Genomic DNA, 114,921 nt, shown 5'->3' with positions numbered 1-114,921 from the left:
AGAGCGTCACCCGCTGTGGTACCGTCCCTGCCGCCGAAGAGGATGCGCGATCCGTCCGCCGAAGGGCGATAGTAATAGCTGAGCTGGCGCATGTCGCCATACATCATGCGCTTCGGCATCAACCGGTCCATCGCGCCTTCTGCCAATGGCTCGGTAGCGATGATGCGGCTGCGCACCGGCACAATACGGCGGCGCAGCCAAGGATCGAAGCCGTCCGTATAGGCATCCGTGCAGATCAGCACCTTCCTGGCGAAAACGTCACCGCGCGACGTTCTCACACGGAGCCCGCCGGCCTCGGCGATCGTTCCCGTAACGGCTGTGTTCTCATGGATCATCGCCCCGGTTGCCGTTGCCACCCGTAGAATACCAGCAAGCAGCTTGGCCGGATGCAGGCCACCGGTATCCATCCGCACGAATCCGCCCGTGTAGAAATCCGTCCCGATAAAGGTCGGTACGTCCAACCGGGCGACCGGATGAGCCTCGATGCCCAAGAAGCGCCGCAGTAGATCGGCGGAGCGGCTGAGTTCGTCGCATTCATGCGCGTTGATCGCGCCGACGAAGAGGCCGGAGAGATGGAAGTCACAGTCCACCTTCTCCTCCTTCAGAAAGGCCCATAGGTCTTCCCGCGCGGCCTTTCCCTCCATCAGGATCTCGGTGGCGCGAGCCTCGCCGAATCTTGTGATCAACTCCTTGCGCCCGGGTCGAATGCTTCCGCTCGCCATGCCGCCGTTACGACTGGAAGCCGCCTGCCCCAACGACTGGCGGTCGAAAAGCTGGACACTGCGACCGGCACGAGCAAGCTCGATGGCCGCCGAAAGGCCTGCATAGCCTCCCCCGACGATCGCCACGTCGCATTTGGAGCCGACAGGGCGGACTGGAAGGGGGGAGAAGGTGCAATCGTCCCACCAATAGGGCGTGGATTTGAAGGGGCCAGCGGAATCGGCGGTCATGGGAACATACCAGCTTTTGGTCGGATAAGCGCGGGCAAGCACAACCGGTCAATCACGTGAGACCCAGAGCTTGCGCGTGGTTTCGATGGCGCGCCATACGCCGGTGAAGCCCGGATGCATGACGAAGGCGTCGCCAGCCGCGATGCGGCGCGGCTCGCAGCCATCCTCAATGAGTTCGGAGACACCTGAAAGGATGTAGCAGAACTCGAAAGTCTCGCCCTTAATCGAACGATAGGCGCCGGGCGTGACCTCCCAGACCCCTGCCTTCACCGCGCCGTCTGCGGTCTGAGCGATGTCCCAGCTCAGAAAACGTGGATCGCCCTCCACAAGGCGGTCCGGCAGAGGCTGCCCTTCGCGTGGGCGCGGAAGAACATTCTGGTCGATGAACGTCAACTTGGACATGGGGACGGAACCTTTCTGCGCGTTAAACGCCGTTCGAACCAAAGTTGCCGTTCCAGAAGCTTCAAGGCGGTCAGTCCGACGACATTGAGGGTGAGATAGAAGACGGAAGTGATGATGAAGATGTCCATAATGGCGAAGGTTTCGCTCATCAGGCGTTTGGCCCAACCGGTGATTTCGAGCACAGCGATGGTTGAGGCGAGGCTCGATTCCTTGACGATGATGGCAACCTCACTGCTGTAGGATGGCAGCGCTTGTCGCAAGGCCAACGGGAACTTGATCCGGCGCAAGACAATCCACGGCGACATGCCGCAGGCTTGCGCCGCCTCGATTAGCCCGCGCGGCAGCGACAGGAAGGCGGTGCGAAAGATTTCGGCTGTGTAGGCGCCGGTGTTCAACAAGACCGCGAGAATGGCTGCGTGCAAGCCGTCGCCGATAAGCCACCAAATCACCGGGTTGGCGCGAAGGAACCCGACCTGCCCCAATCCGTAGTAGATCACGAATATCTGCACCAGCATGGGCGTGCCGCGAAAGACAGCGCAATAGGCGTCGGCCGCCTTGCAAACCAAGCGATTGCGAGAAGTGCGGGCGAGCGCCACCAGGATGCCGAAGGGCAGTCCTAAGCCCACGCCGAACACCGAGATCAGGAGCGTGGTCTTTGCCCCGGTGAGAAGGAACGGGATCGCATAGGCGACAATGGTGAAATCCATTCTAACCTCCGCTGAAGCCGCGGTTGATATGGCGCTCAGCCGAGCCGAACAGGGTCTGGCTGACCGCTGTCATGGCGAAGAACAGAGAAGCCGCGATGCAGTAGAAGAGAAGTGGCGAGCGCGTGATGCCGGCCGCGATGGCCGCCATGCGCATCAGTTCCTGCATGCCGACGATGGAAACGAGCGAAGTATCCTTGATCGTCATCTGCCAGACATTGTTGACCCCGCCGAGAGCAAGTCTCAACGCGAGTGGCAACGTGATTCTGAAAAAGGCGACCCGTGTCGGTAGCGCCAGAGATTTCGCGGCTTCAAGAAGGCCTTTGGGAACGGCTTCCAAAGCGCCGCGCATCACCTCGACTGAATAGGCGCAGGAAATCGTCGCGATGGCGAGGATGCCGATGATGGAAGGATAGGCACTTTCAGCCATGTCCCGGTAGCCGAAGGCGACGGCGACCTTCTGCACCCAGTCGACGGAGCCGAAGAACAGGAGATAGATCACAAGAAGGCCCGGCACGCCTCGGACGACGATGCTGTAAACGTCGATCACCTGGGACAGCACCGGGACTCGCTGCCAGCGGGCGATGGCAAACGGGACGGCTGCGATCAACCCGATCACCATGCCGACCAGACCGATGCAGATCGTGACGAAGGCGCCGCGCAGCAAAGCGAGCCCCCAGCCCTGCTCCACAATCAGCGACCAGAAAGTTTCAAACATGGACGACACCGTCAGGCCGTCGCGGACTGCGACGGCCGGTTGTTGCGAGAGGATCACTTCTTGCAGGGAATGGTGTAGTCGTCCTTGAACCACTGGAGGGAAGACTCCTTGATCTTACCTCCGTTGATCATGTTGCAGAGCGCGACATCTATCTTGGCCTTGAGTTCGGCATTGCCCTTGCGCATGCCGACGCCCATGCCGTGGCCGAGGGTTTCAGGATCGTTCATCGCCATAATCTTCACGTCGATCTTCGTGAAGTTGGCACCGTCCGGCGTAGCGAGGAAATCCATCCAAGTAGGGGAGTCGCCGAAAGCAGCATCCAGGCGGCCAGCCGCAAGGTCAGAGGTCTGCTGCGTGGTGGCATCGTAAGTCTTGAGATCGGCGCTGGTCGCCCGCTTGCCGATGAATTTGGCATAGGTCGTGCCTGTCACGACGCCGACGCTCTTTCCGGCGAGCGCCGTTTCGATCTCCTCGAGGCTCTTGAGCCCAGCAAGCGATGAGTCTTTGGGGACCACGAAATAAAGCGGCGTGGTGGCGTACGGGATGGAGTAGTCGATCTTCTTCTGGCGCTCGGCAGTGATGCCAAGGCCGGAAATGATCACGTCGAAGCGGTCGCTATCGATGGAAGGAACCAGCGAACTGAAAGCCTGCACCACGAATTTGCACTTCATTTTGAGTTCGGCGCAGATACCATTGGCGACGTCGGCGTCGAAGCCAGTGACGTTCCCGTTTGCGTCGGCCATGCTGAACAGCGGCGCGTCCCCTTCCGTGCCGACGCGTAGGACGCCTTCCTCGGCGCGCGCGGCACCGGCTGCGGCGGCGAGCATGAAGCCCGATACGAAAATCGAACGAAACGTTTGAACTGAAAGCATGAGTGTTACCCCTTTTTCTTTGTTCTAGTGAAGATAACCGCGTTCACGCGGCGGCTGGCATGACACTGGAGAGAAACCGTTTCACCGCCTCCGAGGCGGGGTTGCGAAACAACTCTTCCGGCGCATCGTCCTGCTCAAGGATACCTTTGCGCAGGAATATCATTCGGTTCGACACATCGCGCGCAAACCGCATTTCATGGGTGACGAGAAGGATGGTCGCACCTCCCTCGGCAAGCGTGCGGATCACCTTCAGCACCTCGCCTACGAGTTCCGGATCGAGCGCCGATGTGGGCTCGTCAAAAAGCATGATCTTTGGTCGCATCGCCAGCACCCGCGCGATCGCCACGCGCTGCTGTTGACCGCCCGAAAGCTGACTGGGATAGCGATCGCGGAACTCGGCCATTCCCACCTTGGAAAGCGCCGAATGCGCCATATCCTCGGCCTCCCGCCTTCCTTTCCCGAGCACGTAGACGAGCGCCTCCGTCACGTTGCCAATCACAGTGCGGTGCGGCCAGAGATTGAAGTTCTGGAACACCATGCCAGTCCGCTGGCGAAAGAGTCGGATCTTCGCGCCGTTGGTGATCTCGCTCTTGCCCCGTCGATTGGAGGTGATGGAGATCGCGTCGCCCGTCACCACGATCCTCCCTGAGGTCGGCGTCTCCAGAAAATTTATGCAGCGCAACAACGTGCTCTTCCCCGAGCCGGACGCGCCGACAAGGGAAACGACCTCCCCCTGCGCCATCTGGAAAGTGACGTCGTTGAGGATCCTGACTGCGCCGAAAGCCTTGCTGAGTTCATGGACCTCTAGAACCGGGGCCATGTCATGGCGCCTTCGGTCCCATTCAGCTTGCATCTTCTCAACACCGGGCCGGGCCCAGCTGTCCGACGTTTGCGCGAGTTCGTTAATTGCTGCTTGGCGAATGTGACCATCGCTCCCGCTGCCGTCGGTGACGGCGCCGGTTCGATATTCCTTGCTGTCAGTTACACTCATCAGCTCGCTGCCTCCAGCAATTACGCGCAACCAATCTCTGGTTTTCTAGAACCAATTTGAAATTGGTATCGCAACCGGTGTCAAGACAGATCAAATTGGTTGCGGAAAAATCTGCTTACTCCTGCGTTCGGAGGTGGGTGTATGACGGTTGTTTTGAGCCAGGCGACCGGCTTCCTCCTGAGCGCGATCTGGCGGTCGAACTCGGTTTGCCCCAGCACCGGCCGGCGGCGCATGCTCGCCGACACGGAGCAAGAGAGGCGCCTGCTTCGTCATGCGGGGCCTGGCACTGTCGTCGCCGAGTGCGGCGCAACCTCAGGCCCTCCGTATCTGAAGGAAATGTGAACCTATCCTGCTCAGGTCTTCGAAGGGCGATTGATAATCGAGCCGAAGGTGGCCGCGCTGCGAAAGTCCGCTTTGTGATGCACAAGCGGATTTCAACGGACGACATTAGGGGTGCCTCGCAGACGATCTTGCGGCACCTCAAGACCGTCATATCCCGCACAATGGCGACCCTTCAGTGGAACCGAAGGCCGCACCATTCAGCCAGGCGCCACAATCAAGCAGACGGACGCCGTAACCAGGAGAGCTGCGGACATCGTCAGCGAGCTTCCCGACGTCAGGCATGTCTATTCATCGGTCAGTTCGGCATCCTCGAATGAGAGCCCCCAGACCACCACCACGACCGATGTCGCAGCCGCCACGCTTGTCGTCGTGCTGACGCCCATCGAAGAGCGTAACTACAAGCAGTCAAAAATCGAGAACACCCTCCGGCAGGCCCTGTCATCTCTTCCGGGCGTCCGGGTTGCAGTCGACAGCGGCCGCAATGGAACGAAACTCGATATTACGCTGGCCAGCGATGATCCCGACACGCTCGCGGGAGCAGGCGCCGCAATGGAAGAGCAACTGCGCACCCTTAGCGGCATCGGAGCGGTGACCTCGACAGCTTCGAGACAGGCTCCGGAGCTTCAGATCACCCCTGACTTATGTCGAACCGGCAAGTTGCAGTTCGGTGGTCAAACTCTAAGAAATCATTCGCTCAAACTCCAGAGCAAACACAGGCTCTTTCTGTTGGGGGATCGGTAGTAGCGGACCTCCGCTACCACAGATCCCCCCAGTTTTGCCTGTAGGTTCGACCAGAACGGCGCTCCGGGTCGACCTCCCCTATGATCTACTGCGTGAGAACGTATTGCGGTTCGAATGCGAAGGCCTGGGATGCGACGGGTGCCGTTACAGGCTCGCGTGCTCCTGCCCGATTACAGATCCCCCGATCCCTCCCGACTTCTGTCGCAAGCGCCGCTGGTGGCGCGGAGACAGAAAGTTCCAAAAGGCCGCGGCCGAAACGAACTTCCCCTTTTTGATTCGGCCACAACGGCACGGCCATGTTCCGCGCAGGTCATTCGGCCGTTGAATGCAAACCAAGGGCCGTGGATGGCTCGGGATTGAATCTCCGGCCCGACGCCAGTGGTCGCGCCGCAACGATACTAATCAAGACCAAAAGGAAGGCTGGAGAAGGCAGACTGGCACACCGGCATCCCCGGTTATCCCAAACAGGACCCTTTATCAAACTTTTTCACTATCCGTACCCCGCCGAAGCACCATTATCCGGCTATCAAGAATATAATTGAAGTTTAATTACTATTTTATCGAGGTTATTTTAGGTCAATCTTATAAACATAATTCTTAAGAATTGTTATCTAGTTGACATATCCATCCTGATGATCGTAGATTTCAGGCATTCGGTCTCTTTCCGCTCTGCAAACACGTCTTCGACTTGGCTAAGTAGACTTGGCGCGCCGCAACGGTTGGTGCCAATGGCTGGTATTTATAAAAATTCTATGTGACGGGCAAATGGCGACTCAAGTAGATCTGCTCGTATGGAATATTCAGAATTTTGGCCAGCTTAAGAGCGGCTTGAAAGACTCTAAGTGCAACCTAACACAGGCTATTGCGCAGGTAATTAGCGCTTCCGAGCCGGATATATTCTGCCTTGTTGAATTGAATACTACCAGCGAATCCAGGGCCTACAAAATCTGTGACGCGTTGATGGAAGCCTTGGCCGCCGAGAAATCTGCATTCGACATCTGCCTGCTCTCGCCAAATACCGGGAAGGAATTCTACGCTTTCTTCGTCAGGGACACGACATTCGTCGTGCCGCTGGAGATGTCTGGCCCCGCCGTTGGCGGCTCGGTGTCGATGGAGATCGGCGGCCCGGGCGGCGTGGCAATTACTGCAGCCGAATTCTCTCCGGCGCCGACACCAATGAACGGCATCGTCCTGAATGCCTTCCCCCTTATCTACCCGGACAAGCCAGCGGCCAGCCCAACGACCTGGCCTGGAACCCGCGGCAGCGCGCTGGGCATGTTCTACGTGCCTGGGGCCGACCCGGGCAATGAATTGCTGCCGATCATGTTGGTGCACCTGGCAGCGAAGAGATCTGCAGCCCTCAAGCAATTGGAGACCATTGAAGATTTCAGCCTGTTCTACTCCTTGAGGCCACATGGCGCCGGCGGTCTCTCCATGATGGTGCAACTGCCCGGGCAGCCAGCGCCCGTCGCGACCCAGATCTATCAGGCGGTGATTGCCGGCGATTTCAATCTCGACGCCAAGAAGAACGCTGGCGATTATGACTGGGTCACCACCGCGGGGGCATCTGGTGGCCTAGGCGCACAGTTGCTCTTTGATGAGCCCACCCATTTGATGACTTTCCCGAGGTTTGCGCGATCCACTCGCAGGGATAGACGTGATCTAGCGATAAACGCCTATGACAATGTCATCTTGCAGACCAGTCCGGCAGCGCCTGCCCCAGCTCAAGGGCAGAACCAGCAGGTCGACAACATACTGAACAGGGTTAGGAAAAGACAATTTCAGTACGGCAATGCCGTTGATTACTACGATAAACTCGACAGGCGTGGATTTGCGTCGTTCTGGGATAAGAAACGAAAGAGGGTATTTACTTCAAAAGAGTATCGGGTTTTCACGAAGAACTTCGCTGTTCAATTGGGCCGCGGCGATCAAAGCACTTTTGTGACTCCTGAAGCAGGTTTGGTCGGCGCCAGGTTGATCAGCGACCACGAGCCGATCTTCGTCGAGCTACACCTCTAGCGGAGAATCGCGGTGGGCATCACATTCGATCAGCTGGTCGGATTGCTAACCCCGGATGCGGCACAAACGATCGCCGTGGCAGGATCGGCATTGGGGACGGCCCCCGTCACCTCCCTGTTCCAATCCTGCTTGACCGGCGGAACCCTGACGCTATCCGACGCGGTCATGACGTCCGACGCGACGGCGCAGACAGTGACGGTCAGCGGCACCGTTGCGACGGGAACATTCCTCAACGCCGCCACGGCGACGGTCACGGACGGTGTCTTCGCCCTCGACGAGGATGGAAGCGTCTCAGTCACGCTCCCGATCGCGGTCACCGATGCGGCCTGGGGCTTGCCGTCGGCATTTCCCACGCTGGACGGGCTGATATTCGACAGCATCGCCTGGGCCGGGCCGATCTTCACCCTCACGGTGCCGGCCGATCCCACGCTGCCGGCGGATTTCCGGCCGACGCTCGGCTTGGGCGACGACCTGCCCGCTGTTGCCGGCGCCATCGTGCCCGGACTCATCCTCTCCAGCGGCGTCGCGATGCCGGGATCGGGAGTGCTCGGGACAATCGCCACTCTCCTCGGCCTGTCTTCCGGCAGTTTTTGTGGCCCACTCGATCTGCTGTTGCTGCCCCACGGCTCGGCCGATACGCCGGCCCCCTTCCCCCAGGGGGAGCTGACCACCACCACCGACGCCCAACCGATTACGGTTTCGGGGTATGACCTGACCTTTTCGCTGTCGTTCGCCAGTGTGTTCGTGGAAGTTGGCGACGAGAAATCGCCGCTCTCCGAAATCGGTGTGTACTGTCTCGGGGCTGTGGTGCTGGGCGCCCAGTTCACGCCTTCGGGAACCGGCATCCAGGCATTTCAGATCACCACGGCCGTCATCAGCGGCAACAGCACCAGCCTGGTATTTCGGGCTACCGGCCTGCCGACCCAGACATGCAACGCGGACGATCTCTCCGGGATACTCGCCGGCACCTCGGTCACTTCGACGCTGTCGCCCGGTTCCGGTTTCGACGTCACCGACGGCCTGACCATCGAAGACGTCGTGCTGATCCTGGATATCAGCCAGCCGATCCCCGCCTTTTCCTCGATCTCGGTGACGGTCTCGCTGGGAAGCGGGCAGAGCTGGACGGCCTTCGGCATGCTGACCTTCGAAAGCATTGAGATCGAGGTCGGCGTCACCGACATGGGCGACGGTTTCACGCCCGACGGCGAGGCAAGCTGCACCGCCTATCTCACCGATAACCCCGATATCGCCCTCTCGGCCTTCGTCACCTTTCCCGATCTCAGATTCGGCGTCGCGCTGGAGATAACCGAGACGACGCAGTCGCTGGACCTGACATCGACGGTCACCGGCCTGATCGGCGACCACTCGACCAGCACGGAGGACGGCGGGAGCGGCCTCACCAGCTTCACCGCCCTCGCGTTCGAGATGACGGGCAACGTCACGCGGAACCAGTATGCCTTTGCCGCGGATATCAAGGAGAGTTGGACGCTGGTTGGTTCGCTCGTGCTCGAGCAGATCTCGCTGAGCCTGGCGTATGATGGCTCGTCCGGCACGGTCACGGGCGGCATCGCGGCCGTCCTGTCGCTACCGAAGATGGAGGTGCTGGTCTCTGCCAACTACGATCCTTCCGGCTGGACTTTCGCCGGCTCCGGCTTGTCCAATCCCGACCAACCGCTGACCCTCAGCGACCTGCTCGACTACGTTCTTGGCCTCTTCGACCTCCCCCCGCTGACGGGCCTGCCGGAGGTGGATATCGATGAGGTCAGCGTCGAATACAGATTTCCGGCCGGGGCGCTGTCGGTCACAGCCACCGTCTCTTTCCCGTCCGCCACGGTCAACCTGGCGGCGCTGCCGCTGGTCGGAGACCTGGTCGGGCCGGACTTCCAGCTCTCGCTGCAATCCGTAACCTTCACCGCGGACACCGCCCCGCAAACCGGCACCACTCCGGCGACGAGCAACTGCTCGCTGTCGCTGGTCGTCGGGCTGGGCACCAGCGAAACCCAGATCATCACCATCCCGCTTTCCGGCACGCAGCAGCAGCCCGCCGGGACGGCCTTGCTGGTCGGCGAAGCGACCGGCGGGACGGCGCCGCCCAACGGGACCTGGATCGATGTCGAGCGGTCTTTCGGCCCCGTGCTGGTCCAGAAGGTCGGTTTCGGTCTGGGCAGCCAGGGCTTGTCGGTGCAGATGGATGCCAGCCTGACGCTGTCCGGGCTCGACATCGCAGTCCAGGGCCTCGGTGTCGCCATCCCGCTGGCGACGCCGATCGAGCCGACCTTCGTAATCGACGGGCTGGCAGTCTCCTATGCCTCGCCGGCGGTGACGATCAGCGGCAGCTTGCTCAAGACCGACACCGACGACGTCGACACCTTCGCCGGCAGCCTGATCGTCAAGGCCGAAAGCCTCTCGCTCTCGGCCTTCGGTTCCTATACGGCGTCCAGCCCGCCCTCGATGTTCGCCTATCTGGTGCTCAATGAGCCGCTCGGCGGCCCGCCGATCTTCTTCGTCACCGGGCTGGCGGCCGGGTTCGGCGTCAATACCCGGCTGGTGCCGCCACCCATCACCGGCGTTGCCACCTTCCCGCTGGTCGCGGGCGCGGCCAGCACCAGCGAGTTCGGACCGCAGCCGTCGCTCGCCACCGTCGCGCAGAAAATGTCCACGGCGATCGTCGCGTCGACCGGCGAATATTGGATCGCCGCCGGCGTCGCCTTCACCTCCTACGAGCTGGTGCAATCCTTCGCGCTGGTCACGGTCGAATTCGGAACCGAGTTCCAGGTGGCGCTCCTCGGCGAATCGACGCTGGCGGTGCCGCAGGACAGCAAACCCTATGTGTTCGCCCAGATGGTGCTGGAAGCCCTCTACACTCCGTCGCAGGGGGTGTTCTCGGTGGCCGCGCAGCTCAACTCCGCCTCCTATGTGCTCGATCCGAACTGCCATCTGACCGGAGGCTTCGCCTTCTATATCTGGTTCGATCCCAGCCCCTATGCCGGCGACTTCGTGATCACGCTGGGCGGCTACAACCCGAGCTTCAAGAAGCCCGACCACTATCCGACGGTGCCCAGGCTCGGCATCAACTGGCAGGTGACGACCGCGCTCTCGATCCAGGGTGGCGAATACATGGCGCTGACGCCGGCCATGATCATGGTCGGCGGCTATCTCAACGCGGTGTGGCACTCCGACTCGATCAAGGCGTGGTTCAGCCTTTACGCCGATTTCCTGATCCAATGGGCGCCGCTCGCCTATCGGATCGATGCCGGCGTCGACTTCGGGGTCCAGGCGACGATCAATCTCGACATTACCACCGTCACCATCAACATTTCCGTCGGGGCCGACCTCATGATTGTCGGCCCGCCCTTCTCGGGCTATGCCGACATCCATCTGAGCGTCCTGTCCTTCCGCATCACCTTCGGCGAGACGCCGCCGCCACCATCCTTGGACTGGTCGCAGTTCAAGACCCAGTTCCTGCCGTCTGCGTCCGCCCAGCAGAGCCCGATTGCGGCCGATGCCGCCGATACCGCGCCGGTGGTCACGCTCGCCATCCAGTCTGGACTGCTGATCGACCTGACCAATGCGACCGACGGCAACGGCAATGCCTTCCCCGTCGACTACGTCGTCGATCCCCACCTCCTGAGGTTTGGCCTCAAGACGATGATCCCGATCGACACGCTGACCTACAATGGAACGGCGGTGACCGGTGATTGGAACACCGACATCGCCATCGGCCCGCTCGGCCTCACCTCCTTCGACAATGCGCTCGATGTCGTAGTCGAATACGAGGAGGCCGACTATACGGCGGCTAGCCTGGACACCAGCGGCACGGGCGGGGCGGCCGCGGCGCTGTGGGGTCCAGCGAGCAACGGCCAGACTCTGAACGGAGACGCGCTGGTCGCCGACAGCCTGCAGGCGGTCGGGATCGTCCCCAGCCTGGTTCCGCCGGGCACGGTCCAGGCGATCGAGATCGCCACCCTGCTCGATACGGTCGAGGCCACTTACGGCCTTGACTGGAGCGCAGACAACGCCCCGACGAGCGACCCGTTCAAGGGCGAGGACTCTCTGACTGCGCTTGCCGACACCATCGCCGATCCCGGCGTCGTGGCAGCCAGGATGGCCATCGTTTCCGGCTTGCTGTTTGCCGACGTGGAGATCGCCAGCCCGATCGACGTCTCGCCGCTGACCGCGTCCGCCACGCTGGGCTATATCACGCCGATCGCGCTCAGCCTGCTCGGCGCGGCCGCGCCGGCGGCCCAGCCCGCCGTTTGATCCTGAGGGGAGCCGGCATGAACAACAACACCGTCCGCTTCGCTGATACCACGGCGGCCAATGACATCATCTTCGTCGAACATTACCAGCCGCAGTGGCAAAGCGGCGACTATACCGTGACGGCGACCCAAAACGTGGGATCGACGGACTGCCAAAGCTTCAGCGACAGCTTTTCCGCCACGCTGACCTTCTCAGTGCTCGGCCCGCGCTTCTCGCTGCCGCCGGACCGCATCCACACCCAATTTCCGCCGCCGGGCGACAACGGCGAATATTCCAACGTGCTGCCGCACCTGGTGCTGACCGACAGGACCCTGCCCTGGCAGCGCTCGCCGGGCGATGCGCCGAGCGGTTTCCAGACGCCATCGATCCCGACGGATACGGCGGTCTATCCCTGGCTGGCGCTGCTGGTCTTCGACCAGAGCGACCCGGCGCCGACGGTCGCCGCCGGGACGATTGCCGACCTGCTGCCGGATGGATTGCCGAGCGGCACCGTTTCATATCCGGACCTCGAGGATAGTCTGGAATACGGGGAATGCACGAGCCAGAATGGCAGTGCGGTCTATCTCCCCTGCCAGTATATCGACGTGCCGGGCCCGCTGTTTTCCGCGATCACGCCATCCTATTGCGATCTCTACTGGCTGGCGCATGCTCGCAAAGTTGAGCCCAAGCGGGCGGCCCTGAAGGCGACCAAGCGCGGCAGAGCGGCTCAGACCGAGCTGTCGGTCGTGGTGGCCAATCGACTCCCCACGCCGGGCAGCACAGCGCTGTGCTGCCTGGTCTCGTTGGAAGGGTTGGGGCCGCTTCTGCCGCCCGCTGCGCAGAACGCCGACACGACCGTCCGCCTGGCGGTGCTCTCGTCCTGGAGCTTCGGCTGCGCGGATAACAGCGAGACCTTTGGCGACTATTTCGCTGCGCTCAATCAAGACCCGGCGACGCTGCAACGACCGTGCCCTGACACCGTCCAGTCGATCGACGTCCAGCAGGCGCTGGCGATGGGCTATACCGCCTTCAACCATCTGACCCGGCAGGGCGGCAGCACCGTGAGCTGGTATCGCGGGCCGCTGCTGCCGTACTGGAACCAGCCGGTCCTGGCGCCGCCGTTCGGGGCCGCCGACGCCCTTATGCGCTACGATCCGCAGACGGGGATGTTCGACACCAGCTACGCTGCCGCCTGGCAGCTGGGGCAGCTCCTGGCGCTGGCGGACAAGAACTTCGCGACCACGCTCTACAACTGGAAGATCGGCCAGCAGCAGGGCGCCGTGGCCGACCTGGAGACGCGGATCCTGGCGGAACAGGTCGGGAGCGATCTCGCCACGCTGACCACACCGGATGCCAGCATCGCGGAGCAGGTCATCAAGACCGTGATCAAGCCGCTCCTCACCAATCTCCTGGAGAAGGCAGCTCGCCCATGACACGCCTGACCGCCGCCGCCGATTACGGTGCACGCATGAGGGAAGCGCTAGCGCAGCCGCCCGTCGTCTTCGACGACGACCCGGCAACGATCGCCATCACCGATTGGCTATCGCGGCTGATGCTGTTCGAAGGCGTGCCGCTTGGCTACCTTGTGCCGGACCCCGGCATGCTGCCGCTGGAATCCATCCGCTTCTTCGCTGTGGACGACAACTGGGTCACGGCGCTGGTCGACGGCGCCTTCAGCATCGGACAGGCCGCGGTCGGCATTTCCGCTGGCGATGCCGCCGCCCCGCAGGCCCGCTTCAAGGCACGCGCCGTCGGTCGGATGAGCCGCCAGCGGGCGCTCAAGCTCGGGATGACCGCCGGCAGCGAGCCGATCGAGGGCTTCGAGGGGGTGATGTCCGGCTTCGTGCTCCGGTCGGCGCTGGTCGATGTCTGGCCCGGCGTGGAGGTCAATGGCTTTGCCGACGCCGCGGGGAGCGAGCACGTCCCACTCGTGCGCTTCGACATCCTGGCTTCCGGACTGGCGCTCGGCCTGTTCGCCGGGCTGGTGCAACGGGTGACGTTCGCCGAACCGGCGGAAACGCTGCATTTCGGCATCGACCTGCAATCTTCCCAGAAAAGCCTGCGCTATATCGACACCGAGGGCGACAACAAGCCCGGCGATCCGGTGCTCGACAGTGATCAACAGCCGGTCACGATCACCGTGCCGTTCCGGTCCGGCAGCAGCACGGTGGTCGACATCGCGACGCTGGCCCAGACCATCCAGACCGGACTCGCGGCGAACTCGGCCATTTCCGATGGCTCTCCCTACACCGCGGCGCAGTTTGCGATGGAACTGGTCGAAGGCGTCCAAGAGGTCGTCTTCGACGCCACCGCCGCCGCATCGGCGGTGGTAAGTCCGCCAGCGAAAGAAGGCCCGGCGGCGAAAGAAGGCCGATCCCGATGACCTCCATTCCCACCCCGACGCCCCTGGTGGTGCCGATCCGGCTCGACGCAATGATGGTCGGCGCCAATGACGGCTCCTTCACCCAATTCGCGCCGGCCTACGCCAATTTCACCGAGATGGCGACCCGCAGCTCGAACACGGCCAACATCGGCAACGATCTGCTGAACCAGCCGTTTCAGGGGCAAGGCCCCCTGTCCCAGGGCATCCATCTGCACTGGAGCCTGCCGCGCGCGCTGCGGATCGCGGATTATGCCGATGGCAACGGCCCGCTGCAGCTTCCACCGGCGCCCAACCGCTGGCTGGTAACCCGCACGATCATCGCGGCGGCCACGTCCGAGGCGCCGACCGTGACGCAGACCGGGTGGGTCGTGGAGAGCGACTATGTCGATTCGACCGGCGCCTATAGCCAAACGGCGATTCCCTACGGCACCGATCCGAGCCAGCCCTATACCTATCTCGGCCGGGTCTATCCGTTGGCGGACTGGACCGGCGACTCCAGCTCCGGAACCTACCTGTCGACGCCGCTGACCGCGGTCGGCTTCGGCATTCCCGATTTCGCCGGCTGCTATCGCAATTGCGGCAATGTCTTCGGAATGCTCGATGACACGCTGAACGACGACAGCTTCGACGCTTCGACCATGGTGCTGCTCTATTCCGTGACCGGCTGGTACAGCGATACCTCGAACGATCCGCTGGCCGGCGCCGATCCGGACGCGGTCGCGGCCGCCTTCGGCTGGACCTACTCGGATACCCACTATGTTCCGTCGCGGACTCTCTGCCACGGTCTCGTCTACCAGTTGCCCTGGGACAGCGGCAGCGCGTTCCTGTCTGACCAGACCGGTCCGTTGTCGACCGGCGTGGCGTTCGGCAACACGCCTTCGGAAGCCTTTGCCGCTTATGCCAGCGCGGTCGAGAGCGACAACCTCCCGCAGGTCGAGCAGATACTCGACGCACTGCAACTGGGCGTGCTGCCGCAGCTGGGGCAGCCGAGCGGGCTCTTGCGCCTGGAAGAGGCGATCTACAACGCCGCTTACACCGCCTTCTCGAACGGCCATAGCTGGCGACTGCGCGCCACCGGCACCAAGGGCGACTTCCCGCAACCGTCCGACAGCCTCGCTGCGTCGATGAACCAGCTCATGACATCGCAGGATGAGCTCAACGCACTGCAGGCGGATATGATCACCCTGCAGGCCCGAATCTTCAACGATTGGTACCACTACATCATCGCCCGTTACGCTGCCGATCCGCCCGCGTCGCCCAGCGAAACCGACATGACGAATTATATCCAAAGCGAGATCGGCGCCCTGTCGCATTTGCAGCAGGACGCAGAGAAACTGCAGACCAGCATTGCCAACCAGATGAGCGAGATCATCGCCGGACTGCCGGGCAATCTCAGCCTGGAGGTCACGGCGGCCGAGCGGTTCTACGGCGCCCCCGATCCGGTGGTCCTGCTGACCGGCGACGGCGTGCCGACCGTGCTCCCCGAGGACGCCAAAGAGATCGGCTGCGTCTTCCTGGCCCCGTCGCCGCCGTCCCTCACCCTCGCCGCCGGGCTGGTCAGCGGGTCGGCGCTGACCACCGTCTCAGCCGACCTTTTGCCGGCGCCGACCCTACCCACCGGCCTGCCTGACCAAGCGGCAGCCTGCCTGACGGCCGCGGCGGAACTGGTCCAGTCGGACCTGCTGATCGTGCCGGCCGCCAGCAACGTCGTGACGCTGGCTGCAGCCAGCCAGGGCGGGACGGCCAATCCCGCGGTTCTGGACTTCGCCACCACCAATACTGACATCGGGCAGGCGCAGACCGACTGGCTGTCCGGCCAGGCGTTCAGCGGTATCGACTTCAGCAGCGCGCCCATCGCTCAGGCGGATATCGCCTGCCTGTCCTGGCAGCTTCCCTGGCGGCCGATCGCCCTGTCCTGGAGCGCCAACTACTATCCGCTGCTGCCGCTGGCGGGATTGAGCGATACCTACGCGGCCGATGCAGTCACCAGCCAGTTCGATTTCGATCCGTCGGTTTCGCTGAACCTTTTTCCCATCGATCCCGACTTTGATTCCTTCGTCGAGCTTTCCGGCACCGCGCTATTGAGCACGGATGCCAGCACGAGCATGCAGGCGCAGATCGCCGCCTACCTGACCCAGCATGACGATCCGGAACTCCGGCAGATCCTGACCGATCTCGGCAGCACGCCGCTGCTGTCGCAGGCGTTCAGCGGGCTCAACACCGGCCTGTTGGGGCGCGTGCAGACGCTGCAGCTCCTGATCGCCGATCCCAGCGCGGTTGATGAGTTCTCGGGCGACTTCACCGACGTGGACGTCAGGAACGCTGTCGGCGGGGAGAACCGCTTCGCGCCGAGCCTGGCCGGCGGCGCTACGGACGATCCGGTCTACAACCCCCTGCGGGGCGGCCAGCTCGTTCCGCAGAAACTGATGTTCATCGACTCGTTCGGCCGGTCCCGCGCCATCCAGATAGGCACCGCCGCAATCGCCTACACCTTGCGTGACGTTTCGGTGGAACAAGGGTTCGTGCTGCCGCTACGCTTCACGCAGGCGACGCAGCTCACGGCCGACTGGCTGGCGGCCGCCAATCCCAGCCTGCGCGACTGCGGGCTTGCGGCCACCAATCCGATCTGCGGCTGGTTGGTTCCCAACACGCTGGATTCCAGCCTCATGTACTACGACGCGAACGGCTCGGCGATCGGCAGCCACATTGTGAGCGCCGGCACCCTGATCTGGCAGTCCGCCCCCAATGCCGGGCCGCCGGGCCAGAGCTTCGAAGAATCCTTCGTCGGCCGCAATGCCGTACTGACGGCATTCGCCTCGGCCATCGAGATGGACGGGGCGACGTATGCCGGCTCGTTGCTGCTGACGATCGAGCGAACCCAGGCCTTCGTCCTGCCCGACGGCCACCAGCTCAGCCGGCAGACGGCGATGCTGATGGGAACGCCGTTGGCTCTGGTGCAAGCCAAGCTCGATCTCGCCATGGCCGGGCTGCCGGTTCCCGACCAGAGCTACGCTGCCCTGGCCCAGGATATCGACAACAATACCGACGTGCTGGACCGCACCCTGCACGGGCTGGACGACATCGAGATTCCGGTGGTGCTGGGCAACCAGCTGGACCTCGACGACGGGCTGATGGGGTTCTTCCTGGCCGGCGACGACGGCGATGCCGATTTCTCGCTCTGCTACGCCGCGCAGGCGGACGGCAGCAGCGACAACGTCGTCGTGCCGGCGGCCGACGGCTTGACGCTGACCCTGAACGCCGACCAGCCGACCCTGGTGGCGATGCTGATCGATCCGCGCAGCAGCGTCCATCTCAACACCGGCCTGCTTCCAGTCCGCGAACTGACGCTGGCCGCCGAAACCTACAACGCCGCACTCAGCCGGATGTCGTTCAGCTTCCTGACGGCGCCGGTGCTGGCGCCAGCCGGCAGCTTCGCCATCCCGACCCCGCGCGAGGGCGGCGGCACCTGGGGGTGGATCACCTACCAGAACGGGGACTGGCTGCAGCAATCCATTCAGCCGCCCCTCAACACCGCGTCCCTGCAGCGGTCGCAGAACATGCAGGAAGGGTGGCTTCAGCTCACCCAATTGCTGGAGAACGACTGATGCCCAAGGCTCGCAACTCCCTCAAGATCAAGGGTGAGATCGTCGCCAGCCTGTCCAACGCCGCGGCGGAGGGCACCTGTGCTATCCCGCTAGGGTTGCCGACGAGCCTGACGCTTCTCCTTGCCAACCAGACCGACCAGTCCTTCGTGCTGGTGCCGCGCAACGGGGCGGCGCCGACGCTCCGGCTGGACTTCACCGAGCTCTCGCCCGCCGTCGCGCCGGATCCGGCGCAGGTCAGCTGTCCGTGGTTCACCGCCACGGCCCCGCGCCCCGGGATCATCGAGCTGGCGCTGGCGGCCGAGCAGTATGATTGGCTGCGCCTTCAATACCTGACTGTCCGGCTGAACGACCTCGTGCTGACTGGCGGTGCCGGCTTGGGTCTGCTGGAGGTGACGCTCGAGCGCTTCCACCCGCACCTGACCTGGCAACGATCGCTTCCGCTGATGAAGCTGGAGACGCCGGCGGCCGGACAATTGACAAGCGGCGCCAGGGGGGCGGGTCCCGCCGCCTATCGCCACCAGACCACCGGCGGCAGCCTGCAGATCGAGGTCAGGCCGTCGGCTGCGCGGCCGGATCTTGCGGCTGCGCCGGCTGGCCAGCCCGAGATCGTTGTGGGCATCACCACCGCGAACAGCGGCAAGCTGCAGGCGCTCACGTCCTCGAAGCTTGGCGGAAAGGCACAGGTGACGGCCCACGGCTGGACCGCTGAGCGTATCGAGGGAAGCAGCACGCCGTTTTGGAGGCTGGTCCCCAAGTCCCAAGACGGTCCTTGGCTGGGCCGCCCCGGGCCACGCAGCGCCGTAATCGAGATTGGCAACCTGTTCACCGACCAGTCCCGGAGGGGGCATCTCGCACTCTATTCGGCCAATATTCCAGATCGGGCCGACGGATATCAGACGGTCTTGATCGATGCGGCGTCCGGGCAACCGACGATTTCCTCCTTCACCATCTCGCCGTCCGACGGCTTCGGCGTCATCGATACTCCGCAGACAGCCTATCTGAGCTGGGCAACCAGCAATGCCGCCTACGTTGTGCTGTCGGGCGTCGGGGTGGTTCCCACGGGGACGTCCAACTTCCAGGTGACGGTCGAGAAGAGCACGACCTTCATTCTGACGGCGTTCGACTCGACGTTGCAGCTGCCGCAGTCCTTGTCGGTTACCGCAACGATATCGCCCGATCCAGAAAGCCTGCTGGTGACCGCCGGCACGATGATCAACTGGGGCGGGCCGCTGTCGGCGCTGCCGGCGAACTGGCTGCTGTGTGACGGAAGCGCCTACGACATCGACGACTATCCGAACCTCTATGCCGCCATTGGCACCCAGTATGGCGGCGACGGCCAGACAACCTTCAACGTGCCCGACCTCACCAACGCTTTCGTGGTCGGTGCCGGATCGCAGTCGGCTGAACCGCCGCAGACCGGCGGCGGGCCGGACACCCATACGCATGACGTCGGTCTGCCGACGCAGACCGTCGCCCCCACGGTGACAACGGACCCCGGGCACGACCACGTCGTGCCGAACGCCTGGTATGCCCGCAGCCTGAGCAGCACCGACCACGAATATTGCCAAAGCGTCTGCGCCCCGTCCTTCAGCCAGGGTTCCAGCTCTAACCCCACGACCGTGCAGTCGGGTGGCGCACACACCCACCAGATCCCCGTCAGCTTCCCCGACCAGTCCAGCGGCACCAACTCGGTCGGATCGACGCCGGATGTGGGCGTCAGGCCGCCCTGGTACTCGCTCTGCTGTCTGATCAAGACATGAGCCTCCGACCCGACCGATCGCAATGAGGATGACCATGCCTGCGGATACCGCCAACGACTCGTCCCTGATCACGCAGTTCACTTGCGTGGCCAACTGCAACCCGACCGATCTGGTGACACCGGCCGAGGTTACCCTGCAATGGCAGACGGCGGCAGGCTGCACGGCGGCGCTGCTGTCCGGCGTCGGGGTGGTCCCGCTGACCTCGACCGGGACCATCGTCACCGTCACAGAGACCACCGTGTTCGAGCTCACCGTCTTCGCCTCGGCGACGAACCAGGTCGAGACGGCGACCACCACGATCACGGTGACGCCCGACTCGACCACGCGGATGGTTCCGGCGGGCACCATCGTCGCCTGGGCAGGCAATGCCGACGCGCTGCCCGCCGGCTGGCTGCCTTGCGACGGCACCGTCTATCAATCCAGCAACTACCCCGCCCTGGCGAAGGTGCTGGGCTCAAGCTACGGCGGCACCGGAACGACGACGTTCGGCGTCCCGAACCTGGTCGGCAGTTTCGTCATGGGTGCGACAGGGCAATCGACCGAGGCCGCGCAGACCTGCGGTCCGGCCGATACCCACACACACCCGATTCCGGCATTCAGCGGCGATTTCCAGACCGACACCAGCGCCCCCCATACGCATGAGTTGCCGAATACATGGTATCAGGCGGCCTACAGCTCGGGAAAATACACCTCTATCGGCGTTCAGAGCTTCAGCGTGGCCGGGTCGCCGACGCAGAACGACAATCCGGCCGGGCACTCTCACTCGGTCAACCTGTCATTTGATGCCTTCACCAGCGACGGCACGAGCGACGGCATCCAGCCGCCCTGGTTTGCGATTTGCTACATCATCAAGACCTGAGGAAGCCGACCATGGCCGCCAGCCAAAGCAGCGTCTCGTTCTCAATCGTCAATCCAAAAAACTCCAACACGGTCTATGTCGGGCAGGACAACACGGTGACCGTCCAGGCCGTCAACCAGACCGGTGCGACGATCACGCTGCCGGGCGGCACCCCCGCCGACCCGGTCACCGGCAGCGGTTTCACGCTGCTTCTCTTCTTCAACGCTCTGTTCGCCAACGAGGAGTCGGCGCCGTGCGGAGATCTGTCGGTTACGGCTACGGGATGGACCGCGAAGTTTTTCGCCGACGCCCCTTACCCGGGATGGGCGATTTCACCCAACGACAACACGGATTGGGACGCGGGCGCTTCGCTGAACGTCACCGTGGCCGGGCTCACCCCGACCACGGCCGTCAGTCTCTGCCAGGTCGCCATCGACATCTACAACCTGCCGGGAGCGGAGAATTTCTCCGTGACCTGCCCAGTCAATGTCGCGAATCCTGCAGGCGGATTGAATGTCACCGACGCCGTAGGGATTAGCCTTTCGCTGCCGGGCACGACAAACGACGCGACGATCGGCATCAGCCGCAATCCGCAATACCCCATCCAGAACAGCCTGGAGCTGATACTGTCGAACAAGACCCAACAGCCTCTGGTGCCGGACGGCGTCGACTGGGGAGTTGATCCGCCCAGCGTCAACATCACCTTCGTCTATGGATCGGCCCCGCCGGGCTATTTCGCCCTGACGACTCCGGACGACGGCAGCCAAATCTCGGTTGGGCTGGGGACGGGAAACACGCTGTGGACCGCAACGCAGCTTGCCGGGTCGGCAGGGCCGGTCTGGTCCCTGCAACCCATCGCGGGAACCAACAACCAGATCCTGGGCACCGGCGTCCAAGCGGTGGCTACGTTCGAGCTCACCAACATCGTCACCGAGTTCGCCGCGACCCCAACGCTCGCATATATCCAGTTCGTCAATATTCCCGGCTATGCCGACGGGAGTACGACGCTCGTGCTCGACAAGGTCTATGAGACCATGACGATCAGCGGCCCACTGACGCTGAGCACCGACACGGTGACCGTATCGCCCGATAGCGGACCGCAGACGGTGAGCTTGAACTGGACCGTCGAGAACGCCACGATGGTGGAGGTTTCCGGACTGGGCATGGTGCCCCCCAGCGGGGAGAACGTGCAGGTGCCGGTATGGCGGACCACCAGCTTCGTGCTGACGGCCTATGATACGTATCTGAACGCGATCGCCACCAGCCAAGCCACGGTGACGGCTCAGGCGCCGCAGTCGGCATCGGCGCTGCTGGGCCAGTTGTTGCCGTTGGGCGCCGTGGTGCCGTGGTCCGGTTCGCTCGACAGCGTGCCGGCCGGCTATGCCGTCTGCGATGGCAGCAGCCTGTCTGTCGCCGACAATCCGCAGTTATATTTCGTCATCGGGAAGACATTCGGCGGCGATGGCGTCACCACCTTTTGTCTGCCCGACCTGCAGGATCGGTTCGTCATCGGGACGGCTTCCGGTTCCGTGGCGGTCGGGGACACTGGCAGCCCGACGCACACTCATACGATGTCGCAAATGCCATCGGCCGCGGCGAACACAACGTCAGACGGCGCGCATACTCACGGGGTGCCCTCCGATTGGTACGCTGTCATGTGCACCACCGGCAGCTATCGCGCGTCGATCGATACCGGCGGCACCCTCGGCGACCCGAACATGCCCGAACCGAACAACATCTTCCAGTCGAACGGCACCCACTCCCATGGGGTGACCCTGGACTACTCGCAAGCGGCTGTCACGGCGCCCCAGAGCGGCGGGATGCGGCCGACGTGGTTCAGCCTGTGCTACATCATGCGCACCGGTGTCTGAACCGATGATCTGGTCGGCATCCCTGGAGGGGGCTTTGACTGAACTTCTGGTCGCCGTCTTCGGTTCCGGCACCCGCATCGCGCATCGGCAGCCGCTCAGCCGGCGGGCTGCCTGTGTCAGCCGCCTATTTCTGCGTAGGCCTTCCGGCAATCCGGGATCGGTGATTATCAAGCATGTTCCGGCGGAGAGATTCGTGCCCGGTGCAGTGCCCGACGCTCCCGAATTCCGCGAGGAACAGGTCGTTCACCGCTTCCTCGCCGGCATCGGCGCCGAGTCGGGGCTGAAGCCGGCGCTGCTGGGCTTCGATCCGGCCGGATTGCTGCTGCTCGAGGATCTGGGCCCGATCGGAAATCCAGTGGCGCGCAGTTTCGCCGAGCTGGTCCCGCGCCTTGCCCGTGCCATGGCGCGCCTGCACGGCCGCACCCTCGACCAGGAAACGACGTATCTGGAGCTGCGGCGGCAAGCCGGGCTCGGCCCGGTTGCGACGGACGGGCGCTATCACGGAGTGATGCGGGAAGCTGAACGGGCCGCCGACGGCCGTGCCGGGCTGGCCTCGATGGTTTCCCCCTGGGAAACGCCGGCAGTCCGGCGGACGCTGGAGCGGGAGTTCGACGCCGTGGTGGCGCTGGTCGAGAATTATCCGGGCCGTCGGGCCCTGATCCACGACGATCTCGGCAATGCGCGGCAGACCTTTGAGATCGGCACGGAGACCTATCTTCTGGATTTCGAATACAGCCATTATGCGCCGCCGTTCTACGAATTGACCAAGACGCTGTTGGGCAAGTTCGAAACCAATACCGAAACCGGCGAATATCTGTTGGCGTCTCCGAACATGCCCCTGGCCTTTGCGGAACAGCACCGCGTCCTGATGGATCGCGATTATGGGCTGCGATTGGCCGACGAAGAATGGGAAGAGACGCTGGCCGCCTGTCTGATCTATGCCGCGCTGACGCTGCTCGGCAATCTGGCGGCGACGGGGCATCGGCGAACGCTGCGCGGTTCCGTCCAGGACGACATCAACCGGATTCTGGACCGGCTGACCCTGGTCCTGCGGCCATTCCGGCCTTTCGCCGTCATCCGCTCGATCGTCACTCGCTACCGTGCGGCGCCAGCCGCGCAAAACGTCCACAAGCTCCATTCTTTAGCCAAATCAGCTCGACATGGGTGAGGACGCTCATGCCCACTCAGCGCGATCAAGAAGCCGGGTTTCATTTCGTACTTTGCAGAGCGCTCGGGTTGCCGAAATCCCGTGGCCGCGGCTTCCCGAAAATGCGATATCAAGGGGGTGAGGCGCGCGCTGTTCGAGAAGGTGTTCAGGACGAGGCGCCGGGCCGTGCCTGCTTGTGATCTGAGGAGTGCGGAAGGGCTATGGAAATTGTAACGCTGGGTCATTTCACGGGGTGCGTCGGCAGCGCGTTCGATATCGACCTGGGCGAGAGTTCGGTGTCTTTGACACTGTCGGAGGCACGTCCCCTGCCGGAAAACGGTTTTCCCGGAATGCGGCGATCGCCCTTTTCGCTGATGTTCCGAAGCGGCTCGCAGATCGTGCTGCCGCAAAAGCTCTACAAGTTGAAGAATGCGACGCTGGGCAAATTGGAGATATTTCTTGTCCCAGTCGCCAGGGACAAAGAGGGGATCGTTTATCAGGCGATCTTCAACTGAGGAGCAGGTCTTGCCGATCGCGGCAGAAAAATCAGCGCGTCGACCACTGCATCTGGATATGGGTATCGCTGGCTTCGGCTTCGCGAAAATGAAGACTGCGATAAAGCGCCTGCGCACGAATGTTGCGCCGCTCCACATGCAGCATTATGCCGGACGCCGAACAGGCTTTCGCCTGGCGCTGAATGGCTTTCAGCGTGGCCACTCCCTTGCCGCGATTGCGCCGTTGCGGCAACAAGCCAATATCGATGACATGCCAGCGCTCCATGCTGGAATCGACGTAGAGCCGTCCTATCGGCTCGCTTCCGTCCAGCAGTATCAGGAAATCGGCGCTTGAGAATGTCGCCACATAGTGGCGGTGCTGCAGGTCGAATTGCTGATCGATAAACGCCCACTTCAGCTCCTGCGGCCAAGGCACCGGCTCCATTTCCTCCATGCGGAAGGACCAGTAGAGACGACGCAGGAAGGGAATGTCCTCGAGCGTGGCGCCCCGGGATGAGCCGCGCGGTAGAGCGAGGCGGGAGTTCTCCCCAGATGGAAATTCCGGCAGTTGTCCTGCCTCGATAAGCGCCATCACCCGAAGGACGGAAAGACACCCTGAAGCGCAACGCAGTAGTTCAGAGCAAGGTAGGGCTGTCGGTTCTCATGCGGCTGGCTGCCCCCGGTAAAGCCGATCATGTTGGCCGGGAATTGTGCGTTCGGCTGCGCGCCTGCAACGAACGCACTGGTGTCCGTTGGCGACGTCAATGAATTGCCGGCAGAGGGCGAGGCGGCTTTCTTGGCCACATCCGGCTGGTTGTATATTGTGAACTGGTGCATGTGCGCCGGCATTTCGGCCAGCGTCAGCGTCTCACTGTTTTCGCCGAACGTCTCGCCGATGGTGCGGGGCGTGAGACCCGGACCCTGGCCCTGGCTGCAGCCGGCGCGACCGGCAAAATTGGGCAACTGAAAATTGGTCGTGCCATTGCCGCCATAGTTGACGCCCAGCAGCGCGAACAGCGCCGAATACTGCTGGATCGGAACAAGCGATCCGCTGCAGAACGCCCATCCCCGGGGCGCAAAGTTGAAACCGAAAACCTGTATCTCACCGAGGAATGGCGTGGTCATTGGGATGTTCCTGCGATCTTGATGGCGAACCGGTTCCGTTAAACAACTCCGAGCGCGTGGCTTCAGCCTTGCGATGGGAAGATTCCGGCCCAGGCAATGCAGAACTGCACCGTCAAGGTCGGCATCGTGTTGTCGTGAGGCGAATTCCCGCCGATGGGCTGCGTCGATTGTGGAGCGGTGGTGAAAGCTGTCGCGCCGGTAATATCGGTCACGTACATCGTGTCGCTTGCAATCGCACCGAGTTCGACCGTCGCATTGACCGACTTGGCACCGGCGCTTGATGGAGTCGCGGTCATCGAGTGATTGTGCTGCGGCATCTGCGCGGGCAGCAGAGTGACCGACTCGCTTCCTGCCATCTGGCCTATGACGTAGCGCGAAAGGCCGGATCCCGCCCCCTGATGGACCGGCACGCGCCCCGAAAGCTGTGGCGTGGCGAAAGTCACTTGGCCGTCGCCGCCGTAAGTGGTGCCGATCAGCGTAAACAACGCCTCATACTGGGAGATGGCATATAGCGATCCGTCGCAAGGCAGCCAACCGACCGGCAGGCGCGGAAAACCGAACATGCGGATTTCTCCGACATAAGGCTCACTCATCGATGGATCTCCGTGCAGGTTTGGTGCTGGCTGGCGTTTGTCACGAGCGTGACGGGTATATCCCGCTCATCGCGATATTGTAGTTGATGGTCTGGTAGGGCTGTATGTTCGGGTGCGGCTGGTTGGCACCGACATAGGTCACGGTCGCAGCCGCCAAGGTGACCACGCGGCCATTCGGTGCGGCATAGATGGCATTTGCGGTTGCGCCATAAAGCGCATTGTTTGGACTGCGCCCTGCGCCCGCTCCAGTGGTTGCGTTGCCCACATGGTTGTGCGACGGCAGTTGCTGGGGCAGCAGCGTGATATTTTCAGCCCCGCCTGTCTCCCCCAACTCATAGGGTGACGGCTGCCAGGCCGGATCGACCGATGCGCCAAAGCCAACCGGCGTGCGGCTCTGCAGGTTGGGCAAGGCGAAATTCGTGGTGCCATTGCCGCCATAGGTCGTGCCAAGAAGCGAAAACAGCGCCTGGTTCTGGGCGATCGCCAGGAGCGATCCGCTGCAAAAGGCGAAGCCCTTTGGCGGGAACGCGAAACCCGTCATCATGATCTGCCCGAGGAAAACTTCGGCCATTAGCTCCCCCTAATATATTCAACAGTTATCCTTAAATTCAACATTGCTCATAATTCATGGATTCTGCAAGAGTGTTTTTCTACCCAAGATGGACATGATGAAGACTTCGTGATTTACTTGATCCACGAATCCTGCAGGGAACGCAGGAAGGCATTGCGTAGGCAGCTAAACATTTGATCGGGCGGAATTCTTCGCTTCGGTACTAAAACGTACCAAATCGATAGCGTGGGGGCATGCATTGCAGTGGAATTCGAAGTATCGCGTCGTGCGTTCCGCTACGCTGGCGAGCAGGTTCGTGCTTTGGCTTGGCATGCTGGCGTTGGTCGGCCTTGCCGCTTTGGCGCCATCCGAGACCCAGGCCGCGACATCGGTGGGCTGCCCCACCCCGATCTCGATAACCGTGGCATCTGGCGGCTCTTATCAGATCGACGCGTCGTCTTGCGATCCTTTCGGAACGAACCCGCAAAGCGACGTGGTGCAACCGGCACACGGCCATGTCACAATCGACAATGCGGCTGCCGGGCTGCTGACCTACGTCAACAACGGCGACGGCGCCACAACGGACAGCTTCACTTTTGAAGATGCCTCCGCGGGTGTCGTCACCGTCAATGTGACCATCACTCCGGCCACCTCGCCCATCAGCGTCAGCCCCGCAACCCTGCCGACGCCGGCGATCGGCGTTTTCTACGACCAGACATTGTCCTCTACCGGTGGCGTGGCGCCCTATACCTATTCTCCAGGCGGCGGCAGCTTGCCCCCGGGCCTTAGCCTTGCGTCAGACGGCAGGATCTCCGGCACACCGACAGGTTCGGGACCCTACAATTACACCGTGCATGTGACGGATTCCACGTCCGGAACGCAACTGACGGCTGACAAAAGCTACAGCTTCACTGTCCCCGGGCCGACATTGGTTGTTTCGCCGACCAACCCGCCCGACGGCGCCGTGGGCTTTGCGTACAATCAGCAATTCAGCACGAACGGCGGCACCGCGCCTTATACCTATAGTCTCGAGAGTGGGAACCTGCCGGGCGGACTGACACTGTCCTCCAGCGGGCTGCTTTCCGGCACGCCGACGACCCAGGGCAGCTTCACTTTCACCATAAGGTCTCAGGACAGCACGACGATCTCGACCGGCGGCGTCTGGTTCATCGCGCAGAGCGTCACCGTCGTCATCGATGCCGCGCCGACCGTCGTCGTCGCCCCCACCACCCTGCCCGGCGGCGCGGCTGTCGGATCGGCCTACGCCACGACCATCACCGCCAGCGGCGGCACGTCCCCTACACATTCACCGTCAGCGCGGGCTCGCTTCCCGCCGGGCTGACGCTGTCTTCGACTGGCACGCTTTCCGGCACGCCGACGGCAGGCGGAACGTTCAACTTCACGGTCATGGCCACGGATGCCAGCGGCGCGCCCGGGCCATTCAACGGCACCCAAGCCTACTCACTGACGGTCGCCGCGCCGACCATCACGCTGCCGGCCACGACGCTGGCGGACGCCACGATGGGCCAGGCTTATTCGGCGACACTCAATCCGGCCACCGGAGGCACCGCGCCTTACACATATGCCGTTACAGGCGGGGCACTTCCGCCGGGTGTGACGCTGTCGTCGGCGGGCACATTGTCAGGCGCACCCAGCGCCGCCGGCAATTTCAATTTCACGGTGACGGCAACTGACAGCAGCGGCGGCACCGGACCGTACACGGCCAATCAGTCCTATTCGCTCGCAGTCACGAACATCCCGCCGATTGCCAACGCAGTGTCGGCCACGGTTGCCTATAGCAGCGGCACCAATTCGATCACGCTCAACGTCACAGGGGGAACGCCGAACTCTGTCGCCGTCGCGACCCAGGCGACCAATGGCACCGCCACGGCCGGTGGCCTATCGATAACCTATCAGCCCAACGCCGGCTTCCACGGCACGGACTCTTTCACTTACACAGCGACCAATTCGGCAGGCACTTCCGCTCCAGCGACAGTCACCGTCACGGTCAGCGATCCGACGATTACCGTCGCTGCATCCGCGTCCTTGACAGCGCAGGTTGGCGTCGCCTACACGCAAACCTTCACAGCATCGGGCGGCGCGGCGCCATATACGCTGGGGGTAACCGGCTTGCCGGCGGGACTTTCCGTCACCGGCACAACGTCCAATAGCGTAACCGTTTCGGGAACGCCAACCACGGCGGGCAGCTTTACCCTTACAGTCTCTGGCGCCGACAGCAGCAACGGCCCGGTCGCGATATCGCAGAACTTCACGCTTTCCGTCGGCGCACCGGGACTTGCCATGACGCCGCCGGCGGGGACGTTCGTCGTGCCCTACGGCGCGACGTTCAGCCAGCAGTTCTCCGCATCCGGCGGCACAGTGCCTTATGCCTATATCGTTTCGGCAGGCACGCTTCCCCCCGGCCTGTCGTTTGACGCAAACGGACTGCTTTCGGGAACCGCCACCACGCCCGGATCCTATAGTTTCACCGTGAAGGCAACGGATAGCAGCACCGGTACCGGCGCGCCGTTCTCGCTCTCCGTCAGCTACACGGCGCAGGTCGCGACGGCCACCATTGTCGTCGACCCGGCAACGCTGCCGAACGCGACGGCAGCTACAGCCTATTCGAACACAATCACCGCATCCGGAGGCATTGCGCCTTATACCTACGCGACGACGGCTGGCGCGCTGCCAGCCGGGATGTCGTTGACCACCGCCGGAGAACTCACAGGTACACCCACGCAGTCCGGCAATTTTTCGTTCACGGTCGCAGCTACCGACGCTCACGGCCAGACCGGATCGCGCATATACAACCTGACGGTTGGCCTGCCGAGCCTGACCGTGGCGCCCAGCAGCCTTCCGGGAGGCACTGCCGGAACCGCATACAACCAACCCCTGACGGCAAGCGGCGGCAACGCGCCGTATAGTTTTGCGGTTACGGCAGGTGCGTTGCCGGCCGGGCTGACGCTCTCTTCGGGGGGAACGTTGTCGGGCACGCCGACCGCAAGCGGCACCTTCAACTTCACCGTCACCGCGACGGACAGCACCGGCGGCACGCCGGCGACCGGGTCCGTCGCATACACGCTGACGATCGCGGCGCCGACCATCACGCTGGCCCCGGCCACCCTGCCAGCCGCCCAATACGGCGTCGCCTACAGTCAGGCGCTCACCGCCAGTGGCGGCACCAGCCCTTACAGCTTTGCGCTGACAGGCGGCGCGCTGCCGCCTGGAATAGCGCTGTCGTCCACAGGCACGATCTCGGGCGCCCCCACCGTTGTCGGCTCGTTCCCCATCACCGTCACGGCGACCGACAATTTCGGTTTCACCGGCACGACGAGCTACACGCTGGTGATTGGAAGCAACCCGCCGGTCGCCAACCCGGATACGGTCGAGACGCTTGACGGACAGGCGGTGACGATCGACGTCACGGACAACGACACCGGCGATATCACCTCCATAGCGGTCTCAACCGCACCGGCACACGGCAACGCGACGGTCAGCGGCACCGCCATCTCCTACACGCCGGCGGCTTCCTTCGTCGGATCGGATACTCTGCAATACACGGCGACCGGACCGGGCGGAACCTCGACGCCGGCCACGGTCACGGTCAACGTCAGGCCACATCCGGTTCCGGTTGCGCAGCATGTCACGACGGTATCTGGCAAGCCCGTGGTGGTCGACCTGACCAAGGACGCCAGCGGCGGTCCGTTCACGAGCGCCAGCCTGGTTTCAGTGCCGCCGCCTTCGTCCGGCACGACGTCGCTCAACGGGTACCAGATGACCTTCACCCCGACGGCAACGTTCCACGGCACCGCCACGGTGACCTTCACCTTGAGCAACGCCTATGCGACATCGGCGGTGACAGCGATCACGATCGAGGTCGTGGAGCGTCCTGACCCGACGCTCGACAGCGAGGTGATGGGCATCCTCAACGCCCAGACCGCGGCGACGCGCCGCTTCGCCACCTCGCAGATCGGCAATTTCCAGCAGCGTCTGGAAGGCCTGCACGATAGCGACGATGGCCAGGGACCCACCGACAGCCTGGCCTTCGTCCAGGGCATCGTGCTTTCCTTCGACAGCACTTGCGGCGAGAGCGATCTGGTTCCGCAAGGCGAATCCTGCGGGCGCAATCAGGCGACTGACCAGAACTGGCCCTTCAAATCCTACCTGGACGACAACACGACCGCAGGCACGCCCGGCAGCTTCGGCTCCGGCAGCTTCGGCCACAGCAAGGTGACGATCTGGACGGGCGGTTCGATCAACATCGGCGACCGCGACGGCGCCGATGGCTTCAAATTCCAGACCACCGGTCTCAGTGCCGGCGTCGACTATCGCTTCACCCGTGATCTCGCCCTGGGCGTCGGCGTCGGCTATGGCCGCGACGACAGCGACATCGGCGACAATGGCAGCCGCAGCACCGGCAAGAGCTATACCGCCGGCGTCTATGCCAGCTATCATCCGGGCCAGACCTTCTTCATCGACGGGCTGGCTGGCTACCAGTGGCTGTCGTTCGATTCGCAGCGCTACCTGACATCAGGCGGCGGCTTCGTCACTGGCGAGCGGGACGGCGGCCAATGGTTCGCCTCGGTATCGGCGGGCGGCAAGTATCGAGTTGAAAACTGGCTGATTTCGCCTTACGCGCGTCTCGACGTGGCGCGCGCGACGCTCGATGCCTTTACCGAAGACGGCGATCCAGCCTCGGCCTTGCATTATGGCGAGCAGGATATCAGCACCACGACCGGCAACCTCGGACTCACCCTCAACTACAAATACCCGGTCAGTTTCGGGGTGGTTTCGCCGCAGCTCAGGCTGGAGTATCAGCACGACTTCCAGGGCGACAGCGAGATCACCATGAACTACGCCGATATGTTCGGCGGGCCCTTCTATCGCACCTCCATTGACGGGATGGGACGGGACCGCTTCATGCTCGGCCTCGGCGTCAATGTGCAAACGACGCAGGATTTTGCCCTGCGCCTGGAATACCGCGGCCTGTTCGGCAGCGATGGCGATAGCGACAACGGTTTCCTGGTCAACCTGGGCAAGAAGTTCTGATCTTCGGCTTGCCCCGCAACAGGTCGCGCCCTGTTTTCGTCCGGTTGGCACAGCGTCGCGATGGGAGCCGAAGCCAATATTTGCTGCCGATCGCAGGCAGTGGTCGCGATGGTCCCGCGAGCCGGCCGCCGCCTTTAAACTTGTTACAAATAGAACGAAATTGAAAATTATATGATGATCAGCTCATATAAACTGGCAAGCAAGATTCAGATGAAGGTTTCGGTGAAGTAAAATTTTCGAATCTACAGTCTCCAGTGCTAGACAGACCTCCAGATCGCGGGCAATATGTTTTAAGCGGCAACTAGAGACAATTGAGGAGGCCCCCATGTTGCGTGGAGGATCGGTGGCGTGCGCTCGGTTTTTCGCGGGTGTCTTCGTCGGCAGCCTGGGGCCAATCGCGGTGCTGCCCGCGGCGGCCGAGATCATCAATCCACCAATGCTGCAGGACGAGCGCGCGCCAATCGCCAAGCCGATGCTGAAAGAGCTGGCGCCGGCCGCGCCGTTGCCCGGCAACACAGCGCCGGTGCGCGGCGACCGCCTGCTCAATCTCAAGATCGACTATATCGATAACCAGATCTACAATCCGTCCACCGGCGGATACGACAAGGTCCATCTGCGCGGCTACACCGGCAAGGGCGTCGACCCCAATGCGCCTTATGTCTCGCCCACGATCGAGGCAATTCCCGGCGATACCGTGCGCATCACCCTCGACAACCAGTTGCCGGCGGGACCGCAGCCCGGCGACCCAGGATGCATGCCTGGCGCTCAAATGCCCGACATCCCGCATTGCTTCAACGGCACCAACCTCCATACGCATGGGCTATGGGTAAGTCCGTCGGGCAACAGCGACAACGTGCTCTTGTCGATCAATCCGCAGACGAAGTTCACTTACGAATACAACATCCCGTCGGATCATCCCTCCGGCACCTTCTGGTACCACACGCATCGCCATGGCTCGACCGCGCTGCAGGTGTCGAGCGGCATGGCGGGCGCGCTGATCATTCGCGGCAACCGTCCCCCAACGCCCTCCGCGCATGGCGACATCGATACGTTGATCCCGACCTTGGCGATCCCCGAGCGCGTGCTGGTGATGCAGCAGATCCAGTATGCCTGCCGCGCGCCGGCAGCCAAGCCGGGTGAGCTCGGCCCGATCAAGCAGGACATCAACGGACGCTATATCTGCGATCCGGGCGATGTCGGCGGCATTGAGGGTTACGACCAGTTCGGCCCCGGCACATGGCCGGCATCGGGACGATATACATCGCTCAATGGCAAGGTGTTCAATCCAAACGATCCGATGAAGGCGACGCAGGGCCAGATCGAGCGCTGGCGCATGATCCATGCCGGCGTGCGCGACACGATCAGCCTGCAGTTCTTCAAGGTGCTCGACGGCAAGCTGAAGCCAGGCGCGAAGACGCTGCTCAGGGCCGACGCCACCGCGGCCTTCATCAAGGATACATGCGATACCACGCCCGTGCCCTACATGCTGGTCGCGGCCGACGGCCTGACGATGGCCTCGGGGCAGATGACCAAGCTTGCAACCTTCCAGCCCGGCTATCGCTTCGATGCGCTGGTCGCGTTCCCGCAAGCCGGACGCTACTGCGTGATTGATTCCTCGGCGCCGAAGTCGGGCGTGGTCAATGGACTGGACGTTGGCCCACAGTTGCTTGGCCTGGTCGACGTCACGCCCGGAACACCGGTCGACAACGTCGAAAGCTACATTAACCACAAGCTGGTCGCGCTGGCAGAGACCAACATGCCGGCGGATGTCAAAGCGACGGTGGTGGCCGACCTCAAGGCGGGGACGAAATTGACGAGCTTCACGCCGCATCCCGACGTTACCGACGACGAGGTAAAGGGCAACGGCACGCAGGAGCTGACCTTCTTCATCGACACGACGGGGCCGGACGTAAAGTTCGAAGTCGGCAACACGCTCGATACCGCCAGCGTAAAGCCTTACGACCCTACCCGCATCGATCGCGCGTTGCCGCTTGGCAAGGCGCAGGAATGGACGCTGCAGTCGCATTTCGTGAGCCATCCGTTCCACATCCACGTCAATCCGTTCCAGATCGTCTCGATCGTCGATCCCAACGGCAAGGACGTCAGCGCCCCGGGCGCGATCGACGATGCCGGCGGCGCGCCATACGATCCGCAATATCCCGGGCTGAAGGGCGTCTGGAAGGATACGCTGTGGATCAAGAGCCTGATTCCGCAATCGCTGCCGGCAGGCTTCTCCGGCATCTACACGATCACGCTGCGCACCCGCTACGAGCGCTACATCGGCGAATATGTGCTCCACTGCCACATCCTCGACCACGAGGATCAGGGCATGATGCAGAACGTTGCCGTGGTGCTGCCTGACCAGGTGAGTGCTCCCTCGCAAGGCAGCGCAATGCTGATGCAGATGGATGCGCAGATGGAGATGGGTGGTCACGATGGCCACAAATGAAGCGAGGCAACCAGAGTCCGCCAGGCCATTCACCTGGAGTGACGTGGAAGCGATCCTCGCCGCCGCCGGCGGCGCCGAGGGACCCGGCAGACTGACCGGGCTAACTCTGCCGGAGTTTCTTTCGCTCCAGTTGCACGGCATGCCGCTGGTCGCACCACTCACCACCACCTGCTGCGGCAAGAGCGATGCCAAGGGGCGCGGCGCGCGTTCGGCGCTGATCCGCGGCTTGCGCGGCCTGCCGCCGTTCGACGGCAGGCAGTTCCCCCGCCTGCCCTGGGGCGGTTCGCCGGTCGCCGACGAGGATATCGACCGGATCGAAACCTGGATCGAAGAAGGCTGTCCCGGGGAACTGCTCGACTCGGTTGCACTCGCCGGTGAGGTGAGCGTGGCAAGCGAGGCTCGCGTCGAGGTGAAGGGGCTTGCCGGCCCTGTTTTCGGCCCGGCGTCCGATCCGGCGGCGTGGCGCTACGCCAAGGGTGAATTGCGGCAGCGAATGGATGTCGATGTGCTGAGCGAGCCGCAAAAGGAGCGGCTGCGCTTCGCATTTCGCGAGCTCTACAGGCTCAACAAATGGGTTGGCGACAAGCGCTCCTATAACAATCTGGCCTTGATCCACCAGAACCACTGCCAGCATGGCTGGGAACGGTTCCTGCCGTGGCATCGCGTTTATCTTTATGAGTTCGAACAGGCCTTGCAGGATTTCTGCCCGGATGTGACCATGCCGTGGTGGGACTTTCCCGCGCCCCGCTACAAGCCGGAAGATCCGGCCAACGGCGCGATACTTCCAGATGCGTTCAAGGGCTTCCTCACCGAGGCGTCGGCGCGTTTCCTGCGTGACCAGGGCTTCCCGGCCAAGATCGACACGCTGGTCGGCAAGCTGTGGGCCAATCCGACGCAGATCTACGACGCGGTCAGTAATGCCTGCGGCAAGGAATATGTGGAAGGCGAGAACCGCAAACGACTGATCGACGCGCTGCTCGAGGCCAATTCGCTGTGGTATCCGCTGCGCTATTCCGGCCAGTTCGGTAAAGGCACGATCAACACCGTCATCCACTACCATTACCCAGCGCAGGAGGACATCGACGAGATACTGTCGTTGCGAACCTTCCGCGATTTCGGCGGCGGCAGCCTCTATGTCGACAGCTTCGGCTTCCTCGACCAGAACCCGCACAACACCATGCATATCTGGACCGGGGGCATGAACCCGGCGTTCAACACCGACGCTCCCGCCGACCGCAACAGCGCGGTGCGCGTTGCCGGGCGCAAGTTCCACCAGCGCGACGATCTTTACTCCGAGCCGCAGTTCGGCGACATGTTCTCGAATCTGACCGCCTCTTACGATCCGATCTTCTGGCCGGTGCACGCAAATATCGACCGGCTCTGGTGGCGCTGGCAGCAGGATCATCCGGACGGTCTGCCGGCCGATCTCGATTCCGCGCTGACGCCGTGGAGCTACGCCGTGCGCGATACGCTCGACATGAACCGCTTCGGCTACGAATATGTTCGCGGCGGATGCCTGATGCCGGTCGGATTGACCAATCCGGTTGGACGTTTCGTCTCGGCGCCGATTGCCGTGCCTGACAAAACAAAGAGCTTCCGCTCGGCCGAGGTGCGGCTGCACCGCGTGCCGCAGCTGCCGCGCTCATGCTTCATCCGCGTGTTCCTCAACACGCCCCATGCCGATGCCGGCACGCCGCTCAACTTGCCGGGCTATGCCGGCTACGCCGCGGTCTTCGGGCACGGCGAATGTTATGGCGGGCCTGGCCATTGCGATATCCCGCCGGCGGAGAACCGCAAGTTCGACCTGCGCGAGCGCAGCATGAACACACCGCGCAACCACCGCATCGATGTCACGCGCGCAGCCCGCCGACTGATCGCCGCCGGCGCCACCAGCCTCACGGTGAGTCTCGTCGTGATCGGCGCCTCCTATGAGGAAGACCGCGAGCTGCTGCGCCTCGATGGCGTCTCGCTCAATTTTCTCGACTAAACGAAAGACGCGGCCGGCGTCGACGCGGGGGGAAACAAATGGCCGACCCAACTGTCTATCGCATCCATCCGGCCGTCGGCATCGCCAGGCTTGGCGACAGCCCCGAAGGCTTCTGCATCTCGCCGGAAAAGCCGGCGCAGTTGCCGATCGAATGCGACGCCAACGGCAACGCCGCCAAGGGCGACGCGCCGATAAAAAACTTCAAGGACGACAAGGGCCGTATCAAGCGCCAGGCTGCGCGCTTCCAGATCTTCGCCTATGACGAGGCCAATCCGCAGGGGTTTCCGCTGAAGATCGGCGACCATGTCGAGGGTGGCGGCAATCGTGGCAAGCTGGTCGACATACAGTGGCGCGTCCAACTCGCGAACAAGAAGGCGGCATGGTTCACTTTCGATGGGTTGCGCGGCGAGGCCGGCTATCCCGCCGGCACGCCGCTGCGCAACGCCGGCATCACCGATCCGGTCGAACGGCAGAAGCTGATCATCGACGCCGGACCGCAGGCGGTGGATTGCACGGCGCGGCGCAAGGCGAGCTTCGGCCGGGACAGCAACCCAGCCTATGCCGTCACCTTCCCGCCGACCGGAATGGCGCCGCACGACATCGACACGCTCGGCGACATGATGACGGACGACAGCGGAAGGCTGCTGGTGCTTGGCGGGCACGGCAACAGCGGCTCGTTCCTTGGCGGCTTCGGCCATCCGCGCATCGAGACCTACGCCAACAGCGACGGCTGGTTCGACGACATCTCGGACGGGCCGGTGATGGCGCGGCTGGTGATGATGGAGGAGCGCGTCCAGGCGCTGCGCTACATCGACGTCGAATATCCGGCCTGGGTGCTGGTCGGCTATCCGCGTTATGCGCCGGAAGTGCTCGACATGATCACGCTGGAAGACGTGGTCGAAGACATGTCGATCCGCGAATTCGCCTATCGCACCGACATGTACGGCACAGCCGGGACGTTCAATGCGCCGCAGAAGATCGATCCCACCGACACGGCGGCCCTGCTTCACTGGAAGGCCGGGCCTGTGGAATGGAACGCTGCCTATCGTCCCTGGTTCTGGCGTGACATCTGGCCGATCATTTTCCGCGCCGACGAATTCTCCTATTTCGCCAACATCCTTCAGCAATCGAACTTTCCGCACAACCAGACGAGCCGGGGCACGTTTGACCCCTACCGCCTGTGCATCCCGCCACACATCGCGCCGCGCGCGCTGGCGCAGAAGGAAGGTCGCGTCAAGGAGGATCATGTCGCCGGGCGCCTGTTAGAGGCAGCGGTGGAGCCGAGCCTGATGCTGCTCGATGCCACGCAGGCGCCCGGCGCGGCGAGCGACGCCTTGGTCGCCGATGTAGCCGCGACGCTCAAGGCGGCGGCAGCGGCGTTCACCGCCGCGGTCTGCCCGCCTGACGATGGTGAGACGCCTCGCGCCTATGCCGCGCGCTGGCAAAAGGTTTGCGGTGATAACGACACAGTGGCCGAAACTGCCTATGCCGAAGCACGCGACGCTTTCGATGCGGCGGTCACCCGCGTGATCGAGCGCATCGCCGCTGCCGCGGCGCCGCCCAAGAAGCGAATGCTGACGCTCGCCCGGTCGTCCTCGCGGCAGGAGCCGGCTGAACCGGACCGCACCAACGATCCGGACGAGCCGATCGCAGCAGCGCTGCGCCGGCTGGCGTTCGAGTACCGCTCCGGCCAGTTGCTGGACCGCGCACTTTCCGCCGCGGCCAAGGAGGCCACCACCGATCCCGGCCGCCCGGCGCGGCAGTATTTGTTCGATCTGCTGCGCAAGCCTGGCGAGGAGAACCTGTTCCAGCTCGACGCCAACCCGGCGACGCGCACCTATCACCTGCCGCTGATGCCGCTGTTGGCCGGCGACAATCCGATCACCAACAAGACGGTGAGCAAGTTCCTGCGGTTGACCGACACGCAGCTTTTCCTGCTGCGGCAATGGGCGGCCGGCCTCTTCATCGACGAGGTGGATGCCGGCTTCGCTCCCGCGATCGATCCGTGGCAACCCTACAAGGACTGGAACGTGCCGGGCGGACGCGGCCTCGACCAGGGCGTGCTGTCGAACGGGCTTGGCGGCGCTTTCTGCCCGGGCGGCGAGGTGACATGGATCATCCGCAATCCGGCAATCTGGCGCGAGCCTTACCGGATCAAGGCCGACCCCGAATGGTACAGTTTTGCACTGACCGCGGCGCAAGAGAACGCCAATCGATGGGGCGCAGGCGTCAGCGAGGAAGGCTACATCGCCTATGCCTCGGATCCGCTGTCGCTGGGAAGCGACTTTGACGTCGGGCTGCAGCCGGGAGACCTGACGAAGCTCAGCGGACTACCTTGGCAGGCCGATTTCAACGAATGCTCCACCCAGACGATCGACGTCACCTATGAGGAATGGAACGTCCTTTATCCCGACAGCGTCGGCAATACGTTGCTGGAGCGCGAGCGGCGCGTTTGGGAGACGTTGTGGTGGCCGGCACACCGGCCGATGCAGGTCTATTACCCCGTAGACAAGGACTTCCAGTTCCGCAACTGGGCGCGCGGCATCCCGCAGACACTCGCCGGCGACCTCAAGATGGTGACCGAGTGGTCGAAACTCGGCTTCGTCGTGCGCAATCCCGCGGGCGATCTCGATCAGCCCTCGCCCAGCATCAAGTACATCTGTGTCGAAGATTCGGGAGAGTGACCATGACCAATCCCTTTGTCGGCAACTGGACCTATCGCAGCTTTCTCAACGATCCCGATGTTAGCAAGGCGGCCAATGACCTTTTGTTCGGCGAAGGTACGCTGGCCATCGCGGAGCAATCCGTGACCGAGCTTTCAGGGACCATCGGCGGGCCGAGGTGGTCGCTCGATCTGCGTGGCAGCTTCGGCTACGGCTCGCCGATGCAGGTCCGCTTCCAGGGCAAGGGCGTGGTCGGCGGCGAGGAATGGATCTACGACTATATCGGCTGGCTCGTGCCTGTCTGGCCAAACAGCACCGACCGGCTGGAAGTGCCTGCGATCGTCGGCTCGGTGGTGCGCACCATCCCGCATTCGGGCGACGGCGGAAGCACCAATCCGGCCGGGGTGGTGGCGTCCTTCTATGCCGTCCGAGCAGACTGATTTTGCTGTCATCGGCGGGGGACCGGCGGGCGCGGCTGCGACGCTGACATTGCGCCGCCACGCGCCACAAAGGCGTGTCGTGCTCCTGGAGGCGGGACGACATGACCGGCCGAAACCGGGCGAGGTCTTGCCGGCGGTGGCGCAAGGGCTGCTGCGCCAGCTCGGAGTCTGGACATCGTTCGTCGCAGAGGCTTTCGTGGAGAGCCGTGCGGTCGTTTCGGCATGGAGTGGCGAAACACCCGACGAGCGGCATAGCATGTTCTCCGCCCAGGGTGCCGGCCGCCAGCTCGACCGGTCGCGGTTCGACCGGTTGCTGGTGAAGTCGGCGGACGCCGCGGGAGCAGAGGTGCGTTTCGCAAGCCCGGTGTGCTCGGCGGTTCGCGAAGGCTATGGGTGGCGCCTCAAGCTGCCCGATGGGGATATTGTCGCCGACGCCGTGATCTGGGCGACTGGTCGTAGTTGGAAACTGGCGCGATCCTTTGGCGCCAAGCTTCGGGCACACAGCCACCTTGCGGCCTATACCCGCTTCTTCGACCGCGCGCCGGGTGATTGCCAAATGGTCATCGAGGCGCGTCCCGAGGGCTGGTGGTACAGCGCCGATTTGCCTGATCAACGCCGGGTGGTGGCATGCCTGACCGACCCGGATCTGGGAAGCGAAATGCGCGATCCGAAATCCTGGTACCGCGCGTTGGCGGCGACACAGCTTATCGCCCCGCTTTTGTCTTCCGGCGCGCGTGAAACCGCGGCGTTGGTCAAGTCGGCGGGAACCGTAACGATCGATCCGGCCGCGGGTGAGCGTTGGGTCGCGGCGGGCGACTGCTTGTTCGCAGCCGATCCGTTGTCCTCGCGCGGGATCATTCATGCGCTACGCTCAGGGATCCTCGCGGCCTATGCCGCGTCGGACATGCTGGATGGACACGGCGAACTGGCACGCAAACGCTATGCGATGATCGCCAGGCAGGGTTTTGTCGACTACGTCCCGGCGCTTGCTGCCCACTACGCCGCCGCCGCGCGATGGGACGCCGCTTTCTGGCAGCGGCGCGGCCGTCATTTCCAAAACTCTGCGGCGGCCGCTGCCCAAGGTTAAGCCCGTGCGAATCGCGAGCCAAGAGGAGCGATGACTTGAAACTTGGCATTCCAGTCTATGAAGGCGTCAACCTGCTCGATGTTGTCGGTCCGCTCGAGATGTTCACCTGGGTCGACAAGGAAAAGGGATTGGAGACGTTTATCCTGTCGATCGATGGCGCTCCGGTCACCAGTTTGAACGGAGTGCGCTTCGAAGCGCAAGCCAGTTTCGACGCAACGCCGACATTGGACGTCATGTGGGTCCCCGGCGGTGATCCACCAGCGCTCGGAAGGATCATGAGTGACCCGGCATCACCCTATCTCGCTTACCTGCGACAGATCGCAAACGATGCGAAATGGGTTTGTTCGGTCTGCGAGGGGGCGCTCCTGCTGGCTCGAGCTGGGCTGCTCGACGGCCACAAAGCGACGACGCACTGGGCGTTCGTCGACTGCCTGCGCCGTTTTCCGGCAATCGAAGTAGCCAGGGGTCACCCGCGTTTTGTCGAGTCGGGCAACCGGCTGACGGGCGGCGGCATATCTTCGGGACTCGATGAAGCGCTGCACCTTATTTCCCGGCTTTTTGGCGACCAGACCGCCGTCGAGGTTCAGATAACGACCCAGTATTTCCCTGTGCCGCCGATTGCAGGAAAGATTCCATCTGAGTTGCCAACATGCATGGTTCAATGGTGAGTATCGCAACGCCAAATCTCCATCCGCGCGCGGTTCGATCCCGCCAGCCGGACGACGCTCAATGACATAGCTAGCCTGCGCGTCGCCGGCAGCCGCGGCAGCGTCGACCACGGTCCGGTCGCCGACATCCGTATCGGCGGCAGCCCATCCAAGATCAGCCGCATCGACCGGTCGCGCACGCTGTCGGTCGAACTCAATGGCCGCCTTCTCGGTGATGTCTATCGCGAGGCGCCGGCACTGCCTTGCCTGCCCGCAGCGCTGCCAGAGCCATGCTGTTCGGCGTGGCCAACAGCCGTGCGGCTGACTGCAGGTCTGCTGTCTCCAAACCCTCCCCGAATCGCGCGAAAATTGGCTGGAGGAGTGCTTGGGCGGCGTCGTGTCGTCCGCGTGCAGCCAACAGGAAAGCGAGGTCGATAGCGGACCGCAACTCCCATGCGCGAGCCCCCTGACGATCGCTGAGGTCTAACGACCGCCGAAAACAAAGTTCCGCTTCTTCGTCGGTGCCGGCTTGCGGGGCTGCGAGAACAAGGTTGCCCTTCACGCGCAGAAGCTCTGCCATGTAGCAAAGATCGCCGCCTCTCTCGACCTGCTGGATCGTCTCCTCGATCAGTGAAAGCGCTTCGGCGGACCTACCGGTCGCGGCGAGGCCCTGAACGAAGGAAATGTTGAGCGGCGTGGTCAGTAGTTCGTAGGGGCGGCATGAAGCTCGGCGAGACAGGATCGCAGGCTTTCGACACCGCTGCTTGCGTTGCCTCGACGAATGGCGAGCTCCCCTTTGAAGCCGCGCCCTAGCGCGAGATAGGGTCCAAGGGAATGAAATTCGGCACGCGAGAAAAGACGATCGATGTGTTCCTCTGCGCGCGCCAGGTCTCCGACCCAGAGGAACACGGAGTGCGATGGAGAGCGTCAGGGGATGGTTCAGGACTTCCGCATCCTCGACCGTCAGCAGCGCGCGCTCCACGGCCCGATCCGGATAACCTTGCAGCCAGAGCGTCCTTGCCAGAATTGCGCCGGCCAGAATTCTGCCGTCGAAGCCGAGATAGTTCGTCGTGGTCCGGTCGGAACGCGGCCCGCATCGCATCGCCGCTTCCAGCGCGGTCTGGGCGCGGCCCAGCTCTCCGTTCGCGACGGGACCTTTTATACCGTGGATAGACCGTGCTCTCCCCTCCGAGCCAGGTGGTCGCTCTACAACGTTGTGACGTAAAGCAGCCCCGAGGTTGGGATCCGGGATCCCCTCCACACATTGGTCCGAGAATTCCAAGAACGCAGTAGCGAGGCCTGTGGATAGTAACCGGCATCGCAGCGGCCTCAGATTGAACGAACCTCCGCGCCAGCGTCACGTATCAGCGTTGCCTGAAATGGCAACGCCCCGCCGAGGGCCGGCGGCCGAAGCTTTCAGTTGTTCCCCAACACATGATATGCATCGGTCGCCGGTTCTCTCCTGCCCCTTTCATGAGCTTCGTTCTGCCATATATCGACGGCATCGGTGCCCTGATGGTCGATCACGCCACGCTCGCCCTCGCTGACAATTTCATGCTTGGCGCAGTAATCGTTGAAAACTCTCCCAAGAGTTTCCAACTCGGCTGAATCCGCCACTCCATGGCAACATGCTTGCCTCTTTGTAGGGGCGAAAGCATGATGACCGATCCCAAGCGTCAGTGTGCCTCTACTCGGTACGGACGACTTAAAAGCGATACGCCCAGAAAAAGTCAGAACGAGTCAATTGGGCGCGACTGAAGTCCTACGATAGCCCACCGCTTCGGTCAGGAAAGCAAGAGTCCGGCCAGCAGCACCGTTAGGGCAAGTGAAGCGGGCACCGCGAGAAGCCAACGAGCTTCCAGGACACTGTTCCGATGGTCTTGCATATCCTTCGCTCCTACCCGACTTAGACGGCTCCAGCGCATACCTCTCCGCCAAGCGCTGGAGCCTCTGCTTACGCTCAACCGCCGTTAGCGGGAGCTGCCGGCATTCGGTCAACGGAGCCTCTATTCATTCGTTCCGAGTACAGGCACGCAGTCGACCGCCAGGTGCGACTGAAGTCTTGTCACCGCGCGCATAGGTCCATACTGTGAAACATGTAGCCCGCTATCTCATTGGCTTCCGGACTGGCGATTTGTGAGTCCCTTTATCGTCAGTCATAGTTGCCAGACTTAACACCCGCTGCCTCCAGCGATGCAGCGGGTTTTTTCGGCTTTTGTTTCGGGATTCGAGAAGTAGGTCCTACACCTCTGCAAGCCCGGCCCATGCGTGTTGGTGCGAGCTTCGACGCCCTTCGCTTGAGCGTATGCCTTGGTGGTGCACTTTTAGGTTGGACTCGCGAGGATGTTCAATGATCTGGCGCCTGGGGATGAACGCCAACAGCGAACGTGCGAGGCTCGGGCTTGATACGCCTCTCAAAAAATAAGTCCGCGGGCATCAACGCCCGGCGAGAGATGTTGGCTAGTCTGGCGATCTTGGCATTTCTGCTGCCGGCAATGTCCTAGCGCGCCTACTCCCGGCTCCGCCTTATGGATGCATGCTGATCATCTCGGAAAAACGTATATTTGTCGGCGCCGTATCTCGCCCCCGAGCCCCGCTGGTTAAGCCGGCGTTTGCTGGGACTCCGCCAGCCCGCCCGGCCGCTCCCGAGCTCCGGACATCGGCGCGATCTGTACCCCTTTTGGGGAACTACTTTCTTTGCATGCAGCAATTAAGTAATTTCCAGGAAGGAGCCCATGGGGGCTCGAAGTCTGGCGATCCCAACTAGTGCTGGCAAGGAACAACCTCTCTACCTTCGGCGTGGCGGCCTGTCTGGTGATAGCAGGGCGATGTGCCTACGCGCTCACGATTTCCCAACCTGCGCCATCACCGGCGCAGACGCCGGTTGCTCGTTGCGAGTTCTTTCTTTTGATGTTGAAGTCGCACGAGCGCGCATCGACTTACAAAGCCCTCAGCGCGATGAAACAGGTCGATCCTCCGAAGGTAACGATAAAGTTCGAGATGCGGAACAAGGCCCACGCTCCTAGCCGATCGACCGGGTCCTGCGAATTCGATCGAGATCGGCGCCATATCACCTTCTTTACCTTGGACGGGCGGCGCAGCCAGATCGACTAAAACTTTGCGGCGCGTTGAGTGCCTATGGGCAAGGCGTCCACCCCTTCCGCCTTTCCGGCGTCACCGCATGGTTAGTGAACTGGAGATTGCGATCGTCTCGGCCGGCGGCTCTGCACTCATGGCAGAAGATAACCTTCACCAGATCCCAGTGCAGACACCCATGGTCTGGCCCGAGCCGCTCGACCAGTGCGGCGACGTCCAGCACCGCCGTCCGCCTGCAGGTGAGACATGTCACTGAAAGTCCCGCGCCAGCCTCAAGCTTCTTGCCGAGCGTATTTTCCGTGAATGGAAACTTCATCGTCATGGCGATCCTCGTAATCGGGTCGCCGCACCGGGGAGGATTATATATTCCTGATCGCCGATCACTCGCCAAGGGCTTACGTGATCGCACCATAGCCGTTTGAAGTAGATTAGCCGATTTGCATATGCGGCGATCCTGATGGACCGTCAGGCCGGCGCTCGCCCTCAGGCATTCTCCCCAACGAGAGCGCCGGCCACTTGGTACTGCTGTCATTCTAGGAAATAAGCCTCCTGAAGCAGAGCGTCCCAATCAGTTCCAATCTGCTTGATCAGGTCTTCGGCTTGCTCGTGGGTAATGTCTGTCTCTCTCTCACCAAACGACCTGCCAGCAGATCAAGCGCGACCTCTGCCGTCTTGTCGCTTTCATCGCCTTCTGCCCGGCTGCCTTCGCGGTGCTGCATCGCGTCGAAGATCACCTTAAAGACACTGTCGACCTCCTCATTGATCTCGTCCCGGTCGATGCCTTCGCGTTTCGCAGCCCTCAGCACCTGCCCGACCAGATCGCAAATGGCGGCCGGATCATCCGTCACCGCGTTCGGCAGAAGCTCTGACATCCATCGATCGAGGAAGTTGATGCCGCGTGTGCTCATCGAGCTTTAAGCGCGCCTGAGGAAACTAAGTTCCCGGCTTGCTAAGCGCTGCTTCGTCGAATTCAGCCTCGAGCTGGTCACTTACGGGTTTGCTCGTTCCCGCGCCGGCTAAGGCCACGCCGTCGAAGCCTTGAAGCCAAGCCTCCGCATGCTCGTTCCAATATTCCGGCACGGCGCGCTCCTTGCCATCCTTGCGCGCCTGGGCGCCGTACATCCACGCGTAGCCGATGCGCTCCTGGTCCTTCTTCGCGACCGCCATTCATTCCTCCTGAAATCCTGCAGCGAAGCATGGCGTAAGTCTTCCTCGCCTCGCAAGTGCTTCACTCGACCGATCAGCCCGGCATTACCCATTGCGTCGCCGGGCGCTTCACTCCTTTTGGCGCCGGCCCAGCGTTCTTGGGCACGCTGCCAGAGCCGTTCACGCATCTCACGATTGAGCGTGATGAAAGCCGAGCCAACATAACCCCCCGTGTCGAGTTCGGCCATGAGGGCAAAGGCTGGTTTCCCGGGTTCGTGCTCGACACCAGCAGTTCGTATTGGTCGATCGCGTAGCACTTTGTCTTGAGCCAATTCGTTGACGAGCCGGAGCGATACTTGCTGTCTTTCCGTTTGGAGACGACGCCCTCAAGCCTGGCCTGCTCCATAAGGTGGAAGACCGCCGAGCCGGTGCCTGGCAGAACTTCACTGAATTGGATCCGACCCCCGGCTGGGATCAGCGGGATTTCGCGGCGATCCTCGAAGTTGGCTGCGCTCTCTGAACGTGACTCGGAACATCTACGCTCATCACAGTCGTCTATGGAACAGGCCATCCGCACGCAAGCCTCATCGGCCGTCGGCCTCTGCGGTTCCAAACCTGGCCCATATCGCCACGGACCTACACGCTCAGACGCGTTATTATGCTTCGGCAGTAATGCTCAAGTTCCTGCTCGGGAAGATCAACCCGAGCTCATGTTCGCTTGAAAGAGCTGACCAACCAATTCCATGCGAATCCTCACATACTCTGCGACTTTCATATGCTGGGCTGCGCCGCCGGCCCTGCCGGCCTCCCGTCGAAAGATGACATCGACCTTTCTTTCAACTCGCGGAACTGGCGCGACGCCGCGGCGAGCCTGTCGTCCCATCCCGGATCCGGCACCTGGCCTTCGATCGCCTTGAAATAGACCTGCATCAGCGAGGCGATGGCGAAGGGCTCGACGAAGGCAGACTTCAGTGCCCAGGCAAAGACGATCGCCAGCACGAAGCCCCAGCCGCTTAACTGGCCCGGCATGAGGTAGACGATCGCGCCAGCCGGCGCCAGCATGAGCAGGAAGATGACGAAGGTGACGCCCCACAGAATCAGCGCCAGCCACACCGCGTTCTTGACCATCTTCGTGCCATTCTGGGCATAGAGCACGACGCCCTGCCGGGCGGTTTCGAAGGGCGAGGATGAGTCGATGCGGATATTGTAGCCCAGGATGATTTCGTCGACATAGGTTAGCGAGATGCGGATCACCGTATTGACGAAGCGCATCAGCCCGTCCAGACCCGGAATGGGCAGCAAGGCGGTGATGCCGCCGAGCAGACTGGTGACGGCGCGGATCGCTCCCTTCACCAATTGGTCAACGACGAAGAGGATGTTGGCCTCGGCAAAGCGCTGCTTTACGACCTCTTTTGCATAAGCGATCTGACTCTGCCCGCCGGGCACGTTGCGACCGTCGATCAGATGGACCATGACGGCGACATGCCCCGCCTTCAGCACGTAGAGGATATATTCGCGGATCCAGTAGAGCGCGATGGAAACCAGCGCGAAGCCGGCAATGCCGCCGTAGAAGGCCGTGCCTTCCGGCCCGCCGTCGGCAAAGATGTGGCCGACACCCCAGCCGATGCCGGCGCCTGTGCCCGTCGCCGTGATATAGGCCAGTGTCATGGCGAAATAGACGATCGTCCGGAAAAGAATGAACGGCCAAGTCCTGAGCATGATCGCCACGGATCTGGCGACCGAGAAATCCCACATCATTCTACCCTCCGCCAAAGAGACAAACCAACCGGATCGCCAGCGGCGACTTGTGGCACCGGAGCGCTGAATGGCCGCTCCGAAGCGCCCGCTTCCGCGGCGGTGGCGACAGCGGTACCAAGCAGCGCCGGCGGGAGAGACGGAGCAATTTTCCAGAGTGACATTGGAATTCTCCATCAGTTCAGGGGTTGCCGAGACTGCGGCGGCCAGTCCCCACCCGAGCGTTCGACGGCATTAGAAGCCTGGGGGGATCCCTCCTTGGGCTCTCTCGGGGGCGCAGGTGACGTGGCCCTCTGGAAACAGCTTTTGCAATGAAGACCGAATCGACGCCTCTGCCTCAGGTGGAGTGCTGTCGCTGGAACAAACGTAGGGGCCTCCTTCACCTGGCTTGCAGCAAACGTTTCGGGAAGCTGCGGGCACAGGGCCTGCGCCATCTTGGTCGGCCTGAGCGGGAAATCCTTCCTTCGGTTCGCAGAACGCGCCATACTTGTTTTTCTCCTTGAGCACCACATAGCCAGGGGGGCACGAGCGCTCACCCTGACTTTCGACGTCGACGTCTTTTTTCTTCTTCTTGTTTTTATGACCTCCCTGCACGTCGCAGCGCATGCCGAATCTGGTCAGGCCCGCGGCGCCGCCTGGACGACAGGGGGGCTCGCCCACGGTACCGTCGCCCTCGTTACCGCCCTGCTGCCCGGCGGTTCGCCTGTGCTTCTTGACGGTGCCGCAGATCAACTGGCCGTCGTCGAACGTGCAGCCAAAGGCGGCGGCTCGAATCACCGGGGTGCTATAGGGCCGCTCGGCCGCGACCGCGGCGGCGGTGGTAACGACGGCGATACCAAGCAGGATCGTCAGGAGCGACAGAGCGATTTTCAAAGTTGACATTTTGAAGTCTCCGTCACGGGAAGCATTCGTTGGGGGAAGACGCCCAGTTGTTAATCGCCGAACTCCTCAGGCCCGGCGGACACATGCACGTCCCCCCGTGCGTGGCAATGGTGATATCGCCAGCAAACACCAGGCCCTTAGCGACGCATGTTCGGTTAGCGGCGGCTGCACCGGACAACTGCTCTGCGCCCGGTCTCGATGTTGGGTGCGACAGTCTCCGCGCGAGCACGCAGGAGCGATAGTACCGGCCGGCAACGTAGCCAGGCGGGCAATTCCACGCCACCTGGATCGCCCGAACGGTGCCCGCCGCCGTCGATCCGGCCGTCGCCAGTCCCGGCAACGAGGCGGCAGCGACCATCGCCTGGTCGTCATTGCGGCTCCCGTCGTAACCGCGGGCCAAGACAGGCGAGTTCGCGAGCGGACCGATGCAGAGCATGACCGCGATTGTCTGGAGTGTTTTCATGACTTCCCGCCTCTTTTTGCAGTGGCTACTGTCGTGTTCCGTTCCAGCTGCCCTCGACGACGTCGGGGTTGCTGCCGAAACTGTAGCTGCCGTCGAAGGACTGGGCATCGTCGGCGAGCATGAACTTGCCGCTCCCTTTGGTGCCGTCGCGCTGCATCCAGGCGAAGCGCAAGATGTTGCCATTCACCTCGCCGATGATCTTGCCGGCGCTTCCGTCGGAGCCTTGGTAGTTGCCGGAGACGCTGTTGCCCTTCTGCTTGAGCGAGAGGCTGTAGGCGACGTTGTCGGCATTGGCGGACCAGCGTCCGGAAAAGCCGCCCGTGGCGGGCGCCGCTGCCTGGTGCTTTCCCTTCGACTTCGCGAACCCGGCCGCCCCTCCGGGCGGCGTGCCGACATCACCGCCGCCGAATGCAAGGAATTGGGAGGATACGCAACCGTGCACCGGCGCGCTGATTTGGCACCAGCCGCCGGCGCCGCCACCTCCGCCGCCTTGCTGCGTCTTCGGCTTGGCGAAGCCGGCAGCCCCGCTCATTGCACCGCATGGGCCGATCACCGACACCGTGCCGCCTTCCGGCACCGTACCGACCACCTGGCCGCCCGGGCCGCTGCGCACGTTCAGCTTATCCAGCCCCGGCTGGTTGATCACCACCGTTGCCATTGCATTGCCGCCGCCGCAGGTGCTATCCGCCTGCTGCATCGGCGGTATGCCACCCATATCCGCCGGTGTTTGAGGCGTGTCACCTCCCCCGGCATCATCGGCGTTGGCCGGCCCCGGCGACAGCGGAGTGCCGTCCACGACCTGCACGTTGTTGATCGCGTTGACCATGACAAATGCGGTCATCGGTATTGCCGTCACCTGAAAAGTGCCGCCCCGCACCGCTTGCAGCAGCTGCTGCCCGTTGGGCTTGTTCGGATTGAACGCCAACCAGTGCTGCTCGTTCGGCGCAAAGAGCCGATCCGCCCAAGCACATTGGCCAGGCCCCGGCGGCGCGGTGTTGGCCGGTTGCGATGCGTGGTTGAAGGCGACGAAGACACCCGTCTCGTCCTTCAATGTCACCTGCATTCCGCCGCCGCCCGAGCCGCCCCTGCGTGTCATCTTGATCGGCTTCTCCGGCACGTCTGGCGGCGGTGCGGCCGCCACCTTCATCGGGTTGTCGGCGCAGAGCAGGCCGATATTGTCGATGAGGCTTCCCGCGCGACCGTAGATGCCGGTCCCGATCTCGTCCTTCTTGCAGAGGATCTTCACGGGATCGTTTATGGCTTCTCCCCCGGCCTGCATGGTCGTCCAGGTGTTGGTGCCGTCGGTCATGGAGGTGCAGCGCAGGATGAAGCTGTTGACGATGTTGTTGTGGTCCTTCCACATCCTCATGCCGGTCACGAGCGCATTCTTCGGGCAGAACTGGCCAGTGCTGCCAAACGGGTCACCGCCACTGCCACCCGCGTGGAAATGGGCGTCGCCTATGACGTCGGTGACGGTCCCGTTCTTGTTGAGCGTCCCGCAGTCGATCATGATCGCGTCGAGGGCTTTGCCGGCCCGCAGGAAGACCCCGGCCAGCGCCTTGGGCGAGCAGGTTCCATGAAACGGGGAGCCGCCCTGGCCGCCGAAGGAACCGGCTTCGCGCTCGGCAAAAGCGCTCGGCGCCAGGAGCGGCGCGGCAAGAAGGCAGAGGGCAACCAGCAAGCGACACCGAGCGGTCGAACGGTGAGACATGATGTGACCTCCTTAATGTTGCTGCTGCGTCGCGTCCAACGGAAGCGTCAGGTCCCCGCGATCATTGCCGCGTCCCATTCCAGGAGCCCTCCACGGCATCGGGGTTGTTGCCGAAATTGTAGCTGCCCGCGAACGACTGGCCGTCAGCGGCGAGCGTGAACTTGCCGCTGCCTCGGGTGCCGTCCTTCTGGACCCAGGAGAAGCGCAGCACGTTGCCGCTCACCTTGCCGGTGATTTGCCCGGCGCTGCGGTCATCGCCCTGATAGCGGCCGGAGACGCCGTTGCCGTTCTGCTGCAGCGAGAGGTCGTAGGCGACATTGTCGGCATTGGCGCTCCAGCTTCCGCCGAAGCCGGCCGCTGCAGACGCCGATATCTGCTTTTCTTTCGGCTTGGCGAACCCCGCCGCGCTCTTGGCGAACCCGGCTGCCCCGCCGCCGAACTTCAGGAACCGGGAAGAGACGCAGCCGGACACCGGCGCGCTGATCCGGCACCAGCCGCCATCGCCGCCGCTTTGCTTGCTTGCGATGATGCCTGCAGCGCCGCCGGTCCCCCCGCACGGACCGGTCACCGACACAGCCTGGCCTTCCGGAACCGTGCCGGTCACCTGGCCATCGGGAGCATTGCGGACATTGAGCCTGTCCAGCCCCGGTTGGTTGATCACCACCGTCGCCGTCCCCCCGCCGCAGGAGTTATCGGCCCGATCACCACCGCCACTTGCGTTGCCGGTACCGCTGCCACAAACGGCCAGCGCATCGGATCGCGCCTTGGCTTCCATGTCCAGAAGCCGCATGTCGTCTTTGTGACTCATGCACCACTTGATGTAATCCTCCCCGCTCGAAGCCCATTGTGCGCCGGTGCCACCACAGCCACGACTGCCGTTTTCCTTAACGGCCTTAACGGCTGCCATCGCATAACGAACGCAAATTGTCGCCCATGGGGTTTCACCAGTCGAGCACGCCCCCGATCGCCGGCCCGGCAGGTATGCTTTATGGGCTTCGTCGGCGGCGATCCCGTCGTGACACAAGATGTGCCTGACCAATTCGCCGAAACAACATCGTCAGATTTTCTTCGTGCCCTGACTCTGAAACAGTATTTGGTGTTCGGGTCTACTTCTTTGATGGTGAAGCCGACTATGTTGATTGGGCTGGTCGGCAGCTGGTTGGGCGTCGTGTGGTATTCGAAGAAGGAAGGGTTCCAATTGGCTCCAACCTCCCGAGGTAATCCCGATATCGGTGGCGCATACTTGTTACCATTCTTGGTCATCTCAACTTCGAAGCCGACCAATTCGGGACGAATTCCGCCGATTGTAAAGACGGTTCCCGCCGTATTTTTCCATATCACCGTAACGCCAAGCCCCAACCCTCCATATATTTGCGGATCTGTCGGCGTTCCCGGACGGTCGCGAGCGGACGCTGAGGTGGCGATTACCGCGCATGACATGACCGTAAGGCCGACTACCAATGTCCGCAGAACTGACATGAGGGGCATTATGCACTCCAAGACCGGTTGAATTGGTGTGTTGATATCCGCAGCTGAAATCCAGTCATGTGTCTGGGGCTCCCACTCGTCACCTGGTCCCCAGATCGAGTCACCTTTCCAACACGCACTGAGCTGGAAGAGGCTCGACGGTCATCGCTCCGTCAGGCGCCCGGCTTTCGCCCTCGTACCTGAGCCTGAGATCCACAAAGCCGTCCTCGCCGCTCGAATCGTCCTTGTCGGCGAGCAACCCGATTCTCAGTCCCGCTACGACTTCGGCGCCCCCCGGCGCCGGGGCGAGCTTCTGCAGGCACGCGTCGCGCGCGTTGAGGAACGCGTCCTTGTCGTCCGGCTTCGACGCCGGATCGCGGGTTTGCTCGATGCATGCTTCAAGATCGGTGAGAGTTGGCAGCTTGACGCGAACCTTGGCGGTGCCGTCCAGAGCCTCGCCGGCCTCACCCTGGATTGACGTAGAGGAGTGCTTAACAGCGATCGAAAAGTCGCCGAAAGGTCCGGTGACCGTAACCGGGCCGGCGTCGCCGCCTGGATAGGCAAACGTCATCGGCAGACTCCACTTAGGGTTCATCACATCGGCGCGCCCACATGTGAGCTTGAGGGCGGCGGCCTGCGTGCCGTCCGGCAGCAGGAGAGCGCCAAACATTGCCAATGGCGGCAGGAATCGACTGATGGTGTAACCTGTCACGATCGTGCGCTCCCTTGCCTATTGCCGCGTCCCATTCCAGGAGCCCTCCGCGGCATCGGGGTTGTTGCCGAAATTGTAGCTGCCCGCGAACGACTGGCCGTCAGCGGCGAGCGTGAACTTGCCGCTGCCTCGGGTGCCGTCCTTCTGGACCCAGGAGAAGCGCAGCACGTTGCCGCTTACTTTGCCGGTGATTTGCCCGGCGCTGCCGTCATCGCCCTGATAGCGGCCGGAGACGCCGTTGCCGTTCTGCTGCAGCGAGAGGTCGTAGGCGACATTGTCGGCATTGGCGCTCCAGCTTCCGCCGAAGCCGGCAGTTGCAGACACCGATGTCTGCTTTCCCTTCGACTTGGCGAACCCCGCCGCGCTCTTGGCGAACCCGGCTGCCCCGCCGCCGAACTTCAGAAATCGGGAAGAGACGCAGCCGGACACCGGTGCGCTGATCCGGCACCAGCCGCCATCGCCGCCGCTTTGCTTTTTTGCCATGATGCCTGCAGCGCCGCCGTTCTCGCCGCATGGACCGGTCACCGACACAGCCTGGCCTTCCGGGACCATGCTCGTCACCTGGCCATCGGGACCATTGCGCACGTTGAGCTTGTCCAGTCCCGGCTGGTTGATCACCACCGTTGCCGTCCCCCCGCTGCAGGAACCGGTGCCGGTGCCAACACTACCCGAGCCGGACGACAGCGGCGTGCCTCCCTCGGAGCCACGTCCGGCGGCCGTGCAGTCATTCAATCGCTGCTTGAACTTGGCCTCTTCGGAATCGGCGACACCGTCACCGGAATGCGCCACGCATCGCTGCACCCAATAGTCGTGAGGATTATTCCAGGGAGCGATCTGGACGAATTTACAGCCAAGACCCCGCGCCTCACCGGCGATGGCGGTCATGCGATCGCCATAGGCGACACACGCGTTGCTCCTACCGGTGTGCTTGACGGGCTTCTCCGGCGCCGGAGGTGGTGCCGAGGCTGTTCCCGCCTTCACACCCGAGACGCAACAGCCGTTCGGCGTTGGCAGTGGCACAGCCGATTTCAGCCAACATATTGCTTTCGGACCCTGAATGCCCGCCTTGACGTAAGTCCAAGCCTTGCAGTTCGCGTCGGATTCGCACGCCGACTTGCAGGGTCCGAAGCCTGCGATTGTGGCCTCCAAATCGAACCGGTCGTAATCGTGACCCGGTCGATCGACGCCCGTTTCGGCGGTCGAGTCGCCCCCGCTTCTGCCGGTGCTGGCAGAATGGAGGGGCGGGAATCGCCGCGTGACCTGCCGCCAATTCCCGCAACTCGACGACAGTCCATATTTGCCGCCGTAGCAACCCTGTGCCGAATAGGTCACCGTGCCATCCGGCTGAACCGCCAGCCTTAGAACTGAACCAGTTTTCCATTCCGTCTGGGATTGTCCGGGCACGATTACGTTAAAGACGTCAGTATTTCCATCCGGCCATAGGGTGATCTCGAGGATGCGGGAGTTCCCGTTGAACGTCAGGCGCTCGTCCACACAGACGCCTGAGAATGTCGTGCAGTCGCTGGCATGCGCCGGGCGTGTCTGGGGAAGAGACATCAGCGTCAACATCGCGAGAAGCCCGCAGAAGCGGCGCGCCGTTCGCTCGAAAGACATGGCTTAGCTCCTCCGGGCACCTGTTGAAGCTGCGTCCGACGAAAACATCAGATGCCGGCGATCATTGCCGCGTCCCGCTCCAGCTGCCCTCGACAGCATCGGGGTTGTTGGAGAAGTTGTAGGTGCCGTCGAAGGACTGGCCGTCGCCGGCGAGCACAAACTTGCCGCTCCCACGAGTGCCGTCCTTCTGGACCCATGAGAAGCGCAGGATCTTGCCGCTCATCTTGCCGCTGATATTTCCGGCGCTGCCGTCGGCGCCCTGATAATTGCCGGAGACGCTGTTTCCCTTCTGCTTGAGCGAGAGGCTGTAGACAACGTTATCGGCATTGGCGCTCCAGCTTCCACCGAAGCTCGCCGTCGCCGACGCGGACACCTGCGGCTTGCTCTTCGATTTCGCAAAGCCGGCCGCACCTCCGGACAAGCCGGTGTCGCCACCGAATGCGAGGAACTGGGACGACACGCAACCGTGCACCGGCGCGCTGATCTGGCACCAACCACCGCCGCCGCCGCCTTGCTGCGTCTTCGGTTTCGCGAAGCCCGCCGCCCCGCTGATCGCACCGCACGGGCCGATCACCGAAACTGTATCGCCTTCCGCCACCGTGCCGACCACCTGGCCGCCGGGACCGTTGCGCACGTTGAGCTTGTCGAGGCCCGGCTGGTTGATCGCCACCGTTGCCATTGCATTGCCATCGCCGCAGATGCCATCCGCCTGCTGCATCGGCGGCATGCCACCCATATCCGCTGGTGTTTGAGGTATGCCGCCTCCCTCGGCGTCATCGCCGCCGGCCGGCCTGAGCGTCTTGTGCTTGTTGCCTGCACTTGTGCCTGCCGCTGGCACGAGGTCGACATTCGAAGCAGCTAAAGTCGGAAAGTCCAAGATAAGCAGCGTAGCTATGCCCAGCAGAAGGAGTCGGAACCCACCGGCCCCGGTCCGGCATTCTTTGGTAGCCATTTGACGGTCCTCCTCGCCTACTGCCACGTGCCTTGTCCTGCCTAACCGGCGTTGCCCGAGTTGGCCGGAGCGCCGCCGCTTCCGCCAGAAGCACCACCGCCCGGGTCGTACCGCTGTAGTTCGACGCGGCGGTTTTTGGCGCGTCCTTCTTCGGTGTCATTGGATGCGACTGGTTGCGTCATGCCGGCGCCATCAGAGGCGAGGCGATCGGCGGCGATGCCATATTGGGAAACGAGCGCGGCAACGACGCTGGCGGCGCGGCGGCGGGACAGGTCAAGATTGTAGTCCGCGCCGCCCTGGTTATCGGTGTGGCCGACAATGTTGAGCTTGAGGTCGGGCTCCGACGTCAGCAGCTGCGCGATCTGGTCGAGCGTCGGCTTGGACTCAGGCTTGATGATGTCCTTGTCGAAGTCGAACCATATCCCATAGACCGGAATTTTTCCGACGTCGGAAAGCGCCGAGCCGATCTCCTTCGCGGTGACCACTCGGACCTTGCCGGTCTCCATCGCCTTCGTCTCGACGACCCTGACGACGGCAACGTTGCCGCTGCCGCTTTCGCCGAGATAGACAGCTGCGTAGACCGCGCCCTCCGGGCGCTCGAGCCGTGCGAGAAGGTAGCGCCCGCCTTCCTGGAACCAGTTGTGCACATAGTCGTCCGAAAGCTTCGGCAGGCTGAGCGGATCGCCGACGGCTTGGCCAAGCAGATATCCACCCTCGGGCTGGCCTGATTCGAAGCAGGAGCCATTCTTGGTGGCGCAGGTGAAGACCTCCGAGAAGCCCTTCGCCTTTAGACCTTCCTCGTAGTTGCGGAGAACCTCGAGCGTCGAATGGCCTTGCGGCAGCGCGTAGTAGATGAGCGCGCTGCGGCCCTCGACCGTCTTGAAGCCAGTGCCGCCATTGGTGCTTGTCGGCGAGAAAGGTCCTTCGACGAGGTTCGCCTCGTCATATTCGCTGACGGCGTAGCCGACGATCTCGGCGCCCTCGTAGCGCCCTACCAGAGGGTGATCGGAACTGCCCTCGACATCCGCCGCCCGGACAGGCAGCGCCATGCCGAGTCCACCAACGATCAGCAGCACGGCGATGGCGCCGATCCTATTCGTGCTGGCCATGGTTCTCATCCTCTCACACCTCGAGCCGATGGATTGGTGGACTGCTGCGCCAACAAGACCGGCGACCGGACCGCCAACGCGACGCGCAGCAGAGACATTGGCCGAAAGCAGCTGTAGCGCGCTCCCATTGCTTAGGGCTGCAACAGCGTCTGGGGGAAATTGAATGATTGTATGCCGGATATTGGCGCCATGAATTTGGCCGCATTCGATCTAAACTGCTGCGCGTTTCGGCGCGATGACAAGGCGGGGATCGCCTAATCGCACATGCTGGCGGGTTTGGTCTACTTTTGGGGGTCACGAGGATGGCCATTGGCTCATCGCCAAGCACGACAGTGCGGTCCCGCGTCAGCAGGCTCTCTACAGATTGTGAACCGCGGACAATGCTTGCCAGCATCTCCATGCCCCTTGCCGACGGGCCATGCTTGGCAGACGAATTGCGGCGTCGCTTTCGTCTGCGGGACAGCATCAGGCACCGCAGAAGAAATTGCCGTGAAAACCATGGGTCGCCTATCATCATATGATGATAGAGAGCGATGGTGCGCGTTCGAAGGGTTGGCCCTTGGGAGCCTCGGTCAGCGCGGCAGCGGGTGTGCCGACTTCATGAGGGCAACCAGCTGGCTTTGCTGGTTTGTTCCGGTCTTGCGGAAAATACGATTGAGGTAAGTGCGCACGGTGGAGAATTGCAGGCCAGCTTCAGCTGCCGCCGCCTTGAGGCTATGTCCCTTGGCCAACGCGGTCACAAGATTTACCTCGGCAGGTGTGAGATCGAAGAGGCCCGTCAAGATGGTCGGGGACGGTACCAGAGCGCTTGCCGAGATCGCCGTCGCGACGACGATCAGATCACCTCCTTCGAAAAGGTCATGCGCGCTCCGTTTGAGCGGAAGGACGTGGACCACCGCCGGCGGGGTGCCGCGCACTGGGATGGATCGCGGGGGCAGTCCGCCACGCACGGCCTGCAGCGCGGCCTGGAACAGGCGGTTGCTCTCAGAGTTGGCGACGGCGACGCCGCCGAATGCCGTCGGCAGGAACAGCGACTTCTCGCGATCGAACAGGCCGTTGGTCACCCGGACACGGCCGTTGGCGGCGAGAACGGCGGCCGGAAGCCCGATCTTGGCCAAGGCATCGACGGCGCCGCGCGCCTGCACGAGGCCAAGCCGCGCGGCCGCGAGCGTGGCGCGCGCCATGTCGGGCCGCATCCGATCAAGAACTTCAAGTTGCCGCTCGTCGTAGCCCCCTTCGTCCAGCCCGCGCTGGAAAACAAACATTGCGAGCTCACCGCTGGGCATGGGGATGGCTGCGCAGGCATTCACGCCCAGGCCACGTGCGCGCAACCGGACGCGTATCGGGTCGTCCCGTACCTCGTCGGCCGTCATGAATCTGTCTACATCCACGAAGCTGGAGGGCCGGACGGTGCCCATACGCGCTGCCGCGGTGGACAAGCGCAGGCTTTCGTCCTGCAGGAACTCGCTCATCAAATCCTGCAGCCATGCGACGGCCTTTCCGCGAACCGGCGCGCTATCCGCGAAAACGAAGAGCGCACCGCCTTTCGATGCCGACGCATTGGTGATCTGCTCGAGAACAGCGGGCCATTTTTCCGCTATGAACGCGGCTTCATAAAGCGCATCGACAATTTCTGTGAGCATTTGCACTCATCTTGTGCAGCCTGTTTTTTGTGCTGCGAACGGGTACGCTAACAAATTCGATGCCACTGTGCCATGCATCCGCGGCCTAGGGACAAAGTGCCTGAAAATTTTCGAAGACGTCCCCGAATCAGGATTGGGACTAAAGGACGGGCTTGCTCATCTGTTCCGCGCCAAGGCGTGCGGTTGTCGTTCATGACCGCCGGTGGTTCGTGTTCCCGCGCTCGTGTTGTCGTCGTTCCGGGAAACGGCGGCCGCGCCGTGAGCGCCCGCCCGTTCCCATCTTTGGGAGGAATCAATAGCTCATTGCGTATTACTGTCGAATTTCACCGATCAAGGTCTGAGGACCATAAAGGACACCCAGAAGCGTGCTGAGGCCTTCAAGGCAATGGCCAGCAAAAGCGGGGTCAAGGCTCACACTCTGTTGTGTACGCACGGCAAACACGATGTCGTGGCAATTGCCGAAGCCGATGCGACCGCCCTATCCCTATCAATCGCATCAATGGGCAACATCAGAACTGAGACGCTGAGGGCGTTCGATACGACAGATATGACCAAGATATTGGCGAAGATGGTCTGACGGCCATGTTGCCAGCGTGCGCGGGTGATTGAAGCTGGCGCCGGGCTTTGTGCTCGGCGCCTTTCAGCCTATGTCTCATCCTGCCAGATCACACGCTTCTCCCACCGAATCTGCACCAGGCGCCGGAAGCGGATCGTGTGGGCCTGCTCCCCGGTCGGGTGGAATAGCTGCGCGCTCATCCACTCCCGGCTCTTGCACTGTTGGCAGCGGACCTTGTCCCTAACCTCGTCGATGGTGACGTTGCCGATCACCTCCCGCAGCTCGAGCGGCTTGTAGTAGCGCGTGATATTGCAGCGCGCGCAGCGGATGCCCGCCACCTGCCCCGCGTCATGGGCATGCGTCAGGGTCCAGGCGGCGCCTCTCGGCCACTTCTCCGGTTGCTCGGGCATGCATTCGAATTGAGAACATATCCCTGTCCGGTCAAGGGGCCGCTTGACACTTTTGTTCTCATTTCGTTCACTGTTGCCCATGAGCGACGAAATCAGACTGCCCAAGTCCGAATACGCCACGCTGGCAGGCGTGCAGCACCACTTTTGCGAGCACGACGGCTGCAGCAAGGATGCCGGCTGGGGCTTCGCCAAGCCGAAGCAGGCGCCGCATTGGTTCTGCTTCGAGCATCGCTGCGAAGGTGAGCAATTCCTGTAGGGAGCGACCGATGTCCCGTCATCAATTCGTGCATGAACTGGAGAGTGCTGCCGACCATATCGCAGACACTTCGCGGGCCGATTTGCAAGTGCTGCTGCGCAGGGCCGCGCTGCTGCTCAGAAACGTCGGCGGGCTCAGCCTCGATCCGAACACCGACGAGGTGCTGAACGGCCTGGCCGCCGAGATGGACAAGACCAAGCTCGATCTCGTGGAAACGATCGTTGGCGAGTGGCTGGTAGCCAACGCCTATCTGCCGGTGCCGCACCAGTTGGACGCAGAAAGCGCGGTGGACGGCAACGCATGATCAACGCACCAAGGCACGACGGCGAATACGCCGACCGCGAGGTTGACTGCCAAGAAGCGATGGAGCCAGGTTTTCAGGCAATCGTCGATTGCATGCTGGAGGCGGGTTGGACGCGCGGCGAGGTGGTGCGTGCCCTGCGGCGCCTGATCGCCGCGGACAACATGACCCAGAAGGAAAAAGCTAGGGTCGAGGCAGAACTGGCTATCGCGCGGGCGATGATGCGAGCGGGAAAGGCAGTCTTATCTGCTTCGCCAGTTACGCCGATTTGCGCCCAGCCTTTGCTTTGGGGTGGCGTTTGATGCCTTCCTTTTCCAAGCTCTTTCGAAGCACGGAAGCGAGATTGACGACGTTCTCTTTTGGCTGAGGCGCGGGCTTTGGCGGCTTCTTGCCCTTGCGCTTGGCATCGATCATGGCAAGGAGCGCGTCTTCGTAGGTGTCCTCGAATTTCGACGGATCGAATTTGGTCACCTTCTTATCGATCAGCAGTTCGGCGATCTCCAAGAGATCCTTGTCGTATTTCGGCCTTTTTAGGTCATCGAATACGCTGCTTTCGGAGACCATCTCGTTGTGGGTGCGCAGCTCAGTCAGTAGCATGCCTTTGCCGAAGGGCTGGATAACGACTTCCCGGCCGCGCTGATAGAGGACGACGCACGATCTCGCCGCGACCTGCTGTTTTGCCATTGCCTCGCGCAGCACGGTGAAGGCTTCCAACGCCGCGCCATCGGCAGGAATCACATAATAGGGCTTTTCGAGGTAGCGCGTGTCGATGTCCTCAATGGCGACGAACTCGCTTACTTCAAGCGTGTGTTGTGAGGTCAGCTTCAGCTTTTTGATCTCGTCGGGCTCGATTTCGATGAAATCGCCCTTGTCCGCCTCGTACCCTTTGATCTGGTCTTCCGACGGAACGACGTCGCCGGTCTCTTCATCGACGTAGGCGCTCTTGACGGGCAGCCCGTTCTCTCGATTGAGGATCTTGAAGTGGACTCTTCCGGCCTCGCTGGTCGCCCCGACGAGCTTGACGCCGCAAGAAACCGAACCGACCTTAAGGAAACCCTTCCAGACTGCGCGTGGGGCCGCCATGTGCCATTCCCGTCATCGTTCTGATCACCAGGAACATCTGGCGCCGACCGTGGTTCCCGACTGCTAGTTTTCTTCCCGGAAATCCTTAAGCTTAGGGGCCACCATTGGACCGTTCAAGCGGCAGGAGGCCCTTGATATCATCGCAATGCTTAGGGGGTCACGGCACCCTGGTTAGAACGTTTGAGTTCAACCCCGTCCCTTACGAAAGTGTGCGCTCACTGATCGTTGGCTGGCGGGATCTGACCGGTTCGCCGCCCCGTGGTAGCCCGAGGCGCATCTGGTTCCGGCTTCTGTTCGAGGCGTCCCCTTTGACCAATCTCTTCAGCGAGCGCCAATGCCTCAGCGGCATTCTTCGTTGCGAGGACGGGTTGCCAATACCAAGTTTCGAATGCACTGACGACGTACATCATGACAAAGCCCCCCGGCTTCGGTCTGTTGATCGCTGAACAATACTTCGGCGGTACGCCCAGAAAAATGACGCAACAGTCTGCTTGCGATGCGACCCAAGTCTGATGGTGCCGGGTCATTATGTAGACAACGGTCAATATTTGCCTCATGCTGTTGCTAGAGGGGCGGGGCTTGGACAGATCACGGCACGACAATCGGTCTGAACAGTGGCGCAAGCGCACCGGCGCAAAGCGGTCGCGGGCTTTGCATTGGGCGAGCGTTCCGCGGCGACTGATCTTCGTGACTGTCGCCACGGCCGGCGTGCTGGCCGCTCAAACAGCCATGCAGCACAGCGACAGCCTGCCCGAGCTCAACCTGTCGAATCTGATCGGACCGAAGCCGCAGCCGATCACCGGGATCGCGTCCGTCATCGACGGCGACACGATCGAGATCCACGGGCAGCGCATCCGTTTCAACGGCATCGACGCGCCGGAGAGCAAGCAATATTGCGACGACGCCAAGGGCTTCGAATATCCCTGCGGCCGGCACTCGGCGGAGGCGCTTGAGGGGTTTCTGGCCGCCTCGAGGCCGGTGCAGTGCACGTTCGTGACCTGGGATCGCTATCACCGGTTCGTCGGCGACTGCCGGCGCGCCGACGGCGCCAGCGTGGCGGAATGGATGGTCGATCACGGCCAAGCGCTGGACTGGCCCCGCTACAGCCACGGCGCCTATGCGGCGCAGCAGGCGAAAGCGCAGGCGGCGCAGGTTGGCATGTGGGTTGGGAGGTTCGAGGCGCCATGGGACTGGCGCGCATCGCCTCCCGACGGCGCGGCACCGTCGAGCCAACCGCTTGGCATCATGAGCCGCAAGCTGGTCGCGCAGAGTGGCTATTTGTGCGAGCCGCGGCGGACATGCAAGCAGATCAGTTCCTGCGATGAGGCCCAATGGTATCTGCAGAATTGCTCATGGGGCGGTAAGCTGGATCGGGACGGCGACGGCGTGGCGTGCGAGACGCTATGCTGAAAGTATCAGGAGCCTTTCATCGGAAAAATGGTAGCCAGCTCAGGATCGTTATCACGGCACCTCTGTCTAGCTTGAGCGGCGGCAAGGGTTGAGCATGGTGCTCGGCGCGAGCGATCTGCCGGCGAACAGCGCGCTGTCGTCATTCTCCCAGCGATTAGGCCGCCGGGAGAATGACGGTCGAATCCGAGGTGATCGCGGCGCGGAGAACGGGTTCGGGAAGGTAGCGAGCGTCACTGAGATAGCGCCAGGTCGCCCCGCGCCACTGCTTGCGCCTCGCCCGCCCTTGCCGGCCGCACCGCGCAAGCGCGAGGTAACAAGCTTCAACCCCTTCGGTCCTCTCGCTCGGCCGCGATCATACGCACGAAATCGATATCCATTTTCGCCCACGGCCTCTGTCGGGCGACCTTGGCGACCACCCTTGGCCCAGTGGAAGAATTCACCCGCACGGTCGCGCGCGGACCGCGCGGTGCTGTGCCTCGCAATGGGCGCTGCGTAGACGATGCAGCGGCAGGCAGTCACCGGGTGATACCCCAGGACTTCTTGAGGAAATGGCGTGCGGCGGCCGAAATTCCTGCATGACGGCCGGCCGGAGTCACGCGCTCGATCGAGTGACCAGCCACTTGACGCGACTGCAAACGGGGGCATGCTCGGCGGGCGTGGCCCGCTTCCCGACCCGACGGAGTCACATCATGCGGTGGTCCTACCCGGTCCTCCGTGTCGGCGGCACCGAGATCCGCATCCACCTGACCTTCCTGCTACCGCTCGCCTGGATCGGCATCGCCTTCGTCGTGGCGCTCTCCGGCCGGTGCCGCTAAGCGCCTGCGGCGTGCCCCGATGGAGGACTACAGATCCAAAACACGTCGCGTGAACCCGTCCAGGCTCGGTTCGCCCAATTCGCTACAGGCGACCGAGGAAAACCAGGATAATGATGATCAGCAACACCAACCCCAAGCCACCGCCCCCATAGTACCCGGTGCCGTAAAAGGGACTGCCACCGAGGCCACTGAAGCCGCCAATCAATAGAAGAATCAGTATAACTATCAAAATTGCGCCGAGACTCATGGGACTTTTCTTTCTCTGTTTGGGCGCTGTGCATCCTGAGCGCACTGCTCCACTGTTGATCAGAATATTAACTCGGAAATGGCCCTTCTGTTCCGGCAAACCCGGCCTGACGCAGCGCTTAGATCGCTCACAGCCAGCGGATCCCCGCTCCGCGTCGTCCGCTCGAGGGCACTAGCGGCCAACGCGAACGCGCGCACGATCCAAAGGGAGCGGCGACGAACATGGCGTAGGAGATCACGTCAGTCAGTCCGAACGGAAAAGCAACGTGCAAAAAGACCATAGCCGTCAGAAGAACGAAATAAAACCGGGAGGATTTGAGAGAAAAATCAGCGATGAAGCACTGACGTGTCCAGACGTTTCGCAATGAGCCCGCCCGGCAGGCGGAATCTCGACTCTTGCATCAAGTCCAGCTTGACAGGATCGTCTCCATTTCCACCGTTTCGACCTGCTGTGCAAACCGCTGGTGATAGACCGTCAGTAGTGCATCATGGGTGGCGTCGGACGAGCTACACAGCGCGTCGGTTACCAGCACCACACGGAAACCGAAGTCGATGGCTCCTAACACGGTGGCGAGCACACATACGTCGGTCTCGCCGCCGGTGATCACCAACGTGTCAGTTTTCCTCTCCGTCAGTAGACTCGTGAGCTTCCCCTCGAACCAAGGCGAGTAGATGTGCTTGTCGATAATGGCTGCGGGTGGACAGTGCCGCGCCAGCGACGGCAGAAGATCGGCCATTTCGAAGCCAATCTCCGCCAGGGTCATTGACGCCCATCGTTGATAGTAGTGCTTCCAGGTGCCGATGCCATGGCCTGGTTTGCGAGCTGGGAGGAAACGGGTAAATACGGTCTGGGCGGCGCGCCGTTCGACAAGACTTTCGATCCGCGGCAAGACACGGGTGATCCAAGGCGTCGCCCACGGCGATGGTTCGGCAAAGAGGCGCTGCATGTCGACGCAAAGATGCACGCACCTGTCACCCAACGGACCATAGGCCAGTCCCGGCGCAGACATGTCATTGATGCGCTCTTGTTCTCGCCGCTTTCTTTGCCGACGCCGAGCGTTCAGCGGCCGAGCGATTGGCTGAGGCAGCACCACCCTTCCTTCCGCCCTTATGGGCGGCTGCGTTTCCGGTGTGCTTGCCACTGCCGGAGCCGCCTTCCTTCTTGCCGCCGCCATCGTCCTTGTTGACGGTCGCCCAAGCGCGCCGCTCAGCCTCCTTTTCCGAAATGCCGCGCTTCTCGTAGCCTTCGGCGATATGGTCGGCCTTGCGTTCCTGCTTGTCGGTGTATTTCGACTTGTCTCCGCGTGGCATGCGTGCCTCCTATTTGTTTCGTTTCGTTTTCAGCGCATCTCCGAGATCGCGTTTGTCGGGGTCCTTGAGGTTTTCGCCGGCGGCATCGCGATCTTCGTCCGGATCGTCTTTGGCAGGCAGATAGCCCGGAGGCCGGTTTTCCGGTGGGCCCTCCCAGCGCGGTTTCTATTCGGTGGTGCCTGGAGCACCGTGGCGCGGCGTAGTCATATTGACCTCCTAATCGCGGTGTTCCGGCATGTTCTTGAGTTGATCCTTCGTCCATGACGTCACGGCGTGCACGTCACCATCTTCGTCGCGCATGAAGTCGAGCTGGTTTGCGGCAACGGCAACAGGCTTGGCGCCGATGCCGAGGAAGCCGCCGACATCGATGACGACCTGGCTACCGTGGACATGATCGACAGAACCGATCTTCTCGTCCTCGGGTCCGTAGATGGTTGCGCCTTCGAGGATGTCCGGGGTGAGTTCGGCGTTTGTTAGCCTTACGTGATTTGTGTGGTCCATGGGTAGCATCTCCGCTGGATGAGATTCAAATAACCGGCGGAGGGAAGAACAGTTCCACCCTGCGAAGGGACGACAGGAACCAATTGCGTGGCGGGCAACGATTGACCGGCTGCGCATCTCAGCGACCGGTGCTATCGCGCGAGTCTGCTACAGGCTTGCTATCGGTGAACCGCATTCTCGCGGCCAGCAGGCCCTCGAGAGTGGCCGGCACTGCTAATTTTGCCGGTATGCACGGCCTGTTCCGAAGCAATGCTTGCCTCGGACAAGCCCGTGCGAGAGCCGCGAGTTTTGTCTAGGGTTGTCTTCCCTAACTCACAATCCCTGGAAGACCTCCTGGGCGGTCCCGAAGCCGCGACGACTTTTCTATGCCGTGATCAAGGCACAGGCCCATGCAGATTTTATGTCAAGAACCGCGGTTGTGGCGATTGCCGTTGTTCGCGCGTTGTTCTTCGCATCAGTGAGTATACGCCGCATCGATTTGAAACCCGCCTATTTCAACAGACGGTTCAACCGCCCTTGGTCGTAATCCTCGTCGCGCCCGACAACGCCGATCTGTCGTTTCCAGCGACAATCCATCAGTGCATGAGCACATATCTTAGCCAAACAAGAAATCTGCGCCCGTTGAGGCTCCGGCGGACCGTCGCGGCGGCAGATTTGCCTTCTGTCAGGGTACCAGCATGGCAACTACAGACTATGTCATGCAGTTGCCAGTCGCTGAGTTCGAAGAAGCGCTTGGCCTCTCCATAAGTGTCATTTTTGAGACCTGCAGCACGCAGCAAAGGATCTTCGAATGCAACGGTAATGGGGGAACCATCTGCCCGTGCCAGCCCGCGGGCCTCCGCAGGCAAGTATTCGGTGCCGATCAGCATTCCGAGGCTTCGCACGGGATGTTTATCAAGAAGATCTGCCCAGCGCTCAATCCGTTGCGTTTTGGTCATCGTTGACGTTGGCCCTAGCGAGTTAACGTCGGCAATTGCTTGCAGCTCATTTAGCGTTTGATGTCTCATGGTTGACTCCTATTGATAGGCCGCGCGTCAATCCGAGGATTGCCCGACAGCATCGACGGCCTCGATTTAGCCCATTGGTAAGATCGGAGACTGCTGTGCCTCACTGATGCGATTGCTCGGGCTGGCTTGACTCGATGTCGAACGCGCTGGCACTGGACACGGTCTTCACGGACGTCGCCCGTGTCGAGCTTGGCGCTGTTTGCAAAAGGCGCCACTGCCGCCGATTGCGCAAGGGCCGAAGGTCCGCCGACCAGCATAGCCGCAGCGGTGGAGAGAGAAGCTTTCTCATGGGATTCTCCGAAGCTTAAAGGTGCCCTCGGATGTTCCAACGCGGAAAACGGAGGGAGGTTGCTTGTGCGCCAGGCAATGGCGGTATGCCTCGTCACGAGCGAAAAGGAACAACCTGCTGTGCGGAACCCGAGACGGTCAAGCATCGTCCGGGAGACCGCCGACGTGCTTGTCGCGGATGCCGTCGCCTCGCTCTACCTTGCCGCAGCGCAAGCTTTCTAGAAGAGCATCGTAACGGCGTGGTCCCAAACCCTTGCGGCAACGAAGGATGCAGTGAGCCGGAGCGACCCCCACGTTGCATTCGTGGAGTAGTATAACAACCCCTTTTTGAGATGTAGATTGCGGGGCTGACAAGTCGGATGAAGGATAGTTTGGGGCAACTCTCAGTGAACCGAGAAGGCCATATGCGCGGGCGAGAACTCAGTTGGCGCCGTTTCAAACTATCCATTGGAGCGCGAGGCCAACCATAGACAAGACCATCGTGCTGGTAGCGAGCCAACCGAGAGCCCGCAGCCAACCCTGCACAGGAAACTCGCCCATGACTTCGGAGCGCCCCGTCATTTGCATCATGACGACCATCACCGGAACCGCGCAAATGCCGTTGGTGACAGCACTCCAATACAGTGCCCTGATTGGATCGATCGACATGAAGATGATAGCCATTCCGAGCATCGCCGCGGCAGCCAATGTCGTATAAAACGCCATCGCCTCCTTGGGCTGTCGCTCCAGCCCCACCGGCCAACGGCACGCTTCACCTACGGCGAATGCAGCCGAACCTGCGAGAATCGGCACCGCAAGGAGTCCGGTGCCGATGATGCCGGTCGCGAAGACCATAAGCGCGAACTTACCTGCAACTGGCTCCAGGGCTTTGGCAGCGTCAGTCGAGGAATTGATCTCAGTCACTCCCGCCTTGTGCAAGGTGGCGGCCGTTGTAACGATGATCGCAATAGCTATCAGGTTCGAAAATGCCATCCCGACCAAGGTGTCTGCGCGAATACGCTGGAAGGCGCCAGATGCTTGCCATGGCGCCCATTTCAACGGCTTGGCTTTCGGGTCCACCTTCTCCTCTTCCACCTCTTGCGAGGACTGCCAGAAGAACAGATAGGGGGAAATCGTAGTGCCCAGAACAGCAAGAACCGTTGTGAAAAAAGACCCGTTCCATTCTACGTGCGGGATGAAAATGCCTTTGAGCGCTTCTCCCCAGGGGATATGTGCCATGAACGCAGCCACAACGTAAGCGAAGAGGCTGAGCGTCGTCCATTTCAGAACCGTGACATACCGGCTGTAGTCGACAAAGACGATCGCAGCAATAGATGCCAAGCCGAACCCAACCACGTAGAGCGAACCGGGGCCACCCACCAGCAATCGGAGCGCCTCAGCCATCGCGCTGAGGTCCGCGCCAATATTGATAACATTGGCGCCGAACAACAAGGCGACCACAAAATACATCAGTTCTGCGGGATAGTGTCGAGAGAGGTTTCCAGAGATACCTCGGCCTGTCGTCCGACCAATCCGCGCCGCTATCTCCTGGATCCCAGCCATGAGCGGAAAGGTGAAAATCATTGTCCAGCCAATATTGAAGCCAAGCTGAGCACCCGCTTGGCTGTAGGTGCCGATACCCGAAGGATCGTCGTCTGCAGCGCCCGTAATAACGCCGGGCCCAATTGTGCGCAGAAATCGCTGAAATGGCCCTCTTGCCAGCCCAATTGTCTGTTTCTCGCGGACTTCGGCGCCGATGTCGCCCATCGCATTACTCCAAGAACTCAGTCTCCATGCAATGACCGCGCATCAAACAAAACCTGACATGGTGCTAGTAGTTCCAGATCGATCCTGGTGGCGCTCGGCGATAGCTAAAGCGGATGGCCGGGGTGACGCCGCCATTGCCGGCGTCGAGGTCGATAACGGCGCTCGGGTCGCGTTGCGAGATGGAATGCGCAATATCGCCGCCTGTCGCGACATGGCGGGTAAAGTCCAACTGCATGCCGCCGGGCGTGTCACAGATCGAAAAGCCAGACTACTCCCGCATCGGAGAGTCGATCCGCTGCAGCGGAAGCACAGCGGGGCCATTCAGAACAGCCCCATCCGGGCCGAAATGGATCCATGGCAAGAGCAGTCCCAGCACTGCTCTGCCGAGTTCCAGGCGACTTCGCACCCAGCGTCGGGCAAGCGCGCTCTAAATAGGCGGATCGCCAACCCCCCGCTGTCCTTCCTGACGAGGGACGCTGGCTGATCGGGGATACCAAATCGGCAGCGGTTGAAGGCAGCTGGTTCCTGGAATATTTTCGACAAATAGATCTCGATCTGGGGCGGCGCCCTAATCGGAAGGGAACAACATGTCGGCCTCCTTAGCCGCGGCCCGGAAAGCTTTTCGTATGATCTGCGGGTCGATCGGATCGCCCTCCAAGGCAGACTGGCAAAGGATCATCGCCTTGTGCCAACTAGGACCACGTTTTGACCATTTGCGGAGCTGCTCGGCGGCCTTTTGAACGTGATCAACCCCATAGCGTAAGCCCAGTCGGTCGGTCCTCACATAGACCGGAGAAGAGAAAGACCGCATTGCCAACTCGCGAATTCAAGGCAACGAAAACAATCCGCCGGCCACTGCCGGCGGAAGTGAGGTCTGGAGTAGCCAGCGTGGACTGCCAGAGATCAATGATCGACTGCAGACTTTGTTGCAGCGCTTTCGAACAGGCTGGCGCCTGGCCAATCCGACGTGACCAGAAGAGGGTTGGCGGAGCGCTTGTTGGTTTCCCTCACATCGACAGGATCACCGCGAACTGGTTCTTCACGCGGTGGTTGACCTCGCGCATCAGGAGCCGGATGCGGCGCTCGCTCTCCTTGGCGGCGGTGATGTCGCGGGAGATCGTAGACGCGCCGACTATCTCGCCGGAAAGGTTCCTGATCGGCGAGACCGTGACCGAAACAGCAATCAGTGAGCTGTCCTTGCGCCTGCGCAGCGTCTCGAAGCTCGCCACGCCCTCACCCCTGAAAGCTTACAGCTAGCGCGACTGGGAATCGCGGCAAGCGCCTAAGCCTCGGAACGGTCGGGATTTTCGGCCTTATCCCATTCGGCACCCAGCACACCGAACTCCTGCGACTTCATGCCGGTCTCGGCGGTCAGGAAACCCTCCGCCGCGAGCCCCCGGCGCAGAAGTTCGCGCACTGCGGCGGAACGGCTCGGCATGCGTTTTTCGAAGCGCCAGTTCTCGACTGCCGCCAGTTCCTCTTCAGTCAACATGATCTGCAGCCTCTGCGGCCGCTCCAATTCAGCCATCCCAGCCTCCCTAAGCGGACCATAATGCCACGAATGAGTATCTTACTTATTTTTAGTGCAAGTAGGGCTCGGCTCAAATGAGGTCAAGATGATGCCAAACGCCAAAGGCGAGCGACCCTAATGGTACTAACCATATAGCGAAACCACATTTGTGGTACTATGCTAACTTATTGATTTATCTACAGATTTTTGCATTTTTTGATTGCCAATGGTGTGACGTTGGCGCATTATGCCGGCAGAGAGATAAACCGTCCGCGAAAGGAGGGTTTTCCGATGCCACGAGGATTTTCCGACCGGTTGCGCACCGACGCCCATTGCAAGGTCCAGCACGCCTTGTGGGAAAACGGCGTTGTCGACATCATCAGGCTGTCGGAAGAGATTAGGCTCAAGAATCTCGACGAGAACGTAGCACGCGAAGACATCGAGAGCCTGGTGATGCAGATGGCTCAGGTCTATGGCGCAGCCGTTGAGTTCGACGATGAGGCGCTGACCGCGCTCGACCTGCCCGATGCCTGTCCGGCCGACAACCGCGACGATTTGGAAAAGGCGCTAAACGAGCAGAGGCTGCCGCACCTTCAGGTGCTCCATTTGGATTCGAAAGACGGAGCGACGGACTCCAGCCCGGCGAGCGGCACCACGCTGCGATCTTCGCCGCTTGGCAAAGCATGATCTTGGCCGATCTCTCAATAGATGCCCACCCCGGCGGGGGTCACCGGGGCGGGCTCGACCGGGCTCTGGATACCCGATCCACAGCACGCCTTGCGCGGAGGTGCGGGACTGCGCGCCGTGCTGCAACAGAAATATCAGTAGCGTCTAAATGTTCCCTCGCCTTGTCAGGAACTCCGAAGCAGCGCCGCCGTTAGTCCGTATGCAAACGAAGGAGATCCGCACCATGGATTGGAACCGTGTCGAAGGAAACTGGAAGCAGGTCAGGGGCAAGGTCAAGGAACAATGGGGCAAGCTCACCGACGACGACCTCGACCGCATCGCCGGCAAGCGCGACCAACTCGAAGGCAAGATTCAGGAACGCTATGGCATCGAGAAGGACCGCGTCCGCCGCGACATCGATGAGTGGTACGCCCGCCAAGGTTGGTAGCGCTTCACGCACTATCCGCGGTCGTCCGGGGTGATGCCGTTGTGCGGGCAAGTAAGCCGCCTCGGAGGTCGCGCCGCGGGCGGCGTTTCTATGGGGACGAGGTAAGAACATGCCTGTAGGAACCGTGGTCATGCATGGCAAATGCGCCTCGCACGCGCTCAATAGCCATCAACAGCTATCGATCTCTGCGGGCAGGCGCGCGGGTGGTTCGTGCCCAGGGACAAACTGTATGAGTTTGAGGACGTCCCGCAGAGACCTTTGCCGTGTTGCGATCGGCCCAAGGGCCGCTACTTCAACAGTCACATCCGCAACCGGGTGCCGGTATCGCCGAAGAATGATGGCGAGCGTCTATGTCTAACCGATCGTGCACGGGCCTGTCGTGCCACATCACTTGCCTGAGATCCCGCATATCGACCGGCTGCCCACAGATCGGACACAGGTAAAATAATCGGCTTCGTTCTCAAAGCGGGCCGCCATTGCGCCTGCCGGTATCATTGGGCCTAGATCAGAACGCCTTGTCACCGTGCGCCCAGCGCCTTGGCTTCGCGCTCTAGTACTTCCCGGTCGTCGTCCCTGTTGGCGAGAAGGCCCACCCACGAAAAGCGCTGATTTCGACATGGCTTGCAGGGATCGCTTGCCAGGCGAGGCAGGGGGCTCAACGCCACTCCGACGGGCCACCTGAGCGTCCTGATGGGACTTCGGTCTACTCCGACTTGGACCGTGGGCCCAGGCGCGGAACACAAGCCAATCACTGCCGTTGGTCGAAAGCGACGCCGGCAAAAGAACGGCGGTCCATCAACCAGGCAACCACAAGGAAATCTACCATGATCCCGAAGATATTGGTGACCGCGGCGACCGCCGCGCTTCTGTCGACTGCGCTCTGCACCGCCGGCGCCTACGCTGAAGACAAGACCAAGCCGGCTTCCCAAGCCGCGGTCGTCGCGCCCGTGACCGATGGAAGCCTCGTGTCCAAGATTATGGGCGCGACGGTCTATGACAGCACGGCCGATGACGCGACGAAGATCGGCAAGGTCAACGACATCGTCCTCGACAAGGGCGGCAAAGCTAAATTGATCGTCATCGGTGTCGGCGGGGTCCTCGGCGTCGGCGAGAAGAATGTGGCCTACGATTTCAACAAGATCGAATGGGTCGACAAGAAGGGCGAGCGCTGGCTGGTCGCGAAGACGACGAAGGAAGAGCTTCAGGCTCAGCCCAACTTCGACATCAAGGCCTATGAGACGGCCTCGGCATCCAACAACACCCAGCCCGCCGCCAGCACGGCCAACCAAACGGCCCCGGCCAAGACGGACCAGACCGCGACGGCCTCTATCGACAAGTCGACGCTGACCGCGATGCCGTCCGACAAGATCAGCGCGGCAAATCTAATCGGCACCAATGTCTATGGCGCGGACGATGCGAAGGTCGGCGAAATCGGCGATGTCATCCTGACCGGCGACAAGAAGGTCGATGCCATCATCGTGGACGTCGGCGGCTTTCTCGGCATTGGCGAAAAGAAGGTCGCAGTCGGCATGGAGAACCTCAAGTTCATGACCGACAAGAACGGCAACCGGTATCTCTACACGAATTTCACCAAGGATCAGTTGGAGGCACAAACGGCCTACGACAAGGGCACCTACGCTCAGAACCGCGACAAGCAGCGCATCATTGTCAAGCAGTGAGGTCGAAATGCGTCCGCGCCGGCTGCGACCCGGGCGTTGCTCAACAGGGAGAGAAACCATGAACAATCTTATCTGGCTCGTAGGAGCAATAGTCATCATAATAGCTATACTGAGCTTCCTCGGCCTCCGGTGATCTCTCTGGAAGCCCGAGCAATTTACGAGACTCCGGATTGACTGATGGCCAGGCGGGTTCGCGGCTCGCCAGTAGCGGCAGTTTGCCGCCGATCTTGCGCGGTTGATATTGACGTGCCGGCCATGTGGTTTCACGCCGACGACACCAACCTTACCGGCGCGTTGGAAAGTGAGGGTCACGACGGCGCCGCCGTGCCAAGCTCGACGAGCTGATCCATTCGGGCCATGCCGAGACGACTTCATCGGTATCGAGCATCTCACGGAAGGCGAGGTCGATGAACTCCGCGCTCGCTGCGTCAAAGCCAAGGAAAGGCGGATGGCCGACGCCGCTCCCTGCTTCGATAGGCCTGCCACCCAGGCATCGTGTTGCCGGTAACTCGAGCCGCCGCGCGCCTCGCCGTTCTACGATATAGGCTCGGAAGCTCTCGCGCCCGTCACCGCGGCGACGCGGGCTTCGATGTTCTTCAGTTCCTAGTTTATCGTCTTGGCGATTTATACTCGAGGCCGACGACCTCTTTGCTAGGACATCGAGCGCGACGGTGATCTCGTTGAGCTTTGCCTGCAGGGCGGCGGTTTCACCTGCGTCTGGTGAGCGCCAGTGAGCGGAGGCGCCGCCACCTCGACCACTGGCACGTCCTGCCGCCGGCTCCCTCTTCCTACGAAATCCAAAAGCGCCAGGAGGATCGACAGAAACGCCAGTTCGAGCGCTGGCTCGACAAGGTGAGCGGTTCGGTTTTCAATCAAACCAAACCGCTCAGGGGCGGCAAGATTACGGGTGAGGCTGTCAGCCGCGAACGAAGAGTGCCTCGTCTTCATCACGTTGCTTGCCACCAAGTGCTGCCGCGACACTGGCGATGAAAGCGCCCACAATCATCGACAGGGCGCCGACCAGCGCGAAAGTAGCGCTTGCCTTCCTGGCGGTGTCCGCAGCCGCCTTCGCCTTGTTCTTGGCATCATCTATGCCTGCAATGACCGTGTCGACGCGCTTGGCGGCATCGGCCTGCGAAAGCCCGGTGCGGGAGGCGACCAGCTTCGCAAGGTAGGCCTTGTCATCGGCCGACACTTCGCCCTTGGCGGCGCTTACCACCAGGATGCGTGTTGCCTGTGCCGTTGCGCCGGCATCGTTCTGCCCGGCCGGCGCGACGGCACCGGTGTCCGCGGGACGGAACAGCATATCGACGAAATAGCCCAGGCTGTTGTTGTCGGTGGCTCCGGCCGCATTTGTGGCCGCCGACGAAGCGCCCGCCGCCGCGCCAGCCGCGACATTGGACGCAGCCTGCACGCCAGCGCCAACCGTTGCGGACAAAGCAGAACCAAGAACGCCAGCGACGAGCAACGTTGCCAGAGCCCAGGCAAGGAAGCCGTGTGCCGTATCTCGGAAGTAGACTTCGTCGTCATGAATGCCGACCCACTTCGTCCGTAGCCGACCGGTCAGATAGCCGCCCAGGCCGGCAGAGAGCCATTGCACGATCACCAGCCACACCGCTGCCGAAACCGCGAAAGTGGTGGCCGATGCGCTTGCCCCGGTCCAGGGTGAAACCATGGTCAGCCCAAGCCCCGAGCCGATCAGCATCAGCACCACCGTCAGCGTCGACGCCGCGAAGGCGCCGGCGATGATCGGGCCCCAGTTCACGGCGGATGACGAAGATTCCCTCGGAGCGGAAACTTCAACGTCAGTAACTGCGGAATTCATCTGACGCTCCTACCGTGCGAACAGCATGAGCAGGATGATAATCGGAATTGGAACTCCGAGCAGCCAAAGCAATATACCGCGTCCCATAGAGACCTCCTATATTCTTGAGACGAAATACCAATTCCGCGAACGGGCTTTCGTTCCAAAGGTTTAGTGGGCAAACTAAGAATAAGACGGACCGGCTGCAGGTTTCCGATCTGACGCGCGCAAACAACCGTCGCGGCGCTCTCGGCCCGAGCGCGCTACAGATGCGGCGTCCTCAAGTCGGCGCCGCTGCAGAGCCAAACTTCAAAGCCGTGTATTAGTTCCACCTGAAGTACGGCGGACTTGCGTTCACCGCCCCGGGGGCAGCTCAACCCCTCCGCCGCCAAACCTGCGAGACCAGCAGCGTGATCAGACTGCTGAAGACGATCCAACCGCGAACCTCGCTGTCGGAGACCGCGGACCGCGAGCCGACCGTGGACCCGCGCTGAACCTGCTGGGCTGATCGATTCCGAGACGGCGCCACTAGCGGCGCGAGGTCCTGCCGGCTGCCGCTCCGTACCGAATAAGCTCGGGTGATCTCGGCGCCGAAGAAAAAAAATCTGGGCCGAGTAGTAGACCCAGACCAGCACCACCATCAGCGCACCGGCAGCGCCATAGGAGGTGGCGATGGCGCTGGTGCCGATATACCAGCCGATGAGCGATTTGCCGATGGTGAACAGCAGCGCGGTGACGACCGAACCGACCGCGACGTCGCGCCATTTGAGCCTGCGGTCCGGCAGGACCTTGTAGATCGCCGAGAAGAGCAGCGCGATCAGCACGAAGGAGACAATGGTGTTGACGGCGCTGACGATCAACTCGCCGAACGGTAGGCGTTCGTTGATATACTCGCTCAACGCCGAGATCGCGGTGCTTGCGGCGAGCGACACCAGAAGCATGAAACCAAGGGCCGCCACCAGGCCGAGGCTCGCCGCCCTCGCCCGCACCAGGCGCGAAAGCGAAACGCCGTCGGGTTTGACCTTCCAGATTTGGTTCAGCGACTGCTGCATCTCGCCGAAGACGCCCGAGGCAGTGACAAGCAGCGCGATCAACCCGACGATGGTGGCAAGTGTGCTGGACCCGCGATGCGAGGCGGTCTCGATCGTCGCCTTGAGGAGATCGGCGCTCTGCGGCCCCATCACGCCCGAGAACTCGGCCGAGAGCGCGAGTTGGGCGGCGTCGTTGCCGATGACGATACCCGCGACCGCCACGACGATCAGAAGGATCGGCGCCAGCGAGGTCGTGGCATAGAAGGCCATCGCCGCGCCATGACTCAGGGCGTTGTCGTTGAGGTACCCGGCAACGCTCTCCTTGAGCAGAACCCAGGCTTCCTGGAACCAGCGCTGCATATCTCTCACCGTCGGCCTATTCACGCCGCTGGCTATTTCGGGCGCGGATCCTCGAGCCCGATTCCGGTGGTCTGAAATGATCCGGCCCGGCGTTTTTCGATGGCCTCGGCAAGCGCCAGCGCGGCGTTGCGAACCTCCGCCTGCACGGCGTGGTCGGCGTCGAGTTCGTCGTGGCTCGTCGCATAGGGTTTCCAGTAGCCGATATAGCGGTCAAGCTCGGCCGCCTCCCCGACCGGATCGAGCTTCATCGAGCGCAGCCAGTCGGCGAGACTGTGACCCACCTCCCCGGCACCTTCGGTGTCGCCGTGTACGATGACGGAGAACAGTCGACCGGCGAGATGGCGCGGATAGTCCCAGCCGGCAAGCTCGACCTTCTTGGCGAGTGCCGCGTCCTTGCCTTGCGTCTGTGATGGATCGGGATTGCCGCCATCTGCACAGACCAGGCGGTCCATCATCAGCTTCACCGGTGAGGACGTCTGATACCAGTTCACCGGCGTAACGATCATCACGCCATGCGCCTCGACCCAAAGCGGGTAGATCTCGTTCATCCAGTCGTTGACCTGGCCGAGCGAATGGTTGGGATAGCAGGAGCACGGCCAGTGGCAGAGCGCGGCCGCGGTCGAGAAGCACGCCTTGCAGGGAAAAATCCTGCGACCGTATTCGGAGGCGAGCCGCGCAAGGTCGAGAATCTCGATCGAGAAGCCCCGCCTGGCTGCAAGGGCGGTGCGGGCCAACTCGACGAGGCGAAAACTTTTCGACATTTCGCCGGGACAGGTGTGTTCGCTGCGCGAGGAGCCGTTGATCAGAAGAATGCGAGATGGCGCGGCCTTGTCTTCATAGCGGCGTTTCGCGGCCTCGACCGCCTCATGCGCGGCGATCCATTCGACCGAGAGGTCGTAGTCGGGATTGTGAAAACCCTGCCCTGCCTTTCTGGTGATCGGGCTCTTGCGTCCTTCGGTGTAGGCCTGCCACGCAATCTCGGCGAGCCTGCCAATGGCATCCGCCTCCGGCCGGAACGCCGGGTCGTAAAATTGCCTGCGATAGCGTTCCTTGAAATCGCTTTCGCTGAGACGCGGGCTCGGCATGCCTTTGCGCGGCTCAGGACCTGCCTTGCTGAAATCTGCCCTCTTTGCCATGCGCCCTCGCCCGAATTGCAGCGGGCCGGGTGGGACAAGAGCTCGACTGCCTTTTCTAGGCCAGGGTATGAAGCCGGAAAAACCACCCTGTTCTCTTTGCCACCAGGTCCGGCTGACGCGGCCCGCCGAAGTCAATTCGGCAAGAGCCTGATGGTTCCGCGCTTCAGGACCGCGAAGATCGGGCAATACGGCAAGGCATGTCGATGCCGCGTCCAGGCAGGAAAAAACCGCCCCGGATGGGAGAAACCGGGGCGGCAATTGTGGGAGGTAGTTCGGGTGTCCGGGACTACCGGACGGTAACTCGCTTGACCTTGAAAAGTTTCAAGCCACGCCCCACCAAGCGCTCTTTCGAGCCCTCGATGCCGGTGACGGAGCCGGTGTTGATGATCGCCGATCCCGGCTTCATGTGCGGCACGGCTTCCTGCGCCATATGGAAATAGCCGTAGAGATTGGTCTTCAGCGTGGTGTCGAAGTGCTGCTCGGTGAGGTCGGCGAAATCGGCCGAGTGCACCTGGAAAGCGGCGTTGTTGACGAGCACGTCGAGCCTGCCAAAAGCCTTCACCGTCCGCTCAACCGCCTTGCGGCAGAAGGCGCGCCTGGCAACATCGCCGCGAAGGATAATACAGCGCCTGCCTTCGGCCTCGACCGCCGCTTTCGTCGTCTTGGCGTCGCGATGCTCGCTGAGATAGACGATGGCGACATCGGCGCCTTCGCGTGCGAAGAGAACCGCGACGGCACGGCCGATACCGGAATCGCCGCCGGTGATCAGCGCCACATTGCCCGCCAGCTTGCCAGAGCCCTGCCAGAACGGCGCCTCGTAGAGCGGCGCCGGCACGATCGCCCATTCCTCGCCCGGCTTTGCATGGTGCTGCTTCGGAAATGGCGGCACCGGATATTGGCGCGCGCCGGCCTGCATGGCGCCTTTCGATTTGGATTTGCCGTTCGGCTTGACGCGGTCGGCGGCATCGACCTTGCGCTGCACGCCGCGCTGCCTGCGCACCGTCTTCGCGGTCTCGGTTTTCGATCAGGTGCTGGTCGGCATCGTCATCTCCCTTTCGAGGAACAACGGCTGCCGGTGGAAAAGGTTGGCTTTTGTCGGGTCGGTCACCATGGCGCATACGGGCGCGCGCTACATCAAAGTTAAATGCGGGCGGTCGTTGTAGCTGCTATTCGATCGCTGTTTTGGGGGCTCTGTAGGAGGAGAGTCCATGGACGTTCGAAATCTGATCGGCAAGCTGTCGGCGGCATTTTGTGCGCCAGCGTACCGCCGCGCCGACCGCCTCTCTTCGGCCGATCCGGGCCTCGCCCGCCAACGTGCGGCTGAGGGTGCGTCCGCGTCCGCCCCATCGTCCGGCGCCGGCCATCCGGTCAGCGAGCAACATGTAGCTCGCGCTTTGCATTCGCCCCGGTCGATCGGATGCAACCGGCCGGCGGCATCTTCGTTTATGGCGATCCCAACTCTGGTGGTGGCAACATGAAATCCTTTCGGACGAACAATCCCGTTTTCATCCTGGCGGCGGCGGTGATGACCGCGGCGCCTTTCATCGGTCTAGCCTGGCGCGTTCATGAATGGCTTGGATGGTGACGGGCAATGAGTCGGTTCCTGCCGCTCACCATCCGCTTCGTCAACGGCGGCTCGATGGTGGTTTCATCGATCGCCGATGCAAGGAAGGCGCTAGATGGAACTTGGAAAAACAAGGAGGCGCCAGACTATCTTGCGGCGGCGCGGCTGGTGGATGACGCCATTGCGGGCATTTGCCGGCCGGCTGTTGCATTCGCCGCCTTCAAGAAGGCGGCCGCCCAGCAAGGTCTCCTGAGGTCGGCTAACCCGAGCGCCGCGCTCTCCATGTTCGACCAGATTTCGTCGCGCGACCGCAAGAAGCCGCCAGGCTGAAGCGCCCTCACCTGGGCTCGTTGTTCATGCTGAGATAGGTCGGGTCGAATTCCGCGATCGCGACGAGACGCTCCCAGTCGAGGATCGCGACCATGTGGTTGACCCAGCTGATCACGTTCATGCGCCGCAGCGTGCCGATGACCCTGTTCATGTGCACGACCGAGAGTCCGAGCACATCGGCGAGCACAGCCTGCGACAGCGGCAGATGGAAGCTCATGCCATGGGTTTTCTTCACGACCTGAAGCCTGACGAACAACTCGCAGATGAGATGCGCCAGATGCGAGGTCTTGGAGCGGCGCCCCATGGCCACGATCCACTCGCGGTGGATGGGGCCGTCGACAAGCGTGTCCAGCCACAACAGCCTGGTCAGATGCGGCGCCTGCTCGGTTATGGCGCGAAGGCTGCTGTGCTCCGCCGCGACGACATGGCAGGGCGAGAGCGCGATGATACCATGGTCCATGGTCTTCAGAAGAAAGGCGTGGAGGTCGACGAAATCGCCTGCCACCTGCAGTGAGGTGAACTGCCGCCCGCCATCCTCGAGCACCTTGTAGCGCGCCGCGAATCCGTCGACGATCAACGTGCTGGTGATTGGCCTCGATCCCTCCGAGACAATATCCTCGCCAGTGACGAAATACTTCTCGATCGACATGGCGCTGGCGAGCAGCGCCTTCTCCGCGTCCGAGAGGGCGTCGTGCTGCGCAAGGTTGAGATGAAGCGATTCCAGCATTCGGATTTTCCGTCCTTCATTAGCAAAACCTAACGTCGGAGACCGGGGCTGGTTGCAGGCGGCCGGCGCCGACGGGCAGTCGGCGGCAAGCTTATTCCCCTTTGGAACCATGACTGCGGCAGCGAATTGAACGTCGAAATGCCGAGGATGTTCTTGCGAATGAAACGATTCTACTTCGACCTGTACAACACCGAACACTGCCAGATGGATAGCGAGGGACAACTTCTTCCCGACCGCGAGCGCGCGGGCCTGGAAGCGCTGCGGATTCTGCAGGATGTCGCCCGCGACGAGATGCTGGGCGGGGATCGTCTCAAGATCACCGTCAAAGTGCGGAACGAAAAGAGGGACTAGATATTCGAGGCGTCCCTCACCCTCGACTCCGCCTGGACATGAGGGGAGCGCCCGGCATGATGTTTGAGAATTTCCGGACCGAAGAGATCGATACGGGCGAGGGACGGATATCCATCCGCCGCGCCGGCAGCGGCCCGGGGCTGCTCCTGCTGCATGGCTTTCCGGAAATGCATCTGATGTGGCGCGACGTGGCGCCGAAGCTCGCCGACCGCCTTAGCGTCGTCTGCGCCGACCTGCGCGGCTACGGGAAAAGCTCCTGTCCGCCGTCCAGCCCGGATCATGCTCCCTACGCAAAGCGCGCCATGGCTGCCGACCTTGCGGCGCTAATGACGAAGCTCGGCTTTTCCCGGTTCATGGTTGCCGGGCACGATCGTGGTGGCCGCGTTGCCTATCGGCTGGCGCTCGACCATCCCGACCGCGTCGAGAAACTTGCTGTGCTCGACATCATCGCCACCGCCGATGCCTGGGACCGGGCCGACGCCAGGCTGGCGCTGGGCTACTGGCCATGGTCGCTGCTGGCGCAGCCCGAGCCGCTGCCGGAGGCGATCATGGCGGCGGCCGCGGATGCGATCGTCGACAATGCGCTGGAAAGCTGGGGCTCCTCGCCTGCCGCCTTTCCCGCCGAGGTCCGGCAGGCTTATGCCGATGCCTTGCGCGATCCGGCACACGCGCACGCCATCTGCGAGGAATATCGTGCGGCAGCGACGCTCGACCGCGAGCATGACCATGCGGACCGGGCAGCGGGCCGGCGCATCACCTGCCCGGTGCTGGCGCTATGGAGCGGGCATGGCGCGCTGGCCGAATGGTACGCGCAAGAAGGCGGGCCGCTGGCGCTGTGGCAGGAGTGGGCCGGCAATGTCAGCGGCGGAGCGATGCCCGGCGGACATTTCTTTCCGGAGGAATTTCCAGGCGAAACGGCAGCGGCGCTGCATGATTTTCTCATGTCTCGGGGGCCATCAGCGGCTGATCTGGACACTTCCGCTCGCAGCCGGAACCGCCCTCGACCGGCAGCTACAGCCGGTGCCACATTTTTTTTCGCCGGGACCATTGTGATGAAACATTCTGCCTCCCCTTACCGTTCGAAGTTCAAGGAGGACCGTTATGATCAGGCATAGCGGCGAAGCACGCCCGAAGAAGAAAAAGGTCGAAATCGCGGTGCTGGTCTCCCAATTGGCACAGGCGACCGGTATCTCCAACGCGGAAGCGCGGAAACTGGTCAAGCTGGTCGGCACCGATTGGCCCTCGTTGCTGCGACGTGCCGGCTTCCTGAAAGCCCGGTAGGCTACCCCGCCGAGTCGCTCTGGTGACCCGGTTGACGGACGGCCGGCCGTTATAAGCCGTAGCCAGGTGAGATAGATCGCCGGCGCAACGATCAGGCAGAGCGCCATCACGATCACCACGGCATTGCTAAGGCGCTCGGTGGGCCTGGCAATGTCGGCGACGTCGTCATCGTCAATGATGAATCCGAGGATCGGTATACCGGCCAGCGCGTAGAGATGGGTTGTCGTTTGCGGGATGGCTTTCAGCCTCTCGCAGCAACGCCGCTTCCTATTCGGATGGTTCTTGGGTTCTGACGGTAATGGATGCCCGTCGTTTGCGCGGAAACGGCGGGCACCCAAAATGTCGCCGACGGAGGGGGAATCCCATCGGCGATCGCCAACTCCAGGCATCTGCTTTGGTTGCCGAGGACGGGCCAATGCGCTCCACGATGGGACTTCAGTCGAGCGTCTTTGCGACCGTCGGCCGAATAACGAGGCCGGGTTGATCGGCCATCCGGAACCTGGAGCCTGAGCGCGCTTTTCCTTCAGGCGAACCAGCGAAACAAGGAGGCCAACCATGGCACGAGAAAGAACCGAATACGAAACCGGCGCGCGAAAATATCCGGCAAGGACCGGCCCGGATCCGAGTGACGATTTCTCGCAGGATGCAGCCGGCAATTGGCGCCCGCGGAGCGGCATGGGCCTGACGCGGTCGGCCGGCGAGACGGAAGACAAGACACGCCAGTCCGAAGGACAGAACCCGCCCGGCCGGACGACGCCCAGTCCCGCCACCGAGAAGAGTTCCGGGGCCGGGCCGGCAATCTCCGAACGCTCGAAGGACGCGAAAGCGGCAAAATCGGGCCGCCAGTCTGGCGCTCATGTCAAGGATTAAGGGGCGTGGATTCCCAGCCTTTGGCGGCTGGACGCGCCGGCGATGGTCACAAAATATTGCCCCCGAAGCCAAATTTGCCGGACCCTGCGAAATCGAACTTCCTTGAATCACCCGCTAGAACGATCCGCAATCAACGGGGCAAGAGACATGCTCAAACAAGGCGGGCGCCACGAACAGCACGTCAAGGCCGGCCAGCAGAGCCACAAGAACCGCCAGCAGGATCAGCCGCTTCGAAGGTGAGGACTGGCCCGCTTGCGGCCGGCTTCCGGGGTGCGTTCGCGGACTTCGGGGAAGTTGCCGCCGCGACCCCTCTGCTGGCCAATATTGCGGTCCTGCGCCTGCTGCTAATCACCGCTCCGACGGCGCCCCGGTGGCCGGGGGCGCGAACCACCGAGCCTAACCGGCGGGAGCTCCCGATGCTGCTGGCGCCGGCTGATGATAATGTAAGCTCGTCCTAATATGTCTGTTACCTATCCTTAAGGACGAGCGGGAAAGTCACTGGACAATCTGGCTGCGCAGTCCTTCCAAGGTGAAGAAGGTGATGTGACGCCGATCTCGATCGAACTCGCAAGACCCGGTCGATCGGCTAGGAGCATGGGCCTTGTTCCGCATCTCGAACTCAATTGTCACCTTCGGAGGATCGGCCTGTTCGATTGCGCTGAGGGCTTTGTAACCCGATGCGCGCTCGTGCGACTTCAACATCAAAAGGAAGAACTCGCAACGAGCAACCGGCGTCTGCGCCAGTGCTGGCGCAGGTTGGGAAATCATAAGCGCGTAGGCACATCGCCCTGCTATCACCAGACAGACCGCCACGCCGAAGGGAGAGAGATTGTTCCATAGTTGGGATCGCACTAGCCCAACATCTCTCGCCGGGCCTTGATGGTCGGGTTTACTTTTTGAGAGGAGTATCAAGCCCGAGCCTCGCGCGTTCGCTGTTGGCGAAGGCTTTTGCATCTGCTTGAGAACCGAAGCCCTTGATGCTTACCACGCCGTCCAAGCATGAACAACGTCTTAGCGGAAAACATGGGTCTGCGGATCGTGTTGCATCGCCTTTGAAACACGCTTTTGCCTAAGTGGTTATTTTTCCACGGGATTACAAAACATTTCCGCTCACTCCACGGAACAGGGATGGAACACGGAATTTCTGTGATTGTTTCCTGCACCTTCTTCCGGCGCCGGCTTCCATCGTATTTTAGCAAAATCTGAAACAAAGCCATTTCGCCAGCGTTGAAAGCTCCAGGAGCTTCGGCGATGGACGCGGCCACTGCGGCAGTGATGGTTTTGCTTCTGTGCAGCGGAGGCGACCCGGCCATCTGCAAGCCGGTCAATACGGCGACACGGGTGTTCGCATCGCTCGGCGAATGCCGTACCTCGTTGGCAATTGAACTCGCCGGCGACCCTAGCGGAAGAATGATCGGCCGATGCAAGGTGGTCGATCCGACTGTCACAGGCTCCCTGCCAGCCGGCTACACGACGGTTACGGTTACACACGGCGGCAGGGCTGTCAGGTATATTGTTCCTCACAAGAAATAACCCGGCCACATGAGCAGCCAGGCCCAGTCCTTCCACATTAAGAAGGATTCAGGGTCGCTATCGCATGATGCGAAGCGTCCGCTACGTTTGCCGCAGCGGACGCTCCAGTGGCCCCCGTTTTGTCCCTCGCCAGGAAGACGGTACGCCTCACTAAGACGGATAATAAGCGCGCTCTAGTTGAAGCGCCGCATATTAGAGCTGCGTGACTTTTCTGCCACTAGACAGAGAAAGGCCCCGCGGAAATCGGCATTCAACCGTAATGGAACTTCGGTTTTGGCTCGGTGGCCCTCGGTCCTGCCGAGCGGGTACTCGTCATCCCCTTCCCACGTGCCGCCACTGCCGCCGGCCTGCGGCTCGTCGTTGATATGGCCGCCGTGCTCGTTCTCTGCCTCACGATCGCCGTAAGCGCTGCCACGTCCATCTATGAACATGCTGCTGCTGGCTTGCGGCTCGCGATTGAGTGTCTTCGATGAAAGGGAACTTATTCGACATTGGCGATCCTCGTAAATGGGGGTCGCCGCACCGGTGAGGGATCTATTGCTGACTGCCTTTGACTTCAAGCCATCAATCGGATTTGCCTGCGTCTTCGCCAACAATCGCGGCCCGGATGGCGTCGTAGGCGCTCCCGACCTCCTCTTCGATCTCGTCCTCGGAAATGCCTGCGGCCTTTGCGTCGGCGAACAGCTTCGTTGTCAGATCCGCCACAGAAATGATATCGGCGCCGACGCTGCCGCGCATCACGTTATCGGTGATCCACTTTCCAAAAAATTCTGCCCCGCGTTCGCTCATAGGCGGTGCCGCGCCTTCAGGAAGTGAGCCTCTCGAAGCAGGGAATTCCAATCGATCCCGATCAGTTTGATCAGCTCGCGGGCTTGCTCTTCGGTAATGTCTGCCTCTCTGACCAGGCGATCGGCCAGAACCTTCGTCGCCCCACTTTGCGAATCTGATCTGTTGTCATCGTCACTCATGAAAATATGGCCTCCTAATCTCTAGAATGATCTAGAAGGCGGACTGTTCAGGTCAGGCAAAAACAATTCGCCGTCGGTTGAGCGGGGATCATCTTCGGACCCGGGCCGACGGCGGTCGTGCCAGAAGACGCAAGGGACCTCGCCGCCGCCAGATCTCTTCTTCGCGTCAGGCTTAGCGTGTGAGATAATTCGGAGCGGCGTTGAGGGCGTGGACAAATGTCATTGTCCGCTACAGTGGTGTTTACGAACCCGCTGATCTGGCCATGCTTCAGCAGGTGTTTGACCAGCTGTGCGAAGAACGCCGGCTGGCCAAGAAAGACCGCGAGCAGCGGGAGTTCCTGGCTATGGAATTGTTCCAAGTTTGCGACGACGGCACCCACGACGAAGCTGATCTATTGCGCGCGCTCTCTAAGCACCGTCGGCAATAACGCAAAGCTCGTTAAAAGCCCGCCGCCTCAGGGAGAGAACGACGGGCTTGTGCTTGGGCTTAAGAGCTGGCGGCCTAAGGGGGACGACGACCGCCACTCCGAATAATGGCTGGGCTAGCATTCAGTTCCGAAAGAAATCTGAATGGCAAAGAGCGCTGATGGGAACACCCACAGCCCGGCTCGCTTATCATGGTGACACAGGATTTCGCGGGCCGGGCCGGTCCCGGAAGCTGGGTCCCAAGGCACGGTTAGATTGCAGCCATTTTGGAGCCCGCACAACACCGCCAATGGTCTATTAGCGATTTCTTGAATAAGCCGGCGCGCGCCCCACTTGGCAAAGGGCAGGCATTAACGTTGGCGACGAGATCCCAGCGTACGACGCCGTCGGTGGGTAGCAGCCGGAACATTTTAGAGACATTGAATGTTCCACACCTATGGACAGCCGAGACCAACTCTCAGCAGAACAATTAAGAGCCGCAAGAGCTCTCTTGAACTGGTCGCGAGTGCGACTGGCTGCCAGGGCCAATCTTAGCGAATCGACGATCTGCGAATTTGAGAACGGCTTTAGGAAAACAAATTCCCGCAATGTCTCCGCAATGCGGCAGCCCTTGGAGGACGCAGGAATCGCCTTTACCGATGAAGGGTTCCCGTCGCTTACCCGCTCTGATGATCAGGATAATGGTCGCCACGCCGACAATCGAACATGGCGGCGTCGGCACATAAAACGCGCGCCGTAAAGATGCTCGGGCTGTCGGGGGAGGCTTTGGACATACAGGCCGGGCTCTTACCCCGGTTTCGCCAGGGCAAAAGCACATTATGTGCCGCCTTTGCAGCGGCCGACATTAACATTCTCTAAGATTTAGCCAATGAAGAGCCCGCCGCCGGGAGGATATGGCGACGGGCTATCTCCGGACTCAGGAGCGGTGCATGTCCGCTTCCTATTAATCAGAATGGCAAACATCTGTTCCACGTCCGTTCGTAAATATTAGCAATCGCTTGACGAAGCCCGCGCCCGCTCCAGAGTCATGCCATGCCACGGGGCATGAATATCGGCGACGAGGTCGCCATCACCGCGACCGTACGCCGGCGCGTCACCGAGGACCGCGTCGGCGTCTCGATCCCGTCCTATGGCTTCCCTCATTCGATCGTCGACAGAACGTCTAAGGTGAGGAAAGGCCAGCCTGTCGAGTTGATCGGCAATGTCACACATATCGATGGCGAGTGGGCTGCAGTGAATCTCGGCGTGCCGGTGACGGTGAACATGGACACGCTTCGGCTAGTGACAGCCTACAAGCCGCCCACGAGGAAGACGCCGCTGGCGGACAAACAGACGTGAGCGATCTTGGCTCGTCGCAGCGCCTGCGGTCCGCGCAACGGGCCAACTTATTGAGGCCGGTGCTTGCCGAAGCTCCATTCCACCGGAACATCTAGGATCTGCACGCCATTCACGACTAGATGCACAGTGCACGCAAGCCTGAATTGCTGCTCCGCGAGCTTGATGCGGTTTAGCCCGGCAGCTACTATGACAAGTTCGGCCGTAAGTTCGTCCCCTTCGGCCATAGACGATGTCGCCCCGCTCGACCTACGCGCAATGATCCGTACTAACGCCTAGGCCTGACGGCTCTGCAGGAAATACACCGCATCCAACGTGCCGGCACCGCAGCGTCGATTGGCCGGCCGCAGGTCAGCCCTTTTTTGCGTAGCCGGCGGTAACCTCGCCCTTGTGCGCGGCGAATGCTGCCAGGACCTCCGTCTTCTCAGCCTTCGGAACCTTGAAGTGGTCCAGGGTCCGCCCGAGTTCCGCCGCTACCTCATCGAATTCCGCCGGAGAGATCCGCAAATCGCGGTGGGCTTCCTCGAGCCCGAGCGACGTCGCGCCTGGCCTTGTGGCCACGAACTTGAAGGGGCCGCCGGAAACATCGCAGACCCACAGCGTGCGCATGAATTTGAGGCCGGGGAGCCGCTCAAGGTTCTTGGTGTGCCATTCCCGCAGCCGTGGGTTCTTGGACTTCTGGCCGACGACGGGATTCCTCACGACGGCGTCGCTGAAGTGGTCCACCACCGCAGCGATTGCGAAGACACCGCCCAGCCGCTCGTACAGGCTCTTCTCAGGCGCGGTTTGCTTCGTCTGCGCGAGCGCGTTGTCGGCGGGCAACACAGCCGCGGATGCGGCGGCAATGGCCAGCCCTGCGACAACGTTTCGTCTTGTGAAGGGGATTGAAACAGCCGTTTTCATCTCTGGTTTCCTTTGCGTTGAGCCAGAGCAAGCTGCGGCCTGTCTGGCGGTTCAAATGAGGTGATTTGGGACATATCCACTTTGCCCTACCGGCTCGTTCGAAAGATTGTTCCGACCTGACCAGAATTCGCCGATGCGCACGCTGGCAGGACGAATGATTGCATCGAATTTTGGCTCCAGCCATCGCCCTTCTGGATGAAGGACAGCTGCGCGCCGGCGGCAGGCTTAGGCATCCAAATTCCACGCAAATTCGAACTTGAATCAATTTCGCACAGGCGTAAGCGTTCCATTAGCCGTCACTTAATAAGCAAAAGGGGAACATTCCTGCACGGCCGCGGTTGTTTCTCGACCAGGAGGATCCAGCCATGGCCGACGACAGAACCAAGCGTGATTTCCGGGACCGCAACCGCGTATCTGCGGACGAGGACTACGAGGTCCGCTACTTCGCCAAACAGCATCGAATTACGCCCGACCAAGTTCGGGAACTGATCGGCGAACATGGCAACGACCGCAAGATATTGGAACGCGAGGCGAGGAAATTGCACGGGTGACGAAGCTTTCGGAACTTTTGCGGCCGCCCATCGTCGGGCACCGACATCGCGGCCGTCTCGTCGACAGGCGCGATCTCGGGCAAAGTCATTTGGCAGAACAGCAGAACCGCCGCTTGAACTCGGAAGAGACCGGATTGCCGCTTTGATGCAGGCGCACCAGCCGCTCTTTCAAGGCGAGACGCCGATCCGCTAAGGCATCGGTCGGCCGCCAGAGCCGCATGCCGGCGCTCATGCCCGGCGGGCAGTGAAGCCTGGTGTCGGCGTTTGTTTCGCGGCTGGAATGGGTCTTTCATGGAGAAAGAAGGCTGCTCGCTTGACCCCACAGCTGTTTCCAGCCGCGGGGGCGTCGGAAGAGGTCCGAGGGATCTTTGGTCAAATGTTGGCGAGCAATTCGCTCACGCGGCTTTCCATGTCCGCAAGTGCGACATCGACGCGCTTCTGGCCGGTAATTGCAGCGCTCATCTCTTCGCCGACAATGTCCTTCATTGCGAACTGGCACCTTACCGGGGACGGCAGCGGCCTGCCGAGATCGGCGACCGCGGCGATTCGTATTGCGGTGCGGCAATGCCTTGAAGGCGTCCGAGGTAATGATGGCTTTGTAGGCCGGCAGATGGCCGGTGCGCGACCATCGAAGTCATGTCCGCGAAGAATTTCAGGAACTTGCCGATGGCCGCGGTCTGTTCGGGTGTACGGTCCTTCTGCGAGACTGCCCAGGTGTGGCCGTCGCCGTATTGGGCATGGGCGCCGGCAAATAGCTGCGGGTACGGGTAGACCGCATAGCCACCCTTGTTGAGGGCCGTGCCCTTGGTTTCGGACTGGGCTTTGTCAACCCACGTGCCGTTGAGCTGAACGCCACCTTCACCGCCAAGGTAGCGTTGATCGCGCCGCCGTAGTCGAGATCCTTGGTGGTGTAGCCCTTGTCGACCGCATCAAGATCGGCAACGCGGACGCAGGTGGCCACCGCGCGCATTTCGTCGTTGGACTTTACCTTCAGGTCGACGAAGGCGGCTTATGCCCAGCAATGCGCCGTGCAGCGCCGGCTTTGGTGCAGGCCCAACCGCCGACCGGGACGTGCCGTCGCTCCAAGTACGGGCATGAATCGGCTAAACTAAACGTCGGACCGCTGGTCCGTTTAAGACAGCTCCGTCTGCCGCGAATTGTGAGCCGTGGCAGGGGCAATCCCAACACTGCTCGGTGGAATTCCACTGCACGATGCAGCCGAGATGCGTGCAACTGGCAGAGTGCCGATGCAGCTTGCCTTCGCGATCGCGGCACACGGCGAACTTGCTCAAGCCGTCCTGAAGGATGCCACCTTCACCGGGCTTGACATCTTCGGCCGACTTGATTTCACCGGGTACCAAGTAGCCAGCAAGGTTCTTTACGGTCGTGAGGTTCTCGCTGAGATAGCGCGCAGAGGCGGCAGGTGGCATCCGGTCCGGAGCGTAAACGGCTTCCCAGGGGTTGGATCCGTTCACGATCAGATCGTGGATCAGCAGTCCGGCTAATGCCCCATGCGTCATGCCCTGGCCCGAGTCGCCGGTTGCGATGAAGATGTTGCCTTTGCCGGGGCTTCGGCCGATAAAGCCGCAGTAGTCGATCGTTTCGAGAACCTGACCGGACCATCTCGCTCTTTCCCGACCAAGTCCCGGCACTAACGCCCTCATCCAGGCTTCGAGCGCGGTAAAGCGCGCCTCGCCGTCATTCGCTTCGCCCGATCTGTGATCGCGACCGCCGACGATGAGACAGTCAGTCTTGCCGGGGCCGGGATTGAGGCGAACATAATTATAAGGATCGTCCATGTCCCAGTAGAGCGCATCTGGGAGGGTTCCCCTGGGGATGTCGAAAGCCATCGCGTAGGTGCGGTAAGGCGCCATCTTGCTGTGGATCTTCACCCAGGTGTTGATGGGGGAATTCGTGGCAAAGACCGCGTTGGAAGCCGTGACGGTGGAGCCGCCGTCGCATTTCAAGCGGACCTCGTTCCCCTCGTCGGTCTCGACGACCGCGCTGTCGGCGAATGCCTTGCCGCCTTGCTTCTCAAAATCGGCAAGCACAGCGCGGAGATATTTCAGCGGGTGGAAGGTGGCCTGGTTCGGATAGCGCAGGATGGGCGCCGATTCATGGCCCTTGAGCTGTACGCCCTTGCCATGTTCTACCTGGGCACCGATCTTTGCAGCGGCCGCATACTCCTTGTTGCATTCTCTGGCGGCCTCCTTCTCATCCATCCACGCGGCCGGGAAAAGAAACCCGTCCAGCCGCCGGAAATCGCAGTCGATCTCTAGCCTGGCGACATGCTGTTCGATGCAGTCGACGGCGGCTTGCTGGCTCTCCTGAAATCCGCGCGCCAGAGCCTCGCCGCGCATATCAATGAGCGCGCTCAAGCCGTCGTCGCAAATAGGCGCCAGGTGCGCGGTCGTGCGCGACGTCATGCCGCCGAGCAAGGGGCCGCGGTCCACCAGCACCACCTTGCGCCCTGCCAAGGCCAGTTCGTAGGCGATGGAAACCCCTGCGATGCCGGCCCCGATGACGGCCACATCGCAATGCTCGTCCTGCTCGAGGCGGGAAGCCTTGGGGAAGCTGGTGTCAATCGTCCAAAAGGATTTGGTCGCTTCGCTAGTGACGTTCATTGAGTTCTCATCCAGACCAAAAGATGAACCGAAGTGCTGCCGATTGCGGCGCGGGCGGAGTTCTCAGCTTTGCGTTTCTTTCCATCTGTGCGCTACGTGCTTGTGAGCTTTCCGACCATTCCGTTCTGATGAATGCCGTTGCTCAAACCGTACTGATCGGTCAAATAAATGCGCAGTACCTGCCTCGGTCCTTGTCGTCGCGCCAATCGATCTCGCCCCGCAGCGGAAATCGCATTGGGTGCGCCAAGCCCTCCCGCCCATGCGCTAGAGCGACGACGCTTCCTATGTGATAGGGGCCGCAGCTAAGAATTCCTTGGCGGGCCTCCTGGCGCATGTACCATGGGCCGAGCAACCGGCAGCGTCGCAAGTAGCCTACCGATAAGAAAGGCCGTCGCCGGGAGAACGTGGCGACGACGCCTACCGGAGTGGGCATGGCCGCTGACGTGATAATCGGCAGAAGCCTGGGTTGGTTCCAATTTTTAGGAAGTAGGTTCTGCTGTTAGACGAAGTCCGCTCTGCACGCCTTGTAAGCGGAATCCCGGCTACCCTGATTGTCGGCATCTCAATCTCGATCCGCACACCGACGAGGCACTGAGCGCCCTTGCGGCCGAAATCGGGAAGACAAGCCGGATCTGGTCGAAACGGACGACTGGCTGGTTCGCTAAGGCCATCTGCCCCTGCCAAGCCAATTGGGCGAAGGGAGCGCGGCGGACGGCAACGGATAATCAACCCACCAAGGGACGTTGGCGAATACGCGGACCACGAGGGCGACTGCCAGAAGCAATGGAACCCGGTTTTCAGGCGATCGGCGATTGCATACTCGAAGTCGGGTGGTCGCGCGGGCGAAGTCATGCGCGCCTGCGCCTGATCGCCCTCGACACAACATGACACAGAAGGAGAACGCCAGGGTCGAGGTCGAACTGGCAATTGCTCGGGCCATGCTAACCGGTGAGGCGCTCTAATTGGAAAGGTTTTTCAATCGTGTCAAAAACACAGGCCGCTGCCGATCGACAACGGCCTGGCTGTTTGCAAATTTTTTCGCAGTTCAGCAGCCTTCGGTTGTCTTTTTCACCTGACCGGGGGCGGCCGACTTGGCGCTCGTATCCTGCTGTCCTGGTGCAGCCTGTTTTGCGCTACCCGTCTGCTGTCCAGGCGCGCAATCCTTGGCCGAGTTCGGATTGGTCGATTTCGTTTGAGTCGAGTCAGTGCCTTGGCTGCTCGGCATCGTCGTTGTTGTTGTCGATGATGAACCCGACGAACTGCCTGACTGTGCGACCGCAAGACCGCCCGACAAAGCCAGCAGGGCCGTCGCAAAAAGGATCTTTTTCATCACGATTGTCCTCTCGGTGCAGCGTCCCTTCGTTCGCTTAAACCCTGCACAGACAAGAGGGTTCCGACGGCCCGATCAGGGTCTACGTTGATCTCCGGTAAACTGTCGCTGTGCCACATTGCTGTTTGCGCGGCCAGCGCGCCGGCCGTAGCGATGGCCAACAAGATCAGTCGGCGCGGCACACTCGCCCATCTCAACGCTCGTGAGCGTCTGGCGCCCCAACGCGGGAGGATGCGCTTAAATAAATCGAAGTCCAGCGGCGCCGCTGGTACTCCTTTGAGTATCGTGTGGCTTGGCGTCCAAATCTGTTGCAAAGTTTGGCGCAGAAAATGGCGCCGTTGCAGCGAAGAGGAGTGGAATGCCGATCTACCAGAAAGCTAAGGAAGCCGGCATCTTCGATTCGTCCGAAGTAGCCTTGCTTGGCCGCGTCTTCGATAGGCTGAAAGAGGAACATCAATCGCGGGAGCGACGTGAAGCGCTTGCCTCCCGGGTCATAGCTAACTACCAGGCCGGGATTAGAGACGAGGACGAACTGGTTTCGGTGTCAAAGTTACCGCTAGGACGCTGAAGATGGCTGGCGGATTCTATTAATCGCCCGCTTTTCGTAGCAGCCGCGACAGGTGCTCGCGGTACATCGCCTGCATATCTTCAAGCAGGTGGAGGAAGTTCATGGCGTCATCGGTTGGGTAAGCCCCTTCTCGTCCAGTCCCGCAATCAGCTGATGTTGGCGGCGCAGGTGCCGCTCGCCTTCGTGAACATGCCGCCTGGCCATTTCGATTTCGTCGACGAGCGCCATGGACTGGAACGTCACGGCAGTCGTGTCGTTCCGCGCCGCCAGTGCTGGCCAAAATTGGAACTGATCACGCGACCGTGAATTGTTTCTACAGGCGGTCGATCCCATTGGGGTGTACCGTCTTGTGGCAGATAAAGGCCCGTCGCTTACGCCCAATAGCTGCGACGGGCTTTTATTAGCTAAGTCTAGAAAATGTTAATGTCAGTCGCTGCAAAGATGGCGCATAATGCGCGTCTGCCCCGCCACGCGGAGTAAGAGCCCGGCCTGTATGCCCAAGTCCCCTACCCCCCAACAGGCCGGGCCATCTGGCCATGCGGATATCGTCTGCGAATGCCATACTCCTACATATGACTTTGCTAAAAGACCTGGAACCGGGCGACTGCCCACGGCTTGAATCGCGGTAGGGTTTTGTGCATGCGCAACGCCAGCGAGCGGCTGAAGTTCATCAGGGCCGCTGGAGCCAGTCCAGATCGAGACGCCGCCGGGTAGCGACGACTGGCTGCACGAAATCAAATATGACGGCTTCCGCACCCAGCTGATCCTCGACTGGGCCGGCGCGCGCGCCTTCACCCGCACCGGCATCGACTGGTCAAAGCGCTACTGGCCGGTGATCGATGCCGCCGAAAAGCTGCCGTCAAAGTCCTTCATCATCGACGGCGAGATGATGGCGGCGCCGGATCCGGATGGCACGCCCAATTTTCACGAGATGCACTCGCGCATGGCGGCAGCGCGCGGACCCTTAAGACGCGCGCAGCCTGCAGACAATCAGTGGAAGATGCGCTCGAACGGAGCTGGTAAAAGGGAACAGAAAGACATCTGCGCTTAATGCCCATTTGCTCGGCTAACCCGCCAGATGACGTTACCGACATCGTCGGCGACGAGTAGCGCGCCGGTCCGATCGACAGCAACGCCGACCGGGCGGCCCATCGCTTTGCCATCACGTCCGAGGAAGCCGATGAGTACATCCTTGGGCGGACCGCTTGGTTTCCCACCGCGGAACGGCACGAAGATCACCTTATAACCGCTATGTAGGCTTCTGTTCCACGAGCCGTGCTGGCCCACGAAAGCGCCATTGCCGAAGGCCGGGCCGAGCGATGCGCCTGTGGAGAAGGCCAATCCTAGCGAGGCGGTATGGGAGCCCAGCGCATAGTCGGGCTTGACCGCCGCCGCCACGAGATCGGGACGCTGCGGCTTGACGCGTTCGTCGACGTTCTGTCCATAGTAGCTATAAGGCCAGCCGTAAAATGAGCCGTTCCTGACCGATGTTATGTAATCCGGCACGAGATCGTCGCCGATCTCGTCACGCTCGTTCACTGCGACCCAAAGCTCGCCGGTTTCAGGATTCCAGGAGAGCCCGTTCGGGTTGCGCAGCCCCGAAGCGAAGACCCGGGTGCGACGGGTGGATCGATCTACTTCAAGGACGGCGGCGCGGTTCTTCTCTGCTTCCAAGCCGTTTTCTCCAGCGTTGCTGTTCGAGCCGACGGTGACATAGAGTTTGCGACCGTCCTGACTTGCTATCACGTCCTTGGTCCAATGATGGTTGATGTCTCCGGCCGGCAGGCCGACGATCTTCTCCGGCGGGGCAGCTACTCGGGTCTGGCCATTGGAATAGGGAAAAGCGACGAGCGCGTCGGTATTGGCGACATAGAGCTTGCCGTTGGATAGCGTCATGCCGAACGGTGAATTGAGGCCTTCTGCGAAAATCCTGCGCTCATCTGCGATGCCGTCGCCATTGGTGTCGCGAAGGAGCGTAATGCGATTGGCACTTTCGGTCGCGGCGCCCGCTCGCTTCATGGCCTGGTTCATGAAGAGCTTTCTGAGGCTGAAGCCGTCGTCATGCTTGGCAGGAGCATTGGTTTCGGCAACCAGCACGTCGCCGTTCGGAAGCACATGCAGCCAACGCGGATGGTCGAGGCCAATTGCGAAGGCGCTCACTCTCAGTCCCTTCGCCGGGGTCGGCATAACTCCTTCCTGCCAGCCTTTCGCCTCGGCGATATTGACGGTCGGGATCAGCGTAGGTGTCGGTTTCGGTAGGGTGGGGTTGGGACCATAGCCGATTATTGCCGGTGTTTTCTGGGCCCGAACGCCAGCGCAACTCACTATGAGGGCTCCCAATACGACTATGACTATGTTTCGCGGAAAGGCGGCATGCATAGGGCGTCCCCCTGACGGATTTGCGCCGTGCTCTTTGCGTAAACGCAATTCAGCCGCTTGTTATTCCAAATTGGTTCCAGATTTGCTCGACTGCGTGCCAGAATGGCTACGCATCTCCACTCCCTCATTCGGGCATCGCTCCCGCTTGAAATCTCAGTTCGGTCTCCACGATGCTAGGGCACTCGACAATGACTCCTCTCGCCTCGCGCCGCCGCACACGCCTTGGTCCATGGCGGCTTTAGACCGAGCTTGGAGCTGCCACCCTAGTCAGATTTCGATTCCCTCTGCGAGGGCCGACGCATCGTCGATGTCGGACTGAATTGGCGGAAATCTCGCCGCTGCCCTCAACAAGCATGCCCTCAAGCCTCGAGCTCACACAGCTATGCCGCCTCGGCTTTCGCCTTGTGTCGTCGTCAATCACAGACGCGACGCCAGCGATCGGCTCGCACTTCGGTCCGAATAAGTTCGACGCATTGAGGTCCGGCAATCTGTCGCGATGCTGCGTGGCGGTTTGGGCGGCTGCCGCGCCGGCGACAGCAGTCACGAAGACCAGACGCTTCGGCACGCTTGCCCGGCGACGCGCCAGCAAGCGAGTGGCGCTGGTGGCGCTTGCGCCATTGCTCAGATCGATTGCCGCGCCGAGACCTATCCAAGCCCAATTCCCCGGCTCGGCAGGATGTTCTTAAATACGGTTGAAGTCCAGCGGCGCTCTCTAGGAGAACTATATTATGCTGCACGGCAAACGCACTGGGAAAGCTATCGCCAGTCGCTAGCCTCTCGCGCTATAATTGGAGGAGTGCGCCACCGTATTGCGCCCAAAGACGTTCGCAGTCCCAAATCCTCAAGCTTGGCGTTCCTGGTTCCCCATACAAGACCATTGCACCGCGCATGTCGTATCCAAGCACTGACGCGTTGGCAACGAACTGGATGGCGCGTCCTAAGCTGATGGCGCCTATCCGAGCTTCGATTTTGCTGGTCAGATCGATCACTCCGAAGATTTCCGCGTCTGCGCCTCTGCCGGCCAAAACAGCCGTCGAGATCGCATCGTCCAAGGCAAGGAGCATCGCCGAATCCCCGTAACCAGCGCTATCTAACTTCGATGCGCTGAATTTGTTCCGCATGCCTGAAAAGAATCTGGAATTAACTGTCCATCTCTAGCGGCTTATGGTTCGGCTGCTCGTGCCAAGCTCAGAACCATTGTGAGCTTTTCCCTCGCCCGCGGCCCTGTGCCCGATTGCCAGAGAGATTTTGGCTATGCGCGTTGATAGTCCGGCCCGAACGTCCGTGAGAACAGGCCGGCGGCCACGGTCCGCCGTCGAAGCTCCTCGATATCCTGCGAGTAGTCGCCGGTATAGAGCTTAATGATCATCTGGTCGCGCGCCGCTCCGGTCAGATCGTAATGCAGATGGCCATATTTGAACGGGCTGGTATCCCGGCGCCTCCCCTGTGTGCGCCTGGTGACGCGCCTGAGTTCCGCTTCGAAGGGTTCGACGCCATGCAGCGTTACTTCGACGACCTTGCCGGTCTCGACGTCGGTTCCGATGGGAATTTCGACCACGGCTTTGTCGAGCGTGAGGCTGACGGCGCGCCCGGCGATGCCGCCGAACCGCGCCGGCTCGTCCGCACGGAGGCTCTCGGAGGCGGGATTCGTCTTCTCGAAACAAATCAGCGCCGCAATCGTGAGCACCACAAGGTTCACCAGTGCCCAATAGATTGCGACTGGCGAGAATTCCCCCGGAGGAATGCGCGCCCATTCCGGCATGATGTTGATCACAAGGCCGAGCGCAGTGGCCGCAATCAATATTGCCAGGCAGGCAAAGGTGTAGCCGTCGAATTTGTTGTCGACATTCGAGCTTCCCTTGGGCGTCACCCGAAACGGCCGCCCAAATGGCCGGATCAGGCTCGATATCACAGTCGGCAGCATCCGGAAGGTGGAGAAGGCGCCGACAGCGCTCGAAACCACCGGCAGATAGCGCGTCGGCGTGATCCAGTGCATCAGCAGGAAATAGGCAACGAGAACAGGCAGCTGGTGGCTGACCAGATCGGCTGCTTCCGTGAAAAAGAGCGGAGGATACCCCGTCCAGAAATACATGGCAGGGACGATGAGGATCGCCACGCGCACGAAATACTGCACGAGCCAGCTCACGGGCAGGAACATGATGCGCTGGAACAGGCTGAGACCCGGACCGCGAAGGGGTCCGTTGTGCACGAAAAGGGTCTGGATCCCGCCTTGGCACCAGCGTTGCCGCTGCACGAAATAACCCTTCAGGTTTTCCGCGGCGAGCCCGATTGAAAGCCGCTCGTTGAGGTAACGCGTCTTGTATCCCTTGTTCAGCATCGTCAGGGTCGTCAGCAGATCCTCGGTGATCGACTCCGTCGGAAAGCCACCGATTGCCTCCAGTGCCGCGCGACGCGTGATCGAGCACGAACCACAACAGAAGCTTATGTCCCAGGCATCCCTGCTGGCCGCCATCTCGTCGAAAAAAAGGCGCTGTTCGTCAGGCCAGGACCGCTCCAGTCCGAGATTGATCTGGACGGGATCCCTGTTGAAGAAATGCTGCGGCGTCTGCACGATGCCGATGCTGGGATCGGTAAAGAAAGGCAGTGTGCGTCGAAGAAAATTCCGGTGTGCCACGAAATCCGCGTCGAACACTGCAACGAACTCGCCATCGCTCACCGTAAGGCCGTTATTCATGTTGCCGGCCTTGGCGTGGGCATTATCCGGTCGGGTAACGTGGATTGCGCCCTTTTCTTCGCAGAACCGCCGAAGCCAATCCCGGCGCTGGTCATCTAGGACGTATACTTTCAGCTTTTCCCCAGGATAGTGGAGGCCGAGCGCACCAATGATGGTTCGCTCGAGCACGTCCAACGGTTCGTTGTAGGTCGGGATGAAGACGTCGACCGTCGGAAGCTCTTGCCGAGGCCGGCGGAAGAAATCGCCTGCGAGCGCATCCGCTTGGGCGCTGCGGTCGACATACCGGCTCATGATGATGAGGAAGAGCGTTATGTCGAAGAATGCGAGCAGTTCGATGCCATAGAGAAACCATACCCAGTAGAAATCGAGGCCATCACTGGGATAGGGCAGCACGGTATCGGTGAGACGCCACCACAGATATCGGACAGCGACCCCGAAAACGATTGCGCAGGTGACGGTGCGCGTCCAGGTCTGGTACCGCGACCAGCCCTCGACGAAAACGAGGAAGAAAGCCGCGACCAGAAAGGTCGGGGCGAGCATTACCAGATACTGAACCATAGCCTCGTCAGCCACTGGGCCATCGTGAAGCTGCGCGTGTGGAAACGGACCTGGACCGACCGCCCGACATGGCAGAAATTGCTGTAGTCGGTGTTGAGAGACGAGTTTGCGAGCGCCACCCTGATCCGGGCGTTGCGCCCTCTGCCGCTTGGAGGCATCGCCGCGAGTGTCGGCTCCTCTACCACCGCCGAATTGCCACGAACCGAAGTGACCTCACCATCAATGACATTATCAGTCCCGAGGATGCGGACGTCCGCGGCGCGGCGCGGATAGATCTGGTCGAAATCGACCTCGGGAACCAGGATATCCACGAAGAGGTCGCGGCAATCGAGCACGCGCAGCAGTTCGTTTCCGGCGACGACATTGGCTCCCGCAACGACGTTGTTACGCCAGATTACGCCGTCGAAGGGCATTGTCATGACCGCGCGTTCGAGGCTGTCGACCCGTCGCGCCTCCTCTGCCAGCTGTTTGGAAATCTCTCCCAGACGGGTGCGGCTTTCTGCGGCACGCGCATCGAGATCGGCGATCTGGATCGCCAACTCGTCTTGCCGCTGGTGCGAGTAAGGAACGTCGTTTTGCCCGTCCTCGAGAAAAACGCCTTGCCGCATCGCCTCCAGTTGCCGCTCCAGCCGTTTCAGGGTCAGGTTTTCCACTTCGACCTCTGCCGAGGCCGCGATCTCTGTTGCTTGCGCCTCGTCGACACTGCTCTGCGAAACGACACCTCTCACCATCAGCGTGGAATTGCGCTTGAGTTCCGCCGCACTCGCCGATCGCCGGGCAGCCAGCATCGTGATGCGTTGACGTGAAATCGCGATCTGCTGTTCGATGCTGTTGATCATCGCCTTGCTATAGGCATCGAAGCGTCGGCCCAATCTGGCACGCAGCGCCTCCAACTCGCTGCGCTGATTTTCGAGCGCCTGCACTCTGTTCCGCGTGGTCTCCAGTTCCGCGGCCAGCGATGTCTCGACGGCGCGATTCACCCGCTCATTCTGGATCGTCAGCAGTACTGCATTTTCCGGCAGGTGCGTGCCGGTTTTCGGCGGCGTCCGCAGCACGGTGCCCTCGATCGGGGCCGCTATCTCGGCGAAACGCGCATTGACGGTGCCATCGAGGCTGGTGTAGCCCGTGAGTCCAGGCAAGAGAGCAAGAAGTGCGGCAACCAGCAGCAGGACTCCCACTGCAACTCGGACAAAGCGTTTGTTCCAGAACATGGGCGCCCGCACAGCGATCTAACAGTCGTCATTGGTAACGATCCCATGCCCAGTCGCTACCTTAGCGCGCAACCGTTAACAATAACACATCGTTCAATGAGATCAGGGGCAGAGGGAGACTTGGCCCTACTTGGATACGTTCTTACGGACAGGGTGCTTGCGGACGGTCGGTGAACTATAGGCGAGCTTGCCGCGAAAAGGCGGCCGCTGCCGCCCCCCTCGTGTGGCGGTGGAACAGGAGACACCCACGCCCTTAGGTTCGACCCTGCGGCTTCACATGCGGCCGGCACTGCTCGCTATCGTGGGGCCTTCCTGCCAGCGGGTCTGCGTACTGAGCCGGGGTGAAGAGGTCGACTGACGGGCAACGCGGTTAGTTCATCAAAAGCACGAGGGCAGGATGCAGCTTCTTCAGATTTGGCAAAGATTTCGATTGCCAAGGAATGTCGGACGTTCCACGTACGACAAGTCGAACGTCGGGATGTTTGCGTACCTCGATCGTAAATTTGGCCAGCATGTTGATGCCGGAAGAGTTGAGAAAGTGAAGGTCCTTTAGATTGAGTGTAATGGAAGAGGGGTTCGAGGTAAGAACGCTGTTGGCCAAAGCCATGATCGGTGCACCGGCCTCCGAACTGGCAAGCCGCATCGCACCGTCGAAAAAAATATCGCTTCCTTCAATCCACACCCGGTAGTCGTCTGTCTTGATTTCCATAGGCTGGCTTCGTTTCATCTAGTTGCGAGTTTGCGAGATCGGAATGGAGGCGTATGTGTCCAGGCAAATCCGATCGCTTTCGTCGGCGGAGCTGAATATCCAGGCCAGGCGTGCGCCATAGTCGCTCATCAACGTCAACAATCCGAGCCCGGAGCCCGACGCGTCAGGGTTCGCGGCATTCGATTCAATTCGCTGTATCAGCAGGTCCGCCGGGTCGCCAACGGTAATGTCGGCCAGGAGGCTTTGAAATCCGGCCGCGTTTTCACCATCGATGTCGTTCGACACTTTGAGCTTGAAACACTCCGAACCCATCGACGCCTCGATCACGATCTCGCCCGGCGCGCGAAACTTGACGGCATTTTCGATCAGCTCGTTAACCAAATATCCGATGCTGTGCCGCACTTCCATATAGTCATTGCGAGACGACTGAAAGCGAAAGGCGAAGAGATCGGCGATGAAGTCCGAGGTCGTGGCACAATGACGCCAGCTCAAGTCGAGAGGTCCGTCGAACAGCCGCACGCGGCTGACGCTCTCCTTCATGCCGATTGCAATGTCAGGGGTACCGAAAAGGGTAGTCATTGCTAGGTGCGCCTTATGATCACGAGGGTGATGTCGTCGTGGATTTTCTGGATGCCGATATGGGCCATCAGATCCTCGATGATGCCGGTCTTGATTTCCTCCGCACTTGCGCCGTGCCGTTTTTGTGCGCTCTGGCTGAGGCGCTCGAAGCCGAACAGCTTTCTGTCCTTGTCTTCCGCCTCGGTCACCCCGTCGGTGTGCAGCACGATCACGTCGCCGCTCCCGAACCGGATGTCATGCGTGGCAATGAAGGGCGAGATGTCATTCTCCAGGCCAACCGGCAGGCCGAGATCGATCGTATCGATGCACTCAACCTCGCCATCGGCGCGGACGACCAGAACCTCCTCATGCTGGCCGGACAGCGTTACCCGCTCGTCCTCGAAGTCAAGAAAGGCCAGCGAGAGATGCTTGCCGGTATTCGTCCGCTCGATGTTCTTGTAGATCGCCCGGTTCAGCCGGTCCAGAAACCGGCGCGGATCCCCTTCGTTGGTCTCCTGCAGCGCGCGCGCGACCGATTGCACCATCAGCATCAGCACGCCGCTCTCGAGACCGTGACCGGTCACGTCGCCGATGCCGATCTTGACCCGCGACCCGTTCTGCAGGACGTCGTAATAGTCGCCGCCGACCTCGTCTGCCGGGCGCATGTAGGCCGCGATCTCCAGCCCCGGAATGGCTTCGAGTTCGAATGGTTTCGGCAGGACCATCATCTGGATATGCTTGGCGACCGCGAGCTCGGCGCCGAGGCGGACGTTCTCGTCGCGCAGCTTTTCGTTGAGCTCGGAAATCTCCTGGTTTGCGTCGCCGAGTTCCCTGGTTCGTTCGTCGACGAGTTGCTCGAGGTTTTCGGTGTGAAAGCTGATCTGCTCGGCCATGCGGTTGAAAGCGGTGCCGACCGCTCCAACCTCGTCGCGCGTCGGAATGCTGACGCGGACCGAATAGTCCTTAGATTGGAGCCGCTGGGCGGCGCTGGCAAGCGCCCTGAGTCCCCTGGTGATCCGCTTCGAAATTCCGAGCACTGCCGCAAAGACGATCAAAAGCGAAACGACGATCGCGGCGATCTGAAAGAGCAGGATACGATTGGTCGCGCGAGAAATACTATCCTGCGCGGCGAACAGGGACGCATAGATTTCCCGCTCGGGAACGACGATGCCGACTGACATCGTTTCGGACTTGATCGGCCCCGAACTCCACAAATTGGTCGGCTTCAATCTCTTGAGGACAACAATGTAGGGAACGCGCTCGCCCTGGTTGTCGAGCATGATGTGCTGAACGACGCCGTCATTGTTCTGGTCGAGAGGAAGCGACGCGATGGCCGGCTGCGCGCTTCCGCGCAGGGACCGCTCGAGGCCGGTGACGCCCTGCGCGCCGGTATCGCTCGACGACCTCAGGCCGATGATCGCCTGGCCCGCCGGATTGATCGCAACCACGTTGCCGGTCGACATGGTAAGGAAGCCGAACCCGGTTTCGGCGATCTTGACACGTTCGACGACTTCCGCGAGCTGGTCGAGCGTGATGTCCGCCCCCGCCGTGCCCGCGATACCGGTACGATCGCGCGTCCACAGCGGGTGGAAAAAGCTGACGATCAGCTTTCCCGTGATCGCATCGGTGTAAGGCGCTGTCTGCGTAATCTCGTCAGGGACCGGACGCGAGGCCGGATCCCTGGCCCATTCCTGCCACGACGCATAGATGCCCGGAAAGAAGAACTCCCAGAATTCCGCCTTGTTGTGGCCTGGATAGAGCCGGTCGAAGGTCTGCGCCTGGTCGGTGTAGGGCACCGTCCTGAAGATCGGCCGCTCTTTCGGACCGATATAGTACATCTGCAGCTTGGACGATCCGCTGGCCATGAGGGTCGGCGCGACGAGATCGATTACAGTGCTGTCTTCTATTTCCTGCTGAACGCTCGGCAGCGGGGCATGGTCCGCGCCCAAGAGATAGCCCCAGACGCTAACCACGGAAAGCGCGCCCGGCAGATTCTGGGCCCAATCGCCCTTCGCGTCGTAGACGACCTTCACGGAGGCCGGCGCCTGCTGTGCAAGCGTCGCTCCGACCTGTTGCTGCCGCGCTGGATCATCAATCTGAGCCTGCAGCACCCCGGCCAGCGCCTTGACGTCGCCATGAACCCGATCGAGCAGCAGGTCGACGCTCGACGCCGTCGATTGGGCATAGGAACGAATGTATTCCTGGTTCGCGGTCGTCAGACCTTCACCGACTTCCGACGTGGCGTCGCGCGACAGCTTCTGCACGTTCCAAAGCGCCAGGCCTCCGCTCAGCAAGAGGTCGAACAATACGGCGCCCCCCACGACCAAGACGAATTTCGCTCGAAAGGAGCGCAGGCCGAAGCGCGGTGTGCGCTCATCGTCGGTTTTCATTGCGGCCGTCTTCCCGAGGCGACCCAGATCGGCCAACCCGCATAACCCTTGGGGTGAAGCGCCGCGAAAATGTGGTCCTGGAAACCCTGCCGGAAGCGTGCGACGAACTCCGGCCCGTCGCCGCGGCTGGAAGCCATCTCGCCGGCATAGACATCCGCCCAGGCTGCTATGACGTCGGCGAAGTCCTGCGGATCGCCGTCCAGGTTGGTGACCATGAAGGTCTCGACACGGATATCCTCGAATCCGGCTTCGACCAGATATCGCCTGCTCTTCGGTCCGAGCTCCACGTCCATCTCGAAATGCGCGAACAGCTTCGCCACCTCGTCGTAGGTCCACCGAATGCTTTCAGCGCGGGGCTCGCCGAGGCAATGCGAATTCTTCTCGTTGGTGATGTAGACGCGCCCGCCCGGCTTGCAGATGCGGTAGAGCTCCTTAAGGATGAGTTCAGGTCGATTGAAGATCTGAAGGGAATGTCGGCAGGTGACGATGTCGAACTGCTCTTCGTCGAGCAGCATCTCGGACGCATCGCCATAGGTATATTCGATACCGCGGATATCGAAGTCTCGCATCACTCGTCGGGCATATGCGAGGCTTGACATGGAGTGGTCTAGGGCGACAATCCGCGATGGCTGGAACTCCTTTTGCACGAGCACGGCGAAATCACCGATCCCGCAACAGATGTCGGCCATAACGATCCCGGGCCTCATGCCATGTCGCGGCAAGATTGCGCGCTCGTGGCGCCAGGTCATCTTTGTCTGCGTGCGCAGGATTGGAACGAACCCGCCTTCCTCCAGGAAGCCCTGCCCCGGATAGAATGCGCTGTCATACTCCTCGACGGTGATGTTCGGTTCTATTCCGCTCAAGCGACCGAATTTTCGTGACGTCCATCCAACGACGCTTGACGTGATGATGACGAATTTAAGATCGGGTCGAGCGCGGCAGGCGTCGATGATGATCCTCGAAAAGGCGTGAAACGCCGCGTTGTTCATCTGCGTCAGGCGTCTGACATTGACGTAGAGCACACCACGCACACGGTCGATCGCATCGCGGAGCAACGCTATGCTGGGCCCAAGCTCATCGATCGCCTGTGGCCTGACGACCCCCGATATGGCGAACTCCTGATTGTTCGCGTCGTAGCGAGCCTTGAAACGCGGGAGAAAGTCGTAGGAGTTCAATTTTGTGGACCCTCAAGCGGAAGATCCGCGACAAGCTTGATCGCGTCACCGTCGGCTTCCTCGACCCTGAGCGTCGCGCCGTAGTCGACGGCCAGTTCCAGGAGCACAACCTCCCGGCTGGGCGCGATATCCCCGGACACCGAATTAATGTATCGCTCCCTGGCCTCGGACCCTGTGACTTGCGCTACGGCCTCCTCGTAGAATTGGCGTTCCTCGGGCACGCAAGGAATTGTCAGCTCAATCCTATCCGTCGCGCCATGGCGAGACACCCTGCATGCCAGTTCGCCCTCGGCTTGGCGCGTACGAAAGGCGACTTCCAGCAATTCGTTGAAGGCGGAGGAAAACAGATTTGAATGCCGGACCGAATCCGACCTGTTTTGACTGATCATGCGGGCCATGTAGGTCGACACATAGTCGCAGTGCCTCCAAGCTGAGACAAAAGCTTTCATTTCCATGTCGATCTGGATCATGGGCTCAAAATTCGGCTCGCCAGTCAGATGAACAGATCCCATCGGCATCCTCACTTGTTCCATAAGAATTTGTACCCTGGGGCGATGACATCCGAGGGCGCAAGGCACTAGCCAGCCCCGTTTGTTTGCTCCATCGCTCGTCCCACTCTCGTCGGGACCCGTTTGATGAAATCGCCGATTGCCTCGATTCCCATCGGCCGTCCCAGGAAATTGCCCTGCAGGCAATCGCAGTTTTCCTTGATCAGCCACCGTGCCTGCGCGGACGTCTCGACGCCCTCGGCGGTGACGCTTATTCCCAGCCCGTGCGCCAGATTTATTATCGATCGCACGATCGTTTGGCTTTTGAGATCGGACTCCAGGTCCACGATGAAGTACTGATCTATTTTCAAGGTGTCGAAGGGAAAATTCTTAAGGTAACTCAGCGACGAATAGTAAGTTCCAAAGTCATCGAGAGAAATGCGTATCCCTAAGACGTTAAGCGTATTTAAAGTATCGATATTGTCGATCGTCTTCTCAAGCAGGATCTTCTCTGTTATTTCAAGTTCAAGTCGGTCGGCCCGGATTCCAACTGTGTCGACGATCTGAGCGACGGTGTCTGTCAGCGAGCCGCTAAGGAACTGCGCCGGCGACAGGTTGACTGCGACGGTCATCGAGGAAGGCCACGTCAACGCCTGACGACAGGCCTCCTCGAGCACCCACCGTCCAATTTCGTCCATCAGGCCGTCGGCTTCGGCGATCGGTATGAACACGCCCGGTGGAATGACCCCGATCTCGGGGTGCCGCCACCGCAGCAACGCCTCGAAACCGATCACTGACGAGGGTGGCCTAATGAAGGGCTGATACTCCAGATAAAGCTCCCCGCGCTCCAGCGCCATTCGAAGGCTGCGCCTAAGATTCTCGCGTTGCTCAAGCAAGAGCAGCATCGCACGGTTGAACGTCCTGGCGCAGCCGCGCCCATCTGTCTTGGCTGCGTAAAGCGCAATGTCGGCGGCTTTCATCAGCTGCTCGCCATCGGTCCCGTGCTCCGGCGCGAACGCAATTCCGATACTGGAGCCAACGAACACGGGAATGTCGTTGATGACGAACGGCTGCTTGAATGCATCGACGAGCGATCCGGCGAGGCGCTCAGCTTCCCTGGGCTGCTCCTTTCCCAATTGAATGACGGCGAACTCATCGCCCGCATAGCGGTACGCGGATTCGCCCTCCTGCAGTGCATCGCGGATTCGACCTGCCGCGAGTTGAAGGAGCGTGTCGCCCGCGCCGTGGCCGAGTGTGTCATTGACCGCTTTGAAATCGTCAAGATCGATTTGCAGCAGCGCCGCTTTCGGCTTTTCTCCACCAGTGGCCGCCAGTGCCTGCTGCAGCCGCTCGCCAAACCGTCGCCGATTCTGCAGGCCGGTCAGCACGTCGTGCGTCGCCTGATGGAGCAGAGTTACACGCTCCTGCTCCTCCACTGCGCTCCGCCCCACGCGCTCCCTCGATTCGATGATGCCCACACCATTTGAGGTACCGAAGACGAAAACAGACAGAGGCGCATCGCCCGTTGACCGCGGCAATTCGATTCGTGCCGCGGAGCCACCCTGGAAGACTCGAAGAAATTCGCCGCGGCACCTGGAATCGAGGAAGCCCGGATAGACCTGCCAAATGGCAGCACCCGGCGTCACCGCACCGCCATACAGGTCTTTGAGCCCGGTTGCATAGTGCGTCAGGCGGAAGTCGCGATCATAGAACGACACGAGATCCGCGGTGTTCGACAAGAGGTCGGCGAGAAGCGCTTCAGGGGTATCTGGAACGTCAGGGCTGGACCCCTTACTCTCCTTGCCGACACCGGATGCCTTTGGATGCAAGTGCGACCTCCATAGGCGGTGCCAATATGCGTTCCCCCTTAGTTTAGAAATAGCATAACCGCCAAACTTGGCAAACTTTCAACTTGCTTTCTTAACAAGGGCCGTTTGCAGGGTAGTCGCAATGCGTGACCCCCTATCAACACGATCAACATTAATTAAAAATTACTAAATTAGTAATTTACAGAAATTGGCGCAGGCGTCGGCCGCGATTCGAACTATTGCGACCCACGGGGCCGAGCGGCGTTCGCTGCCCACGCGGGACCACCAGCTTCGCAATTCGAAATCGGCTTTATCGAATATTTGACTTCAGCCGTGTTTTAGACGGTCCGCTTCGGTACCGGCTATTGGCGCGTTTCGAAATGACGCCATCTAGCCCTGTCTCACCAGTGCGTCGCCCTCAAAATGCTCACTGCATTGGATCTTGCCGGCGCCAGGCTCAACCAATTGACGCAGCGCTTGCTTGCGCTGCAGCAAGGGCCAGGGAGCAAGATTGCAACCGTCGAGATGGAGGATGTCGAACGCGACGAATACCAGCCGGCTCAGCTCGTTCCAGATCGCAACTTCCAGCACAGGGGGAATCGGGCGTACCCTGCTCGCCTGACACAATCACCTCGCCGTCGAGAATGGCGGCCCGGCATGGCAGTTCCTTCAACGAGAGGAACTCGCCATGGACACCCTGTCGACCGACGCACCGACCCCGCCTCTTCGCCAGCGCATTCAGCAAGACATGCTCATGCGGGGCCCAGGCTCCCATACCCAGCAGGACTACGTTCGTCACGTCCGGCGCTTCGCAGCCTCCTCCGACGCTCTTCCGATACTGCGACGCCCGAGGACATCCGCCGCTTCCAGTTGTATCAGCATGAGAACGGCGTCGGGTCTGCGACCATCAACGGCGCGGTCTCGGCGTTGCGGTTCCTGTTCCCGGTGACGCTGAAGCGGCGGGATCTGGCCCGTGTGCCGGTGATCATGCGCCATCCACGCAAGCTGCCGGAGGTGCGGCGCGGCTGCTCGAAGCAGCACCTGGCGTCAAGTACAAGGCCGCGCTCGGTGTCGCCTATGGCGCGGGCCTGCGCGTGTCGGAGGTCGCGCACCTCAAGGTCGATGATATCGAGGGCACACGCATGCTGATCCGCGTCGAACAGGGCAAAGGACGCAAGGATCGCAACGCCATGCTCTCGCCGCAACCCTTGGAGCTGCTGTGGCTGTGGTGGCGCGAAGGCAGGCGTCGCGGGGTGATGCTGATGGCTGGCTGTTCCCGGGGCGCAGTTGCACCGATCCGATCTCGTCGCGGCAACTCCATCGCGCGGTTGGATCGACATCGGTAGCCCCTTCGTCGTTAGGGATGCGTTTCATGTATATTAGCAGGAGCGTATGTTCATTCGTTAGCCGGTGCCCCTTAGCCAACTACCCCTGCTAAGCCCTCCCGGTTAGGCCCGGTGGCCAGCATGCAACACAAAGGCTGCCGGGCCGCTCCCGTATTGCGGCTAGCTAGCCGCCCATTCATCCCGCCAACTACCCCCGTCTCCAAGCGAAGTTCTACTGACCACCGGAAGCCGATCGTGTGCGCATGCCCTCCCGTGGCATGGCTCAGCTGCGCTATCCCGCATTTCTGGCAGCGCATCTTTTGTCTGCGTTGCCGATCACCTCCGCAAGTCGAGCGGCTTTGGTAGCGAGTGGATATTGCACCGCGCGAAGCGAATACCCACTATTTGCTTGGCGTCACGGGCATGCTCAGGTCCGGGGCCTCGCGGTTGTCCTTCGCTGATGAGGCATTCTCGATCTGGCCATCAAGGAAACCACACATCCCATACCGTTCCAGAAACGATCGCAAAGGCCGGCCGGGCCACGCGTCACTTAATGCGGGGCACAATCCCCAAAAGTTCGCCTAGGTAGAGCGGCAACTGAGGTGACGCGCGCAACTTTGCACAGCTGGTTTTCCAACGCTGCAGATAATCACCGGCTGGAATTCCGCTGCGGCCAGGCCAGCGGTTGAGCGCGCCAAGCGCCTCAATGCAATCGGGAACTTGTTCGTATTTTGCGAGAATGGTCAGGCACATTGCTTGCGCGAACGGATTGAGACCCGGAATTTCGATCTCGCTTCTATGGTCGGCGAACCACGTCGCAGCATCTCGGGTAAGTCCTTGGCTCTCGGCGAGCGCGGTATAGCGTTTGATGATGTTCTCGCGATATTCGGCAATGGCATCGCCGAAAGCGTTATCACCGGCGAAGGGCGGGTTCTGTTTCCAGTCTTTCGCCAGGCGTCCCAGGCCTCGCAGTGAGAAGGCCTCCACCATGGCTTCCTCCAACCATTGGCAGGGAGGTGCCGGCTTGGCATCGGCCTGCCAGCTGTTGGCAAGCACATGGCCGAGTTCATGGCCGAACTGGTAGGCAAGCTTCGACCAGTCCCGTTCGCCGATGTCGACAATGATCCACGCCATGCTGCTAGCGTCAGGATGCAGCCAGATCGCCGGCTGCCCGGAGCTGTGCTCGTCGACGCGAAGTCGCACAGGCTGGCGATCGGAAAGGAGGCGCATGCCATCCAGACTGGCGTGCCGCATGCGCTCGACGACCTGTTCAGCCGCGCGCGGAAGCATGTGACCCCAATCGCCCGCGAGCTCGATTGGCGCGGTGAGGAGGGTGGCGGGAGCAGCGAGAGGTGACACCGCATCGTTTGTGCCCGCGCTCCCCGACCGGGTCAATGCTACTGAGAACCCGCTGCCGACCGCTGTGCCTGCAAACAGTGTAACGAAATCTCTTCGCCGCACTTGGATTCCTGGGTCCCGAGCTCCCGATCTTGGATTGCCATTTCGATCCGCACGCCAACGTCGCGAACGAAGATATCGATTGCGGCATGAACATGACGTATCATTCCCCAGCGGCATCGGATGTCGGGCAAGAAAGCGCCGCTGAGGGTTGAAGGGGGAGTTTACGTGATCAACCTTGCAATGAACAAGCCCGCGTTACAGAGTTCAACCTCGGAGTGGTCGTCCAGCCCCCTGCCTGAGGAAGACGCCAGAGGTGCGAACAACGGCAACATTTCTGGCGAGATGGGGTTTCACACCGATAGGGAGCAGAATCCGTGGTGGCAGGTCGACCTAGGAGAGGAATTCCTTATCCGCCGGATTGTCATCTACAATCGGCAGCATGAAGCGCAGAGGCTGAGGCATTTCAGCATATTGAGGTCACTGGACGGCCATCGCTGGGTGACTTTTTACAGGAAAATCGACGGCACGGTGTTCGGCGACAGTGATCTCCGCCCATATGTCGCCGAAATCCGTGGTGATCAACCGGCCCGATTCGTAAGGGTGCAACTTGAAGGTTGGGGATGGCTGCATTTTAACGAATGCCAAGTTTTTGGTGCTCCTTTCGACCCGGACATTCGTGAGCGAATAGCGGATGACGAGGCCCGCGCGGAGCGTGAGCGGTGGATTATCCCCGATGGTCGAGAAGGACACATTTCGACCATTGACGGGTTTAACGTGTTCGTCGACACCGGCAACTATGCGGCGCCCATCGTAGCTTCCCTCGATAACGGTTCCTATGAGCGTCGCGAGCGGCAGCTAACCGCCGAACTGGTTCGCCCCTCAGACCGCGTTATTGAGGCGGGAACCGCCATCGGGATCGTGTCAATGACGGCTGCGCTGATCGTCGACCCCGAAAACGTCCTAACCTTCGACGCCAATCCCGACATCGTCGAGGACGCTCGGCAAAACTTCAGCCGGAATAGCCTTTCCCAGATCACTTCGCGACACGGGGTGTTGAAAAATCGGCGAAAGGCGGCCGGAGTTGGTGAGACAGTAGATTTCTATATCGATAAAGCTTTCTGGTCTTCTAGACTTGATGCCTCTCCTGACTCTCCAGGAATTATCAAAACAGTGCGAATCCCCGTCTACTGTCTTGAAGATGAAATAAGAGCCCATGCGGCAAATGTTTTGATCTGTGACATTGAAGGCGGAGAGATCGAGCTCCTGGAGCAGGCGGATTTGTCGGGCATCCAATTGATTATCTTAGAGACACATTGCAGAGAATCGGGAGAGGCCGCAACGGACGCCATGATACGAAAGCTTATCCTGGAAGGATACTCGATCCATCTCGGTCTCTCCGGTGACTACATCGTGGTGCTGCGCCGTTGATCGACATGTTGGGCTGTAGACTGCCCTTATTCCTTTATTACTGCCGAGGGTTCCTCAGTTAAGTAATTGAAATATTCTTTCATGATCTTCGGCTTGTCTGCATCTCTGGCCCACAGGAAATGGGCAAATCCAAGCCTCTCTTGAGGCAATGGCGTGGATGACCCAGAAAAGCTACAGGCGTTCCCGAAGATATCGTATTCTCCAAGTTTTGTTTTCACCAGAACGTAATTTAAGAAAGGTTGATCTCCGAACCATTCCGCAACCGCGGCGTGAGCGGGAGCCTTGTACAACTCGGCGACTAGCAGCGATGTTAAAGAAAACACCGAATGATCACTAAACCCCATAATGCCCCCGTTGACCAACGGAAGAAAGGCTTCGGAGCATGATGGGTCCGACCGTAATATTTCAAGGCCCCACCAGTTGCCGATACGACGCTGATCGGGAAGCTGCGCAATCTTCTGCTGCGCTAACTCGGGATATGTCTCCACTTCTGTGGTTACGCAAACTTGCCGCCGAGAACAGATCGCGTGAAGACGTTGATTGATATCTCGATTCACAACGATATCGCTGTCTATATGAAGTATGGGAGAGAAATCATGCAGACCTAAAGCTTCAACGTTATACCTTTGCATCCAATTTCCGTGATTGATCGAGGTGTGAAGGACCCTCTCTTTTGCCGAATTAGGGACATATTCCAGAACCTGGTCCAGGGTGCGATCGGAGGCTATTTTGATGCTGCCGCGGTAATTTCCGTATTTTTCGAGAGAGAGCAGGAATATCCTGAGGCAATCGTAGTAAAGCTCAGAACCATATACCGAAGTATAAATCACTGGCCTAAATACAGGAACTTCTACGAGGCGGCCAAGTTCGTCGACAATATATTCGACCATCTCAGCGATCTCGCGCGACACTTGTCGTAATTGAGTTATTGTTTGCTGCCGTCGCCACTCGTTCGCTCCTGCACCCGCCCACCCAGGAAGAAATCGAGGTTGCTCTGGAGCCGCTGATTTGCCGGGTCGAGCTCGAGCGCCTTTTGTCCCCACACCACCGCACGATCCATTGCGTTCAAATGCCACGATGCGATCGCGGCGAGGTCATATAGCCGAAAGCCCCAGCAATTCGCGTCGTCCAAGTAGCTTCCAGTACGATGTGTATTTTCGATGCCGTTTGTGCAAGCCCAAAACAGGTTCAGCCAATCGGCCTTGCCGTGGAACTCCTCGGCCAGGTCGAGCCAAATCTCTCGGCGGTGCGGCGCTTCCATTCGCGCCTTGTCCAGCCAAGCCAATCTCTGCTCTGGCCGCATGCGTGCGATGCAACGCATCGCCTCTGATCGTTCCTCGCCCCACGTACTTGTCGGCAAGGCGAGATAACGCTCGAGCAGCTCGACGGCCCGATCCTGCTGATTGGCCCACATCAGATCTCGTCCGAGCCAGAAGCAGATCTGCGCGTCGTCGGGATCCTCCTTGTGCGCGACTTCCATCAGCGGCAGGTAATTGCTCCGCGTCGGCTTGGAGTGGTCCTGCACTTCAAACATCTTTATGTCGGCGCAACTGGTGGTGACTTCCCTTTCTCCAGTGAAAACCAGGGCCTCATGGACCGGGCGCGCGAAGCGATATCCCCAGCGGTGATGAAAATTTTTCGTCGGCCAACTTCGCAGCGGCGTCGGGTCGTCGACACTCGGTCTGTATATCGTCTGGCAATAGAGCGCCGTGGTCTCCGAAGTCCAGGCTGCCTCGAGCTTCTGTCGCCAGCCGGGCTCGAGAAACCGGTCCATGTCCATCGTACAGCATACGTCGACGTCATCGGGGAGTAGCGCCATGGCAGCATTACGCGCGTCGTCGAAGCGCCACGGGCGGATTGCAATCTTGTGCACCGTAACGGCCCTCGCGGTGAGCCGTGCTGGGGTGTCATCGGTGCTACCCGTATCGACCACCATCCGGTAGTCGGCGTCGACGGCCGAATCCGCCCAGCGCTCAACATTTGCCGCTTCGTCCAGGGCGATGGTATAGACCGCGACTTTCAATGACACTCCGCCTCCTCAACAAGTGAAGCGAGATGATGCCTCGCCGCCGCATCCGCTCGGCCGCGTTTGCGTATCGCGACCAGGCCGCCCAGCAGCATTGCGCGATCCAACTCATAGTGACTGTCGAAGAACAGGATTTCGGCGAACTGATCAGCAAGCTCGCCGATTCCGAACTGATCCAACGAGCGCGAATGCCCATTATCCTTGATCTCGCGCAAAAGCGTTTTCGTCAGCGTGATCTGGGCGGAGTTCTCGCCCGGCGGCTGCCAGTCGAGATCCTCGATGAAATACCACCCACCGTCGGCGAGCAGTGGGAAGAACTCGCGCAGCGTAAGCTGCTCGTCGTGAGACGCATGGCTGCCGTCATCGATGATTACGTCGAGAGAGCCCGCCTCTAGGTTCGCCGCGACGCCCCGCAGATCGTCCGGCCTGGATTGATCGCAGACGAACGATTTGAACCTTTCGTTGTTGAATTGCGAAAAGTCCGTCAGGTCGACGCCGATCACCTGGCAGAACGGAAAATAGCTTTGCCATAACGCGACGGATGGGGTCTCGGTCTGGTTGCCTTCAGCCAGACCGCGGCACAGGCCGATTTCCATGAGCTGCCGCATGGACAAACGCCGGGGCGAAAGCAGGCGATCGTAGATCCTCGCATAGCAATGATGATTGCCCGCATGCCGGTTCTTGTCGGTATTGAAGCGGTCGGCGAGGTTCGTGAAGGTCGGAAAGTATTCGAGTGGGTTCACCAGCTGCGCGATCAAGGGCGCACTTTCGTCGCCTGGCTTGACGTCATTGCGCGCCGTCCACAGGTGGATGCCGAACACGCGGTCATCATTCAGATAATCAGCCAATTCCGAAATCGGCTTGTCGAACAGTTCGGTCTCTGTCCAATCAATCGCGTTGAAGAACATCGGGCTGAATACCGCGTCGCGCAGGTCGGCGCCGTCCTCGGACGCGATGTAGTCGGAAAGCAATTTCGGGCCAATGTCACCAAATTCCTTGCCCCGCGCATCATGAAAACGCTGGATTGAAATTTCGTACAGTGCTCTTAGATGGCGACTGTAGGGCTTGGCATAGATGACGTTGCCGCACACTAAGTGACCCTTGTGCGATCCGCGCCATTGCAGATTGAAAAAGTGATCGCCATGAAAGGCGAACGGGCGCAACAGGACAATGTCCGAATCCATCCATAGCCCGCCATGCTCATAAAGAACGGCATAGCGAAAGATATCGCTGAAGTACCTGATCTCGGAGCCGGCGACGATCCGCTCGAAAAGGGCGCGCGGCATCACGTCGTCCGCCGACCGGATTTCGATTCCATGGATCGCCAGGAACTCAAGCTTGTGCGGCGAGTAGCTCCACACCCGGACCGGATGGCCTGCCGAGCGCATCGATGAGGTTGCAGCAATCAGGGTACGATGTTCGGTCTTTTCGGACATCACCTCGTAAAAGCAGTTGATCTGCGGAAGGGCCGTGTCGTCGCCGACGAAGCGAGCAATCCGCTCGTCGAAACGACGCGATCGTTCCCGTCGTTGCAGAGCATGGTCGACGTCGTGCAGAAAAGGCGCGAGCTTGTGAAAGATCTCCTCGCTCGATTTCGCGCTTCCGGAGCAGATGGAATTGCCACCCATCGACGATTTGCCTCTGTCCACCCGATCGCCGGACAGTTCAGTCCTCGTTTCCGAAGCCGGAACTTCGTACGGTGGAAAATCGCGTTGGGGGTTCGAGGAAGGTGAAGCTGGCATCAAGCCTGGATCGGCCATGACCGGCGACGGGCGATCCACATCCTTTAATGTCCGTCCCACTTCCGTTCCGTCGATGATTGCGATCCACGGCTGGGTGTCGTCCACGCTGTAGGAGATCAGCAGGCGCTTCTCATCCGGATGCCAAGCCAGCCCGGCCGCGAGTTCGATCCCTGTTCTGTCAAAGAAAAAGGGCCGGCTGACCTTCGCCAGGTGGCCTGCTCCGTCGAACCAGACGAAGCGGTGTTGGCGGTATTGCCGAGCGTCGTTCGGCTTTGCCCGCGTCTCGTAGACAAGCGCCAGCCACCCGCCTTCAAATGCAATTGCCTGCGTGCCCCCTCTGAACTGATCGGTCGCGACGGCGGGTGCCGTCTGCGAGATCGTTCGGCCTTCACCGTCGAAGAGGCCGATGGGATCGCTCGCGGCAATGAACTGCAGCTGCTCCTGCTCGATGTCGATGCCGGCGGACTTGACCAGAGGCATCCAGTTATCGGCTTGGACCTTTGCGCCCGTTGGGCGCAGCACACGCCAGTCGGTCATATGGTGCGGCCCAGGCCCACTCTGGTCGATACATGCAATGACCGGTTCGGGGCGGTCATCTGCCTCGGTGCGGGCGCAAGCAACAGCCCACAATCGGTCCTGCCATGCTATCAGGCGAACGCCTTCACATCCGAGACCCAGGTCGTAGGCAGGTTGGGGCAAATCGGCCGAGCGTAAGATCTCCCTTGACGACTCGACCTCGAGTTCGTTGCTCAATCGGAGCAGGAAATTGCGTGCGTGGTTCGGTGTCCCCTTCGGCGTGTCGTATTGGGCGCGGGGTTCGGCTACTGAACTCTGCAAGAGCACGATCTCGTCACCCCACCTCGTTACCGATGGAGTCGACATCCGATAGCCGTCCGGAGCCGTGAAGCCGACCGGGCGCGCGCTGAAGGAGGGCATCTCCTCCTTGGCGGGCCGGAGGTAAAAGAACAGGTTGGACCGAGCCAGGTCTCGCGGGCCGTCGGCGATCATGCGGTCCAGCGCCAGCCAGTTGCACGCAGCGAAGCCGCGATCCTTGCGGACGGGATCGCTAGCGTAGTTCGCCGCGATCGCGTGCTCTTCCCACAGGCCGGTTGTGTAGACGAAGTCCTCGAGAAACAGGATGTCTTGCTCCGGCCGCTTGATCGCCAACCCCGCTTCGGAAAACAGCACGCTGGCGTCGTTCATTCCCTTCTCGCGGTAGAACCGCGCTAGGTCGTAAAGCGGCTCGGCGCGTTTGGGGCGCTGATCGAAGGCGGCCAGCGACTGGCGGATGAAACCGGCATCATCGCCGAGCTTGCGCAGGCAGCGCGCCTCCTGCAGGCGGGCGTTCCACGCTTCTTCGTCCCAGCCGCCCATCGCGGCGCGCTTGGCATAGGCTACAGCGGCTTCCGGCGTGCGGCCGGCGTCCCGATAGGATTGCGCCAGGTAGAACCAGTATCGGTGGTTCTCCGGATCCTTCTCCAGAGCTTCCAGCAGGAGCCTGATATCGCGCTCGAACTTGTCGACCCGGTTGGAACCCGTGGCGTGATCCTTGTACCAGACACCCCGCAGCTCCTCCACGCCACCGGGAACGTCGATATATTCGTGGGTCACGCCGTGGTAGCGTGCGCCAGCTTCGCGCCTGACCAAACGCGTGTTCCAATAAGCGAGATCGGAACCTGATCGCTGCAGCATGCGATACCCAGGAGCATCGAGCCATTGGCGGAAGCCCGCATCTTCGACCATCAGCTCCATGTCCGCATCGTCGAACAGCAGGTAGTCGTAGTTGAGCGCCGAGGCGTAGGCGCGGTCGAGGGCTTCGTTGCGCGCCTGCTCAAAGTTGTGAAACGGGAACTCGTGCAATTCGCCCGGCAGGTTTCTGTCCGC

At 61.3% G+C, this 114,921-nt stretch carries 105 protein-coding genes and 5 pseudogenes (2 of these 110 running past the window's edge); 46 read left to right on the top strand and 64 right to left on the bottom strand.

All coding sequences use genetic code 11. The annotated features are described in order from the left end of the window. From EJ071_RS15030 to EJ071_RS15005, 6 genes are all read right to left on the bottom strand, one after another. Positions 1-848: the 5' portion of an FAD-dependent oxidoreductase gene (locus tag EJ071_RS15030; RefSeq protein WP_245460246.1), read on the bottom strand. 382 nt of this gene lie to the left of the window's left edge; 848 of the gene's 1,230 nt are visible here — the first part of the coding sequence; its start codon is at positions 846-848; its stop codon lies off the left edge, out of view. Between the two features lie 150 nt (positions 849-998). Further along, positions 999-1,352, bottom strand: a complete 354-nt coding sequence (locus EJ071_RS15025) for a cupin domain-containing protein (protein ID WP_126098553.1) — start codon at positions 1,350-1,352, stop codon at positions 999-1,001. Further along, positions 1,340-2,059 carry an ABC transporter permease subunit gene (locus EJ071_RS15020; protein ID WP_126098552.1) on the bottom strand — a complete coding sequence of 240 codons (720 nt, stop codon included), beginning with the start codon at positions 2,057-2,059 and terminating at the stop codon, positions 1,340-1,342. The genes EJ071_RS15025 and EJ071_RS15020 overlap by 13 nt, the downstream gene beginning before the upstream one ends. A gap of 1 nt (position 2,060) precedes the next feature. Next, a complete protein-coding gene (locus EJ071_RS15015; RefSeq protein ID WP_126102592.1) occupies positions 2,061-2,774 on the bottom strand; it encodes an ABC transporter permease subunit in 714 nt (237 codons plus the stop codon). Between the two features lie 53 nt (positions 2,775-2,827). Next, complete coding sequence (locus EJ071_RS15010; RefSeq protein ID WP_245460245.1) at positions 2,828-3,601, bottom strand: transporter substrate-binding domain-containing protein; 774 nt, start codon at positions 3,599-3,601, stop codon at positions 2,828-2,830. Between the two features lie 88 nt (positions 3,602-3,689). Next, on the bottom strand, positions 3,690-4,466 hold the full coding sequence (locus EJ071_RS15005; RefSeq protein WP_126102591.1) for an amino acid ABC transporter ATP-binding protein: 777 nt from the start codon (positions 4,464-4,466) through the stop codon (positions 3,690-3,692). A gap of 705 nt (positions 4,467-5,171) precedes the next feature. On the opposite strand from EJ071_RS15005, the pseudogene EJ071_RS15000 reads away from it, so the two are divergent. The 11 genes and pseudogenes from EJ071_RS15000 to EJ071_RS14950 form a co-directional block, all read left to right on the top strand. Further along, a pseudogene (locus EJ071_RS15000) lies at positions 5,172-5,618 on the top strand (efflux RND transporter permease subunit); the annotation flags it as partial. Positions 5,619-6,422: 804 nt separating this feature from the next. Continuing rightward, positions 6,423-7,739, top strand: a complete 1,317-nt coding sequence (locus EJ071_RS14995) for a hypothetical protein (RefSeq protein WP_126098549.1) — start codon at positions 6,423-6,425, stop codon at positions 7,737-7,739. Positions 7,740-7,751: 12 nt separating this feature from the next. Continuing rightward, on the top strand, positions 7,752-11,999 hold the full coding sequence (locus EJ071_RS14990) for a DUF6603 domain-containing protein (RefSeq protein WP_126098548.1): 4,248 nt from the start codon (positions 7,752-7,754) through the stop codon (positions 11,997-11,999). 17 nt (positions 12,000-12,016) lie between these two features. Beyond that, positions 12,017-13,411 carry a hypothetical protein gene (locus tag EJ071_RS14985; protein WP_126098547.1) on the top strand — a complete coding sequence of 465 codons (1,395 nt, stop codon included), beginning with the start codon at positions 12,017-12,019 and terminating at the stop codon, positions 13,409-13,411. Then, complete coding sequence (locus EJ071_RS14980) at positions 13,408-14,361, top strand: hypothetical protein (RefSeq protein ID WP_126098546.1); 954 nt, start codon at positions 13,408-13,410, stop codon at positions 14,359-14,361. The genes EJ071_RS14985 and EJ071_RS14980 overlap by 4 nt, the downstream gene beginning before the upstream one ends. Next, on the top strand, positions 14,358-17,966 hold the full coding sequence (locus tag EJ071_RS14975; RefSeq protein ID WP_126098545.1) for a hypothetical protein: 3,609 nt from the start codon (positions 14,358-14,360) through the stop codon (positions 17,964-17,966). Before EJ071_RS14980 ends, EJ071_RS14975 begins: the two co-directional genes overlap by 4 nt. Beyond that, positions 17,966-19,726, top strand: coding sequence for a tail fiber protein (locus tag EJ071_RS39455; protein WP_245460244.1), 1,761 nt, complete (start codon positions 17,966-17,968; stop codon positions 19,724-19,726). Before EJ071_RS14975 ends, EJ071_RS39455 begins: the two co-directional genes overlap by 1 nt. 34 nt (positions 19,727-19,760) lie before the next feature. Then, entirely contained in the window at positions 19,761-20,585 is an 825-nt protein-coding gene (locus tag EJ071_RS14965; protein ID WP_189521480.1) for a tail fiber protein, read from the top strand. A gap of 11 nt (positions 20,586-20,596) precedes the next feature. Continuing rightward, complete coding sequence (locus tag EJ071_RS39450) at positions 20,597-22,435, top strand: tail fiber protein (RefSeq protein ID WP_126098543.1); 1,839 nt, start codon at positions 20,597-20,599, stop codon at positions 22,433-22,435. Positions 22,436-22,469: 34 nt separating this feature from the next. Further along, positions 22,470-23,603, top strand: coding sequence for a phosphotransferase (locus EJ071_RS14955; protein WP_189521479.1), 1,134 nt, complete (start codon positions 22,470-22,472; stop codon positions 23,601-23,603). Positions 23,604-23,803: 200 nt separating this feature from the next. Further along, a complete protein-coding gene (locus EJ071_RS14950) occupies positions 23,804-24,097 on the top strand; it encodes a hypothetical protein (RefSeq protein ID WP_126098541.1) in 294 nt (97 codons plus the stop codon). 31 nt (positions 24,098-24,128) lie between these two features. Here EJ071_RS14950 and EJ071_RS14945 read toward each other — a convergent pair whose 3' ends face one another. The 4 genes from EJ071_RS14945 to EJ071_RS14930 all read right to left on the bottom strand — a co-directional run bounded on the left by EJ071_RS14945 (position 24,129) and on the right by EJ071_RS14930 (position 26,365). Then, positions 24,129-24,668, bottom strand: a complete 540-nt coding sequence (locus EJ071_RS14945) for a GNAT family N-acetyltransferase (RefSeq protein WP_126098540.1) — start codon at positions 24,666-24,668, stop codon at positions 24,129-24,131. Beyond that, complete coding sequence (locus EJ071_RS14940) at positions 24,668-25,201, bottom strand: tail fiber protein (RefSeq protein WP_126098539.1); 534 nt, start codon at positions 25,199-25,201, stop codon at positions 24,668-24,670. Before EJ071_RS14940 ends, EJ071_RS14945 begins: the two co-directional genes overlap by 1 nt. Before the next feature lie 62 nt (positions 25,202-25,263). Beyond that, a complete protein-coding gene (locus EJ071_RS14935) occupies positions 25,264-25,794 on the bottom strand; it encodes a tail fiber protein (RefSeq protein ID WP_126098538.1) in 531 nt (176 codons plus the stop codon). A gap of 40 nt (positions 25,795-25,834) precedes the next feature. Then, positions 25,835-26,365, bottom strand: a complete 531-nt coding sequence (locus EJ071_RS14930) for a tail fiber protein (protein ID WP_126098537.1) — start codon at positions 26,363-26,365, stop codon at positions 25,835-25,837. A gap of 238 nt (positions 26,366-26,603) precedes the next feature. Here EJ071_RS14930 and EJ071_RS14925 point away from each other — a divergent pair, with 238 nt between their 5' ends. From EJ071_RS14925 to EJ071_RS39445, 9 genes and pseudogenes are all read left to right on the top strand, one after another. After that, positions 26,604-27,686, top strand: a complete 1,083-nt coding sequence (locus EJ071_RS14925; RefSeq protein ID WP_126098536.1) for a putative Ig domain-containing protein — start codon at positions 26,604-26,606, stop codon at positions 27,684-27,686. Next, positions 27,599-31,396 (top strand): putative Ig domain-containing protein, encoded by a 3,798-nt coding sequence (locus tag EJ071_RS14920; protein ID WP_348628160.1) that lies wholly within the window; start codon positions 27,599-27,601, stop codon positions 31,394-31,396. The genes EJ071_RS14925 and EJ071_RS14920 overlap by 88 nt, the downstream gene beginning before the upstream one ends. A 325-nt stretch (positions 31,397-31,721) precedes the next feature. Continuing rightward, a complete protein-coding gene (locus EJ071_RS14915; protein WP_126098534.1) occupies positions 31,722-33,845 on the top strand; it encodes a multicopper oxidase domain-containing protein in 2,124 nt (707 codons plus the stop codon). Next, entirely contained in the window at positions 33,832-35,832 is a 2,001-nt protein-coding gene (locus tag EJ071_RS14910) for a tyrosinase family protein (protein WP_126098533.1), read from the top strand. The genes EJ071_RS14915 and EJ071_RS14910 overlap by 14 nt, the downstream gene beginning before the upstream one ends. A gap of 38 nt (positions 35,833-35,870) precedes the next feature. After that, a complete protein-coding gene (locus tag EJ071_RS14905) occupies positions 35,871-38,516 on the top strand; it encodes a LodA/GoxA family CTQ-dependent oxidase (RefSeq protein WP_126098532.1) in 2,646 nt (881 codons plus the stop codon). Positions 38,517-38,518: 2 nt separating this feature from the next. Beyond that, a complete protein-coding gene (locus EJ071_RS14900) occupies positions 38,519-38,935 on the top strand; it encodes a hypothetical protein (RefSeq protein WP_126098531.1) in 417 nt (138 codons plus the stop codon). Next, a complete protein-coding gene (locus EJ071_RS14895) occupies positions 38,916-40,022 on the top strand; it encodes an FAD-dependent monooxygenase (protein ID WP_126098530.1) in 1,107 nt (368 codons plus the stop codon). The genes EJ071_RS14900 and EJ071_RS14895 overlap by 20 nt, the downstream gene beginning before the upstream one ends. A 35-nt stretch (positions 40,023-40,057) precedes the next feature. Beyond that, positions 40,058-40,690 carry a DJ-1/PfpI family protein gene (locus tag EJ071_RS14890; protein WP_210211920.1) on the top strand — a complete coding sequence of 211 codons (633 nt, stop codon included), beginning with the start codon at positions 40,058-40,060 and terminating at the stop codon, positions 40,688-40,690. Further along, positions 40,691-40,939: pseudogene (locus tag EJ071_RS39445) on the top strand (hypothetical protein); the annotation flags it as partial. Here the strand turns inward: EJ071_RS39445 and EJ071_RS38505 are convergent. After that, the gene (locus tag EJ071_RS38505; RefSeq protein WP_126098528.1) at positions 40,884-41,771 is read right to left on the bottom strand and encodes a hypothetical protein; all 888 of its coding nucleotides are present in this window, start codon (positions 41,769-41,771) and stop codon (positions 40,884-40,886) included. The pseudogene EJ071_RS39445 and the gene EJ071_RS38505 sit on opposite strands and share 56 nt — an antisense overlap. Positions 41,772-42,142: 371 nt before the next feature. Here EJ071_RS38505 and EJ071_RS40045 point away from each other — a divergent pair, with 371 nt between their 5' ends. Further along, the gene (locus tag EJ071_RS40045; protein ID WP_281058916.1) at positions 42,143-42,277 is read left to right on the top strand and encodes a hypothetical protein; all 135 of its coding nucleotides are present in this window, start codon (positions 42,143-42,145) and stop codon (positions 42,275-42,277) included. Positions 42,278-43,435: 1,158 nt separating this feature from the next. Continuing rightward, entirely contained in the window at positions 43,436-43,783 is a 348-nt protein-coding gene (locus tag EJ071_RS38255; RefSeq protein ID WP_145965075.1) for a hypothetical protein, read from the top strand. 22 nt (positions 43,784-43,805) lie between these two features. Here the strand turns inward: EJ071_RS38255 and EJ071_RS14875 are convergent, their stop codons facing one another. The 12 genes from EJ071_RS14875 to EJ071_RS14805 all read right to left on the bottom strand — a co-directional run bounded on the left by EJ071_RS14875 (position 43,806) and on the right by EJ071_RS14805 (position 57,219). Next, entirely contained in the window at positions 43,806-44,087 is a 282-nt protein-coding gene (locus EJ071_RS14875; protein ID WP_126098527.1) for a hypothetical protein, read from the bottom strand. Between the two features lie 265 nt (positions 44,088-44,352). Beyond that, a complete protein-coding gene (locus tag EJ071_RS14870; RefSeq protein ID WP_126098526.1) occupies positions 44,353-44,673 on the bottom strand; it encodes a DUF768 domain-containing protein in 321 nt (106 codons plus the stop codon). Between the two features lie 25 nt (positions 44,674-44,698). After that, positions 44,699-44,932 (bottom strand): hypothetical protein, encoded by a 234-nt coding sequence (locus EJ071_RS14865; protein ID WP_126098525.1) that lies wholly within the window; start codon positions 44,930-44,932, stop codon positions 44,699-44,701. 750 nt (positions 44,933-45,682) lie between these two features. Further along, positions 45,683-46,666, bottom strand: a complete 984-nt coding sequence (locus EJ071_RS14850) for a hypothetical protein (RefSeq protein WP_126102588.1) — start codon at positions 46,664-46,666, stop codon at positions 45,683-45,685. A 234-nt stretch (positions 46,667-46,900) separates the two neighbouring features. Next, on the bottom strand, positions 46,901-47,548 hold the full coding sequence (locus EJ071_RS14845) for a hypothetical protein (RefSeq protein ID WP_126098524.1): 648 nt from the start codon (positions 47,546-47,548) through the stop codon (positions 46,901-46,903). Positions 47,549-48,036: 488 nt separating this feature from the next. Next, complete coding sequence (locus EJ071_RS14840) at positions 48,037-49,722, bottom strand: SH3 domain-containing protein (protein WP_126098523.1); 1,686 nt, start codon at positions 49,720-49,722, stop codon at positions 48,037-48,039. Positions 49,723-49,783: 61 nt separating this feature from the next. Beyond that, on the bottom strand, positions 49,784-50,761 hold the full coding sequence (locus EJ071_RS14835; protein WP_189521478.1) for a hypothetical protein: 978 nt from the start codon (positions 50,759-50,761) through the stop codon (positions 49,784-49,786). Positions 50,762-51,310: 549 nt separating this feature from the next. Further along, a complete protein-coding gene (locus EJ071_RS14825; RefSeq protein WP_126098520.1) occupies positions 51,311-51,901 on the bottom strand; it encodes a hypothetical protein in 591 nt (196 codons plus the stop codon). A gap of 18 nt (positions 51,902-51,919) precedes the next feature. Further along, the gene (locus tag EJ071_RS14820) at positions 51,920-53,515 is read right to left on the bottom strand and encodes a PAN domain-containing protein (RefSeq protein ID WP_126098519.1); all 1,596 of its coding nucleotides are present in this window, start codon (positions 53,513-53,515) and stop codon (positions 51,920-51,922) included. 61 nt (positions 53,516-53,576) lie between these two features. Next, positions 53,577-54,467: a hypothetical protein gene (locus EJ071_RS14815; RefSeq protein WP_126098518.1), complete on the bottom strand. Its 891-nt coding sequence runs from the start codon at positions 54,465-54,467 to the stop codon at positions 53,577-53,579. A 41-nt stretch (positions 54,468-54,508) separates the two neighbouring features. Then, the gene (locus EJ071_RS14810; protein WP_245460243.1) at positions 54,509-55,576 is read right to left on the bottom strand and encodes an OmpA family protein; all 1,068 of its coding nucleotides are present in this window, start codon (positions 55,574-55,576) and stop codon (positions 54,509-54,511) included. Positions 55,577-56,148: 572 nt separating this feature from the next. Next, on the bottom strand, positions 56,149-57,219 hold the full coding sequence (locus EJ071_RS14805) for a LuxR C-terminal-related transcriptional regulator (protein WP_126098517.1): 1,071 nt from the start codon (positions 57,217-57,219) through the stop codon (positions 56,149-56,151). A 295-nt stretch (positions 57,220-57,514) separates the two neighbouring features. Between EJ071_RS14805 and EJ071_RS14800 the strand changes: the two genes are divergently transcribed. Beyond that, positions 57,515-57,796 (top strand): GYD domain-containing protein, encoded by a 282-nt coding sequence (locus EJ071_RS14800; RefSeq protein ID WP_126098516.1) that lies wholly within the window; start codon positions 57,515-57,517, stop codon positions 57,794-57,796. A gap of 68 nt (positions 57,797-57,864) precedes the next feature. Here the strand turns inward: EJ071_RS14800 and EJ071_RS14795 are convergent, their stop codons facing one another. After that, positions 57,865-58,185 carry a hypothetical protein gene (locus tag EJ071_RS14795; protein WP_126098515.1) on the bottom strand — a complete coding sequence of 107 codons (321 nt, stop codon included), beginning with the start codon at positions 58,183-58,185 and terminating at the stop codon, positions 57,865-57,867. A gap of 79 nt (positions 58,186-58,264) precedes the next feature. Between EJ071_RS14795 and EJ071_RS38500 the strand changes: the two genes are divergently transcribed. Genes EJ071_RS38500 through EJ071_RS14785 form a run of 3 tightly spaced genes read left to right on the top strand, consistent with a single transcriptional unit; the run spans position 58,265 to position 59,044 of the window. Next, positions 58,265-58,441, top strand: a complete 177-nt coding sequence (locus tag EJ071_RS38500; RefSeq protein WP_189521477.1) for a hypothetical protein — start codon at positions 58,265-58,267, stop codon at positions 58,439-58,441. A gap of 10 nt (positions 58,442-58,451) precedes the next feature. Beyond that, on the top strand, positions 58,452-58,745 hold the full coding sequence (locus EJ071_RS14790) for a hypothetical protein (RefSeq protein WP_126098514.1): 294 nt from the start codon (positions 58,452-58,454) through the stop codon (positions 58,743-58,745). Beyond that, the gene (locus tag EJ071_RS14785) at positions 58,742-59,044 is read left to right on the top strand and encodes a hypothetical protein (RefSeq protein WP_126098513.1); all 303 of its coding nucleotides are present in this window, start codon (positions 58,742-58,744) and stop codon (positions 59,042-59,044) included. Before EJ071_RS14790 ends, EJ071_RS14785 begins: the two co-directional genes overlap by 4 nt. Here EJ071_RS14785 and EJ071_RS14780 read toward each other — a convergent pair. Beyond that, complete coding sequence (locus EJ071_RS14780; protein WP_126098512.1) at positions 59,001-59,825, bottom strand: Ku protein; 825 nt, start codon at positions 59,823-59,825, stop codon at positions 59,001-59,003. The two genes, EJ071_RS14785 and EJ071_RS14780, sit on opposite strands and share 44 nt — an antisense overlap. Positions 59,826-60,512: 687 nt before the next feature. Between EJ071_RS14780 and EJ071_RS14775 the strand changes: the two genes are divergently transcribed. Both EJ071_RS14775 and EJ071_RS40040 read left to right on the top strand, forming a co-directional pair. Next, a complete protein-coding gene (locus EJ071_RS14775) occupies positions 60,513-61,235 on the top strand; it encodes an excalibur calcium-binding domain-containing protein (protein WP_245460242.1) in 723 nt (240 codons plus the stop codon). Positions 61,236-61,924: 689 nt separating this feature from the next. Next, complete coding sequence (locus tag EJ071_RS40040) at positions 61,925-62,050, top strand: hypothetical protein (RefSeq protein ID WP_281058915.1); 126 nt, start codon at positions 61,925-61,927, stop codon at positions 62,048-62,050. Positions 62,051-62,132: 82 nt separating this feature from the next. Here EJ071_RS40040 and EJ071_RS14770 read toward each other — a convergent pair whose 3' ends face one another. From EJ071_RS14770 to EJ071_RS14725, 11 genes and pseudogenes are all read right to left on the bottom strand, one after another. Further along, positions 62,133-62,297: a DUF3309 family protein gene (locus tag EJ071_RS14770; protein WP_082044297.1), complete on the bottom strand. Its 165-nt coding sequence runs from the start codon at positions 62,295-62,297 to the stop codon at positions 62,133-62,135. 400 nt (positions 62,298-62,697) lie between these two features. Then, a complete protein-coding gene (locus EJ071_RS14765; RefSeq protein ID WP_126098510.1) occupies positions 62,698-63,306 on the bottom strand; it encodes an isochorismatase family cysteine hydrolase in 609 nt (202 codons plus the stop codon). 1 nt (position 63,307) lies between these two features. Further along, the gene (locus tag EJ071_RS14760; protein WP_126098509.1) at positions 63,308-63,607 is read right to left on the bottom strand and encodes a plasmid stabilization protein; all 300 of its coding nucleotides are present in this window, start codon (positions 63,605-63,607) and stop codon (positions 63,308-63,310) included. A 9-nt stretch (positions 63,608-63,616) separates the two neighbouring features. Further along, a pseudogene (locus EJ071_RS39440) lies at positions 63,617-63,814 on the bottom strand (hypothetical protein). 9 nt (positions 63,815-63,823) lie between these two features. Further along, entirely contained in the window at positions 63,824-64,108 is a 285-nt protein-coding gene (locus EJ071_RS14750; protein WP_126098508.1) for a PRC-barrel domain containing protein, read from the bottom strand. Positions 64,109-64,683: 575 nt separating this feature from the next. Further along, positions 64,684-65,115: a hypothetical protein gene (locus EJ071_RS14745; protein WP_126098507.1), complete on the bottom strand. Its 432-nt coding sequence runs from the start codon at positions 65,113-65,115 to the stop codon at positions 64,684-64,686. Between the two features lie 723 nt (positions 65,116-65,838). After that, on the bottom strand, positions 65,839-67,149 hold the full coding sequence (locus EJ071_RS14740; protein WP_126098506.1) for a divalent metal cation transporter: 1,311 nt from the start codon (positions 67,147-67,149) through the stop codon (positions 65,839-65,841). 64 nt (positions 67,150-67,213) lie between these two features. Continuing rightward, on the bottom strand, positions 67,214-67,384 hold the full coding sequence (locus EJ071_RS38495; RefSeq protein WP_189521476.1) for a hypothetical protein: 171 nt from the start codon (positions 67,382-67,384) through the stop codon (positions 67,214-67,216). A 333-nt stretch (positions 67,385-67,717) separates the two neighbouring features. After that, entirely contained in the window at positions 67,718-67,960 is a 243-nt protein-coding gene (locus tag EJ071_RS14735; RefSeq protein ID WP_126098505.1) for a DUF982 domain-containing protein, read from the bottom strand. Between the two features lie 196 nt (positions 67,961-68,156). Further along, a complete protein-coding gene (locus tag EJ071_RS14730) occupies positions 68,157-68,378 on the bottom strand; it encodes a PAS domain S-box protein (protein WP_245460241.1) in 222 nt (73 codons plus the stop codon). A gap of 53 nt (positions 68,379-68,431) precedes the next feature. Beyond that, the gene (locus EJ071_RS14725; RefSeq protein WP_126098504.1) at positions 68,432-68,677 is read right to left on the bottom strand and encodes a hypothetical protein; all 246 of its coding nucleotides are present in this window, start codon (positions 68,675-68,677) and stop codon (positions 68,432-68,434) included. 297 nt (positions 68,678-68,974) lie between these two features. Here EJ071_RS14725 and EJ071_RS14720 point away from each other — a divergent pair, with 297 nt between their 5' ends. The 3 genes from EJ071_RS14720 to EJ071_RS14705 all read left to right on the top strand — a co-directional run bounded on the left by EJ071_RS14720 (position 68,975) and on the right by EJ071_RS14705 (position 71,452). Beyond that, positions 68,975-69,346, top strand: a complete 372-nt coding sequence (locus EJ071_RS14720) for a hypothetical protein (RefSeq protein ID WP_126098503.1) — start codon at positions 68,975-68,977, stop codon at positions 69,344-69,346. 223 nt (positions 69,347-69,569) lie between these two features. After that, the gene (locus EJ071_RS14715) at positions 69,570-69,773 is read left to right on the top strand and encodes a CsbD family protein (protein ID WP_126098502.1); all 204 of its coding nucleotides are present in this window, start codon (positions 69,570-69,572) and stop codon (positions 69,771-69,773) included. An 824-nt stretch (positions 69,774-70,597) separates the two neighbouring features. Continuing rightward, entirely contained in the window at positions 70,598-71,452 is an 855-nt protein-coding gene (locus EJ071_RS14705; protein ID WP_126098501.1) for a PRC-barrel domain-containing protein, read from the top strand. A gap of 916 nt (positions 71,453-72,368) precedes the next feature. Here the strand turns inward: EJ071_RS14705 and EJ071_RS14700 are convergent. From EJ071_RS14700 to EJ071_RS14685, 4 genes and pseudogenes are all read right to left on the bottom strand, one after another. After that, complete coding sequence (locus tag EJ071_RS14700; protein ID WP_126098500.1) at positions 72,369-73,277, bottom strand: hypothetical protein; 909 nt, start codon at positions 73,275-73,277, stop codon at positions 72,369-72,371. 242 nt (positions 73,278-73,519) lie between these two features. Further along, complete coding sequence (locus EJ071_RS14695) at positions 73,520-74,647, bottom strand: YihY/virulence factor BrkB family protein (RefSeq protein ID WP_348628143.1); 1,128 nt, start codon at positions 74,645-74,647, stop codon at positions 73,520-73,522. Between the two features lie 32 nt (positions 74,648-74,679). After that, positions 74,680-75,783, bottom strand: a complete 1,104-nt coding sequence (locus EJ071_RS14690) for a flavodoxin family protein (protein WP_126098499.1) — start codon at positions 75,781-75,783, stop codon at positions 74,680-74,682. Positions 75,784-76,126: 343 nt separating this feature from the next. Next, positions 76,127-76,783 (bottom strand): annotated as a pseudogene (locus EJ071_RS14685) (SDR family NAD(P)-dependent oxidoreductase); the annotation flags it as partial. Positions 76,784-77,200: 417 nt separating this feature from the next. Between EJ071_RS14685 and EJ071_RS38490 the strand changes: the two are divergent. Both EJ071_RS38490 and EJ071_RS14680 read left to right on the top strand, forming a co-directional pair. Next, on the top strand, positions 77,201-77,368 hold the full coding sequence (locus EJ071_RS38490) for a hypothetical protein (RefSeq protein WP_189521475.1): 168 nt from the start codon (positions 77,201-77,203) through the stop codon (positions 77,366-77,368). Positions 77,369-77,374: 6 nt separating this feature from the next. Then, on the top strand, positions 77,375-77,677 hold the full coding sequence (locus EJ071_RS14680) for a DUF982 domain-containing protein (protein ID WP_126098498.1): 303 nt from the start codon (positions 77,375-77,377) through the stop codon (positions 77,675-77,677). A 7-nt stretch (positions 77,678-77,684) separates the two neighbouring features. Here the strand turns inward: EJ071_RS14680 and EJ071_RS14675 are convergent, their stop codons facing one another. Continuing rightward, on the bottom strand, positions 77,685-78,404 hold the full coding sequence (locus tag EJ071_RS14675; RefSeq protein ID WP_126098497.1) for a Crp/Fnr family transcriptional regulator: 720 nt from the start codon (positions 78,402-78,404) through the stop codon (positions 77,685-77,687). 159 nt (positions 78,405-78,563) lie between these two features. On the opposite strand from EJ071_RS14675, the gene EJ071_RS14670 reads away from it, so the two are divergent. The 5 genes and pseudogenes from EJ071_RS14670 (at position 78,564) to EJ071_RS14645 (ending at position 82,439) form a co-directional block, all read left to right on the top strand. Continuing rightward, positions 78,564-78,755 (top strand): hypothetical protein, encoded by a 192-nt coding sequence (locus EJ071_RS14670; RefSeq protein ID WP_126098496.1) that lies wholly within the window; start codon positions 78,564-78,566, stop codon positions 78,753-78,755. 59 nt (positions 78,756-78,814) lie between these two features. Next, a pseudogene (locus tag EJ071_RS14665) lies at positions 78,815-79,693 on the top strand (alpha/beta hydrolase); the annotation flags it as partial. Positions 79,694-79,856: 163 nt separating this feature from the next. Continuing rightward, positions 79,857-80,036 (top strand): hypothetical protein, encoded by a 180-nt coding sequence (locus EJ071_RS14660; RefSeq protein WP_126098494.1) that lies wholly within the window; start codon positions 79,857-79,859, stop codon positions 80,034-80,036. Positions 80,037-80,591: 555 nt separating this feature from the next. Then, entirely contained in the window at positions 80,592-80,906 is a 315-nt protein-coding gene (locus EJ071_RS14655; protein WP_126098493.1) for a hypothetical protein, read from the top strand. Positions 80,907-82,157: 1,251 nt separating this feature from the next. After that, on the top strand, positions 82,158-82,439 hold the full coding sequence (locus EJ071_RS14645; RefSeq protein WP_126098491.1) for a hypothetical protein: 282 nt from the start codon (positions 82,158-82,160) through the stop codon (positions 82,437-82,439). Positions 82,440-82,612: 173 nt separating this feature from the next. Here the strand turns inward: EJ071_RS14645 and EJ071_RS14640 are convergent, their stop codons facing one another. The 3 genes from EJ071_RS14640 to EJ071_RS14630 are packed head-to-tail and all read right to left on the bottom strand — an operon-like array spanning position 82,613 to position 83,407. Beyond that, on the bottom strand, positions 82,613-83,032 hold the full coding sequence (locus tag EJ071_RS14640) for a hypothetical protein (RefSeq protein ID WP_126098490.1): 420 nt from the start codon (positions 83,030-83,032) through the stop codon (positions 82,613-82,615). Further along, positions 83,004-83,228, bottom strand: a complete 225-nt coding sequence (locus EJ071_RS14635; protein ID WP_126098489.1) for a DUF768 domain-containing protein — start codon at positions 83,226-83,228, stop codon at positions 83,004-83,006. The genes EJ071_RS14640 and EJ071_RS14635 overlap by 29 nt, the downstream gene beginning before the upstream one ends. After that, the gene (locus tag EJ071_RS14630; protein ID WP_126098488.1) at positions 83,225-83,407 is read right to left on the bottom strand and encodes a hypothetical protein; all 183 of its coding nucleotides are present in this window, start codon (positions 83,405-83,407) and stop codon (positions 83,225-83,227) included. The genes EJ071_RS14635 and EJ071_RS14630 overlap by 4 nt, the downstream gene beginning before the upstream one ends. A gap of 263 nt (positions 83,408-83,670) precedes the next feature. Here EJ071_RS14630 and EJ071_RS14625 point away from each other — a divergent pair, with 263 nt between their 5' ends. The 3 genes from EJ071_RS14625 (at position 83,671) to EJ071_RS14615 (ending at position 85,171) form a co-directional block, all read left to right on the top strand. Beyond that, a complete protein-coding gene (locus tag EJ071_RS14625; protein WP_189521474.1) occupies positions 83,671-83,835 on the top strand; it encodes a hypothetical protein in 165 nt (54 codons plus the stop codon). A gap of 434 nt (positions 83,836-84,269) precedes the next feature. After that, entirely contained in the window at positions 84,270-84,572 is a 303-nt protein-coding gene (locus EJ071_RS40250) for a helix-turn-helix transcriptional regulator (protein WP_126098487.1), read from the top strand. A gap of 293 nt (positions 84,573-84,865) precedes the next feature. After that, on the top strand, positions 84,866-85,171 hold the full coding sequence (locus tag EJ071_RS14615; RefSeq protein WP_126098486.1) for a hypothetical protein: 306 nt from the start codon (positions 84,866-84,868) through the stop codon (positions 85,169-85,171). A gap of 348 nt (positions 85,172-85,519) precedes the next feature. On the opposite strand, the gene EJ071_RS14610 is transcribed toward EJ071_RS14615, so the two are convergent. Continuing rightward, positions 85,520-86,071, bottom strand: coding sequence for a group 1 truncated hemoglobin (locus EJ071_RS14610; RefSeq protein WP_126098485.1), 552 nt, complete (start codon positions 86,069-86,071; stop codon positions 85,520-85,522). A gap of 365 nt (positions 86,072-86,436) precedes the next feature. On the opposite strand from EJ071_RS14610, the gene EJ071_RS14605 reads away from it, so the two are divergent. Continuing rightward, positions 86,437-86,622 carry a DUF3606 domain-containing protein gene (locus tag EJ071_RS14605; RefSeq protein ID WP_126098484.1) on the top strand — a complete coding sequence of 62 codons (186 nt, stop codon included), beginning with the start codon at positions 86,437-86,439 and terminating at the stop codon, positions 86,620-86,622. An 85-nt stretch (positions 86,623-86,707) separates the two neighbouring features. Here EJ071_RS14605 and EJ071_RS40035 read toward each other — a convergent pair whose 3' ends face one another. The 3 genes from EJ071_RS40035 to EJ071_RS14585 form a co-directional block, all read right to left on the bottom strand. Next, a complete protein-coding gene (locus EJ071_RS40035; protein ID WP_281058914.1) occupies positions 86,708-86,842 on the bottom strand; it encodes a hypothetical protein in 135 nt (44 codons plus the stop codon). An 883-nt stretch (positions 86,843-87,725) separates the two neighbouring features. Continuing rightward, complete coding sequence (locus EJ071_RS14595) at positions 87,726-89,246, bottom strand: FAD-dependent oxidoreductase (protein ID WP_126098483.1); 1,521 nt, start codon at positions 89,244-89,246, stop codon at positions 87,726-87,728. Positions 89,247-90,291: 1,045 nt separating this feature from the next. Beyond that, positions 90,292-90,576 (bottom strand): hypothetical protein, encoded by a 285-nt coding sequence (locus EJ071_RS14585; protein WP_126098482.1) that lies wholly within the window; start codon positions 90,574-90,576, stop codon positions 90,292-90,294. A gap of 358 nt (positions 90,577-90,934) precedes the next feature. On the opposite strand from EJ071_RS14585, the gene EJ071_RS14580 reads away from it, so the two are divergent. Continuing rightward, positions 90,935-91,144 carry a hypothetical protein gene (locus EJ071_RS14580; protein WP_126098481.1) on the top strand — a complete coding sequence of 70 codons (210 nt, stop codon included), beginning with the start codon at positions 90,935-90,937 and terminating at the stop codon, positions 91,142-91,144. A gap of 99 nt (positions 91,145-91,243) precedes the next feature. Here EJ071_RS14580 and EJ071_RS38485 read toward each other — a convergent pair whose 3' ends face one another. Continuing rightward, positions 91,244-91,477, bottom strand: coding sequence for a hypothetical protein (locus EJ071_RS38485; RefSeq protein ID WP_126098480.1), 234 nt, complete (start codon positions 91,475-91,477; stop codon positions 91,244-91,246). Between the two features lie 346 nt (positions 91,478-91,823). Here EJ071_RS38485 and EJ071_RS14570 point away from each other — a divergent pair, with 346 nt between their 5' ends. After that, positions 91,824-92,195 (top strand): hypothetical protein, encoded by a 372-nt coding sequence (locus tag EJ071_RS14570; RefSeq protein WP_126098479.1) that lies wholly within the window; start codon positions 91,824-91,826, stop codon positions 92,193-92,195. Here the strand turns inward: EJ071_RS14570 and EJ071_RS14565 are convergent. From EJ071_RS14565 to EJ071_RS39435, 11 genes are all read right to left on the bottom strand, one after another. Continuing rightward, a complete protein-coding gene (locus EJ071_RS14565; RefSeq protein WP_126098478.1) occupies positions 92,192-93,523 on the bottom strand; it encodes a sorbosone dehydrogenase family protein in 1,332 nt (443 codons plus the stop codon). The genes EJ071_RS14570 and EJ071_RS14565 overlap by 4 nt on opposite strands. Positions 93,524-94,305: 782 nt before the next feature. Then, positions 94,306-94,587, bottom strand: coding sequence for a hypothetical protein (locus tag EJ071_RS14560; protein ID WP_126098477.1), 282 nt, complete (start codon positions 94,585-94,587; stop codon positions 94,306-94,308). Between the two features lie 188 nt (positions 94,588-94,775). Next, positions 94,776-96,776 carry a glycosyltransferase gene (locus EJ071_RS14555; protein ID WP_126102586.1) on the bottom strand — a complete coding sequence of 667 codons (2,001 nt, stop codon included), beginning with the start codon at positions 96,774-96,776 and terminating at the stop codon, positions 94,776-94,778. Then, positions 96,758-97,987 carry an HlyD family efflux transporter periplasmic adaptor subunit gene (locus tag EJ071_RS14550; RefSeq protein ID WP_126098476.1) on the bottom strand — a complete coding sequence of 410 codons (1,230 nt, stop codon included), beginning with the start codon at positions 97,985-97,987 and terminating at the stop codon, positions 96,758-96,760. The genes EJ071_RS14555 and EJ071_RS14550 overlap by 19 nt, the downstream gene beginning before the upstream one ends. A gap of 370 nt (positions 97,988-98,357) precedes the next feature. Next, on the bottom strand, positions 98,358-98,696 hold the full coding sequence (locus tag EJ071_RS14545; protein WP_126098475.1) for a hypothetical protein: 339 nt from the start codon (positions 98,694-98,696) through the stop codon (positions 98,358-98,360). Positions 98,697-98,714: 18 nt separating this feature from the next. After that, positions 98,715-99,275 (bottom strand): ATP-binding protein, encoded by a 561-nt coding sequence (locus EJ071_RS14540; protein ID WP_189521473.1) that lies wholly within the window; start codon positions 99,273-99,275, stop codon positions 98,715-98,717. Between the two features lie 2 nt (positions 99,276-99,277). Continuing rightward, positions 99,278-101,644, bottom strand: a complete 2,367-nt coding sequence (locus EJ071_RS14535) for a SpoIIE family protein phosphatase (protein ID WP_126098474.1) — start codon at positions 101,642-101,644, stop codon at positions 99,278-99,280. Continuing rightward, positions 101,641-102,819, bottom strand: coding sequence for a class I SAM-dependent methyltransferase (locus EJ071_RS14530; protein WP_126098473.1), 1,179 nt, complete (start codon positions 102,817-102,819; stop codon positions 101,641-101,643). Before EJ071_RS14530 ends, EJ071_RS14535 begins: the two co-directional genes overlap by 4 nt. Further along, positions 102,816-103,331: a ubiquinone biosynthesis methyltransferase UbiE gene (locus EJ071_RS14525; RefSeq protein ID WP_189521543.1), complete on the bottom strand. Its 516-nt coding sequence runs from the start codon at positions 103,329-103,331 to the stop codon at positions 102,816-102,818. Before EJ071_RS14525 ends, EJ071_RS14530 begins: the two co-directional genes overlap by 4 nt. 65 nt (positions 103,332-103,396) lie before the next feature. After that, positions 103,397-105,046 carry an EAL domain-containing protein gene (locus tag EJ071_RS14520; RefSeq protein ID WP_245460330.1) on the bottom strand — a complete coding sequence of 550 codons (1,650 nt, stop codon included), beginning with the start codon at positions 105,044-105,046 and terminating at the stop codon, positions 103,397-103,399. A 459-nt stretch (positions 105,047-105,505) separates the two neighbouring features. After that, on the bottom strand, positions 105,506-105,706 hold the full coding sequence (locus tag EJ071_RS39435; protein WP_245460240.1) for a hypothetical protein: 201 nt from the start codon (positions 105,704-105,706) through the stop codon (positions 105,506-105,508). Between the two features lie 434 nt (positions 105,707-106,140). Here EJ071_RS39435 and EJ071_RS39430 point away from each other — a divergent pair, with 434 nt between their 5' ends. Continuing rightward, complete coding sequence (locus tag EJ071_RS39430) at positions 106,141-106,461, top strand: tyrosine-type recombinase/integrase (protein ID WP_245460329.1); 321 nt, start codon at positions 106,141-106,143, stop codon at positions 106,459-106,461. Between the two features lie 525 nt (positions 106,462-106,986). Here the strand turns inward: EJ071_RS39430 and EJ071_RS14505 are convergent. Next, a complete protein-coding gene (locus tag EJ071_RS14505; RefSeq protein WP_245460239.1) occupies positions 106,987-107,730 on the bottom strand; it encodes a hypothetical protein in 744 nt (247 codons plus the stop codon). 291 nt (positions 107,731-108,021) lie between these two features. Here EJ071_RS14505 and EJ071_RS14500 point away from each other — a divergent pair, with 291 nt between their 5' ends. After that, entirely contained in the window at positions 108,022-109,269 is a 1,248-nt protein-coding gene (locus EJ071_RS14500) for an FkbM family methyltransferase (protein WP_126098469.1), read from the top strand. A gap of 26 nt (positions 109,270-109,295) precedes the next feature. Here EJ071_RS14500 and EJ071_RS14495 read toward each other — a convergent pair whose 3' ends face one another. The 3 genes in view from EJ071_RS14495 to EJ071_RS14485 are tightly spaced (at most 35 nt apart) and all read right to left on the bottom strand, a layout consistent with a single transcriptional unit that may run on beyond the window. After that, positions 109,296-110,159 (bottom strand): hypothetical protein, encoded by an 864-nt coding sequence (locus tag EJ071_RS14495; protein ID WP_189521472.1) that lies wholly within the window; start codon positions 110,157-110,159, stop codon positions 109,296-109,298. Between the two features lie 35 nt (positions 110,160-110,194). Continuing rightward, complete coding sequence (locus tag EJ071_RS14490) at positions 110,195-111,298, bottom strand: glycosyltransferase (RefSeq protein ID WP_126098467.1); 1,104 nt, start codon at positions 111,296-111,298, stop codon at positions 110,195-110,197. Beyond that, positions 111,289-114,921 carry the 3' portion of a glycosyltransferase gene (locus EJ071_RS14485; protein ID WP_126098466.1) on the bottom strand. It continues 159 nt past the right edge of the window, so 3,633 of the gene's 3,792 nt are visible here — the last part of the coding sequence; its start codon lies off the right edge, out of view; it ends in the stop codon at positions 111,289-111,291. Before EJ071_RS14485 ends, EJ071_RS14490 begins: the two co-directional genes overlap by 10 nt.

Origin of the sequence: Mesorhizobium sp. M1B.F.Ca.ET.045.04.1.1, assembly GCF_003952465.1 — a bacterium.
GTDB classification, from domain to species: domain Bacteria; phylum Pseudomonadota; class Alphaproteobacteria; order Rhizobiales; family Rhizobiaceae; genus Mesorhizobium; species Mesorhizobium shonense.
This window is presented reverse-complemented; position numbering and strand designations above follow the sequence as displayed.

Excerpts from the sequence above, each read along its gene's own strand:
- EJ071_RS15025 (WP_126098553.1), bottom strand. The coding sequence starts at position 1,352 with ATGTCCAAGTTGACGTTCATCGACCAGAATGTTCTTCCGCGCCCACGC.
- EJ071_RS15020 (WP_126098552.1), bottom strand. The coding sequence starts at position 2,059 with ATGGATTTCACCATTGTCGCCTATGCGATCCCGTTCCTTCTCACCGGG.
- EJ071_RS15015 (WP_126102592.1), bottom strand. The coding sequence starts at position 2,774 with ATGTTTGAAACTTTCTGGTCGCTGATTGTGGAGCAGGGCTGGGGGCTC.
- EJ071_RS15010 (WP_245460245.1), bottom strand. The coding sequence starts at position 3,601 with ATGCTCGCCGCCGCAGCCGGTGCCGCGCGCGCCGAGGAAGGCGTCCTA.
- EJ071_RS15005 (WP_126102591.1), bottom strand. The coding sequence starts at position 4,466 with ATGGCCCCGGTTCTAGAGGTCCATGAACTCAGCAAGGCTTTCGGCGCA.
- EJ071_RS14985 (WP_126098547.1), top strand. The coding sequence starts at position 12,017 with ATGAACAACAACACCGTCCGCTTCGCTGATACCACGGCGGCCAATGAC.
- EJ071_RS14980 (WP_126098546.1), top strand. The coding sequence starts at position 13,408 with ATGACACGCCTGACCGCCGCCGCCGATTACGGTGCACGCATGAGGGAA.
- EJ071_RS14975 (WP_126098545.1), top strand. The coding sequence starts at position 14,358 with ATGACCTCCATTCCCACCCCGACGCCCCTGGTGGTGCCGATCCGGCTC.
- EJ071_RS39455 (WP_245460244.1), top strand. The coding sequence starts at position 17,966 with ATGCCCAAGGCTCGCAACTCCCTCAAGATCAAGGGTGAGATCGTCGCC.
- EJ071_RS14965 (WP_189521480.1), top strand. The coding sequence starts at position 19,761 with ATGCCTGCGGATACCGCCAACGACTCGTCCCTGATCACGCAGTTCACT.
- EJ071_RS39450 (WP_126098543.1), top strand. The coding sequence starts at position 20,597 with ATGGCCGCCAGCCAAAGCAGCGTCTCGTTCTCAATCGTCAATCCAAAA.
- EJ071_RS14950 (WP_126098541.1), top strand. The coding sequence starts at position 23,804 with ATGGAAATTGTAACGCTGGGTCATTTCACGGGGTGCGTCGGCAGCGCG.
- EJ071_RS14945 (WP_126098540.1), bottom strand. The coding sequence starts at position 24,668 with ATGGCGCTTATCGAGGCAGGACAACTGCCGGAATTTCCATCTGGGGAG.
- EJ071_RS14940 (WP_126098539.1), bottom strand. The coding sequence starts at position 25,201 with ATGACCACGCCATTCCTCGGTGAGATACAGGTTTTCGGTTTCAACTTT.
- EJ071_RS14935 (WP_126098538.1), bottom strand. The coding sequence starts at position 25,794 with ATGAGTGAGCCTTATGTCGGAGAAATCCGCATGTTCGGTTTTCCGCGC.
- EJ071_RS14930 (WP_126098537.1), bottom strand. The coding sequence starts at position 26,365 with ATGGCCGAAGTTTTCCTCGGGCAGATCATGATGACGGGTTTCGCGTTC.
- EJ071_RS14915 (WP_126098534.1), top strand. The coding sequence starts at position 31,722 with ATGTTGCGTGGAGGATCGGTGGCGTGCGCTCGGTTTTTCGCGGGTGTC.
- EJ071_RS14910 (WP_126098533.1), top strand. The coding sequence starts at position 33,832 with ATGGCCACAAATGAAGCGAGGCAACCAGAGTCCGCCAGGCCATTCACC.
- EJ071_RS14905 (WP_126098532.1), top strand. The coding sequence starts at position 35,871 with ATGGCCGACCCAACTGTCTATCGCATCCATCCGGCCGTCGGCATCGCC.
- EJ071_RS14900 (WP_126098531.1), top strand. The coding sequence starts at position 38,519 with ATGACCAATCCCTTTGTCGGCAACTGGACCTATCGCAGCTTTCTCAAC.
- EJ071_RS14895 (WP_126098530.1), top strand. The coding sequence starts at position 38,916 with ATGCCGTCCGAGCAGACTGATTTTGCTGTCATCGGCGGGGGACCGGCG.
- EJ071_RS38505 (WP_126098528.1), bottom strand. The coding sequence starts at position 41,771 with ATGCGATGCGGGCCGCGTTCCGACCGGACCACGACGAACTATCTCGGC.
- EJ071_RS40045 (WP_281058916.1), top strand. The coding sequence starts at position 42,143 with ATGAGCTTCGTTCTGCCATATATCGACGGCATCGGTGCCCTGATGGTC.
- EJ071_RS14875 (WP_126098527.1), bottom strand. The coding sequence starts at position 44,087 with ATGACGATGAAGTTTCCATTCACGGAAAATACGCTCGGCAAGAAGCTT.
- EJ071_RS14870 (WP_126098526.1), bottom strand. The coding sequence starts at position 44,673 with ATGAGCACACGCGGCATCAACTTCCTCGATCGATGGATGTCAGAGCTT.
- EJ071_RS14865 (WP_126098525.1), bottom strand. The coding sequence starts at position 44,932 with ATGGCGGTCGCGAAGAAGGACCAGGAGCGCATCGGCTACGCGTGGATG.
- EJ071_RS14850 (WP_126102588.1), bottom strand. The coding sequence starts at position 46,666 with ATGTGGGATTTCTCGGTCGCCAGATCCGTGGCGATCATGCTCAGGACT.
- EJ071_RS14845 (WP_126098524.1), bottom strand. The coding sequence starts at position 47,548 with ATGTCAACTTTGAAAATCGCTCTGTCGCTCCTGACGATCCTGCTTGGT.
- EJ071_RS14840 (WP_126098523.1), bottom strand. The coding sequence starts at position 49,722 with ATGTCTCACCGTTCGACCGCTCGGTGTCGCTTGCTGGTTGCCCTCTGC.
- EJ071_RS14820 (WP_126098519.1), bottom strand. The coding sequence starts at position 53,515 with ATGTCTTTCGAGCGAACGGCGCGCCGCTTCTGCGGGCTTCTCGCGATG.
- EJ071_RS14815 (WP_126098518.1), bottom strand. The coding sequence starts at position 54,467 with ATGGCTACCAAAGAATGCCGGACCGGGGCCGGTGGGTTCCGACTCCTT.
- EJ071_RS14810 (WP_245460243.1), bottom strand. The coding sequence starts at position 55,576 with ATGGCCAGCACGAATAGGATCGGCGCCATCGCCGTGCTGCTGATCGTT.
- EJ071_RS14805 (WP_126098517.1), bottom strand. The coding sequence starts at position 57,219 with ATGCTCACAGAAATTGTCGATGCGCTTTATGAAGCCGCGTTCATAGCG.
- EJ071_RS14795 (WP_126098515.1), bottom strand. The coding sequence starts at position 58,185 with ATGCCCGAGCAACCGGAGAAGTGGCCGAGAGGCGCCGCCTGGACCCTG.
- EJ071_RS38500 (WP_189521477.1), top strand. The coding sequence starts at position 58,265 with ATGAGCGACGAAATCAGACTGCCCAAGTCCGAATACGCCACGCTGGCA.
- EJ071_RS14790 (WP_126098514.1), top strand. The coding sequence starts at position 58,452 with ATGTCCCGTCATCAATTCGTGCATGAACTGGAGAGTGCTGCCGACCAT.
- EJ071_RS14785 (WP_126098513.1), top strand. The coding sequence starts at position 58,742 with ATGATCAACGCACCAAGGCACGACGGCGAATACGCCGACCGCGAGGTT.
- EJ071_RS14780 (WP_126098512.1), bottom strand. The coding sequence starts at position 59,825 with ATGGCGGCCCCACGCGCAGTCTGGAAGGGTTTCCTTAAGGTCGGTTCG.
- EJ071_RS40040 (WP_281058915.1), top strand. The coding sequence starts at position 61,925 with ATGCGGTGGTCCTACCCGGTCCTCCGTGTCGGCGGCACCGAGATCCGC.
- EJ071_RS14770 (WP_082044297.1), bottom strand. The coding sequence starts at position 62,297 with ATGAGTCTCGGCGCAATTTTGATAGTTATACTGATTCTTCTATTGATT.
- EJ071_RS14765 (WP_126098510.1), bottom strand. The coding sequence starts at position 63,306 with ATGTCTGCGCCGGGACTGGCCTATGGTCCGTTGGGTGACAGGTGCGTG.
- EJ071_RS14760 (WP_126098509.1), bottom strand. The coding sequence starts at position 63,607 with ATGCCACGCGGAGACAAGTCGAAATACACCGACAAGCAGGAACGCAAG.
- EJ071_RS14750 (WP_126098508.1), bottom strand. The coding sequence starts at position 64,108 with ATGGACCACACAAATCACGTAAGGCTAACAAACGCCGAACTCACCCCG.
- EJ071_RS14745 (WP_126098507.1), bottom strand. The coding sequence starts at position 65,115 with ATGAGACATCAAACGCTAAATGAGCTGCAAGCAATTGCCGACGTTAAC.
- EJ071_RS14740 (WP_126098506.1), bottom strand. The coding sequence starts at position 67,149 with ATGGGCGACATCGGCGCCGAAGTCCGCGAGAAACAGACAATTGGGCTG.
- EJ071_RS38495 (WP_189521476.1), bottom strand. The coding sequence starts at position 67,384 with ATGCAGTTGGACTTTACCCGCCATGTCGCGACAGGCGGCGATATTGCG.
- EJ071_RS14735 (WP_126098505.1), bottom strand. The coding sequence starts at position 67,960 with ATGCGGTCTTTCTCTTCTCCGGTCTATGTGAGGACCGACCGACTGGGC.
- EJ071_RS14725 (WP_126098504.1), bottom strand. The coding sequence starts at position 68,677 with ATGGCTGAATTGGAGCGGCCGCAGAGGCTGCAGATCATGTTGACTGAA.
- EJ071_RS14715 (WP_126098502.1), top strand. The coding sequence starts at position 69,570 with ATGGATTGGAACCGTGTCGAAGGAAACTGGAAGCAGGTCAGGGGCAAG.
- EJ071_RS14705 (WP_126098501.1), top strand. The coding sequence starts at position 70,598 with ATGATCCCGAAGATATTGGTGACCGCGGCGACCGCCGCGCTTCTGTCG.
- EJ071_RS14700 (WP_126098500.1), bottom strand. The coding sequence starts at position 73,277 with ATGAATTCCGCAGTTACTGACGTTGAAGTTTCCGCTCCGAGGGAATCT.
- EJ071_RS14695 (WP_348628143.1), bottom strand. The coding sequence starts at position 74,647 with ATGCAGCGCTGGTTCCAGGAAGCCTGGGTTCTGCTCAAGGAGAGCGTT.
- EJ071_RS14690 (WP_126098499.1), bottom strand. The coding sequence starts at position 75,783 with ATGGCAAAGAGGGCAGATTTCAGCAAGGCAGGTCCTGAGCCGCGCAAA.
- EJ071_RS38490 (WP_189521475.1), top strand. The coding sequence starts at position 77,201 with ATGCAACCGGCCGGCGGCATCTTCGTTTATGGCGATCCCAACTCTGGT.
- EJ071_RS14680 (WP_126098498.1), top strand. The coding sequence starts at position 77,375 with ATGAGTCGGTTCCTGCCGCTCACCATCCGCTTCGTCAACGGCGGCTCG.
- EJ071_RS14675 (WP_126098497.1), bottom strand. The coding sequence starts at position 78,404 with ATGCTGGAATCGCTTCATCTCAACCTTGCGCAGCACGACGCCCTCTCG.
- EJ071_RS14670 (WP_126098496.1), top strand. The coding sequence starts at position 78,564 with ATGAAACGATTCTACTTCGACCTGTACAACACCGAACACTGCCAGATG.
- EJ071_RS14660 (WP_126098494.1), top strand. The coding sequence starts at position 79,857 with ATGATCAGGCATAGCGGCGAAGCACGCCCGAAGAAGAAAAAGGTCGAA.
- EJ071_RS14655 (WP_126098493.1), top strand. The coding sequence starts at position 80,592 with ATGGCACGAGAAAGAACCGAATACGAAACCGGCGCGCGAAAATATCCG.
- EJ071_RS14645 (WP_126098491.1), top strand. The coding sequence starts at position 82,158 with ATGGACGCGGCCACTGCGGCAGTGATGGTTTTGCTTCTGTGCAGCGGA.
- EJ071_RS14635 (WP_126098489.1), bottom strand. The coding sequence starts at position 83,228 with ATGAGCGAACGCGGGGCAGAATTTTTTGGAAAGTGGATCACCGATAAC.
- EJ071_RS14630 (WP_126098488.1), bottom strand. The coding sequence starts at position 83,407 with ATGAGTGACGATGACAACAGATCAGATTCGCAAAGTGGGGCGACGAAG.
- EJ071_RS14625 (WP_189521474.1), top strand. The coding sequence starts at position 83,671 with ATGCTTCAGCAGGTGTTTGACCAGCTGTGCGAAGAACGCCGGCTGGCC.
- EJ071_RS40250 (WP_126098487.1), top strand. The coding sequence starts at position 84,270 with ATGGACAGCCGAGACCAACTCTCAGCAGAACAATTAAGAGCCGCAAGA.
- EJ071_RS14615 (WP_126098486.1), top strand. The coding sequence starts at position 84,866 with ATGCCACGGGGCATGAATATCGGCGACGAGGTCGCCATCACCGCGACC.
- EJ071_RS14610 (WP_126098485.1), bottom strand. The coding sequence starts at position 86,071 with ATGAAAACGGCTGTTTCAATCCCCTTCACAAGACGAAACGTTGTCGCA.
- EJ071_RS14605 (WP_126098484.1), top strand. The coding sequence starts at position 86,437 with ATGGCCGACGACAGAACCAAGCGTGATTTCCGGGACCGCAACCGCGTA.
- EJ071_RS40035 (WP_281058914.1), bottom strand. The coding sequence starts at position 86,842 with ATGCGGCTCTGGCGGCCGACCGATGCCTTAGCGGATCGGCGTCTCGCC.
- EJ071_RS14595 (WP_126098483.1), bottom strand. The coding sequence starts at position 89,246 with ATGAACGTCACTAGCGAAGCGACCAAATCCTTTTGGACGATTGACACC.
- EJ071_RS14585 (WP_126098482.1), bottom strand. The coding sequence starts at position 90,576 with ATGAAAAAGATCCTTTTTGCGACGGCCCTGCTGGCTTTGTCGGGCGGT.
- EJ071_RS14580 (WP_126098481.1), top strand. The coding sequence starts at position 90,935 with ATGCCGATCTACCAGAAAGCTAAGGAAGCCGGCATCTTCGATTCGTCC.
- EJ071_RS38485 (WP_126098480.1), bottom strand. The coding sequence starts at position 91,477 with ATGGGATCGACCGCCTGTAGAAACAATTCACGGTCGCGTGATCAGTTC.
- EJ071_RS14565 (WP_126098478.1), bottom strand. The coding sequence starts at position 93,523 with ATGCATGCCGCCTTTCCGCGAAACATAGTCATAGTCGTATTGGGAGCC.
- EJ071_RS14560 (WP_126098477.1), bottom strand. The coding sequence starts at position 94,587 with ATGCTCCTTGCCTTGGACGATGCGATCTCGACGGCTGTTTTGGCCGGC.
- EJ071_RS14555 (WP_126102586.1), bottom strand. The coding sequence starts at position 96,776 with ATGGTTCAGTATCTGGTAATGCTCGCCCCGACCTTTCTGGTCGCGGCT.
- EJ071_RS14550 (WP_126098476.1), bottom strand. The coding sequence starts at position 97,987 with ATGTTCTGGAACAAACGCTTTGTCCGAGTTGCAGTGGGAGTCCTGCTG.
- EJ071_RS14545 (WP_126098475.1), bottom strand. The coding sequence starts at position 98,696 with ATGGAAATCAAGACAGACGACTACCGGGTGTGGATTGAAGGAAGCGAT.
- EJ071_RS14540 (WP_189521473.1), bottom strand. The coding sequence starts at position 99,275 with ATGACTACCCTTTTCGGTACCCCTGACATTGCAATCGGCATGAAGGAG.
- EJ071_RS14535 (WP_126098474.1), bottom strand. The coding sequence starts at position 101,644 with ATGAAAACCGACGATGAGCGCACACCGCGCTTCGGCCTGCGCTCCTTT.
- EJ071_RS14525 (WP_189521543.1), bottom strand. The coding sequence starts at position 103,331 with ATGGGATCTGTTCATCTGACTGGCGAGCCGAATTTTGAGCCCATGATC.
- EJ071_RS14505 (WP_245460239.1), bottom strand. The coding sequence starts at position 107,730 with ATGCTTCCGCGCGCGGCTGAACAGGTCGTCGAGCGCATGCGGCACGCC.
- EJ071_RS14500 (WP_126098469.1), top strand. The coding sequence starts at position 108,022 with ATGTCGGGCAAGAAAGCGCCGCTGAGGGTTGAAGGGGGAGTTTACGTG.
- EJ071_RS14495 (WP_189521472.1), bottom strand. The coding sequence starts at position 110,159 with ATGGTCGAATATATTGTCGACGAACTTGGCCGCCTCGTAGAAGTTCCT.